This window comes from Dechloromonas denitrificans (assembly GCF_020510685.1).
GTDB lineage: Bacteria > Pseudomonadota > Gammaproteobacteria > Burkholderiales > Rhodocyclaceae > Azonexus > Azonexus denitrificans_A.
This window is the reverse complement of the sequence record NZ_CP075185.1, coordinates 2,954,634-3,065,649: the sequence shown is the minus strand read 5'-3', so window position 1 is coordinate 3,065,649 and position 111,016 is coordinate 2,954,634. Positions and strand designations below refer to the sequence as shown.

Genomic DNA, 111,016 nt, shown 5'->3' with positions numbered 1-111,016 from the left:
TTGTGCCCTCCTGTTGTGCCTTTACAGTAAAGGCAGTGCCTTCACTGTAGAGTCATAGGTTTATGAAGTCAACACCACGATGGAGGCAATGTATAGAATGCGCTAATGGCCCAGCTATCAAACCAAGACGACTTCATTAAGACGGCGCTTCGCTTGCCGCGCGATCTACACGCCGCGGTGCAGAATTCTGCCGCGAAGCTAAATCGTTCGATGAACGCCGAAATCATCGCTCGACTGGAGAGTAGCTTCCAGGCCGAAAAGCTTGGACTGCGCGGCGATCTGCTTGAAGCGATGGCGATGCAGTCGATGCTGATCTGCGTTCTTTACGCGACCATCGATAAGTCACGCCTGAGTGATCCTGAGCGCCAGATGTTCGAGACGATCGTCCGACACGCACAGAAGGTGACGGACAACACCCTATTCAGCGACGATCCGAACGGCCCGCCAGTGATCGTCGGACAACTTCCCCCTGGCGTGTTGGTGGGGACCAAAGACGATCTACAGAAACCATAGGAGGTGGCATGTATCTAATTCACGAATTTTCGTCCAACAACGGGTGGCTGATGATCACGGATTTCCTTCGAAATGAAGGGACCGATAATTGTCCTGAAGAACGTAGCTTGGCCGGTTTCTCCGATTTCCCAACAGTACGAGTTGGCAATGATGATGGTGTCGATTTCGGTGTGCGGATCTACACCCGTGAAAGATTCCCGGAAGGGCGCTCTGGTTTGGAATACAAATACTTAGCCTGCATTGATATTGGTGACTCAGTCGAGACGGTAGCAATCCGAGACTTGCCAGACCTTCTTGAGTTCATGCGACAGACGGTTCCGCTTGCAACGACCATCGATACTTGGAGCATGAAGCGCCAGGCTCGATCAGAGACTTGAGCCCAAAAAACAATCAGCCCGGCATCGTCTTGATCGCCGGGCTTTTTTTCGTCTTATCCACAGAGTTACTCAGGGTTTCTGGGCATAAAAAAGGCCCGCCGAGTGGCGGGCCTGGGTTTTCTCTCATCACCTCTATTAGCTTGCTAGTGCATGCATTGCTGCCCTTGCCAGGAAACCACTTCGGGTTTCATGGTGAGCTTTTGTGTACTCATCAATCCGACGAAGAACAAACCGCGGAAGGCTGATGTTGACGCGCTCAGGCTTAGGGTCGAGTTCTGAAAAATCCACTTCGACCAAAGCCCAGATTGCCCCAACGAAATCTTCCTTACCGGTCAGGTCATCAATCGTTGATGCCGAGAAGTCCGCTTGTTCACCTAATTCAAGCAGGGTCTCGATGTGGCTATAGATTGCATCTTTCGCATTGCGAATTGCTTCGTTGATGGAATCGCCCCATGAATGGCAGCCCGGAATGTCCGGAACAGTTACACCGTAGACGCTCCCATCATCCTTATGGATTGCGATGGGAAATTCCATGTTCATCTCCTAGTTGTTTCCGTTAGAAAAGTTACGACCATAAAAAGTACTTCCAAAAGCTATATCAGCTGCTGAAAAAGCCGGGCTCATTTGAGCCCGGCCTGTTTCAGGATGCTGTTCACAGTTCCAACAGGCAAGTCCTTCTTCGGGTGTGGAACCGTCACAAGGCCCGGCTTTGTCGGGTGTTTGAAGTGATGGTGACTACCTGCTACACGCGCTTGTCTCCAGCCATCGTCTTCCAGCATCCGGATCAGCTTTTGTGAGTTCATATTTAGCCTTTCTAGATGCCACGGCCAATTATACACACAGCTACACACTTGTAAACACTTTTGTGTATTGGTGTGTAGTTAATCAGCTATCTCCGTCGCCTTGATCTCGAAGTCCAGCCGCTGGGTGTAGCCGCCGTCGGCGCCGATGGTGTTGGTGACCTTGATGATCAGCCAGTCGGTGCTGTCGATCTGCGGCTTCCAGCCGCTGACGGTGGCTGGGGTTTCCGGGTACAGGGTCGGGTCGCCCTTGGCCAGCGCGATATTGAAGGTAGCCATGCCGCGTTGCAGGCGGCGCCACTCGGCCCGGGCGGCGCGGATGGCATTGGTCCGGTTGGCATAGACATGGCGCAGGGTCTTGACGTTTTCAGCGCTGCGCTCGAATGCGTTATTGCTGCCGATCTTGGCCGCGTCGCGATCCGCCTGGTGCTGGGCGGCGGCGATTTTCTTGTTTTCGTCCGCCTGACCGTAGGTGACTTCGCCCGAGGCGCCGAGGTTGCGGTCGCTGTATTTGGCCTTGACGCCGACGTAGGCGGCGCGGGCGGCCTTGTTGGCCTTCAGGCGCTTCCATTCCAGCCGGGCGGCGCGCAGCGCCTTGGGGCGGGTGGTGAATGTAGTGGTCAGCGGTTTGTATTGGCCGCTGATCGGGGTTGCCGCCGGCGCCGGCCGGGTGCCGCGTTCGGCGCTGTCCTCGGTGTCGCCCCACAGCACTTCGCCTTTGACTGCCTGATTGACATCGTTGTAGGTGGCGCGCACCGCCTGGTAGGTGGTGCGATCGCTGATCAGGAACTGGTGGCGGTCGCCGGACTGGCGGACGATGGTGACGGCCGGGATGGGCTTGCCGCTGGCGCTGACGCCGCCGCCGGCCGGGATGAAGAGCAGCCGCCCGTCCTTGACGGTGGCGATGGCGTCGAAGCGCTGCGCCATGCGGGTGAGAAGGTTGGCGGCCGATTCGTTGGTCTGGTCAAGATGGTCGATGGCCTGGCCGGCGAGATTGCCGCCGAGTAGCGGGATCAGGCCGTTTTCGTCGGCGATGGTGCGGACGATGGCGCCGACCGTCGTGGCGTGCCATGAGCGCTCGCGCTGAGTGGTCAGCCCGGCGCCCAGGTCGGCGGCGTTGGCGCGCAAGCTGAGCACGTCCGGCGTGCCGTTGTGCGCGACCTCAGCGACGGTGAAGCGGCCCTTGCTGACCAGCCCGCTAGCGGCCCAGCCGAAGGCGAGCTCGAGTACGGCACCCCGCGGCGGCAGGTCGAGCGCGCCGTCCGAGTCGTCGAGATCCAGCTCGATGGTGTCGGCCTCGAAGCCGCGGTTATCGGTGTGAGTGAGATTGATCAGGCGTTCGCGGACGATGCTGGACAGGCTGACGCCGTCGACGACGATCTGCACGACGACGCGCGGATGCGGTTCGGACCGGGCGGTATCGCTCATTTGAGATCGAGCAGCGTCAGCAGATCGTTGCCGACCGTGCCGAGCAGGCTCGGTTCGTCGTCGGTGCGAGCCAGCTTGATGGAAAACTCGATCTTGCGGGCGGCGCCATCGGGGAACAGCGCGGTCGACGTGGTGGCCAGTTCTTCGACGACGAACAGGCCGTAGTGCCAGCCGGTTCCCTCGATCAGCGGCCAGGCCATGCCTTCGTCTGCCATCGCTTCCAGCGCGGCCAGGCTGATGCGGCCGCCGGTGATTTCCGGGTAGAGAACGCCGGACAGCGTGATGATTTCGTCGCCCTTGCCGACAAACTGGCGCGCCGGCCGGGCATTGACCCGGCTGCTCGATGGGTGACGCCATGATATCTGGCGCTGCAGCTGCTGGTAGGGCAGGGTCTGCATGCCGAAGACGTAGAGGCCGAGGGCCATCAGCATGTGGATCTGGGGGATGCCGTACATCGTCAGCCCAGAAAAACAAATGTGGTTTTATACCCTTTAGCGAACAGGGCAATTAGTTCATCTCGATCGGCGACTTGGAAGACATAGGAAGCATCGTCGACATAGACTGTCAGAAACGCCTGCATTGCCAAGCGGTGGAACGTCCTTGCTGTTGCTATCTTGGCGCGGCAATCGGCGAATTTAGCGGACAGACCGTCTTCGTTCAATGTGATGATTGCGTCCCGATCCGTAGAATTTCGACGGATGAACTCCGTTTTGCCGGTCATCCTGCCGGCATCGCACGAAACAGTACAAAAGGCTCGAGCGAAGTCGGTCGGCGAGTAAATGTTCCGATACTGGAACTGTTCTCTCTGTTTCTTTCGATTAGTGGCGATTAGGCGGTCAAGAGAATGATGAAAGTCTGATTGGGTGCTTGTCATGGCTTACTCCGGATCGCGCAGGCGGCTGCGCTGGCCAGCGGCCTTCTTGGCATCGATCCGCTCTATTTCGGCGGATATCTGGCGGGCCAGTTCACGATTGTCGGTACCCGGGGCCTGGGTGATGTTGAAGCTATAGTTATTGGCGGCCGCGACTTGCCGGATCATCGGCGAGGCTGTGATCACTTGGGTTGTTGAGGCCCTCGTCGGGGTGTCTTTGAGGTCCCCGAAAATACCTGGCATCAAGTAACGCAGGTTTTCCTTGAGGCGGTTGAGCTTGGTAATCACGCCATCGAGGAAGGATGTGAAGAGCGCCTTCACCTTATCCCAGTTTTCGTAGATGAGCACGGCGCCGGTGATCAGCAGCGAGATGAGAAGGCCGATGCCGGTTGCCTTCAGGGCGAGGCCGACGCCCCGGATGGCAAAACTCAACAAGCTCATGTTGGCGGCGCCGGTGACGCCCAGCGTGGACAGGGAGAACTTGAGCATTGCCAAGGGGACGATGACCGCGCCGGCGCCGATTGCCAGAAGACCAAGCGCCGACAGTCCGATGGTCAGCCATTTTGCCGTCGTTATCAGCGCCGACGAAAGCTTCGGGTGTTCTTTCGACCAGTCGCGCATTGCCTTGACTATCCGCATAGTCGTATCGAGGGTTTCGACTGCTGCGCCCTTCAGATACTTCCCCAGATCGGTCGACAGATTGTTGAACGTGTTCCGGGTGTTTTCCGTACTTGCCGCGAGCGTGTCCTGCCATGCGCTGAGTTCACGATCCATTGATCCTTTGGCCTTTTCGTCGTTCACCAGCCGGAGCGCTTCGCGGTATTTGTCCAGATTCTCGGCCAGCCGTGCCGCGTCGTCGCCGTATTCCTTGCCGAATAGGCGCGTCGTGGCTTCCAGTTGCTTATCGCCGGACAGCGCCTTGATCTTCTCCAGCACCATGATGAGCGTACCGGTGGCGTTGGTGCTCATGCCCTTCTGCACGGCATTTCCATCAAGCCCTAGCATGGAGAGTCCGCCCCGGAAGCGTTTACTCTGCATATTGGCGATGCCGAGTTCGCGGATCATAGCCTGGGTGGCCGATGCCGCAACCTCGGCCGACGATCCGATCGACAAGAAAGTCGAGCCGAGGGCCGCCGCCTCGCGATAGGACATGTTGGCCTGTTGTGTTACGCCATTGATCCGCTTCATGACTTCGATAATGTCTGCCCCCTGCGCCAAGGTCTGATCATCGAGCCAGTTGATGGTGTCGCCAAGATCCTTGATGTTGGCGATGGGGACTTTGTAGAGCTGCGCGACCGTTCCCATATCCTTGCCGATCTGCTCGGTCGGTATATCGAAAGCCTGCGCCATGATCGCCGTGGCTTCGGCGTATTTAAGGAGGTTTTCCCGGCCCTGGATGCCCATGCGGGCACCGCCTTCGACGATCTTGGCAATATCGTTGGCACTACCCGGTAGACGTTCTGATATTTCCTTGATCGCGTCGGCCATCTCCCAATAGGTCTTTGTCAATCTTCCGTTAGCGTCGCGGGTACCGTCCATTTGCTTGGCGACACCGAGCATGGCCGTTTCGAAATCGCCGAAATCTTTGAGCGATTTGGTGAGCGGGACGCCAACCGCGACCCCGGCCGCACTGATGCCGGCGCCGGCCATGGCCAGCTTGCCGGCGGTTTCGCGAGACTTGGCAAGGTCGGCCTGGGCGGCGCGCAGGCGGCGCATCTTCTGGTTTTCGGCTTCCAGCGCGGACTGTAGCCGGCGGCTGGCGTTGGCGGCCTCGGCGGTCGAGCTGGCCAGCTGGCGGCGGTGCTCAGCGAGCCGGCTGGTATCGATGCCGGCGGCTTTCAGTTTCTCGAACAACGCCTGCTCGGTATTGAGTAGCGACTGGTGTTTGTTCTTGAGTTCGTCGGAGCGCTTGCCGAGCCGGGCCATTTCGTCGGACATGGCCTTGGTCGGCACGCCGACGCGTTCCATCGCCGACTTCAGCGCATCGATTTCACGGCGGTTCTTGGCGAAGGTGTTAGCCGCGATGGCGGCGTCCTTTTCGACCTTCTTGAACGCGTCGATCTGCTCAATCGTGCGGTTGTATTCCTTCATCCGCGCGGTGTTGTCGCGTAGCGCCTTGGCGGCCTCGCCGGCAGCGCCGGTGATGGCCTTGACCGGGCGGATGAACTTGTCGATCGCGGCGAAGACAACCTTCAGTTCGAGCGCGTTACTCATTCATCGGCTCCGGATCTGAGGCGGGCACGCTCGCGCCATTGGGCGAGTTCGAGCAGATCCATCGCCGCCATGCTTTCGAGGCTCCAGTGAAAGATGACAGCGATGTCGGCCATGGCTTCTTCTACGTCGTCAGGGAGGGCTGCAGGCTCGCGGCTGCTTCGGCCAGCGCCGCCTTCGGCATAAAAAAATTGGCCAGCGCAATCCCGCTCTGCATCAGGTCGACGGGGTCGAGCTGCGCGGCTTCCTGTTCGGTGAGTTTCGGGTCGCTGATGCGCGGGACGACCTTGGTGATGGTGTCGGCTTCCATGTCGAGGATGGCTCGGATAGAGACGCCGCGCAGGGCGCCGGCATTGGGTTTGTGCAGCGTAATGCTGGCGACCTTGTTGTCGCCGCGCTGGATGGGTACTTCGAGGGTGATGGTGGCGGTGTTGCTCATTGCGATCTCCTTTTCGGTTCAAACGGGTGCCCTCATCGAACGGCGGGCACCCTCTGTTCCTTCCTCCCCGGTTTTGCCGTCTCCCGGGGCAGTTCTCGGCGGTGGGTTATTCGTTACGCCAGGCCGATGGCCTTGCGCTGTTTGTCGAGCATGTCGACCCCATCGACGATGAAGACCATCGCCAGGGCGTCGATCTCGAATAGGACCGAACCGTTGACCGTCAGCTTGTAGTAGCTGCAGGTAGTCTTGATCTTGGTCTGGGTCTTGTCGCCGACCTTGGCATTGCCGAAGTCGAGTTCCTTGTGGCGGCCGCGGACGACGATTTCAACGGCGTCGACGTCGCCGGTGTCTTCGCGCTGGTACGCCCCGGCGAAACGCAGCAGGTTGGCGTTGGCCTTGGCGGCGCCGTATTGCTTGACGACGTCGAAGACGAAGCCGGAGCAGGTCCAGTCGAGCTCGATCTTCTCGTTGGAGATGTCGACGTCGATGGGCATCGGCATGCCGGCGCCCTGGAATTCTTCCATCTTGCGGGAGAGCTTGGGCAGGGCGACTTCTTCGGCGACGCCCATCAGGCTGTTGCCGTCGTTGAAGAGGTTGAAGTTTTTGAGGTTGGAGGGTAGTGCCATGTTCGGGTGCTCCTATCAAGCGGCCAGTTGAGCGGCGAAGTCCGCGAGGTAGCGGTCGGTGATGCGCTGGCGGAACATCAGGTTTTCGAGCGGCGGGACCGGCGTGTAGTCGTAGTCGATGTAGAGCTTGCCGGCCTTGAGGGTGACTTCGTCATTTACGGCGGGGTCGTACCAGGCCTTGCCGTCGATGATGTAGCCCAGCGCTTTCAGCTCGCGGAACTTGGCGTTGACGCCTTCGATGATGTCCTTGATCAGCGTCTGGTTGAGCGGCTTGTCGACGGCCCAGAAGTGCGCCTCGGCAATGGTGTCGGCAAGGATCTGGGCAGTGCGGACGTAGGACTCGAAGGCAAACAGCGGGTCGGCCGTGCAGGTGCGGGAACCCCAGAAGCGGTAGCCGTCGCGGCGGATCAACGTGGTGACGTCGGCGGCGTTGAGGAAGCCGGCGTCGGTGCTCGGGTCCTGCAGATCCCAGAAGACATCCTTGGTGATACCGGTGACGCCCTGGACCGGAATATTCGACAGCGTCTTGTGCCAGCCTATTTCGTCGTCGATCTGGGCGCGCAGGCCGAGGGCGCGGGCGATTGCTGGTGCGGTAGCGGTGGCATTGGCGACGGTGTCCCAGGACTGAAAATCGGGCCAGATGACCATGGCTTCGCGGTCGCCGAAGTTGTCGCGGTAGGTGACGGCTTCTTCCTTGGTCTCGCAGCCGTTGGCCGAGAGATAGGCGAAGCCGCGCAGCTGCTTGGCGATGGCGATCAGCTCGGTAGCGACCGGCAGCGAGTCTAGGCCGGGGATGCCGAGGATGCGCGGCTTGATGCCGAACTTGGCTTGTGATGAGAGCAGGGCCTTCATGCCCTTCATTTGCCCGGCTGGCGTGACACTGCCGATCAGGTTGCTGGTCAGCTCAGCGGGTGCCGCACCATCGGGAACGCGGACGACGATGCAGGCCGGCGAGCCATGGTCGGCAATCGCATCAAGCGTTTTTGCCAGAGTGCCGAGGGTGCCGGCCTTGCCGCTGGCAGTGCGGACGTCGGTGATCAGCGTGGCGGTGTCGAGCGGGAAGGCGACGGCGTCGGCATCGCTGCCGGTGGCGACAAGGCCGATGATGGCGGATTCGATGGTCCGGATCGGCCGGCGGCCGTCGGTCAGCTCGAAGACGCGTACGCCGTGGTGGTAATCGGTGGGCATGGGCAGCTCCTTGGAAGGTGTGCTGCCATGTTGCCGGCCGCGCGCGCGGGTGTCGCGCGGCGGCGGTTGTGGCGTGCCGGCTTAGGACCGGATCAGGCGGCCGGCAGCATCCACAGGTGCTGCGGCGTGATGCGGTGCATCGCGTCGGCGCGAAAAAGCGGCGACTTACCTTGCGAGAAGGCCCAGGCGACCAGTTCCGAACAGAACCAGCTATCGGATTCCTGCCAGTCGCGGTGCAGCACCAGGCCAAACAGCGCCGTCAGGTCATAGGGCTTGCCGACTTGCGAGCGGGCGGCAGCGATGACCTCGGCCGAATCCTTGCAAGGCAGGTCGACAATGGCGTAGGCGGAGTGTTTGGCAATCAGTTCATCCAGCGGCGCGACGCGAACGGCCGGCCAGGTCGCCTCGATCGCCTCGTCGCCGTCGATCAGCGCGACATGCGACCAGGCCGACCAGGTGACGGCACGGATCAGCGCAGCGCCGGGCAGCTTCGAGGTGCAGAAGAGGACGCGCATGGCTTACCCCGCGAAGGTTTCCGGCCAGCCAGCGCTGAAGTCGTAGGAGGAAGGATCTGGACTGGCGAGCATTTGCGCCCGGTGCATCTCGGCAGCTGCGAAAACCGAGAACTCTGCCGACTTTCCTGCTGCGACGATATCTATCGCAAGACCGCAGGTCAGGGGGACGAATTGACCGGACATTGTTTTCCAGGCGATGGTCTGATTAGTGACCGGATCACGCAATGGGTCTATGGCCTGGCCACCAACCGCAATCTGATCGCGCGCCGTGTCCTTATTTCCGAGGTGCTGCGTTTTAGACTCGACGTCGGAGTGATACCAGTGGCCTGAGCACTGGAAGCCGAGATTCTTTCGGCGATCGCGCTCTGCTTTGACGCGGCTCCACGTACTCAAAATTGTTGCATCCAGGGCCGGAACTAAAGGATCAAGCAGAAGCGCACCGTCGGAGAGACGGAGATCGAACCGACTCTCCCACTGAATATCGGTCAATTGGACTGCACCATCTGGTAATTTGATGACTGTATCGTCGTTATGGGCTGTATCGATGCGCCCATCGGCGTCAAAAGTTGCGAATCGCATTTAAAACTCCTTGACCTTGATTATTTCGACTTCGGAATAAACCTCAGTCAAAGTCGATATATTCACTGCGTCCCCAAGCCCATTTCCCCCGGTCGCAGTCTGTATCCAGTGGCGAAGTTCAAATACTTTTGATGCCGAAATTGTAAATTGTCCAATAATTACGCTGTCGCTGTTCTGTCCAGAGATCCCATTATTAGAACTGCCGATTAGGGTATTTGTGGCGTCCGTTGTGTTGTACAAGATGGCTTTGTTCCCCTCTACGTTATTGACGGGAGCGCGGGCAAAAACCCTATAAGTCCCAGCCGGCAAGGTTATTTGGTTTGATGCCAGCGAAGCGCCGCCAATGGTATTTGCAGCAACCGTATTTAAGACCCGGACCTGCATTCCTACGACCGAAGATCCGCCCAGCGTTCCTACAGATTTTTCGTCTCGAACGTGCAGATAACCAATCCCACAGTAGCGCGCATCAGCCTGGGCCTGAGACATCCCTGAATTGACGCCGTTGGCGGGGTTGATCAGTACCCACTTGTCCAGCGTCAAGTCATAGCGAACGGTGGCCCAGAAGCCAGCGCCGGCAATGTCAGCTACGGTGAGTGGCAGGTTATTTCCCTTGACGATCGTCTTAGGCGCGATTCCGGGCGAGGCCGGCGTGAAAGTCGGTGTTGTAGTGGCGTTGGCAGCCGTCGCTCTGAAATGGAGCGTCATACCATTGGCGAGAGCGGCGATGACCGGGGTGTAGGCTGCCGTGATTGCATCGGCGGTACCTGCAGCGGAAGCCGTGATCCCAGCGGCTTTCTGGAAGTCGGCGACGGTCAAACGCAATCCGAGCGCTGCGGTCACTGTCGCTGCAAAGTTTGGATCATCACCCAGGGCTGCGGCGAGTTCATTCAGGGTATTGAGCGTGGCGGGCGAGGAGTCAACTAACGCGGCGAGCTGTTCGGCGACCGAGGCGTCGGTTGCATATTGCGGATGCGGATCGAGGGCGGCGGCATGGTCTGCGAGGCCTTGCACCGCTGCTATCAGTTGAGCCTTGAGCCATTTGGTACGGTTGGCCAGGGCTTTGCCCTGATTATTTGCCAGGCCGTCGACACCGCCGAGCCAGACGGAGTCGGTTTCAATCTGGAATACATTGGCGTCGAATTGTTCGAGTTCGGGTAAAGCGGCCATCGGCGGCTCCTAGTTGATGGTGGTGTCAACGGCGCCACACGAGTAGTCGCCGTTACAGGTGATCGATCCGTCGCAGCGGAATGCGGCGGCGCTGAAATCGAGGGAAAGCATCTGGGTAGAAAGCCGGCCGACCGCTTCAAGCGTGCGCTTGATGAGTTGCGCATCGCCGACGGTGAGCGGCTGGAACAGGCGGATGCGGTAGGTTGCCCAGCGGCCGCCACAGGTATGCGATCCATCGCAGATGACCGAACCGTCGCAACGGATGTAGTCGGTGCGCTCGGTGATTTCAGCATCCGGCTGGCCGAGGGCCGCCAGGGCGCGACGGATCGCGCTGGGCGTGCCCTTGGTGCGATGGATCTCCGGTGCCTCGGCGATGATGGCGCGCTTTTTTTCTTCGCTCCACAGGTTGTCCCATTCATCGACAGACACTGCCCAGGCGAGATAGGGGAGCAGGTCAACCGGGCAGGTAGCGGCATTCCACAGCCCGCCGATGATGGCAGGCTGTGCGGCAAGGCGGGCGGCACCGGTTCGATCGATGGCGCGCTCGAGCGGCGTGCTGCTGGGCGGGAGCAGGGTGGCGGGCTGGTTCATTCGACGGCGGTGACGTTGACGCTGATGGCGGTGCAGTACGGCGCCTGGCCGGGGGTGCAGACGACGTCGGCGGGCGGGCTGTTGATGATTACCTTCTTGACGCCGGGAATATGAGCGGCGGCCTTGATAGCGCTATCGACGATGTCGTTGCCGAGAAGATGGTTTTCGGCAGCAAAGGCGGCGAGCGCGGCTTCTGCTGCCGGGATGACGACTTCGCCGGAAGGGCCGGAGAAAAGGATCAGGTCGACGTCGAGAACGTATTCGACGATGGCGGCCGAGCTGACGACGACCTCGTCGCACATCGGGCGAATGTCTTCTGGCGTTACGGCGTTGCCGACCGTGGCGAGCAGTCCGGCATCTGCAACGCCATTGCCGAGGCGGGAGAGCACGAAGATCTGCACGGTGCTGGATTCGGGGCGGATGGCCTGGGCGTCCTTGACCTGACCCGAGGCGGAAATAGCGTGAAAGCGGTAGGCATCGCGCGGACCGGCGACGGATTCGCTCTCCGGCTGCAGTTGCAGGCGCGTGCGGTAATCGGTGTGGGTTTCCATGACGGCCGGGGTCGGCGGGATGGTGGTGTCGTCGGCCGGCGTAACGACCAGGCGCTCGGTGCCGTTGTAGTAGGTGATGCCGATATGGTCGAGGTCTGCGCCGGTAGCGAAGGCGAGCAGCAGGGCGCGGGCTTCGTCGTTGTAGCGGGCACGGAGCAGCAGTTCGCGGTAGGCGAAGGTTTCCAGCAGCTTGACGACGGGGTCCGATTCGAGGTCGATGGTCGCGGCGGCATCCGGATAGCGTTCGACGAAATCGGCCTTGGCTTCGGCCAGGATGGTCTCGAAGGCGAGGCTTTCGACAACTTCGGGGGCCGGCAGGGATGCGAGATCGATGGTCATTGCAGCGGGTGGGCGATGGTGATGCGTTGGCCGGAGCGGGCGCCGGTGCGCTTCGTGGCGGTGATATCGAGCTGGGCCTTACCGTCCATCTGCTGCGAGAGCGCGACGCTGGTAATACTGACGCGCGGCTCCCAGCGAATGATGGCCATGACCGTGGCGGCTTGCAGGCGGAGTCGATTGGCCTGATTGCCGGGATGATCGACCAGGTCGGGCAGCATCGAGCCGTAGGTGCGGCGCTTGATACGGCTGCCGAGCGGCGTGCTGAGAATGTCGGTAATCGACTGGCTGATGTGGGCGTCTTCGTCGAGCGGCTTTCCGGTGTGGCGGTTCATGTTGGGTCCCCGGCGGCTGGGTCGACGTGGTGGTGGGAATCCAGCACGATTCCGTTCGAGACGATGCTTCCGCCGGTACCGACCTGGTCGACGTTGGTCTGCTCATGAGTGCCGTTGCGGTGGCGGAAGTTGCCGGTGATTACGCTGTCGTTTCCATCGCCGCCGCCGGATCCCGCCATGCCGTTTTTGTAGGTGAGCAGGTCGTCGATGACGCACTTGCCGGTGATGTGAGTGAGCGGGGTATCGAGGGTGATGCTGGTCGTCGCCTGGACGAGGCCGGTGATGATGCCGGTCGCTTCAAGGTGGCTACTGTGATGGTTGTAGCGGATCGCCGCACCGTCCGGATAGAGCGCTTCGTGGATGCCGGCGGCGTGGTCGTAGCGGATGACCGTGCCGTCGGGGAATTTCGTGACGTGGTCGTTTGGGCTATGGCTCGGGGTGTCGATGACGTCGGATGGCGCACCGTAGATCACGATGCCGTTTTCGACGACGCCGGAGGGCGAGAGGATGACGCACTGCTCGCCGACCGTTGGCGGATTCCATGTCGTGGTCTCGCCGGCGCGGTATTCCATCCAGCGCAGCCATTCGGTTTCCAGCCGGCCGCTCTTGACGCGGCAGCGGCGGGCGGCGTGGTCGACGGCCAGGATGGTGCCGAGGCGGATCAGGTTTTCCAGCAGGCGGGATAGTTCGATAACGTCCATGGCGCCGATGATGCCGGCCGCGCGCGCGGGGGTGGTGGACTGCCGGTTGTGGCAGGGCGGCGTAGGACTAGCGGGCGAGGTATTCGACGGCCAGATCGCGAATCAGCGCTTCGTCGTCGGCAGTGATGCCGAGCAGCTGGCGTTCCGGGTAATCGACTTCCAGCCCGGTACGCCGATTGACCTTGTCGCGCAGGCCGAACTGATGGACGCGGGCGATGCGCGATACCTGTTCGGTGAAGGCGACGATGGCGCCCTCGGGCGTGCCCTTGATCTTCAGGAAACGGGTGGTGCGGAGCTTGGCGAACATCTGCCGGCGGACGCTGCCTTTCTTGTCGCGTAGCCGGGTCCGGCGCGGCGTGTAGGGTGTGCCGTCTGGGTTGAGCTGGGCGGTAATGCGCTTTTGCTGGCTTGGGCGCAGGTCGCGGGCGATGCGCCGGGCCAGTTCGGTACGGGCGGCGGGTTCGAGGCGGGCGAGCAGATCGGCGGCGAACGCCTCAAGCGCCGGGAGCTTATCCATTACGGGGTGAGCGGATCGGCGCCGTGGTACAGCGTCCAGCCGGTGGGGCCGCCGAGGCCGGGCAGCGGTGGTTCGCCGATGTGGCGACATTCGTAGCCGCCGGGGGCCTCGGTGACCAGCACGCGCTCGGAGAGTTCGAGTATCAGCTGCAGGTCGACGGTTTCGGCATTGCATAGCTCAGCGTCGAAGGCGATCAGGTTTTCGCGCAGCTTTTCGTCGAGCAGCAGGTTGGGCTGGTTCGCCTGGATCCAGCCGAGCAGCGGCACGATGACCGCATCGATCGATTCGGCGTAGTCGGTGATGCCGAGCGTCAGCTGGTAGTGGTACTCAAAGGCCAGGCTTTCGCCGTAGCGGCTGAAGATGCGGCCTTTTTCCACGAAGACGTGCAGCTTGTCCGGGTTGCGGGCGAGATCGGGCACCCAGGTGGTGAGGTGGGCGCGCAGTTCGGCGGGCTTTTTCATGGTTTGGCCTCGATCGCACGTTGGCGGCGTTGCCAGCCTTCTAGCTTGGCGATGCTTTCGCGGCAGGCGGCGTAGTTGTCGCCGACGGTTTCGAGCGCGGCAGCGTCTGCAACGGGGTCGGCGCTTCCATCAACCACGGGTCCGGCTTCGGTTGGGGCGGGCTGGCCGGTAGCTGCGGCGTCGTGGCGCAGGCGCCAAGTGCCAGGCAGAGTGCAGCGCTGAGCGGGCGGCGTGACTTGGACATAGCGGGTGATCTCCTGGGCGATGATGCGGTCCTTCGGCGCCTGGGCGGTGCGCAGCTGGGTATTTTCTTCGGCCAGCTTGTCGGCCGTGTCTTGCGCCTTGACGATCTCGCCGGCGTAGGCGAGGGCCTCGGCCAGTTTGTCGGCGGCGACTTCGCCGGCCAGCACGTGCCGGCCGTAGTAGTAGCTGCCGATGACAAGGGCGAGCAGCAGCGCGGCGCCGACGATCAGGCGCAGCGCGAGGGCGTTAAGTTGCGGCACGGCGAATCTCCTCGATGTCGAGCCGCCACATGCCGGCGAAGTCGCCGGACGGGATGCGGCGGGCGAAGGGCAGCTTGCGGTGCGGGGCGCGCTCGGCATAGACCACGGCGACGCCCCGGGCGGCGAGAACGCCGACGATCTGGCGCATGATCTTGCGGCTGATGGTGCCCTTCAGGCCGCGCAGGCAGGCGACGCGCGGCCGCCAGATCTGGACGTTGCAGAACGCGTCGTAGTCGTCGTAATCGCCCGGGTCGTCGGCCTCGAAACAGCGCAGCTCGCCGTGCACTTCGCTGTAGCGGACGGTCATGCCGGTGCGAACTCTTCGGCCGGCGGCGCGTAGCGATCGTAGGCGCGGGCGAGCTTGCTGTCGTAGAGGTTGGCTTTGTAGTCCGGGCCGTTGTAGATCCGGGCGAAGTCGGCCCACTTGCGGGCTTTCAGCGCCTTGTGCAGGGCCGGGTCGTCTTCGATGAAGCGGGCGAAGGCTTCGAGCTGCTCGGCTTCCGAAGTAGACATCGCGGCGACGAAGGCGTCGATGCTCGAATAGCCGATGGTCAGCCAGTGATAACCCATGATCTGCCATTGGCCCCAGCTGCAGCATTCGGCGGCAAGGCCTGGGTAATCGGCGGTTATCTGACGGGCGCTGGACAGTCGGGACCATTCGCCGGTGCCGCCGACATAGCCGCCGCGCGCCCGGTTGATCAGGTTGGGGTAGCGGGCGGCAAGGAAATCGGCATCGGCGTTGACGGCGGCCAGGCGCTTATAAGCAATGTGGCGCTCGTAGAGGATGACCGGGCGGCCGTCGGCATGGAAGCCGGCGCCGTTGCTCTCGACGGTGTTGACGGCTTTCAGTGCGGCGAGCTGGACGCCAAGGCGGTCGGCGATCTTCGCCAGGGCCTGCTCGGAGAGGTGGCGAGGGTTCTTGTCGCGGGTGCTCAATGCTTCGATGGTCTTGCCGGCCGCGATCCCGTCGACGACCAGCCCGGCGCGCTGCTGGAAGGCCTTGACGGCGGCGGTTGTGTCGTCTCCATACCAGCCATCGGCGGGGATCTTGAATCCGGCGGCGATTAGCAGGCGCTGCAGGGAGGTTACTTGGGTGCCGATATCGCCGTTACGCATGACGTCTTTCTCCGGGTTTGTGGTGGGGCAGCAACAGGCGCAGGCGGCGGTCGCATAGCAACATCAAGGCGATACCGGCGGCGAGCAGCGTGACGATGGGATCGGGCGGGTCGCCGGCGAGGGTGGTCAGGATGATGGCCAGCGCGCCGGCGGCCATCAGCAGTAGCGCGTAGCGAATCATCCAGTGGGTGGCCTTGCTCATGCGATTGATGGCCGGCTCGGTGCGCCAGAGGATCAGCATGGCGCAGCCGATGGCGAACAGGCTGTTGAGCGTGGCAAGCAATTGCGGGGTGGTCACGTGGCTTCCTCCACTTTCTTTGCAGCGATTTTGAGCAGCGCCGGGCCGAGAACCTTATGGGTTAGAAATCCCAGGGCGAGGGCGCAGGGAAAGCCGGCAACGGTGGGCTCTACCGTGGCCGGCCAGAGGCTTAGGCTGGTCAGCCAGGCGATCAGCGGCGGCGTGGTCCATGCTGCGACCAGCGCAGCGATCAGCCCGGATGACAGGCGGCGAACGAGGGGCAGCGGCGGTTCTCCGTAGGAGTTGAACCACCAGCCGCCGGCGAATCCGGCGACGAGCAGCATGGGGTGGAGGCCGGTCGCGACGCCGAACAGTGAGAGGCCGGCGGCGGTAAGCCCGACGACGGTGGCGGAGGTTGGTTCCGGCATTGTTTTAGTCCCAGAGCTGGAGGAGGTTGGTTTTTGCGGTTTGCGCGACGGCGTCGGGCAGCGTGACCAGTCGGCCGTTAGGCATCTCGGCGCCAAGGGCGGCGAGGCCCGGGTTGAGTTCGATGGCGGATTCGACGGGGTCGGTGCTGCCGAGGTGGCGCCAGCAAAGACTATCGAGGGTGTCGCCCTGCTGGGCGCGGACCTGCATCAGATCAGCTCCACCGTGGTGCGCGGCTGGCCGGCGATATCGGCGATGGCGGCGAGGTGGTCGCGGCGGCAGTCGTCGATGGGGTCGGTGAGCTGCTCGGCTTTTTTATCACCCTTGCCGGTGGTATCGAAATCGCGGTAGCGCTCTAGTAGCAGGGCTTTGGCAAGACAGCCGACGGCGCGGCGGTAGCGGTGGACGTGGATGCTGGTTTCGTCGATGGTTTCGCACGCGACGGCGGCCAGCGTTTCGATGCCGGCGGCCTGTTGCGCGATGCGCCAGGCGGCGAGTGCGCTGTTGGTGCTGGCGATGGCTTCGATCAGCGCGGCCTTGAGCCGGGCCGGCGTGATGCTGTTGTCGATGCGCTGGTCATCGCGGATATCGACCGGGTCGACGGCGGGCCAGAACGGGCTGGAGACGATGGGGGTCTCGGTAGCCGGGCGGCTCGGGGCGGTGGTGAGAAATGAACTCATGGCGGTCTGCGTTGGTCAGTTGGCCCATGGTTGCCCGTTTTGCGCGCGCGGGGAAACGGCGGCGGTCCTACCTGAGGCGCTTACAACCGTCAGGCGACGAAGCGGCTGGGCTGGACAACGAGGCTACCGTCGGCGACGACCGGGAACGGGGTTTCGCCCTGCCAGTGGTAATACCAGGTGCCGGACTTGTCGACGCGCAGATCGTGGTGGTAGGTGCCTATGGCGGTGCGGACCGGATTGCTGACGGTGACGACGGCGCCGCCGGGCGACATGATCTTGAGCACCAGGTCAGTGCAGTCGATAGCGGTGCCGGCAGCGTCGGTCAGGTAGGCGTCGAGGCGGGGCGTCTGGCCGACGATCCACTCGGTTTCAGTGTCGAACACGGCTTACTCCATGGCGGAGGAGACAGGGGCGGTGGGCGGCGATCTGCAGGCTGGCGAGACGGCGGACGCTGGCCACCAGGTTGAGCGGGGCGACTGGGACGTAGTCCGGGATGACAGCCAGCCCGGCCGCGCCGCCCGTTTGTGCGATGCCGAAGGCGGCGAGCGGGATCTCGATGGCCAGGGCGCCGGCGCCCATGGCCTGGACGAACCCGGCCGCGGTGACCAGGACGGTGACGGAGAGCGCGGCGTGGCCGGCGCTTTCGGCGTGGCCGAAGCCGGTGATGCTGTTGCCGGGGATGGCCTGTCCGGAAGCGGTGCCGGCGGTGGTCGCTTGCCCCGCGGCGGCGGTGTTGATTCGGACGGTGGGAAATGCCGTGCCGCCGGTTGCGCCGATGCCCTGGGCGGCGAGCTGGCCGGCCGTGCTGGCGGTGGCTAGTGCGGCGCCGGATGATGTTTCCGTACCTGCAGCTTGCAGGTTGATGCTGACCTGCAGGACGGCTTGGCCGCCAGACTGTTCCTGACCAGCGGCCGCGATCGAGCCAAGGGCGCCACCTGTGGCGGTGGCCGACCCACCGGATTGTTCGACGCCGGCGGCTTGGGCGGCGAGCAGCACGGCGAGCTGACCATTTCCGGCGGACTGTGCCGCAGCTGCGCCGGCGAGCAGCACGGCGGATGACAGCCCGGCGGCGCCGGCCGATTCGGCCAGGGCGGCAGCTGATAGCGTGATGGTTGCAGTGGCCGCTGCCGCGCCGCTCGATACTTCAACGCCGGTGGCCGATAGCGGTACGCTGATAGCACCGGCAGCGCCGCCGGTGGCGCTGGAAACGCCGACTGCGGACAGAGCGACTTGGGCGGCCAGGGCGGCAGCGCCGGCGGCGACTGCTGCGCCGGTGGCCGAGCCATTGAGTGTTGATCCGGCGCCGGCGCCGAGGTCAAAATAGCTGATGCGGCGGCGGGCTTTGAACAGGCCCCAAGGGTTTGCGATTAACGCAGCGGCATCATCCTGAGAAAACTCAGATAGAAACATGCCGGCACCGACCGTATTTGTCGCGAAGCCAGAATAGTTTGCACCAATGCTGAGGCATCGATAGGCGTCGCCATATTCGTAATAGAAATTACCGCCTGGCGTTGCAGCGCTCGCCGCGTGCAAGATGCCGGACCCGATTGGACCACACCATAAATTTGTGGCGCTTGGGCCAATTGAAAGTACGGTAACCGCTAGCTGGACGCTGGTATCGAAATTAGATGTTTGCGGCGCTAGCTGGATACCGCCGCTGGTCGTGCGGACATATCCGGTACCGCCCTTGAACGATCCATACCATGCTCCAGCCGCGAAGGCTGGCTGTCCGCTACCATTGCCGCGCATCAGCGCGTAGCCAGAATTAAAGTTTGCCGTCGATATAGAGATAAGCGTAAGCGGCGGCGCGGACACATCGTAGAGCTTTGATGATCGTGAGCCTGAAACGTTTTCCGGGGCTCTAAAGCCGACGTAGGAGCTACTTCCCGCCGTTGAAACGATCGATGCGCATCCCTGGAATCCCTTTATTGATGGTCCATTGTTCGGGATAAAGCCGGTACCATTCAGAATATCAACAGGCCCGAGGCTGGGCAAAAAAAACGCCCGCGGCGATTTCTGCACCCACCGATCGGCAAGGCCTTGGATATTACGTGGCTGCCGTGTCCATACGCGCCGCGAAGGAACAATGATGTGCGACATTTAAGCAGACGGGGATGACGTGTAGGGGATAACGTCCATCTTCCACCCCGCCGATAACGTCTGTCCGGTGCCATTGTTATGCAGGTAATAGTTGGCTTTCCACGGTACATTTTCGGCCAGCAGCTCAAAATACTGTGTCGAGGTCACGTTGTTGACCTGCACGGTTCCAACAAAAACGGTCGGCCGAGTGGTTTCCGGCGCGTCGGCGTCGTTCGTGCCGTCGATATCGAGCGGCTGGGCATAGACCGCCAACGTGGTGTTTTCGGTCGGCGCTGTCGTAAACGTACCCGATATTATGAACTTCGCATCGGTGCAGCCGCCACCGTCGGAAACAATGTCATAAGATGCATCGTTGGCCTGGGCCAGCGCGCCGCTGGCAATGCTGGCACCGTTTGCTTCAAGCGCCTTGCGCGTTCCGATATCGATAATCGTTGCACCAACCATCATAGCGTCAGCCTCCCCTCGGCGACATTTAGCGCATCACTCAATGTCGTGTAATGGATAGCTGGCTGCCGTACATTCGCCTTCGCCAGCAGCGCGGCATTGCCGGGAAGTGAGAGCAGCTCGGCTGCAACCAGTTGATCGAGCAGCGAGACGGTTACCGGCGCCGTTAAATTGACGGTGCCAGGGCCAATCGTTTTGGCGTCGGCCAGCACGGCAAATGCCATGATTGCCAGCGCATTTCCGGCAAGCTGTGCCGCCTTCAACGTCATGTAATCACCGGAGGCGTAGAGCACGTCAAAAACGTCCTCAACCCTGATGCTTTGCACCACTGCCGGTCGCCCGGTATTGATGATGTCGGCGATCTTAACGTCGTTGCGGATCGATAGCAGGGCATCGATATCGACGTATTCCTGTGCCGTCAGCTCGCGGCCGGCGACCGCTTCGAGGGCGGCTTTCTGTTCCGGTGTCATGTCAGGCCTGGTAGCGGGCGATGGCGGCAGCGAGTTCGGCGCGGGCTGCGTTGTCCATCTCGGCGAAGTGATCGAGGTCCGCTTCGGTCAGGTTGCGGCCTTCCATTTCCGCCTGGTCGGCGGCGGCGAGGAGTCCTTCGGCGAAGGCGCGGGCTTGTTCCGGGGTCATGTCAGTGCTCCAGCAGTTGTTCGGCGGCGGCGATTTGTTGCAGCGCTTCGGCCAGCTCGGCGCGCTGTCGGGCGGTTGGCGTCTTGGCATTGCCGCGGCGCGACTGGTCGAGCAGGGTGCGGGCGCGGTCGGCGTGGTCCTGGACGGCGATGGCGGTGATGCCGTCGATCTGGTGGGCGGCGAGCTGACGCGCAGCTATCCGGCGGACGACGACGGCACGGGTATAGGCCGGGGCGAGTTCCATTTCCCACGTTCCCCACAGGGCGGCGGTAGCGACGCCGCCGGTTGTGGCGCTTGATCTGGCTTCGAGCTGGGTGATTGCCGGACCGGCACAGGCGGCTAGGGCCAGGCAGGCGGCGAGGGCGAGCAGAATCTTTTTCATGGTCGGTCAGTCGAGGGTGAAGCTGAGCGCGCCGGCCGGAAAACTGACCGTGAAGCCTGAGCCGGAGACGTTGAGCGGGGTGGTCAGGTTGATGCAGATCCAACTGTTTCCGCCGGTCGCCGCGTCATACCAGCGGACCGCCTGCAGGGTTCCCCAGGGGCCGGAACTGGCGGTATAGGTGATAGGCGCCAGGCTGTAGGTGGCACCGCTGGTGCCGGTGCTGAGTGCAGTCGAACTGTTGCTGATGGTGCCGGACCAGGCGGTCAGCGAGGCGCTTACCGCGACGCGGGCATAGGCGTTGCCGCTCGGTTCGGTTCCGATGCCGGAATCGCTGCAGGTTGCGGTATCGAGGCCGATGTAGGGCGTGGCGGGTGCGCCGAGGGCCTGGCCACGGATGACCGAATCGATAACATGGTTTTCGCCGTAGTCGGTCAGCGCGCCGGCTACGGCATAGCCGCCTGAAAAGCAGAGGATGGCGGCGACGAGGCTGATTAGGGTGAGACGGATGTTTTTCATGATGGGTCGTCCTGGGTAGGTGGGCGGTGGTCGGGGGGCTGGCACCGGGAAAAAGGAGGTAACCCGGTGTGCCCCCCGAGCCGCCCGGCTGCGGGGTCCGCTCTTTGTCAGCCTGGGCTGCCGGTTTCGGCCGCCGGTTGGGCGGTCTCTTCCGGTGCTTCGGCGGAGTTCTTGATCAGCGTGTCGAGACGCTCGATATCTTTCTTGACGCCAACCTTGTCGTGCAGTTCAAGGGCGCGAGTCAGCGCGTCGCGGGCGGCGACCAGGTTGCCGGCGGCGCGCTGGGCGTAGCCGAGCGCCTTCTGCAGCTTGGCGCGGACCTGGTCGGGCATGTCGCGGCCGTCGGTGAGCTGCATGGTCTGTTCGATGGCGGACAGGTCGGCCGGTTGTTCGACGGCCAGGGCCTTGAGGCTTTGGTCGGCGATTTCTTCGGCGAGCACACAGGGCACGTCGCGCTTGTACTGATCGGGCATGACCAGGTTGTGCTCGATGGCGTAGGCGCCGATCTTGAGGGCCGTCGCGAAGTTGCCGATGTCGATCGCCCAGACGAAGACGGTCATCAGGACGTCGTCCTGCTGGCCGCTTTCGCCTTCGAGGACGCCGTCAATCCAGGGCTGATAGTCGGGCAGCAGCTGAGTCTTGACTTCGGCCCGGCGCTCGATCGACTGGAGATCGTGCAGGCGGCGCTTGTCCTGGGCGAGCTTTGCGAGCATGAGCTCGTAGGCGTTCGCCCGGACCGGGTCGGGAGAGGCCTCGGCGAGGCCGATGGCGGCCGCCGAGGTGCGCATGAAGTGAGCCTTGGCGTGGCTGTTGATCATGATGATCAGGCCCAGCCGCCGGCGCCATTCGGCAGCTTGATGTTGACCGCGGCGCACGCGGCGCTGAGGTCCTCGATGACGTAGGCTTCGTTGACCGACTCGTAGTTTTCGATGCGGTCGCGCTTGGCGTTATCGAAGATGGTGCGTCGGCGGGAGCCGTTCTGCCAGTAGATCGACAAGTTGGATCCACCGTTCTTGCCGAGGCGGCTGATGAAGACCGTGCGGGCCGGAAAGAAAGGCACTTCGGCGACGGCCAGGCCGCCGAGCTTCTTTGCACTGAGCATCTTGTCCAGTTCGTTCGATTCGGTCGGCGTCGTGCCATGCGTGGCGATCAACGGGAAATACTTTTCATCGAGCAGGTCCGAGGTGCACATGGCGATGAAGCTGTTGTCGCGGGCGAACCACGGGGCGAGCAGGTTGCTGCGCATGTCGTAGATCAGCAAATCCATGTTTTCGTAGTCGCCACCCGGGCCGACTTTCACCGAGCCGGCCGCCGCGCCCTGGTCCATGTAGCGGGCAGCGGATTCGAGCTGCAGCTTTTTCAGCCAGCCGATGTTGACGTCTTGCAGCAGGGGATTCAGAGCGCGGTTTGTATTGGCAGCGGCCGACGTGCCGTTCAATCCGATCATCAGTCGATCACGGCCTTGCTGTTCGACGATAGCGTCGCGCAACTTGGTCTGAAAATCCTTGAATTTTGCCCATGTGTCGATGGTTTGATAGCGTATTGCGGTGTCGAAGTCGGTCTTCTTGCACTCATAAAGATTGCTGTCGAGCGCTTGCGGATCGTTCGGGATACGGTCGGATTGCGTGGTGTCGGTGCGGCTGGCGATGGTGGTGCCGACCGAAATGCCGATCTTCTCGCCGCTCAGTTCATCGACCGGGTAGCTGTTCACATTCATCAGGAAGCCGGAGCTTTCCTGCACGCGCTTTTCGAGCTTTTGCTCGATGGTCGGCGAGACGGTGAATTTCTTCGAGGCGTCCGGCACGCCGTTGAGCTTGGCAATCTCATCGACGTAGGCGTTGAATAGTTCGCGGGTTTCGTTGTTCATTGTGGTGCTCCAGGGATTCTGTTTTTGGGGTGGTTAGCAGTCGGTGGTGGCTTGGCCGTCGCCACCGGTGGCGACCGGGCGCGTTTTGCTGCCATCCGGCGTCTTGCCGAGCTTTTCGACGAGCGCCGTGTATTGCTCTTCGGCGGCTTTGATGGCGGCGGACATCTTCTCGATAGTGATCAGCGAGTCGGCTTGCTGCTTTTTAAGGCTGCCGAGTTCGTCGAGCAGGCCCTTCTGACTGAGGGCGATGATTTCGACGGCATTGCCCTGGTCGGCAAAGCGGCCGTCGGTGTCTTTTTTGCCCATGCCGAGCAGGTCCTTGACCTTGGCGAACAGGGTGTCGCCGGCGGCGGGCTTGGCCTCGTCCTCCCATTCGATGCTGACTTCCTGGGCGGCGGTGAAGAGGTTTTCCGGGGATAGCTTTCGGCCAGCCAGCGGATTACTCGGCGCGCTGGCCGAGAACTGCAGCATTTCGGTACCGAGGCTGGCCGGAGTATCGGTCACACCGAGGCCCATCAAGTAGGCGCAGCTGGTCTTGGCAAAATTCGGGTCAATTTCGAGCGAGGTATAGATCTTTTGCCGCGCCTTGTTCATGGCGATCAGGTCGGGCGTTGCATCAATCTGGGCAAAAAGGCCAAGCTTCTTGACGCCATTAATTTCAACTTCTTCGGTCTTGACGGCAGTGACGTCGCCGTAGGCTTTGAACGGTGAGTCTGGAAGTACGCCGCGGATGTGTTCGAGCCAAATCCGCGCGCCATAGGTTTGCGGATTGAAGCTCTTGGCGATCTGCTCCAGCCAACTGCGTTGAATGACGCGGCCGTCGGTGGTATCGCCTTCGACTGCGACGCGGAAGAATTTGCTTTTGCTGGCCATGGGTTTGGGCTCCGGGCGGTTAATTTCGATGACCGGCCCATATTCCGGCAGCGGTCGCGCGGGGGCAAAGCCTTGTGGTTGTGGCGTTTCCGCTTACAACCGGGGGCCGACCGTCCCCTTCGCGCGCGCGGGTAGTCTCGGCTCCCATGACTGCTGCACTGCCTGAATCCGCTTTCAATCCGGACCTTGATCCGCGCCGCCGTGCGCGCTCGCTGTACTGGCAGGCCTGGCGGATCGCGAGGATCGCTGAGGAGGTGGGCGAGAAGGCGGCCACGGTGCATTCGTGGAAGCGACGGGACCGGTGGGATGAATTCGACCCGGTGCAGCGGGTGGAGGCGACGATCGAGGCGCGGCTGATCCAGCTGGTCGCCAAGCCGGACAAAGAGCCGCGGGATTACAAGGAAATCGACTTGCTCGGCCGGCAGATCGAACGCCTGGCGCGGGTTAAGAAGTATTCGAAGGACGGCAACGAGGCCGATCTGAATCCAGCGGTCGAGAACCGCAATGCGAAGACCAGGGCCGGGACGCGCAAACAGCCGGCGCGCAACGCGATCAGCGAGGAGCAGCAGGAAAAGCTGGTCGATGCGTTCATGGAGTCGCTATTCCCGCATCAAAAGGGTTGGTACCGGTCCGGCCTGGTCGAGCGGATCCGCAATCTGTTGAAGAGCCGGCAGATCGGCGCGACGTGGTATTTCGCCCGGGAAGGCTTTGTCGATGCGCTGGAGACGGGACGCAATCAGATCTTCCTCTCGGCATCCAAGGCCCAGGCGCATGTCTTCAAGGGCTACATCAAACAGTTTGCGCTGGATGTGGCCGACGTTGAGCTGCAGGGCGATCCGATCGTGCTGCCGAACGGGGCAACGCTGTATTTCCTCGGGACGAACAGCCGGACGGCGCAGTCGTATCACGGCAACGTCTATATGGATGAGTACTTCTGGATCCCGAAATTTCAGGAATTCCGGAAGGTGGCGTCGGGTATGGCGATGCACAAGCATTGGCGGCTGACTTACTTCTCGACGCCATCGGCGATGTCGCATGAGGCTTACCCGTTCTGGACGGGCGAGTTGCTTAATAAGGGCAGAGCAGCAGCGGATAAGGTCAAGGTCGATGTCTCCCATGCTTCGCTGAAGGACGGCCGGCATTGCGAAGACGGCCAGTGGCGGCAGATGGTGACGGTGCTCGACGCGCTGGCCGGCGGCTGCGACCTGTTCGACATCGAGCAGCTGCGGCGGGAGTACTCCCCGGAAGAGTTCCTCAACTTGCTGATGTGCGAGTTCATCGATGACGGGCAGAGCGTGTTTCCGCTGGCTGCGATGCAACGCTGCATGGTGGATAGCTGGACGGTCTGGGAGGATTTCAAGCCGTTCGCCATGCGGCCACTGGCCTACCGCCCGGTGTGGATCGGTTACGACCCTTCAAATACGGGCGACAGCGCTGCGCTCGTCGTGGTGGCGCCGCCGCTGGTCGAGGGCGGCAAGTTCCGGGTGCTCGATCGCGTGCAGTTCAAGGGCATGGATTACGAGGAGCAGGCGGCGCGGATCAAGGCGGTGACCGAGTGCTACAACGTCACGTACATCGGCATCGACATGACGGGGCTGGGGTCGGCCGTCTATCAGCTGGTCAAGCAGTTCTTCCCCGGTGTGACCGGCTTCAATTATTCACCGGAGGTGAAGACGCGGCTGGTGCTCAAGGCAATGGATGTGATCAACAAGGGCCGGCTGGAGTTCGATGCCGGCTGGACTGATCTGGCCGCCAGTTTTATGGCGATCAAGAAAACGACGACCCAAAGCGGTCGACAACTGACTTTCGATGCGGGCCGTAGCGAACTGACCAGCCATTCCGATCTGGCTTGGGCTTGCATGCATGCGCTGTCAAATGAGCCGCTGGAAGGCCGGACGGGCATGAATACCTCTTCAATGGAGATTTTTGGATGAAAAAGCGGAAAAATTACGGCCGCTCGCCGGCGCCTGCCCAGGTTGAAACCATGGCGGCCGCGCCGGGCGGATCGATGGAGGCCTTTGCTTTCGGTGACCCCGAGGCGGTGCTGGATCGGCGGGAGATCATCGATTATCTAGAGTGCCCGGATGCCGGCAAGTGGTACGAGCCGCCGATATCGCTGGACGGCCTCGCCCGGTCGAGCCGGTCGGCAGTGCATCACGCGAGCGCCATGATCGTGAAGCGGAACATCCTGGTGAGCTGTTTTGAGGATACGCCACTGCTGACGAAGACGGATTTCGCAGCCTGGGCGCATGAATTCCTAATCTTCGGCAATGCCTACATGGAGCGGCGGGATTCCCGGATGGGCAGTCCGCTGGCGCTCAAACCGACGAAGGCGAAATACACCCGGCGCGGCAAGGATGATGGCCAGTACTGGTTCATTCCCCGCTTCAACGAGGAGCATGAATTCCGCAAAGGGTCGATCTTTCATTTGATGGAAACGGACATCAATCAGGACATCTACGGCCTGCCGGAGTACATACCGGCGCTGCACTCAGCCTGGCTTAACGAGAGCGCGACACTGTTCCGGCGCAAGTACTACAAGAACGGATCGCACGCCGGCTTCATCCTCTACATGACCGATACCGCCCAGAAGCAGGAAGACGTCGACAAGCTGCGCCAGGCACTGAAGGACTCCAAGGGGCCGGGCAATTTCCGCAACCTCTTCATGTACGCCCCGGGCGGCAAGGAAAAGGGGATTCAGCTGATTCCGGTGAGCGAAGTTGCGGCCAAGGATGAATTCCTGAACATCAAGAATGTGACGCGCGACGACCAGCTCGCAGCGCATCGCGTGCCGCCCCAGCTGATGGGAATCATCCCGCACAACACTGGCGGGTTCGGCGATGCAGAGACGGCCGCCAAGGTGTTCTCAGCCAACGAAATCACGCCGCTTCAGGAGCGGATGAAGGAACTGAATACCTGGCTGGGCATGGAGGTCATCAAGTTCCGGCCTTATGTGCTGGCGGCATCGGAACCACCACCGAAAAACCCTGCCGCCTGAAACGACAAGGGCCGCAATCGCGGCCGTTTTTATGAGGTAGGTGGCATACGTCAAGTATATTTGTCGAGTGTTACACTATCCATTGTGCGTAAGTAATTAAAGGTGATTAGGGTGGTATTTGATTTTAAAAACTGCTCAGCAGATGAGCGAAAGCGTGAATACGACCGCATAGCTAAGGTCATTGGCGATGACCAATTCTTTACTAAAAAGGAACTCAATCATCTACCGGAAATACTCGCCCCTGGAGAGGATGTCATTGCTTTCAGTTCAGGGTTGATGGACGGAAATACATGGCTTATTACGCTGACAGATCGCCGGATCATCTTTCTCGATAAAGGCATGCTGTACGGTCTCAAGCAGGTCTCTATCGATATGGATAAGATCAATGCTGTGAGTGGCGAGACAGGAATCTTCTTCGGGAAAATTACAATCCAAGATGGCGCATCTGCGCGGGTGATCGATAACGTTTGGAAGAAAACGGTAGTCCCATTCACAAATTTGCTGCGCGACTCCATGGAAAAGAGAAAAGGCAGGAATGCTGCACCAGTTTCCAGAACTGGCGAGGATATCGTCGATAAGCTTGAGCGCCTCGCTGCATTGATGGAGAAGGGGATACTGACCCAGGATGAATTCTTGCAGCAGAAAGCAAAGCTACTCGCTGACTGATAGTCGGCACTGAAAATATCAGCCGCCCATTAGGGCGGTTTTTTTCGTCCATAGGATTGAGCCGAGATTCTCCCCCGACGTCATCGCCGACGGCTCCACCCTCTGAAATTTGCCTAAAAAATAGGCAACCCCTTTTATTTTTCCTAAAAAATAGGCAAATCGCGCCCATATCCACCTCTGGCGCGCGGTCGGGACCCCGCCCCGCCCGCCCGCTTTATGGGTGGGTAATCATGCAGGTGCACGATCTGACCGCCGGCCCTCGCCGCACCGCTCAGGCCGGGGGGCAATGATGGTGAGGCGGTCATGCGGAATCATGCACCGTGAACATGCACTTTCTCAAAAAGTGCCATCCGGTCTGGCATTCGGACTTTTTCGGGTTCCGACTTCGGAAAAAGGTAATGTCGGAAATGTCGCCTTAGATGCAACTGCAAGTTGTTGAAAATATTGATAAATGTCGATTACTAGTTAAAGGTAATTTTAGGTAATTTGAAAGGTAATTTTTAGTCAAATAGTTGATTTATATGATGTTTTTGTGTGTATAAAAATCACGTTTTGAAAGGTAATATGGTTACTAAATAATTACTATTAAATTACTTTATCCATTTATCGTAAATGCTCTTACTCCAATGCTTTCAAGCTTCAATTTTAAAAAATTACCTTCATTACCTTTTCCCGAAGGCCCCGCCTGTTGTAGAAATCGCCTTCGCGCACGTGATGTGCGTGCATGCGCGTTGTATCATTGCTTCCTTGCTGGAAATCGTCCTAAGATCGGTGACAGAGAGCACATGGCGACGCCATCTGCAGGCATCGCATCTTAGGAAACAAATCGTTTAAGTCATTGATGGGGCGGAAATACGCACTTGATTGTGATTCCGGTTGTCGTGGGTTCGAGCCCCATCAGTCGCCCCAGAATTTGACCCCCGCAAGCCGCAAGGTTTGCGGGGGTTTTCTCTTTGGAGTCGCCATGTCTCTGTCCCATTCCGTGTTTTCCGGTCTGCAACCCGCCAACGTCTGGGCGCATTTCGCCATATTGTGTGCAACGCCGCGTACTTCCAAGCAGGAAGGCGCCTTGCGCGCGCACATCAAGGATTGGGCTGAGGCGCGTGGCCTGCCGACGACGGTGGACGCTGCCGGCAACCTGATTATCCGCAAGCCGGCCAGCGCCGGCCGGGAGCATGCGCCGGGCGTCGTGCTGCAAGCGCATCTCGACATGGTGTGCCAGAAAAATGCCGAGAGTACTCACGACTTTTCCCGCGATGCGATTCAGCCCGTATTGCGCGATGGCTGGCTGATCGCCGAGGGAACGACGCTGGGCGCCGATAACGGGATCGGCGTCGCCTTGATTCTCGCGGTGCTTGAGGACGGTAGTTTGGTGCACGGCCCGCTCGAAGCCTTGCTGACCGTCGATGAGGAGGCTGGCATGGGTGGCGCGCGCGGCTTGGCGGCCGGCGTGCTGGAAGGCAGCATGATGCTCAACCTCGATACCGAGGAGTGGGGCGAGTTCTACCTCGGTTGCGCTGGCGGTCTGGATGTCAATGTGGCGCGACCAGGTGCCGCCGAGGCCGTGCCCAACGACTACCAGACATGCCGCATCAGCTTGCGCGGCCTGCGTGGCGGGCATTCCGGCGTCAATATTCACGAGGAGCGCGGCAATGCCATCAAGTTGCTGGTGCGCGTGCTGCGCCAACTGGAAGCGGACATGCCGCTACGGCTGGCCGAGTTGCAGGGCGGCAGCGCGCGCAATGCATTGCCGCGCGAAGCATTGGCGACGATTGCCGTGCCGGCCGAGGCGCTGGCTCGCTTGCCGGGGCTGCTCGGCGAGCAGCAAGCGCTGTTGCGCGAGGAGTTGCGGGGCGTCGATGATGGCGTGACGCTCGAGTTGGCGGCCGCTCCGGCGGCTCTGCTGATGAGCCAGACCGAACAGGCCATCTGGCTCGCCTCGCTGCATGCGGCGCCGCATGGTGTGCGCCGGATGAGCCGGCAGGTGCCGGGTGTCGTCGAGACTTCGAACAATCTGGGTATGGTCGATGTGCACCCGAATGGGGGATTGTGCAACTTCATGGTGCGTTCGCTGCTCGGCAGTGCCAGCCTGGCGCTGGCCGACGAGATCGTCAGCCTGTTTGCGCTGAGCGGCACGCTGGCCGAGAAGGCCGGCTACTACCCGGGCTGGGCGCCGAATCCCGATTCGGCTTTGCTGGTGCTGTGCCAGTCGGTCTATCGCCGTGATTTCGCCGCCGAATCGAAAGTCCAGGTCATCCACGCCGGGCTGGAATGCGGCATCATTGGGGCCAAGTATCCGGGGCTGGACATCGTTTCTTTCGGGCCGACCATCCGGGGCGCCCATGCGCCGGGTGAGTCGGTCGAGGTTTCAACGGTCGATCGCTGCTGGGCCTTGCTCGGGGCGATTCTGGCCGAACTGGCCGAGCAACAGGAGGGCGCACAATGAAAGTGCTGTTTATCGTGTTGGCGACGCTTTCGCTGGCCGCCTGCGGAGTTGAAACGGCCGGCTCGGCTGCCACGGCGGCCGCGCTGAAGAAGCAGGAAGTGGAGCAGGGGCAGAAGAACCTGCAGCAATTCCAGCAGAAGCTCGATCAGGCGACCGAGCAGGCGCAGCTGCGGGCCGAGCAGGCCGCCGGCGACAAGTAGGCGTCAGCGCCGGCGCAGGGCTTCGCGGCGGGCTAGGCCAAGCTTGGTCGAGCGTTCCATCTTTTGCGCAAAGGCCGGAAAATCGAGGCCGAACTTGGCGCGCAATTCCTTGGCGTAGTTGTGCAGCCAGCGCCAGCGCGGCTCGAAGTAGCGTTCCTTGAAGGCGTAGAGGATGTGGTTGCCGTCGTCGGGCACCGAGATGACGATGACCTGGTCGTCGAAGACATGCATCGCTTCGCCGATCAGCCCGGCGTAGGTTTCCTTTTCGCCGGCCAGATTGATCACCAGAATGCCGTTGCCGGCCAGTTTGGCGAAGGCATGCTCGAAAAACTGGCGGTTGGCCAGGCTGGGCGCGAAGCCGGTCTTGTCGAAGGCATCGACCAACAGCACGTCGATGCCTTTTTCGGTGTTTTCCAGATAGTCGGCGCCGTCGGCGTGCACTACCCGCAGGCGCGGATCGTCGGCGGGCAACAGGAAAGTGTCGCGCAGGGCAATCACGTTGGGGTCGAGTTCGACGGCGGTCAGCTGCGTGCCGGGCATGCGGTGATAGCAGAATTTGATCAGCGAGCCGCCGCCGAGGCCGATCAGCTCGATGCGTTTCGGGCGCGGATGAAAGAGCAGAAAGGCCATCATCTTCTGCGTATAGCGCAGCGCCAGCTCGTTCGGCGTCTTCAGCGACATTTCGCTCTGCATCAGGCGGACGTTGAAATACAGGAAGCGCGATTTGCCGTCGTCGATGACGAAGGGCTTCGGATAGCTTTCGTCGAGCAACTGGGCGCGCAGCTCGCCGGCCTTGGCCCAGGCCGGTTCGAGCATCAGCACGGTGCCTGTTTCGTTGTCGAACGGGCTGGGTAGTTCGTAGAGCTTGGTCAATCCGGCAGATCGGCGGCGTGCAGCAGGAAAACGAACTCGTCGCCGGCGGCGGTATCCAGCCAGGTGAAGGGCAGCGTCGGGTAGGCGTCTTCCAGCACCGCACGGTTGTGGCCGATTTCGACGATCAACAGGCCTTCCGGATTCAGGTGCTTTTTCGCTTCGCGCAGGATGATGTGCGTGAAGTCGAGGCCGTCCTCGCCGGAGCCAAGCGCCAGTTCCGGCTCGTGCAGATATTCCGGAGGCAGTGCGGCAACCGACTCCTCATCGACGTAGGGCGGGTTGGAAATGATCAGGTCGTAGCGCTTGCCGGCCAGTTTGCTGAAGGCGTCGGACTGGATCAGATGGACGCGGTCGGTCAGGTGGTAGTCGGCGACGTTGCGCTCGGCGACGGCAATGGCGTCGGGCGACAGGTCCACCGCATCGACCTCGGCTTCCGGGAAGGCGAGAGCGGTCAGGATGGCCAGGCAGCCGGAGCCGGTGCACAGGTCGAGGGCGGAAACCACTTCGTAGGGGTTTTCAACCCACGGCGTCAGTTGTTCCTGCAGGAGTTCGGCAATGAACGAACGCGGCACGATGACGCGTTCGTCAACATAGAAGCTGTGCTCGCCGAGCCAGGCTTCCTGGGTCAGGTAGGCGGCCGGCAGCCGTTCTTCGCAGCGGCGGCGGAAGATGTCGAGCAGCGCTTCGCGTTCGTGCGGCAGCAGCCGGGCATCGAGAAAAGGTTCGAGGCGGTCGAGCGGCAGGTTCAGCGTGTGCAGCGTCAGGTAGACCGCTTCGTCCCAGGCGTTGTCGCTGCCGTGGCCGAAAAACAGATGGGCGGCGTTGAAGCGGCTGACCGCGTAACGGAGATAGTCGCGAACGGTGAGCAGTTCGTTTTTGGCAATGTGGTCGGTCATGCGCTCAGGACTTGTTCGAGGATGCGGGCATAGATGGCGGAAAGCTTCGGCAGGGCGGCGATATCGACACATTCGTCGATTTTGTGACTGGTCGCGTTGACCGGGCCGATTTCGAGCAACTGGGCGCAGATTTCAGCGATGAAGCGGCCGTCGGAGGTGCCGCCGGTCGTCGAGAGCTCGGACTCGATGCCGCAGATTTCGCGGATCGCGGTCGTCGCGGCATCGGCCAGCGGGCCACGGCCGGTCAGGAAGGGGCGGGCGCCGAGCGTCCATTTGATGGCGTAGTCCAGGTTATGCCTGTCGAGAATGCCGAGCAGCCTTTGCTGCAGGCTTTCCGGCGTGCTGGCCGTGGCGAAGCGGAAATTGAACTTGATCTCGACACTGCCCGGCACGACGTTGGTGGCGCCGGTGCCGCCATGGATGTTGGAAATCTGCCAGGTGGTCGGCGGGAAATATTCGTTGCCCTGGTCCCACTCGGTGCCTGCCAGTTCGGCCAGGGCCGGGGCGGCTTCGTGGATCGGGTTGCGGCCTTTTTCCGGGTAGGCGATGTGGCACTGGATGCCTTTCACCGTCAGCACGCCGGACAGCGAACCGCGCCGGCCATTCTTGATCATGTCGCCGAGTTCGTTGACCGAGGTCGGTTCGCCGATGATGCAGAAATCGAGCGTTTCACCACGCGCTTTCAGGGCTTCGACGACGGCGACGGTGCCGTCGTTGGCATCGCCTTCCTCGTCGGAGGTAAGCAGAAAAGCCAGCGAGCCGGGATGCTCGGGGTGGGCAGCGACGAAGGTTTCGACGGCCGTCACCATCGCCGCCAGCGACGATTTCATGTCGGCCGTGCCGCGGCCGTAGAGCACGCCTTCGCGGATTTCCGGGGCGAAGGGCGGCGAAGTCCATTGCTCGAGCGGGCCGGTCGGCACGACGTCGGTATGGCCGGCAAAAACGAACAGCGGTTTGGCCGTGCCGCGGCGGGCCCAGAGATTGGTCACGCCGTTGCGATTGATGTATTCGATGGAAAAGCCGAGCGGTTTCAGGCGCTCGGCGATGATCTCCATGCAGCCGGCGTCATCCGGCGTCAGGGACGGTCTGGCGATGATCTGCGTCGCCAGGACCAGGGTAGGGTCGGACATCAAGTGGTTTCTTCGTCGGTGTCGGAAAGGCTGAGCGTGAATTCCTTGAAGGAGGCGCCGCCCGAGTTGATGCTGTCGAACTCGAGGGCGGTGTCGATCTTCTTGTCTTCCTTGCCGTTGCCGGTAGTCAGTTCGGAATTGTTGATCAGCCAGGACAGATTGGTCGGCGAATCGGCATTGGCCAGTGCTTCGTCGAGGGAGATGACCGCTTCACGATAGAGCCGGAAGAGATCCTGTTCGAAAGTCTGCGATCCCGGTGCCAGCGTCTGCTCCATGGCGTCCTTGATGGCCTGCACTTCGCCGCGCTCGATCAGTTCGCTGATATGACGGGTGTTGAGCATGACTTCGCAGGTCGGCAGGCGCTTGCCGTCCGGCTTCTTGACCAGGCGCTGCGAGACGATGGCGCGCAGCGCGACCGAGAGGTCGAGGAACAACGCCGGCCGGTTTTCCAGCGGGAAGAAGCTGATGATGCGGTTCAGCGCATGGTAGCTGTTGTTGGCGTGCAGCGTGGCGAGACAGAGGTGGCCGGTCTGCGCATAGGCAATGGCGGCCTGCATGGTTTCCTTGTCGCGGATTTCGCCGATCAGGATGCAGTCGGGCGCCTGGCGCATCGCATTCTTCAAGGCCGATTGCCAGTCGGCCGTATCCATGCCGATTTCGCGCTGATTGACGATCGATTTCTTGTGCTTGAAGAGGAATTCGATCGGGTCTTCGACGGTCAGGATGTGGCCGGAACGGTGTGCATTGCGGTGGTCCAGCATCGAAGCGATGGTCGTCGATTTGCCCGAGCCGGTGGCGCCGACGATCAGGATCAGGCCGCGCTTTTCCATGATCATGTCGGCGAGGACCGGCGGCAGGCCGAGGTCGTCGAGCGGCGGAATGTTGCCGAGAATGAAGCGGACGACAATGCTGATCGAACCGCGCTGGCGGAAAATATTGACCCGGAAGTTGCCGACCTGCGGCACGCCGAAGGAGAGGTTCATCTCCCAGGTCGCCTCGAAGGTCTTGATCTGCTCCGGCGACATCAGTTCGTAAGCGATCTTTTCGATCATGTCGGGCAACATGACCTGCTGATTGACCGGCAGGGTGTTGCCCTGAATCTTGATGTGGATGGGCGCGCCGGCGGATATGAAAATATCCGACGCCTGCTTTTCCGACATCAGCTGGAACAGTTTGTCGAGGATCATAAAAAAGACCTCCGGGTCTTTGGGGGTGACTTAGGCGCGCAGCAGTTCGTTGATGCTGGTGGTCGAACGGGTCTTGGCATCAACCTTCTTGACGATGACGGCGCAGTACAGGCTGTACTTGCCGCCATCCTTGGGCAGGTTGCCGCTGACTACAACCGAGCCGGCCGGGATCTTGCCGTAGCTGATTTCGCCGGTGGCGCGATCGTAGATCGGGGTGCTCTGGCCGAGATAAACGCCCATCGAGATCACCGAGTTTTCGCCGACGACGACGCCTTCGACGACTTCCGAACGGGCGCCGATGAAGCAGTTGTCTTCGATAATGACCGGGCCGGCCTGGATCGGCTCAAGCACGCCGCCGATGCCGACGCCGCCGGAGAGGTGGACGTTCTTGCCGATCTGCGCGCAGCTGCCGACGGTGACCCAGGTGTCAACCATGGTGCCTTCATCGACGTAGGCGCCGATGTTGACGAAGGACGGCATGAGCACGGCGTTCTTGGCGATGAACGCACCTTTGCGGGCGAAGGCGCCCGGCACGACGCGGAAGCCGCCGGCTTTGAACTGCTCTTCGGTCCACCCCTGGAACTTGGTGTCGACCTTGTCATAGAAACGAATTTCGCCGGCTTCCTGGACGCGGTTGTCGCGGGTGCGGAAGGAGAGCAGCACGGCCTTCTTGGCCCACTGGTTGACGATCCATTCACCGTTTATTTTTTCGGCAACGCGCAGTTTGCCGCTGTCGAGGTCGCCGATCACCGATTCGATGATCTTGATGGCGTCGGCGGATTGGGTAGACAGCTCGGTGCGGCGTTCCCAGAGGTCGTCGATGGTGGCTTGCAACGGATGGCTCATGGAGGTTCTCTCTGTTTTAAAGTTGTTGGGTAAATTGACGAATACGGCTGGCCGCTTCGAGGCATTCCTCGAGCGATGCGACCAGCGCGATACGAATAAAATTGGCACCTGGATTCAGGCCATCTACCTCGCGGGCGAGGAAGCTGCCGGGCAGGACCACAACATTATAGTGTTCGAGCAGACCCCGGGCGAACTCGGTATCGGCGATCGGGGTCTTGGCCCACAGGTAGAAGCTGGCATCCGGCATGCCGGTGCCGAGCACCTCGGCGATCAACGGGGTGACGGCGGCGAATTTCTCGCGGTACTGGTTGCGGTTGTCGAGGACGTGCGCCTCATCGTTCCAGGCGGCGATGGAAGCCGTTTGCACCGGGGGGGCCATGGCGCAGCCGTGGTAGGTGCGGTAGAGCAGGAATTTCTTGAGGATTTTCGCATCGCCGGCGACGAAACCGGAACGCATGCCCGGGACGTTGGAGCGCTTCGACAGGCTGGAGAACATGACCAGCCGTTCGTTGCTGCGGCCGAGCAGCTTGGCCGCCTGCAGGCCGCCGATCGGCGGATTGGCTTCGTCGAAGTAGATCTCGGAATAGCACTCGTCGGAAGCGATGATGAAACCGTACTTGTCGGAGAGGGCGAACAGCGTCTCCCAATCGGCCAGCGACAGCACCTTGCCGGTCGGGTTGCCCGGCGAACAGACGTAGAACAACTGGACGCGCGCCCATTCCTCGGCGGACAGCGCGCCATAGTCGAAGGCGAAGTCGTTGCCCGGCAGGTTGTTGAGAAAGCGCGGTTCGGCGCCCGAGAGATAAGCCGCGCCTTCGTAGATCTGGTAGAACGGATTCGGACTGACGACCAGCGGCACATGTCCGCGGCTCGGATCGATCACCGTCTGGGCGAAAGAGAAAAGCGCCTCACGCGAGCCGTTGACCGGCAGGATCTCGCTTTCGGCATCGAGTTGCAGACCGTAGCGACGGCCGCACCAGGCGGCAATGGCCTGGCGCAGGGCCGGAACGCCCGGCGTCGTCGGGTAATTGGCCAGCCCCTTCAGGCCATCGGCCAGCGCCTGCATGATGAACGGCGGCGTCGGATGCTGCGGTTCGCCAATGGAGAGCTTGATCTCCTTGTATTGCGGGTTCGGGGTGATGCCGGCGAACAGGGCGCGCAGCTTTTCGAAGGGGTAGGGCTGGAGTTGGGCGAGGTGCGGATTCACGTGGGGGCTATTGGGGCGGCGGCTAAAGCGTTAATTATCGCCGAAAATCGATCCGGATCAGCGGCGCCCGCTTGGCGAACGAAAGAAGGTTTTTCGCCATCCGCTCCTCCCGGCGGTTCTTCCTAGTACGGCTGGCGGGTCGGCAAGTTCTGCCAGCGGAGCAGGGGCTCGGCGGCGCCGGGAATGGGCAGGTGGATGGTGGGCAGTCGCCGTTCGCCGTGCGGCAGGCGTAATTCGTCGTAGAGTTCGTCGTCGCAAAAGCCGGCGGCAGCGGCGTCGGCCCGTGGATTGGCGAAAACGATGCGGCTGATGCGCGCCCAGTAGGCCGCCGAAAGGCACATCGGGCAGGGCTCGCTCGAGGCATACAGCGTGCAGTCGGTCAGATGGAAGCGACCGAGGGCGCTGCAGGCCGCCCGAATGGCCACCAGTTCGGCGTGGGCCGTCGGGTCGCAGGCCGGGACGACCTGATTCCGGCCTTCGCCGATGATTGTTCCGGCGTGTACCACCACCGCGCCAAATGGGCCGCCCTGGCCGGATGTGACGCTTTCGGCGGCCAGTTCGATGGCTCGCTGGAGGAAAAATGCATCGTCGTTCATGGCTGGTCCCTGCTGGGTCGATGGCGGCGCGCCTCGTCGCCTGGCCGGCCTGGCTTTGATTCTCGGGCGACTTCGGCGGGCTGGGCGTCTGCGCAATTGCGTCGATGCTATCATACGGCCCCCGTCATGACAGGGCTCTTCCCGTCTGCCGTACCGCGCATGCGCCTGACCAAACTCAAACTCTCCGGCTTCAAGTCCTTCGTCGATCCGACGGCCGTTGCCCTGCCCGGGCAACTGGTCGGCGTCGTCGGGCCGAACGGCTGCGGCAAATCCAACATCATGGATGCCGTGCGCTGGGTGCTCGGCGAGTCGAAAGCCTCTGAGTTGCGCGGCGAGTCGATGATGGACGTCATCTTCAACGGCTCGTCGAACCGCAAGCCGGTGTCGCGCGCCTCCGTTGAGTTGATCTTCGAAAACCTGCTCGGCCGGGCCCTCGGCCAGTGGTCGCAATACGCCGAACTGTCGGTCAAGCGGACGCTGACCCGGCAGGGGCAGTCGGACTACTTCATCAACAACCTGAAGGTCCGGCGCAAGGACATTACCGATCTCTTTCTCGGCACCGGACTCGGGCCGCGCGCCTACGCCATCATCGGCCAGGGCATGATCTCGCGGATCATCGAAGCCAAGCCGGACGACCTGCGGGTCTTTCTCGAAGAGGCGGCCGGCGTTTCACGCTACAAGGAACGGCGCAAGGAAACCAACGGCCGGCTGGAAGACACCCGGGAGAACCTGACCCGGGTCGAGGACATTCGCCTCGAACTCGGCAGCCAGATGGAAAAGCTCGAAGCGCAGGCCGAAGTGGCCCGCCGCTACCATGCGCTGAACGAACAACTGGTACAGCGCCAGCAGATATTGTGGCTGCTCAGGAAGCGCGAAGCGGAGAGCGAACGCCAGCGCGTAGCGCTCGAAGTCGAACGGGCGGTTACCGACCTCGAGGCGCAAAGCGCCGCGCTGCGCGAAACCGAAGCGCGCGCCGAGGAAACCCGCGAGGCCCATTTCGCCGCCGGCGATGCGCTGCATCTGGCGCAAAGCGAGATGTACACCGCCAATGCCGAAGTGGCCAGGCTGGAAGCCGAAATTCGCCATCGCCGCGAGTCGCGCAGCCAATTGGAGGCGCGCCTGGTGCAACTGGAAGGCGAACTGGCCCAATGGACCGAGACGGCCGAGCGGCTGGCCGGCGATCGGCTGAAGTGGGAAGAACTGCAGGAAATCACCCGCTTGCGCGTCGACGAGGCGGAGGAACGCCTGCACCAGCAGATGGACATCGCGCCGCAGGTCGAGGAAAGCCACGCCCAGGCGCAGGAAGAACTGCAACGGCTGCGGGCCCGGACGACCAACGGCGAGCAGCGCCTGGAGGTCGAGCTGACCAATAAGGCACACGCCCAGCGCGCCTTGCAGGCCATCACCCAGCGTCGCGAGCGGCTGCGCGAGGAGGGGGGCGGGCAGGATGCGCCGGATGCCCTCGACCTGGCCGAAAAGGAAGAAGAACTCTCGCTGTTGCGCGAGGAACTGGCCGGCGATCAGGATCATCTGCAACAGCTGCAGCAGGAATTGCCGCAACTGGAGGCCGCCCGCAAGCAGATGCAGGGCGAGCTACAGCGCATCGAGCGCGAACTGGCCGCTGGTCAGGCCCGCCGCGCCGCGCTCGAGCAGATGCAGGCCAGTGCCCGGCAGAGCGGCAAGTTGCCGGAATGGCTGCGCCGTCACGGGCTGGAAGAAGCGCCGCCGCTGTGGCAGCAGATCCATGTCGCAGCCGGCTGGGAATCAGCGGTCGAGGCGGTGTTGCGCGAGCGGCTCAATGCCATCGCCTGCGACGATCCGGCCAAGCTCGACGAATGGTTGCATGACCGGCCCGATGCCCGGCTTTCCGTTGTCCTCCCATCTGATACGGTGGCCGGCGAACCGGCCGGGCGGCTGAGCGAGCATGTGCGTAGCGATAACCCGGCGATAGCCGCCGTGCTGGCCGACTGGCTGGGTTCTGTATTTACCGCTGCGACGCTCGATGCCGCGCTGGCACGGCGGGCCGAACTGCCGCCGGGGGCGGTACTGGTAACGGCCGGCGGCGACCTGCTGAGCCGGGCTAGCGTCACCTTTTTCGCGCCGGACAAGAGCGAGCACGGCTTGCTCGAACGTCAGCGCGAAATCGAGGCGCTGGGCGAAGGGGTTGCCGCCTACGAAGAACAGGCCGAAGCGCTGCGCGAACAACTGTTGGTGCTCGACGAACAGTTCGGGGACAAGCAGGAAGAGATCGGCGAAACCCGGCAATACGTCACCGACCGCCAGCAGCGCGTGCATGCCGTGCAGCTTGAGGTGCTGAAACTCGGCCAGGCCATCGAGCGCTACCGCGAACAGAAGGAGCGCCTGCAGGAGCAAATGGCCGAACTGGCCGAAGAGGAAGAAACCGAGCGCGAGCGCGACATGGCGGCGGACGAGAAGATCGCCGAGGTGCGCGACGGCCTGTCCCGCATCCGCGTGCTGGTGGCCGGTGCCCAGGCCCGGCTTGACGACGCCGAGCGGGCGGTGCGGGCCGAACGCGAGCGCAACTCCGATTTCGACCGCGCCTTGCGCGAAGCCCAGTTCTCGCTGCGCGAAAGCGAAGGCAAGTTGCAGGATATTTTTGCCCAGCAGGCGACGGCCCAGCGGGAACTGAACCGTATCAAGAAGGATCGCGCCCAGTGCGCCGAGCAGGTCGAGGCCGCGCCAGCCGATGTCATGGAAGACAACCTGCAGGGCGCTCTGGAGGCCCGCCAGGAAAAGGAGCAGGCCCTGGCCCGCTGTCGCGATGCGCTGGAATCGGCGACCAATGCGCTGCGGGCGTTGGAAGAGCAGCGGATGAAGATCGAGCAGGGCCTGGAGCCGCTGCGCGAACGGATCGGCGATCTCAAGCTGAAGGAACAGGCGGCGACGCTCAATACCGAGCAGTATGCCCAGCAACTGCTCGAGGCCGGGGCCGACGAAGCCGCGCTGCAACAGGAATTGACGACCAACGGCAGCAATCTCCGGCCGGCTTCCCTGCAGGGTGAAATCACCCGGCTCGGCAATGCCATCGGTGAACTCGGCGCGGTCAACCTGGCGGCGCTTGAAGAACTGGACACGGCGACCGAGCGCAAGGGCTATCTCGACATGCAGGCGGCCGACCTGACCGAGGCGATGGAAACGCTGGAAAACGCCATCCGCCGCATCGACCGCGAAACGCGTGACCTGCTGCAATCGACTTTCGATACGGTCAACGGCCATTTCGGACAGCTTTTCCCCGAACTGTTCGGCGGCGGCCGGGCCGAACTGGTGATGACCGGCGAGGAAATCCTCGATGCCGGCGTCCAGGTCATCGCCCAGCCGCCGGGCAAGAAGAATTCGACCATCCATCTGCTGTCCGGCGGCGAAAAGGCGCTGACGGCGATCGCGCTGGTCTTCTCGATGTTCCAGTTGAATCCGGCGCCGTTCTGCCTGCTCGACGAGGTCGATGCGCCGCTCGACGACACCAATACGGAGCGTTTTTGCGGCATGGTGAAGAAAATGTCGGCAAACACGCAGTTTCTATTCATCTCCCATAATAAAATCGCCATGGAAATGGCCGAACAACTGGTCGGCGTAACGATGCAGGAGTCCGGCGTTTCGCGCGTTGTGGAAGTGGATATTGAGGAAGCTTTGAAAATGAGGGATGCGGCGTGACCGAACTTCAGATCGGATTGATTGGCCTTGGCGCAACGGCGGTGGTCGGCGTTTTCGCTTACAACAAGTGGCAGGAATATCGCCATCGCAAACTGGCCGAAGCGGTCTTCAAGCCGCAACACGAAGACGTGCTGCTCGGTGACGGGCCGAAGGTGACAGTCAAGCCGGTGCCGACCGAACGCAACGAACCCGGTCTTGGCGAGGAAGAATCGGCCGCATCGAGCGAGCGGGTCGAACCGATGTTTGCCGATGTCGAGCCGGAGGTCGACGCGGAGGACGCGTATGTTCCCGCTCCGGAATACACGCCACCGCCGGTCAGCGCACCGCTCGCCGCCGAGCCGTCGCCAGCCCCCGCTGCCGTCGCCCAAGCCGCACCGGCCGTTCCGGCCCCTGCTCCTGCACCCGAACGCTTGCTCGGCAAGCGCCTGGAGGATGAATCGAGCGACCTGCCGGCCAGCGCGCTGCCGGCCGAATTGCTTGATCCGCGTCTGGAATTCATCGTCGCCATGGAATTGGTCGAACCGGTTTCGGCGATCGAGATTCTGCAGTCGCAACGCGATGTCCTGTATCGCCTGAACAAGCCGGTGCACTGGCTCGGCTTCAACGAGCGCAGCCGCGAGTGGGAGCGGCTGGCTTCCGACAGCAATCTGCACCTGCGCCGCCTGCGCGTCGGGCTGCAACTGGTCAACCGCATGGGGCCGGTTTCCGAAGGCGATGTCGCGATATTTGCCAACGCCATGCAGGCGCTGGCCGACGAATTGATGGCGGTGGCCGACATGCCCTCGTCGCGCGTCTTCGACCAGGCCGCCGAGATTGATCGTTTCTGTGCCGCGGTTGACCTTGAAATCGGGGTCAATCTGATCAGTCGCGGCAATGCCTTTTCCGGCACCAAGATTCGCGCGCTGGCCGAAGCGGCCGGTCTGGTGCTCGGCATCGACGGCCTGTTCACCCGCTACGATGAGGCCGGTCGCGCCCAGTTCAGCCTGCAGAATTACGAAAGCACGCCTTTCACCGCCGAGTCGGTGCGCACGCTGACGACGCACGGCCTGACCTTCGTCCTCGACGTGCCGCGCGTCGACCACGGCGAGCGCGTCTTCATGCAGATGACCGAACTGGCCAAACGGTTCGCCGATACCCTGCAAGGTGCGCTGGTCGATGACAATCGTCAGCCGCTGTCCGATGCCCAGCTCGACCATATCCGTCGCGAATTCGTCGGCAAGCCGCAGGCTACGATGGCCAGTTTCGGCTTGCCGGCTGGCTCGGCCCAGGCCCTGCGGCTGTTTTCCTGATGGCGGTGCCGGTTGCGGAGGCCGAGCGCGCGGCTTGGCTGCGCAGCGAACTGGAACGTCACAATGTCGCTTATTACGTGCGCGATGCGCCGACCATTCCGGATGCCGAATACGACAAGCTGTTCCGCGAACTGCAGGGACTGGAAGCGCAGTATCCCGATCTGCTGACGGCCGATTCGCCGACCTTGCGGGTGGGCGGCCAGCCGCTGACTCAGTTTGCCCCGGTACGCCACGACGTGCCGATGTTGTCGATCCAGACCGAGACCGATACCGAGTCTTCCGGCGCCCTGAATTTCGACGCGCGCCTCCGGCGTGAGCTGGAATTGCCGGCCACCGCACCTTTCATCGAGTATGCGGCCGAATTGAAATTCGATGGTCTGGCGATCAGCCTGCGCTACGAGCACGGTGTGCTGGTGCGTGGTGCGACGCGTGGCGACGGCGTCACCGGCGAAGACGTGACGCAGAACCTGCGCACGCTGCGCCAGATTCCCCTGCGCCTCCTTGGCGCTGCGCCGCCGTTGCTGGAAGTGCGCGGCGAGGTGTACATGCGGCGTGACGACCTCGAGAAATACAACGCGGCCGCTGCGGCGCGGGGCGATAAGACCCTGGTTAATCCACGCAATGCCGCCGCCGGCAGTATTCGCCAGCTCGATCCGGCGATTGCCGCGAGCCGGCCGCTGTGTTTCTTCGCCTACGGCCTCGGTGCGGTCGACGGTTGGAACATGCCGGAAACCCACGCTGGCGTGCTCGACGCACTGGCGGCCTTTGGCCTGCCGGTCTGCGAACACCGCGCGGTGCTGGCCGGTGGCGAGGCGCTGGCCGGTTTCCATCGGCAGGTCGCCGAATTGCGCGACAGCCTGCCTTTCGATATCGACGGCGTCGTGTACAAGGTTAATAGCTTGGCGCTGCAGGCCCGCCTCGGTTTCCGCTCGCGCGAGCCGCGCTGGGCGGTGGCGCACAAATACCCGCCGCAGGAAGCGTTGACCGTAGTCGAGGCGATCGACATTCAGGTCGGCCGTACCGGTGCCCTGACGCCGGTGGCGCGCTTGGCGCCGGTCTTTGTCGGCGGCGTTACGGTGACCAATGCGACCTTGCACAATGCCGACGAAGTCGAGCGCAAGGGCGGCATCTGTGTTGGCGACACGGTGATCGTGCGTCGCGCCGGTGACGTCATCCCCGAGGTGGTCGGCGTCGTCGCCGAACGCCGGCCCGCTGCCGCACAGCCCTTCGCCATGCCCGACGCCTGCCCGGTATGCGGTGCCCACGTCGTGCGCGAGCCGGGCGAGGCGGTAACGCGCTGTTCCGGCGGTTTTTCCTGCAGTGCGCAGCGCATCCAGGCCATCCTGCATTTCGCCGGGCGCCGCATGATGGATATCGAGGGGCTGGGCGAGCGTTATGTCGAGCGCCTGGTCGAGTTCGGCTACGTGCATGGCGTTGCCGACCTTTATCGCCTCAAGCTCAATGACCTGCTCGAAATGAAGCGGCGTGCCGACGAGCGCGACGGCAACGTGGCGGAAACGGCCAAGGCCGGCCAGACACCGACGCGCTGGGCCGAGAATCTGCTCGACGGTATCGCCGCCAGCCGACGGCCCAGTCTCGCCCGCCTGCTGTTTGCGCTGGGTATCCGCCATGTCGGCGAGTCGACCGCCAAGACGCTGGCCGACTGGCTGGGTAGCATCGAGCGCGTACGCCGGGCGCCGGCACCGCTGCTCGCCGTGCTGCCCGATATCGGCGCTACGGTGGCGACGGCGATTGCCGACTTCTTTGCCGAAGAGCGCAATGTCCAGGCGGTCGACGAGCTTCTTTGCCCGGAAATCGGCGTTGCGCCGGCCGACGAGCATGCGCCGCGGCACGGCCTGGCCGAGCGGCTGACTTGGAGCGAGTTGTACGCGGTGCTCGGCGTACCCCGGCTGACGCCGGTGCGGGCGAGGCAACTGGCGGTCGTGATCGACGGGGCGACGCTGGCCACGCAGGGTATCAACGGTGCTGCGCTGTCGGGCGCCGGCATTCCCGGCGAGGTCATCACGGCACTTGGCGACTGGATGCAAGCACGCGGCAATCGTGGTTTGCTGGCGGCCGTGGCGACCCGCCGCGACGAACTGCTGGCCGCTCTGCCGGCCGCAACTGGGCAGGATGGCGCAGAGGCGCCGCTGGCCGGCAAGACCTGCGTTCTCACCGGCACGCTGCCGACGCTGAAACGCGATGAGGCAAAGGCGATGATTGAAGCCGCCGGCGGCAAGGTGGCCGGTTCGGTATCGAAGAAAACCGATTTCGTAGTGGCCGGCGAGGAAGCCGGCTCCAAGCTGGAAAAAGCGTTGGAGTTGGGCGTGTCGGTGATCGATGAAACAGAGTTGTTGAAATTGCTCGAAAAGGGAGTCGAAGAATGAAAAAAGTTCGCAAAGCTGTCTTTCCGGTGGCCGGTATGGGCACCCGTTTTCTGCCGGCCACCAAGGCCAGTCCGAAGGAAATGCTGCCGATCGTCGATAAGCCGCTGATCCAGTTTGCTGTCGAGGAAGCGGTCGCTGCAGGCATTACCGACATGGTCTTCGTTACCGGTCGTTCCAAGCGCTCGATCGAGGACCACTTCGACAAGGCCTACGAACTGGAAAGCGAACTCGAAGCGCGCGGCAAGAGCGAACTGCTCGAATTCGTCCGCAACATGATTCCGAAAAACATCAACTGCATCTATATCCGCCAGGCCGAAGCGCTCGGCCTCGGCCACGCCGTGCTGTGCGCCAAGCCGGTCATCGGCGACGAGCCGTTCGCCGTGCTGTTGGCCGACGACCTGCTCGACAGCGAGGTGCCGGTGATGAAGCAGATGACCGATACCTTCGACTACTACCGCTGTTCGGTCCTCGGCGTGCAGGATGTGCCGCGCGCCGACACCCGCAGCTACGGCATCGTCGATGCCCGTCGCGTCGCCGACCGTCTGGAACAGGTCAATGCCATCGTCGAAAAGCCGAAGCCCGAGGAGGCGCCGTCTACGCTGGCCGTGGTCGGCCGTTACATTCTGACGCCGCGCATCTTCCATCACCTGGAAACCGTCAAGCCGGGTTCCGGCGGCGAGATTCAATTGACCGACGGCATTGCTTCGCTGCTCAGTGAAGAACAGGTGCTGGCCTATCGCTATGCCGGGACCCGTTACGATTGCGGCTCGAAGCTCGGCTACCTGCAGGCGACGGTCGTCTTCGGCCAGCGCCACCCGGAAGTCGGGGCCGATTTCGATGCTTATCTGAAAAGTCTGGAGAAATAAATGGAGTTGCAAAAAGCCCGTGCGTTGTTGGCCAACGCTGACCTGATCCATTCCGAAGAAACCGTTCAGGCGGCGCTGGAGCAGGTTGCCGGCCTGATTCGCGAGCGCCTGGCCGAGACGAATCCGCTGGTTCTGTGCGTGATGACTGGCGGCGTGATCTTCTGCGGGCAGTTGTTGCCCAAGCTCGCTTTCCCGCTCGACTTCGATTACCTGCACGCCACCCGCTACGGCCCGGAAACCCAGGGCGGTAAGATTTCCTGGCGGATGGCGCCGTGGACCTCGGTCAAGGGGCGGACGGTGCTGGTTGTTGACGACATTCTCGACGAGGGCGTGACCCTGGCCGCGGTCAAGGAAAGCCTGATCCGCCTGGGGGCGGCCGAGGTGCTGCTGGCAGTCTTTACCGACAAGCTGAATGGCAAGGCCAAGCCGATTGCTGCCGATTTCGTCGGCTTGCCGGTGCCGGACCGTTTCGTCTTCGGTTTCGGCATGGATGTCGATGGCGCCTGGCGCAATCTGCCGGCCATTTATGCCATGAAGGAAGACTGATGAGCGGCGCGACAGTGGCCGATTTCATCGGCTACTGGGAAGTCGAAGGGCTGGCCTGCGCCAAGCGCGGCGACTACGAATGGATGGCCGGGCTGGTGCCCGGCCGGCGCGTGCTGGAAATTGGCAGCGGCGTCGGTTTTGCGACGCAGGCACTGGCGGCCCGCGGCCTCAGCGTGCTGGCGGTTGATGCGCTGGCCGAGTGCCTGGCGGCAACGCAAGCCCGTGTCGCGGGCCAGGACGTCACCCTGCTGCAGGCCGAGCTGACCGCCCTGAGTGATGAACAGCGGGCGCAGCTTGCCGCTTTCGCACCGGATAGCGTGGTCTGCTGGCTGATGGGCGCCCCGGCCGAAACCACCGGTGCGACGGCAAGCGATGGCGGTCAGGCGGTCGTCGCCTACCGGGAAAAGATTCATCGACTGGTGGCCGAACTGGCGGCCAGCCTGCCCAGCGTCCAGGCCCTGCACTATGTCGACCGGACGGCGATTTCCTGGCAGGCCAAGGATATCGGCCGCGACACGCTGGTTCGCTATCATGGCGGAAAAACTTTGCTCGATCTGCCGTTTGTCGCCGAACGCCGCAATGCGCTCTACCGCAAGCTCGACGACGGCGCCGTCGGCATGGCGCAACTCCGTAAATCGCACCCCTCGATGAAGAGCGTGGTGCCAGTGCTGGCCTCGTTGCTGGCTGAAAGGAAAAAATAAGATGTTGGCAATTATTGGCGGCAGTGGTCTGACGACCCTCTCCAACCTCGATGTGTCGCACCGCGAAGTGGTTCGCACGCCTTACGGCGAGCCTTCCGGTGCGGTGGTCTTTGGCCAGATCTGCGGTCAGCCGGCGATGTTTCTGCCGCGGCATGGCTACGGTCACACCATCCCGCCGCACATGGTCAATTACCGCGCCAATCTCTGGGCGCTGCATCATTACAAGGCCACCGGGGTCATTTCCGTGGCCTCGGTCGGCGGCATCCGCGGCGACCTGCAGCCGGGCGACATCGTGCTGCCCAATCAGATCATCGATTACACCTGGGGGCGCAAAGCCACCTACTTCGATGGCAATGGCACCCCGGTGACCCATGTCGATTTCACCGAGCCCTACGATCACGAACTGTGTCGCCGCATCCAGCAAGCCGGCGAGCAACTGCAGGTCGAGATCAAGGTCGGTGGCGTCTATGCCGCAACCCAGGGGCCGCGCCTCGAAACGGCCGCTGAAATCAACCGTCTGGAGCGCGACGGCGTCGATCTGGTCGGCATGACCGGTATGCCGGAGGCCGTGCTGGCCCGCGAACTCGGCATGCCCTACGCCGCCATCAACGTCGTCGCCAACCATGCGGCCGGCCGCGGCAGCAGCGCCAACGGCATCCACTTCGAAAGCCTCGACGTTGTGCTGCAGGAGGCCATGGGCCGGGTCAAGGCGATTATCGAAAAGCTGGTCGGCTGCCAGGACGCAGGCCAATCGGCCTGATGTCGTCGGCACGATGAGGTAATGCGCCGTGGTTAATCTGAAGGTTCAGCGAACCTTCAGATTGCCGGCCTGGCCTTATCATCTGCTTGGTCCCGCCGTCAGACCTTCAAGCGTTCCATCAACTCCGTTTCCAGGCGAATCCGGCTGGCGCTCTGGCGCAGGTCGCCGCCGCTGATCAGGAAGACGTCTTCGGCCCGCTCGCCGAGCGTGGTGATTTTCGCGGTGTGCAGGTTGGCGCCGTGCTCGGCCAGGGTGTTGGCGACGGTGTAGAGCAGGCCAGGGCGGTCGGCGGCGATCAGCGACAGGATGAAATGGGCGCCTTTTTCGTCACCGAGAATGCTGGCTTCCGGCTTGATCGGGAAATGCTTGACCTGGCGCGACAGCCGGCCGGCTGACGGGGCTTCCGGCGGTAGTTGCTGGATCAGGCGCTGTTCCAGTTCGTGTTCGATGTAAGGCACCATTTCACGGTTGTTGTCGCGGTTCATCACGTCGAGCACGACGAAGCTGTCGAGCGCGTAGCCATGCGCCGTGGTGTGGATCTTGGCGTCCACGATGCTGTAGCCGTTGCGGGCGAAAAAACCGACGATGCGGGCAAAGAGGTCGGGCTGGTCCTGGGTGTAGACCATCACCTGCAAGCCTTCGCCGTCCTGGTAGAGGCGGGCGCGGACGACCGGCTGATTGTTGTAGATGCGGTAATGCAGCGAGCGCGTGTGCCAAGCGATTTCTTCAGCCGAGTGGCGGAGGAAATAGACGGTATCGAGTTGCTTCCACAGGCGTTCGTGGACGGTCGCCGAGAGCGCGAAGAAGCGCAGCAGACGCATTGCCTCGGCCTGCCGCTCGGCGATGATGCCGTGCGGGGCGGGCGCTTCGCCCTGCCCGAGGTAGTGCAGCGTCAGGTAGTAAAGATCGGCCAGCAGCTTGCCTTTCCACTGGTTCCAGACCTTCGGGCTGGTGCCGCGAATGTCGGCGTGGGTCAGCAGGTAGAGGGCGGTAAGGTGGCGGGCATCGCCGACCCGGCTGGCGAAGCTGGCGACGACGTCGGGGTCGCTGAGATCTTCCTTCTGGGCGACCTGCGACATGTTCAGGTGGTTGCGGACCAGCCAGACGACGAGTTCGGTGTCTTCGGGCGATAGGCCGTGCGCTTCGCAGAATGCCTGCGTATCGCCGGTGCCGAGTTCCGAATGGTCGCCGCCACGGCCCTTGGCGATGTCGTGGAAGAGGGCGGCGACGTAGAGCAGCCAGGGCGTGTCGAATTCGCTCATGACGCGCGAACAGAGCGGGTATTCGTGGGCGAACTCGCTCATCGTGAAGCGGCGGATGTTGCGCATGACCTGCAGGATGTGCTGGTCGACGGTATAGACGTGGAACAGGTCGTGCTGCATCTGGCCGACGATGCGCCCGAAATTCGGCAGATAGGCGCCGAGTATGTCGAGCTGGTTCATCCGCCGGAACTCATGGACGACGCCGCGCTCGCTGTGCAGCAGGCGCATGAAGGCTGCGCGGTTGGCCGGATCGGCGCGGAACGCGTCGTCGATTACCGATTCGCCGGCACGCCACAGGGCGCGCAGCGTGCGGGCGGTCATCCCGTGCAGTTCGTGGCTTTCCTGCATGATCAGGAAACTGTCGAAAATGGCCGTCGGCTTCCTGGTGAAAAGGCTTTCGTCGCGGACGTCGAGCAGGTTGCCAACCGACTGGAAATCCTCGTCCAGCACTTGCGGCGTCTGCTCGCTTTCCGGCGCCAGCGCGGCGCCCATGTTCTGCAACAGGATGATGTTGAGGACGGTGACCGCCTTGGCGTTGCGGTAATAGCCCTGCATCAGCTGTTCGGACGCGCGCTTGGCATCGTTCGAAACAAAGCCGTACTGGGCTGCCAGCGTGCCCTGGTAGTCGAACAGCAGGCGATCTTCGCGGCGGCCGACGGTGAAGTGCATGCGGATGCGCAGGTGGCGGAGGTAATCTTCGCAGGCCTCGGCCTGGCGGGCACCTTCCTCGGTAAGGATGGCGCTTTTCGCGAGCTCGGCCCAGCTCGCCCCGTAACCGGCCGCCTTGGCGATCCAGAAAATGACCTGCAGGTCGCGCAAACCGCCCGGCGAGTCCTTGCAGTTCGGCTCCAGGCTATAGGGGGTTTCATTGAAGCGCAGGTAGCGCTCCTGCTGCTCCAGTCGCTTGGCCTCGAAAAAGACCAGCGGGTCGAGGTTGCCGTGCAGGCGTTTCTCGAAGGTTGCAAACAGCCTTTTGTTGCCGGTCAGCAGGCGTGCTTCGAGCAGGGCCGTTTGCACCGTAATATCCTTGGCCGCCTCGTTCAGGCATTCCTGGACGGTGCGCACGCTATGCCCGATTTCGAGGCCGATGTCCCAGAAGTGACCGACCAGCTGTTCGAGCTTTTCCTGCAGGGCCGGGCTGGCTTCCTGCGGCAGCAGGATCAGCAGATCGATGTCGGAGGCCGGGTAGAGTTCGCCCCGGCCGTAACCGCCGACCGCGGCCAGCGACAGCGACGCCGGGAAATTCAGCGATGCCCAGAGCTTTTGCAGAACGGCATCGACTTGCTGGCAACGTTGCCTGAGCAGCGCGTTGGCATCGCCGGTTTGTTCATATTGCTGCTGAAGCTGGCTTTGATTGGCTTTGACTTCGGCGCGTAGCGCGGCGACATGGTCCGACATCAGGCGATCCAGTCCGGTTTCGGGGGGCAACCGGCCGACAGGGTCATGATCTCGTAACCGCTATCGGTAACCAGCAAGGTGTGCTCCCATTGGGCGGAAAGGCTGCGGTCCTTGGTGACGATGGTCCAGCCGTCGGCCATTTCGCGGATCGCGGCCTTGCCGGCGTTGATCATCGGCTCGATGGTGAACATCATGCCGGGTTCCAGGCGGGGGCCGGTGCCGGCCTTGCCGTAGTGCAGTACCTGCGGGTCTTCATGAAAGTGCTTGCCGATGCCGTGGCCGCAGAATTCGCGGACGACGGAAAAACCGTTCTTTTCGGCATGTTTTTGAATGATGGCGCCGATGTCGCCCAGGTAGGCGCCGGGACGGACCACGGAAATCCCCAGCCACAGGCATTCGAAGGTGATTTCGCACAGCCGCCGGGCCATGATCGAGCCTTCCCCGACGATGTACATCCGGCTGGTGTCGCCGTGATAGCCATCCTTTATGGTGGTGATGTCGAGGTTGATGATGTCGCCGGTCTTCAGCACGCGGTCGCCGGGTACCCCATGGCAGACCTGCTGGTTGACCGAGGTGCAGATCGATTTCGGGTAGGGCTTGTAACCCGACGGTGCGTAGTTGAGCGGGGCGGGGATGCAGCCCTGGACATTGACCATCAGGTCATGGCACAGACGGTCGATTTCTTCGGTCGTGATGCCGGCCTTGACGAAGGGCTCGATGTAGTCGAGAACTTCGGAGGCGAGACGCCCGGCAACGCGCATTTTTTCGATTTCTTCCGGGGTCTTGATCGTGATGCTCATGGCTGTTCTATGTGGTTTGGGGAGAGGTCAAGGATAAAGGATGGATACTGTTTCGCAAAGCCGGGGGGCGGGTAAATGGCATACTTGCCAGCTTTCGTGGCGACAGGGTTGGCGATGAGTATTCTTCTGCTGGGTAAGGACGGTCAGGTTGGCTGGCAATTGCAGCGCTCACTGGCGCCGCATGGCCAGGTGGTCGCTTGCGGGCGGGCTGAGTGCGATTTGGCCGATCCGGCGCGGATTCGTTCCGTGATCCGGCAAGTCAGACCCTCGGTGATCGTCAATGCCACGGCCTATACCGCGGTCGACAAAGCGGAAAGCGAGCCGGAGCTGGCCCACCGGATCAACGCCGAGGCGCCGGGCATCCTGGCTGAGGAGGCCGCGGCGCTCGGCGCCCTGCTGGTCCATTACTCGACCGACTATGTCTATGACGGCTGCAAATCCACGCCTTACGTCGAGACGGATGCGACCGGGCCGCACGGTGTCTATGGCCGGACCAAGCTGGCCGGTGAGGAGGCGATTCGGGCGGTCGGCGGAAAATCGCTGATTTTTCGGACCAGCTGGGTGTTCGGGGCGCGCGGCGACAATTTCGTTAAGACCATCCTGCGTCTGGCGCGCGACAAGGAGAGTCTGGCGGTGGTCGACGACCAGACCGGTTCGCCGACCCCGGCGGCGCTGATCGCCACCGTCACCGGCGTGGTGTTGGCGATGCTGCGCCGCGGGCAGTCGCTCGAAGCCGGCGAAAGCCGTCTCTATCATCTGGCGGCGGCCCATCCGGTCAGTTGGTGCGAGTTTGCCCGGACCATCGTCGGGCTGGCCGGCCCGGCGCCGGGTTTTGATCTGCGTCTGAAGCCGGAAGCGATTCGGCCGATCTCCACCGCCGAATATCCGACGCCGGCCCGTCGTCCGGCCAATTCGCGCCTCGATTGCACCCGCCTCGAAAACGATTTCGGCTTGCAGATGCCCGACTGGCAACCCTATCTGGTGCGCATGCTGCAGCTGCTCGCACTCAAGCAGAACGGCTATTAGGCTTTTAGACCCTTCAATCTGCTGCTATAATCTGCGGGTTTTTCTCAGCCATCATGGCTGGAAAGAACGGTTGTGCACGTTATGTATGCAACCAAAATCCACACATTCGCCGATTAAGGGTGCGCGCCAGAACACAAGAATGGCGGGCGTTTCCGGCGGGTGGCGGTTCAACCCTTAAGGAGTTTTATTATGTCCGTAACCATGCGTCAAATGCTGGAGGCCGGTGTGCACTTCGGCCACCAAACCCGTTTCTGGTCCCCCAAGATGGCACCGTACATCTTCGGTGCACGCAACAAGATTCACATCGTCAACCTCGAAAAGACCCTGGCCAAGTACAACGAAGCCATCGCTTTCGTGAAGAAGCTGGCCGGCAATCGCGGCAACATCCTGTTCGTCGGTACCAAGCGTCAGGCTCGCGAAATCATCGGCGAAGAAGCACTCCGCGCCGGCGCGCCTTTCGTTGACCAGCGCTGGCTGGGCGGCATGCTGACCAACTTCAAGACGGTCCGCACCTCGATCAAGCGTCTGAAAGACATGGAAATCGCCGTCGAAGCCGGCGAACTCGAGCGCATGCCGAAGAAGGAAGCGCTGACTTTCCGTCGCGAACTGGAAAAACTGCAGAAGTCCATCGGCGGCATCAAGGATATGGCCGGTCTGCCGGACGCCATCTTCGTCATCGACGTCGGCTATCACAAGATCGCCATCACCGAAGCCAGCAAGCTGGGCATTCCGGTCATCGGCGTGGTCGATACCAACCACTCCCCGGACGGCGTTGCTTACGTCATCCCGGGTAACGATGACTCTTCGCGCGCCATTCAGCTCTACGCCCGTGGCGTGGCCGATGCCATCCTCGAAGGCCGCAGCCAGGTCATCCAGGAAATCGTTGCCGCCGGTGGCGATGACGAATTCGTCGAAGTCCAGGACGAAGCAGCGCAATAAGGTTGTAACGGCGGAGCGTCAAGCTCCGCCCGTTTTATAAGCTCAGGAGATAAGTATGGCGGCAATTACCGCAGGCATGGTGGCAGAACTGCGTGGCAAGACCGACGCACCCATGATGGAATGCAAGAAGGCGCTGACCGAAGCCGATGGCGACATGGTCAAGGCCGAAGAGATCCTCCGCGTCAAGCTCGGCAACAAGGCGACCAAGGCAGCCAGCCGCATCGCCGCAGAAGGTATCGTGGCGATCAGCATCAGTGCTGACGGCAAGACCGGCGCCATGATCGAAGTCAATAGCGAAACCGACTTCGTGGCCAAGAACGATGAATTCATTGCTTTGGCCAACGGCAGTGCCGCTCTGGTCGCTGCCAACAACCCGGCCGACGTCGCTGCGCTGTCCGCGCTGCCGATGGGCGAAGGCACCGTCGAATCGACCCGTTCCGCATTGGTCGGCAAGATCGGCGAGAACATGACGATCCGTCGTTTCGTTCGCTTCGAAGCCAAGGGCAAGCTGCAGTCCTACATCCACGGCGGTTCCAAGGTTGGCGTCGTGGTTGATCTGGTCGGCGGTGACGATCAACTGGGCAAGGATCTGGCGATGCACATCGCCGCTTCCAAGCCGAAGTCGGTCGACTCTTCGGGCGTTTCCGCCGAGCTGCTCGATACCGAGCGCCGTGTCGCCATCGAAAAGGCCCGCGAAGCCGGTAAGCCGGAAGCGATGCTGGAAAAGATCGCCGAAGGTACCGTTCAGAAGTATCTGAAGGACGTTACGCTGCTCGGTCAGGTCTTCGTCAAGGCTGAAGACGGCAAGCAAACCATCGAGCAGTTGTTGAAGGCCAAGGGCGCCTCCGTCGCCGGCTTCAGCCTGTTCCTGGTTGGCGAAGGCATCGAGAAGAAGGTTGACGATTTCGCTGCTGAAGTCGCCGCCCAGGCTGCCGCTGCTGCTGCCAAGAAGTAACAAGTAAGGACATGCCAATGACCACACCCAAGTTCAAGCGAATTCTCCTGAAACTCTCCGGCGAGGCCCTGATGGGCAATGACGCCTACGGCATCAACCCGCAGACCATCGCGGGCATTTGCGGAGAAATCAAGGCGGTCGCCGACCTGGGTGTGGAAATTGGTGTCGTGATCGGCGGTGGCAATATCTTCCGCGGCATGGCCGGTACGGCCACCGGGATGGATCGCGCCACCGCAGATTACATGGGCATGCTGGCCACGGTGATGAACGCCATGGCGCTGTCCGATGCGATGCGTCAGTGCGGGCTGAATGCCCGCGTCCAGTCGGCCTTGAATATCGAGCAGGTGATCGAGCCCTACATTCGAGGCAAGGCCATCCGTTATCTGGAAGAAGGCAAGATCGTGATTTTTGGTGCCGGTACCGGCAATCCATTTTTCACGACCGATACCGCCGCAGCCCTGCGCGGCTCGGAAATCGGTGCGGAAATCGTCCTCAAGGCGACCAAGGTTGACGGTATCTACACCGCCGATCCCAAGAAAGATCCGACGGCGACCCGTTACGACAAGATTAGCTTCAACGAGGCGATCTCGAAGAATCTGGCGGTCATGGATGCGACCGCCTTCGCGCTTTGCCGCGATCAAAAATTGCCGATCAACGTATTTTCCATTTTCAAGGCCGGCGCGCTGAAGCGCGTGGTTTGTGGTGAAAATGAAGGTACGCTGGTCTATTGCTGAGGAAGAAGAATAGAGATGATTGCCGAACTCAAGAAAACCGCTGAAAGCAAGATGCAGAAATCTCTGGATGCGTTGAAGAACGACCTCCTGAAGATTCGTACCGGCCGCGCCCATACCGGCCTGCTGGATCACATCCAGATCGATTACTACGGCTCAATGATGCCGGTCAATCAAGTTGCCAACATCACCTTGGTTGATGCCCGGACCATCGGCGTTCAGCCGTGGGAAAAGAATCTGGTCCAGAAGGTTGAAAAGGCCATTCGCGATTCCGACCTCGGCCTCAATCCGGCCACCCAGGGCGATCTGATTCGCGTACCGATGCCGGCGCTGACCGAAGAGCGTCGCCGTGACCTGATCAAGGTCGTCAAGACCGAAGGTGAGGCCGCCAAGGTGGCGATCCGCAACCTGCGTCGCGACGCCATTGCCCATCTCAAGGAAGCCTTGAAAAAGGGCGAGATTCCCGAGGACGACGAGCGCAAAGCGCAGGACGACGTCCAGAAACTGACTGACAAGTTCATCGCTGACGTAGACAAGATGCTCGCCGCCAAAGAGGCTGAGCTGATGCAGGTTTGATCGCCGTTTCTAGCTGCTTCGGCTGAATGGCACTTTTCTCGAGTTCGACGCAACAGCTTCCCGAAACGGCGGCCGTGCCGCACCACGTTGCAGTCATTATGGACGGCAACGGGCGCTGGGCCAAAAAGCGCTTTTTGCCGCGCGTTGCCGGGCATGTCAAGGGCGTCGAGCTGGTCCGCAAAATGGTCCGTGCCTGTCTTGAGCGCGGTATCCAGTACCTGACCCTGTTTGCCTTTTCGTCCGAAAACTGGCGGCGGCCACAGGAAGAGGTATCTCTCCTGATGCAGCTGTTCGTCAAGGCGCTCGAGCAGGAAGTCGAGAAGCTCGACCGCAACGGCGTCCGTCTGCGCATCATCGGCGATCTTTCCGCTTTCGAGCCACGCCTGCAGGGCCTGATTCGCCAGGCCGAGGAAAAGACGGCGCTCAATACCCGCCTCGATCTGACCATCGCCGCCAATTACGGCGGTCGCTGGGACATCATGCAGGCAATGAACCGGATGCTCGCCACCCAGCCCGAGAAGCGCGACGGCTGGAGCGAAACGGATCTCGAACCGCACCTGGCGATGAGTTTCGCGCCGGAGCCCGATCTCTTCATTCGCACTGGCGGTGAGCAGCGCATCAGTAATTTCCTGCTCTGGCAGTTGGCCTATACCGAACTGTTTTTCACGCCGACCTTATGGCCCGATTTCGACAAGAGCGAGTTCGACAAGGCAATTGCTTCCTATCAGCAACGCGAGCGGCGTTTCGGGCGAACCAGCGAACAGCTCGCAGGGCAGCCGAATGCTTAAGACCCGCGTCATCACCGCCCTGGTCTTGCTGGCCCTGCTGTTGCCCAGCCTGTATTTCCTTCCCCAGGCTTACTGGGCCTTGCTGGTCGCCGCTTTCATCGGCGTCGCCGCCTGGGAGTGGGGCGCGTTGCTCGCTTGGCCGAGCGCGTTGCGCGTGGTGCTGGGGGGCATCACCGCGCTGATTTGCGCCGCAGTTTCCATGCTCGCACCGCAGGCGATCGGTGCAGCGGCTGGGTTCGAACCGGCGCCAGGCTGGGTGTTGCTGACCTACGCTAGTGCCGCAGTGTTCTGGTGCCTGGTCGTGCCACTGTGGCTGCAAAAAAAATGGTCTTTGGCCGGCGTCACCGGTTTGCTGATCGGGGCGGTCGTGCTGTTCCCGACCTGGCTGGCCATGGTTCAACTGCGTACGCTTGGTCCCGGCGTCCTGCTCGGTATTTTTGCCGTTGTCTGGATGGCCGATATCGCGGCCTATTTTTCTGGCAAGGCTTTCGGCAAGCACAAGTTGGCGCCCTCGATCAGTCCGGGAAAAACCTGGGAAGGGGCGATCGGTGCCGCTGTCGGGGTGGTGATCTACGGTCTGGTGGTACGGCAGATGTTCGTTCTCGATGTGCTGTCACTGCCTTTCTGGATTCTGGCCCTGTTCGGCGTTACCGCCGTCAGCATCATTGGCGATCTCTACGAGTCCTTGCTCAAGCGCAAGTCGGGGATCAAGGACAGCAGCAATATTCTCCCGGGACACGGTGGTGTCCTTGACCGGATCGACAGCCTGACGTCGACGCTCCCCGTTGTCGCGCTGTTCTGGCTGCTCGTGGTTTACTCACCGAAATGACTATCCAGAACGTCACGATCTTGGGCTCGACCGGTTCGATCGGCGTCAGTACGCTCGACGTGATTCGGCGCCATCCCGATCGCTACAAGGTTTTCGCGTTGTGCGCCCACACCCAGGTCGACAAGCTGTTCGAACAGTGCCTCGAGTTCCTGCCTCGCTTTGCCGTGCTGCGCGATGCCCGGCTTGCCGGACAACTGGCCGAGCGCTGCCGTCAGGCCCGGCTTGATGTCGAAGTCCGCCATGGCGTCGAAGCCTTGATCGAGTTGTCGGCCTTGCCCGAGGTCGACTCGGTGATGGCGGCGATTGTCGGGGCGGCCGGACTGGAACCGACGCTGGCCGCAGCCAAGGCTGGCAAGAAGGTGATGCTGGCCAACAAGGAAGTTCTGGTCATGGCCGGTGAGCTGTTCATGCAGGCGGTACGTGAGCATGGCGCGGTATTGCTGCCGGTCGATAGCGAACACAATGCAATCTTTCAGTCGCTGCCGGTCGGCTTCGGGCGCGGCTTGGCCGCCTGCGGCGTGCGGCAAATCCTGCTCACGGCTTCCGGTGGCCCATTCCGCAATACACCGCTGAGCGAACTGGCCAATGTCACGCCGGATCAGGCTTGCGCTCATCCCAACTGGGTCATGGGCCGGAAAATATCGGTCGATTCGGCGACCATGATGAACAAGGGGCTGGAGGTCATCGAGGCGCACTGGCTGTTTGCCGCTCCGGCCGAGTTGATCCAGGTCGTGGTCCATCCGCAAAGCGTGATCCATTCGGCGGTGCAGTATGCCGATGGTTCGGTGTTGGCGCAGATGGGTAACCCCGATATGCGGACGCCGATTGCCTACGCCTTGGCCTACCCGGAACGGATCGACTCCGGCGTCGAATCGCTGGATCTGTTCAAGATTGCCCATCTCGATTTCTGCGAGCCGGACTTCGAGCGTTTTCGCTGTCTGCAATTGGCCTATGACGTATTGCGCGAAGGTGGAACGGCATCGGCCATCCTGAATGCCGCCAACGAGGTTGCCGTTGCCGCTTTTCTCGATGTTCAGTTGTCCTTCCTTGGCATTGCCCGGCTGAATGAGGCTGTGCTGGCTGCGCTGCCGGCCGGGCCGGAGGGTAGTCTGGCCGATGTGCTGGGCGCCGATGCCGAGGCTCGCCGTCTGGCACGGCAAATGATTCTGGAAAAACGTTTCGGGTGAGCGACCTGCTATTTTATCCCGCTGCCTTCCTGTTGGTGCTCTGCACCCTGATCGTCGTTCATGAATTCGGGCACTACGCTGTAGCCCGCCTTTGTGGCGTAAAAGTCTTGCGTTTCTCGATCGGCTTTGGTCGCGTGCTGTGGCAGAAGCGTCTGGGGCTCGATCAGACGGAATGGGCGGTCAGTGTTTTTCCGCTCGGTGGCTACGTCAAGATGCTCGACGAGCGTGAAGCAGAGGTGGCGCCGGACGAACGGCATCGGGCCTTCAACCGCCAGACGGTTGGCAAACGCAGCCTGATTGTCGCGGCGGGACCATTCGCCAATTTCATCCTGGCGATTCTCCTTTATTGGGTCGTGTTCATGCTCGGTAGCGAGGAATTGCTACCGGTTCTCGGGACGCCGCCGGCCGGGACTCCTGCGGCGATGGCCGCGGTCGGCAATGGCGAGCGGGTCCGGGCGGTCGACGGGCAGCCGGTTGCGACCTGGAATGATTTTCGCTGGTTGTTGTTGCAGAAGGCGGTCGATCAGGAAAGCACCGAGCTTGAAGTGATCAATGAACAAAATGAAGTCGCTGTGCGCCGCCTTTATCTGAGTGCGGCTGGCGAGCAAGGCTGGGAGGGTGATGCGCTGGACCGTCTGGGCATCACCTTTTACCGTCCCCTGCTGCCGCCCGTGCTCGGTAAAGTAGTCGCGGGCTCACCAGGAGCGCAGGCCGGCCTGCAGTCGGGCGATAAAATACTGGCCGTCGATGGCCGAGCGATCTCGGTCTGGCATGAACTGGTCTTGTATGTCCGCGATGCCGCCGGGCGTTCCATTCGTGTCGAATTCGAGCGGCAAGGCCAGGTTGCGGCAGTCGACATGGTTCCCGAGTCGGTTTCCGAGCGTGGACGGGTGGTCGGAAAAATTGGCGTGGCGGTTGCCGATGGTGGCCAGGCACGACGTGAGATGCGCACCTTCGTGCGCTATGGTTTCTTCGCTGCGGGCGGCAAGGCGTTGATCGAAACCTGGGATAAGTCGGTGTTCAGTCTCGTCATGATGGGCAAGATGCTGACCGGCGAGGTGTCGTTGAAAAACCTCTCCGGCCCGGTGACGATTGCCGATTACGCCGGGCAATCTGCCAAGCTCGGATTCGACTACTACATCAAGTTCATGGCGTTGGTTAGCATCAGCCTGGGGGTGCTCAATCTGCTCCCCATCCCGGTGCTGGATGGCGGGCATTTGATGTATCATATGATTGAAGTCGTCAGGCGTCGGCCGCTTTCCGAGCGTGCCATGGAGATCGCGCAGCAGATCGGCGTGTCTATCCTTGTTGTCCTGATGGCTTTCGCCTTTTTTAACGACTTGAACCGCCTGTTCTTCGGCTGAATAATGAATAAATCCCTGTTGTCGGTCCTGATTGCCAGCTTTTTCGCTGTACCTGCACTGGCTTTCGAGCCTTTTGCGGTCAAGGATATCCGTGTCGAAGGCATTCAGCGTACCGAAGCCGGTACGGTGTTCAGTTATCTGCCGGTCAAGGTTGGCGATACGCTGACCGATGAAAAGGCTGCCCAGTCGATCAAGGCGCTGTTCGCCACCGGTTTCTTCAAGGATGTCCGGATCGAGGTCGACAAGGGCGTGATGGTTATCGTGCTCCAGGAGCGTCCGGCCATCGCCAAACTCGACTTCGTCGGCATGAAGGAATTCGAGAAGGACGTGATCGTCAAGGCGCTCAAGGAAACCGGGATTGCCGAAGGGCGCATCTTCGATCGCGCCCTGCTCGAGAAAGCGGAGCAGGAATTGAAGCGTCAGTATCTGACGCGCGGCAAGTATGGCGTCAACATCACCACGACGGTGACGCCGCTGGAGCGCAATCGGGTCGGCGTGAATTTCAACGTCGAAGAAGGCGTTGCCGCCAAAATCAAACAGATCAACCTTGTTGGGGCAAAGTCCTTCAAGGAAAAAGACCTGCTCGCCCAGTTCGAGCTGACGACGCCTGGCTGGCTGACCTGGTACACCAAGAATGACCAGTATTCCCGCCAGAAGCTATCGGGTGACCTTGAGAAACTGAAGTCCTTCTACATGAATCAGGGTTACCTGGAATTCAACGTCGAATCGACGCAGGTTTCGATCTCCCCCGACAAGCAGGATGTTTACATCACGGTTAACCTGACCGAAGGTGAGCGTTATCAGGTGTCCTCGGTGAAATTGGCAGGCGATTTCTCGCTTCCCGAAGACGAGTTGAAGAAACTGGTTACGGTTAAGCCCGGCGACGTCTTTTCGCGCGAGCGCCTGAACGAATCGACCAAGGCGATCGGTGACCGACTGGGCAAGCAGGGTTATGCCTTTGCCAATGTCAATGCTTCGCCGGAAATCGACAAGGAAAAGCGCAAGGTGGCATTCACCATCTTCATCGATCCGGGCAAGCGTGTTTACGTCCGTCGTATCAATTTGACGGGAAATACCAAAACGCGCGATGAAGTGATTCGTCGCGAAATCCGCCAGATGGAAGGCGGCTGGTACGATGCCGATCGTGTTTCCGCATCCAAACAGCGGATCGATAGGCTTGGTTATTTTACCGATGTCGCTGTCGAAACTCCGGCTGTGCCTGGGACTGCTGATCAGGTCGACGTCAATCTGAGCGTCACCGAAAAGCCGACCGGCAATCTGATGCTTGGGGTGGGCACGTCGAGCACGGATAAAGTTATTTTGTCGGGCTCGATTGCCCAGAACAACTTCCTGGGCAGCGGTAATAACGTCGCGATTCAGGTGAATTCGGCGAAGTCCTACCGGACCTATGTGTTTTCGTACACCAATCCGTATTTCACGCCGGATGGGGTCAGCCAGGGCTTTGATGTCTATCATCGTACGGTCAATACCTCGTCGACGGCGATTGCCAATTACACCTCGGCATCCACCGGCGGCGGCATTCGCTTCGGCTTTCCGATCGGTGAGAAGGAATCGCTGGGCTTCGGTGTCGGTCTCGATACGACGAGCATTACGACTTATGACGATAGCCCAAAGTACTACAAGGATTTCGTTCGCGAGTTTGGCGACACCAATCTTTCCATTCCCGTTACCCTGAACTGGATTAGTGATGGGAAAGACAGTTATTTCCTACCGACCAAAGGAACCTATCAGAAGGCCGGTGTCGAAGTTGCCGTGCCGGGCGGGGATCTGACCTATTACCGGGCCAGCTACCAGCTTCAACATTTTGTCCCGCTGAACAGCAAATTTACGCTGATGGTGAATGGCGAGGTCGGTTATGCTGAGGGTTATGGTGGCAAGGGCTTGCCCTTCTACAAGAATTTCTATGCTGGCGGTGTCAATTCGGTACGGGGCTACAAGGCTTCTTCGCTGGGCCCCGTCATAAATGATGGAAATGAATACCGTATCGGTGGCAACCGTCGATTCATCGGCAATGCAGAGTTGCTGTGGAGCTTGCCGGGGATGGAAAAGAGTTTACGCATGGGCTGGTTCTTTGATGCGGGGCAGGTCTATGGCAAGGGGCAGAACATTGCGCTGGACGACCTGCGCTATTCAACAGGGCTGTCGGCAGCGTGGATTTCGCCGATCGGGCCGCTAAAATTCAGCTTTGGTTTGCCGCTCAACAAGAAGGACTCGGACCAAACCGAGTCGTTCCAGTTCCAGTTGGGCACCACTTTTTAATTCAGGAGTGTCATCTTGAAAGTTAAGTCGCTAGTTCTCGCTACCGTGATGTCCGCCTTGTTTGTTACCGGCGCCAATGCGGTGGAGTTGAAGGTCGGGTATGTCAATACCCAGCGGATTTTCCGCGATGCACCGGCTGCTCAAAAGGCTGCCAAGAAGCTGGAAGGCGAATTCGCCAAGCGCGATCAGGATCTGCAGCGCATGGCCAAGCAGTTGCAGGGCTTGCAGGAAAATCTTGAGAAGAATTCCGTGACGATGGCTGAAAGTGACCGTCGGTCCAAGGAAAAGGAGTTTGGCGAGTTGTCGCGCGAATTCCAGCGCAAGCAGCGTGAGTTCCGCGAAGACCTGAACCTTCGCCAGAACGAAGAAAATGCAGCGGTAATCGAAAAAGCCAACAAGGCGATCAAGCAGATTGCCGAAAGCGACAAGTACGACCTAATTCTGCAGGATGTTGTCTGGGTGAGCCCGAAGCTGGATATCACCGAACGCGTGATCAAGGCACTTGCCGAAGGCAAGTAATGCCTGGTGCGGCGGGTGTTGCCCTCTCGCTGGCTGATATCGCCGCCCGTCTGGGCGGCGATGTGCTTGGTGACAGCCAAACGCTGATCTTCCAAGTGGCGACGCTGGCCTCGGCTGGCGACGGCGAGATCGGCTTTCTGGCTAATTTGAAATACAAAAGCCAGTTGCAAACGACCAAGGCGGCGGCCGTTATCGTGTCGCCGGATTTTGCCGATGCGGTGGCCTTGCCGCGTATCGTGACCGCGAATCCGTATGCCTACTACGCTCGTCTGGCCAGTTTGCTCAATCCGCGTCAGGCTGCGGCACCCGGGGTTCATCCTTCGGCCCATTGCGCCTCTCCGGTGCCGGCGAGTGCCAGCATCGGGCCGCATGCCAGTATTGGTTCGGATGTGCTGCTGGGTGAAGGCGTTGTCATTCATGCCGGTTGTGTTCTTGGCGATGGCGTCAAGGTTGGCGATGGCAGCGTGTTGTTTCCGAATGTCAGCATCTATGCCGGTTGCGAAATCGGGCGCCATGCGATCATTCATTCAGGGGCGGTGATTGGCGCTGACGGCTTCGGCTTTGCGCCGGACAAGGGGCAATGGGTCAAGATCCCGCAGATCGGCCGGGTGGTGATCTGCGACGATGTCGAAATCGGCGCCAGCACGACGGTTGACCGCGGTGCGCTGGATAACACCGTGATCGGCGATGGCTGCAAGCTTGATAACCAAATTCAGATCGGGCACAACTGCGTGATCGGCAAACACTGCGTGATCGCCGCCTGTGCGGCGATTGCCGGTAGCGTCGAATTGAAGGACAACGTGATCGTCGGCGGCGCGGCGATGATCGCCGGCCATGTGACGATTGCCTCCGGGGCAGTGATTTCCGGCGGTTCGCTGGTCATGAAGAACATTACCAAGCCGGGGCAATACACCAGCGTTTTTCCGCTTGAAGAGCACAGCCACTGGTTGCACAACGCGGCGCAAATCCGCCATCTGGGCAAGCTGGCCGAGCGTGTCGCGGAACTAGAGAAAAAACTGAAAAATATTAATGGAGAGGGTTGATTTAATGGATATCCACGAGATTCTTGAGCACTTGCCGCATCGTTATCCGTTCCTGCTGGTTGATCGGGTGCTCGAGGTTGTGCCCGGCAAGTCGATCCACGCCTACAAGAACATCACGATGAACGAGCCGTATTTTGTCGGCCACTTTCCGCACCATCCGGTGATGCCGGGCGTGCTGATCATGGAAGCCCTGGCCCAGGCGGCCGGCATCCTGTCGTTCAAGACCATGGACACCAAGCCGGATGCCAATTCCGTCTTCTATTTTGTCGGCATCGACGAGTGCCGTTTCAAGAAGCCGGTAATGCCCGGCGACCAGTTGCACCTGCACGTCCAGATTGCCCGTCAGATGCGCGGTATCTGGAAATACGTCGCCGAGGCCCGGGTTGATGGCCAGGTCGTGGCGGAAGGCAAGCTGATGTGCGCCCAGCGGGATATCTGAGATGATCCACGCGACCGCTCTTGTCGATCCGGGCGCCAGGATCGGCGCAAACGTCGAAATCGGCCCGTATTCGATCATTGGCGCCGATGTCGAAATTGGCGACAACACCGTCATCGGCTCCCACGTAGTGATCAAGGGCCATACCCGTATCGGCCGCGAGAATCGGATTTTCCAGTTTTGCTCGCTTGGTGAAGTGCCGCAGGACAAGAAATACGCCGGCGAGCCGACCCGTCTGGAAATCGGCGACCGCAACACGATTCGCGAGTTTTGCACCTTCAATCTCGGTACCGTCCAGGATGCCGGTGCGACAAGGATCGGCGACGACAACTGGATCATGGCCTACGTCCATATCGCCCACGATTGTCAGGTCGGCAACAAGACGACATTCGCCAACAATGCCCAACTGGCCGGCCACGTGGTGATCGACGACTGGGCCATTCTTGGCGGCTATACCGGGGTGCATCAGTTCTGCCGGGTTGGCGCGCACGTGATGACGGCGGTTGGTACGGTCGTCCTGCAGGACGTCCCGCCTTACCTGATGGCGGCCGGCAATACGGCAACGCCGTATGGCATCAATGTCGAAGGATTGAAACGCCGCGGCTTTACTGCGGAGTCGTTGAGCGCGTTGAAGCGAGCTTATCGCACTCTGTACAAGTCCGGGCTGCTGCTCGAAGAAGCGAAGTTGAAGCTGGCCGAGGAAGCCAAGACGCAGCCGGACGTGCAACGCTTCGTCGATTTCCTGGCAGTCTCCAAGCGAGGCATTATTCGCTGATGGGAAGTTCGGTACGGATTGCGATGGTGGCGGGGGAGGCCTCCGGGGATCTCCTGGCCAGCCATTTGATCGCCTCGCTCAAAGCCAAATTGCCGGATGCCATTTTCTATGGCATCGGCGGCCCGAAGATGCAGGCCCAGGATTTCGACGCCTGGTGGCCGATGGAAAAGCTTGCGGTGATGGGCTATGTCGATGCCCTGAAGCACTATCGGGAAATTTCCGGCATTCGTCGCCAGTTGAAGAAGCGTTTGCTCGATATCCGGCCCGATATCTTTATCGGTGTCGATGCGCCGGATTTCAATCTGGGCCTGGAAACCAATCTCAAGTCGGCGGGCGTCAAGACCATCCATTACGTCAGCCCGTCGATCTGGGCCTGGCGGGGTGGGCGGATCAAGAAGATTGCCAAGGCGGTCAATCGCGTGCTGGCGCTTTTCCCGATGGAGCCGCCGCTCTACGAAAAAGCGCATATTCCGGTGACCTATGTCGGGCATCCGCTGGCCGACATCATTCCGCTCGAAACCAGCCAGCGCGCAGTGCGCGAAATGCTCGGCATCGCCAGGGATGTGCCGGTTTTCGCCTTGCTGCCGGGCAGTCGCAAGGGCGAGCTGGAAATGATGGCCGATACCTTCGTCCAGACGGCGAAAATCATCCGCCAGCGTTTCCTGCCCAACGCGCTGTTCGTCGTCCCGCTGGCGACGCGTGAAACCCGCCTGCAGTTCGAGATGGCCATCTACCAGCAGCAGGCGGCGGATATCCCGTTCCGCCTGTTGTTCGGCCATGCCCAGGAGGCGCTGGGGGCGGCCGACGTTTCGCTGGTGGCGAGCGGTACGGCGACCCTCGAAGCGGCGCTGATCAAGCGGCCGATGGTGATCACCTACAAGATTGCCAAGCTTTCGTACTGGATCATGAAGCGCATGGCCTACCAGGCCTTTGTCGGCCTGCCGAATGTCCTGGCCGGGCGGGCGATCGTTCCGGAAATCCTGCAGGATCAGGCCACCCCGGAAAACCTGGCCGAGGCGCTGGTCGGCTTGTATGAAGACAAGGAAAACGCCGCGGCAATCGCCGAGGCCTTTACCGAGATCCATCTGCAGCTGCGCCAGAACACGGCCGAGAAGGCCGCCAACGCGGTCATCCAATGCCTCAACTGATCATCCCGGTCGGTCTCGTCTGCGGCATCGACGAGGCCGGGCGGGGACCGCTGGCCGGGCCGGTGGTGGCCGCGGCGGTGATACTCGATCCGGCCAGGCCGATCCCCGGTTTGAACGATTCGAAAAAGCTCAGCGAAAAGAAGCGCGATGCGCTGGCGGTGCTGATTCGCGAGCGGGCCGTCGCCTGGGCGGTGGGCGAAGCGAGCGTCGAGGAAATCGATCGCCTGAACATCCTGCAGGCAACTTTCCTTGCCATGCAGCGTGCCGTTGCGGCACTGGCGGTGCTGCCGACCAGTGCCTTGGTCGACGGCAATCGCTGTCCGCAACTGCCGATGCCGGTTGAAGCGGTGGTCAAGGGCGATGGCAAGATTGCCTCGATTGCCGCCGCCTCGATCCTTGCCAAGACGGTGCGCGATGCCGGCATGCTGGTCTTGCACCAGCAGTATCCGGCGTACGGTTTCGACCGTCACATGGGTTATCCGACGGAAGCGCATTGCCAAGCCCTGGCAGCGCATGGCGCCTCGCCGGTGCATCGGCGCAGCTTCGGGCCGGTGGCCAAACAGCTTTCGTTGCTATGAAGCATATCCAGTCGCGCGACAACCCGCTTTTCAAGTCTTTGAAGCGGCTGGCCGAATCCGGTCGCGAGCGGCGCAAAACCGGGCAGACGCTGCTCGACGGTGTGCATCTGGTCGAGGCTTACGAATTGGCCTGCGGGCCGGTCGCCACGCTGGTCGTTGCCGAGTCGAAGGTGGCGGAGGGCGAAATCGCCAGCTATGTCGCCGGCCGGGAAAGCGTGGTGCTGGCCGACAGCCTGATGCGCGATCTTGGGCTGGTCGATACGCCGAGCGGCTTGCTGGCGGTGGTCGATATGCCGCCCCGGGTGGCCGCGCTTGACCACCGGCAAGACGCCGTTTTGCTCGATGGCATTCAGGATCCGGGCAATGTTGGCACCTTGCTGCGCACGGCGGCAGCAGCCGGCGTCAAGCAGGTATTGCTGGCGCCCGGCTGTGCCGCGGTGTGGTCGCCCAAGGTATTGCGGGCCGGACAGGGCGCCCATTTTGTTCTGGCGCTACACGAGGAGGCCGACCTTGGCGCCTTCCTTGCGGATTACCAGGGAACGACCGCGGTGACTTGCCTCGATGGCGCCACCTCGCTTTACGAAGCGACGTGGACCACGCCGCTCGCCTGGGTGTTCGGCGCCGAAGGGCTGGGCGTCCGGCCCGAGTTGATCGCCGCCGCCCGGCTCAAGATTCGCATTCCGATGCCCGGTAACGTCGAGTCCCTGAACGTCGGGGCCGCGGCTGCCATCTGCCTGTTCGAGGCGCTGCGCCGGAAACTAGCGCAGCTTTAATTCCTGCAGCACGGTGGTCGAGATTTCCTCGATCGACTTGGTCGACGAATCCAGCCAGCGGATGCCTTCGCGGCGCATCATCTTTTCGGCTTCGGCAATTTCATAGCGGCAGTTGGCCAGCGAGGCATATTTGCTGTCGGCCCGGCGTTCTTCGCGGATCTGGTGCAGGCGTTCCGGCTGGATGGTCAGGCCGAACAGCTTGGCGCGGTGCTTTTCCAGCGTGCCCGGCAGGCGGCCGCGGTCGAAGTCTTCCGGAATCAGCGGGAAATTGGCGGCTTTCAGGCCGAACTGCATGGCCAGGTAGAGCGAGGTCGGCGTCTTGCCGCAGCGCGAGACGGCGACCAGAATGACGTCGGCTTCGGCCAGGTCGCGGTCGGTGATTCCGTCGTCGTGGGCCAGCGTGTAGTTGATCGCCTCGATGCGGTCCTTGTAGTCCGAGCTGTCGGCCGAGCCGTGCGAGCGGCCGACCGTGTGGCTGGATTTGATGCCGAGTTCGGCTTCAAGCGGCGCCAGGAATGTTTCGAAATAGGACAGGCTGAAGGCATCGGCCTGATGCACGATGCCGGCCAGATCCTGATTGACCAGCGTTGTGAAGACGATCGGTCGCATGCCGTCGGACTCGCCCTGGGCGTTGATCCGGGCGACGGTTTCCTGTGCCTTGGCGATGCTGTCGAGGAAAGGGATGCGGATCTGCTTGAGTTCGACATCCTCGAACTGGGTCATCAGGCTGTGGCCGAGTGCTTCAACAGTCAGGCCGGTGCCGTCCGAGACGAAAAAGACGGTGCGTTTGATTGGATTGGGCATCCGTCAATTTTACCCGCTGTTGCGTAATCCCGAAGCGATGCCATTGATCGCCAGATGGATGCCACGCGCCACGCGCTCGTCCGGTTCGCCGCTGCGATGGCGTTTCAGCAGCTCGACCTGGAGATGATTCAACGGGTCCATGTAGGGCGAGCGCAGTTGCAGCGAACGCTTGAGCAGCGGATTGTCGGCCAGGAAATCGTCCTGTTCGAGAATGGCCAGCAGGTGCTTGCGGGTCAGTTCCCATTCGCCCCGGATGCGGCTGAAGATGCGCTGGCGCAGGCCGGCATCGCTGACCAGCTCGGCATAGCGCGAGGCGATGGCGAGGTCGGATTTGGCCAGCACCATGTCCATGTTCGAGAGCAGACTGGTGAAGAAAGGCCAGGATTTGACCATCCGCCGCAAGGTCGTCAGGCCGTCCGGGTTGGCCGCCAGATAGCCGTCCACCGCCGCCCCGAAACCGTACCAGCCGGGCAGCATCAGCCGGCATTGCGCCCAGCTGAAAACCCAGGGAATGGCGCGCAGGTCTTCGATGCGCTCGGACGGTTTGCGCGAAGCCGGGCGGCTACCGATGTTGAGCGAGGCGATTTCGGAAACCACCGTCGATTGGCGGAAATAGGTGGTGAAGCCGGGTGTTTCGTAAACCAGATCGCGATAGGCGTTGAAGGCGCGCGCCGACAGTTCGTCCATCACGGTGTGGAACTGCTCGGCCGGCTCGACGCGGTTTTCGTGGTCGGTCAGGCTGGCCTCAAGGGTCGCGGCGAGCAGTACTTCCAGGTTGCGGCGCCCGGTGTCCGGGTTGCCGTACTTGGTCGAAATGACTTCGCCCTGTTCGGTCAGGCGGATCTGGCCGGACACCGCGCCGGCCGGCTGGGCCAGGATGGCATGGTAGGACGGGCCGCCGCCGCGGCCGACCGAGCCGCCCCGGCCGTGAAACAGCCGGAGCCGGACGCCGTGCGCGGCGAAGACCCGGGCCAGCTCGATTTCGGCCTTGTAGAGTTCCCAGCCCGAGGTCAGGAAGCCGCCGTCCTTGTTGCTGTCGGAGTAGCCGAGCATGACTTCCTGCTCGTTGCCGCGTCCGGCGATCAGTTCGCGGCAGACCGGCAGCCGGAAGATGCCGTCCATCGTCGCGGCGCTTTTCTGTAAGTCCTCGATGGTTTCGAACAGCGGGATGATATTGACGTCGAGCCGGGGCTGGGCGCCGGGCAGCAGCAGGCCGGATTCCTTGAGCAGCAGCGCCAGTTCGAGCAGGTCGGAGACGCCGTCGGTCTTCGAGATGATGCAGTTGGGCAGCGCGGCGGCGCCGTAGCGCTGGCGCAGTTCGCGGGCCGAGAAGAAAATGGCCAGTTCGCCCCGGGTTTCTTCCGAATAGCTCAAATACGGCGAATAAAGCGGACGCGGCGTGCTGATTTCCTCGACCAGCAGCTTGATCCGTTCGCTTTCCGGCAGCGCCTCGTAATCCGGGCAGCGCCCGGCACCGGCCAGCAATTCGGCGACGCTGCGGGCATGGACTTCGGAGTTCTGGCGCAGGTCGATCGGCGCCAGGTGGAAGCCGAACACCTGGATGCCGCGCAGCAGGCGGCGCAACCGACCGCCGGCCAGCTTGCCGCTGCCGTTCAGTTTCAGCGAATTGGCCAGCACCTTGAGGTCGGCGCGCAGGGCATCCGGGCTGTCGTAGGCGGTGGCTTGGCCGATTTCGTGGCGGATCGGCTCGAAATGGTCGAGCGCCCGGGCCGTCGCGGCAAGCCGGGCGTAGATGCCGGACAGGGCGCGGCGGTAAGGCTCGTCGGCGCGTTGCGGCGAATGGTCGGTGGAATGCGCGGCAAGGGCCAGCAACTCCGGGGTGACCTTGACCAGCAGGTTGGAGAGCGGCAGTTCGCCGCCCAGCTCGTGGATTTCTTCAAGATAGTGATTGAGGGCGGCAGACGACTGCAGGCGCAGCGCTTCGCGCAGGATCTCGGCGGTGACGTAGGGATTGCCGTCGCGGTCGCCGCCGATCCAGCTGCCGACGCAGAAAAAGGGCGGCAGCGCCCAGAATTTGTCGGGGTAACGTTTCTGCAGCTGTTGGGTGACCTGGATGTAGAGGCGCGGCAGCTCGGTGAAGAAGGTTTCCTTGAAATAGGTGATGCCGTTCTTCACTTCATCGAGCACCTTCAGGCGGACCGGGCGCAGCATCCGCGACTGCCACAGGGTCAGGATGGCATTGGCCACGCCGAGGTCGTTTTCGGCCTCTTCTTCCGGCGTCATCTGCAGGCGTTCGCGCTGGTCGAGCAGGCGGGCCAGATCGCGGTGATTGCGGATCAGGCTCTGGCGCTGCACTTCCGTCGGGTGGGCGGTGAGAACCGGGGCGACCAGGGCGTGGGCGAAGAAGTCGGCGACCGCTTCCGGATCGACCTTGCTGGCGGCGACCTGGTCGAGGGCATGGATCAGGCTGCCTTCGCGCGGCGGAGAGCCGGCCAGGTCGTGCGCCCGGCGGCGGCGGATGTGATGCTCGTCTTCGGCGATATTGGCCAGTTGCAGGAAATAGCTGAAGGCGCGGACGACGGCCAGCGTCGTATCGCGCGGCAGCGGGTCGAGCAGCGCGGCGAGTTCGTCGCGGGCCGCCGGATTGCCGTTGCGGGCGAAACTGACGGCGGTCTGGCGGACGCGCTCGACAATGCCGAACACCGCATCGCCTTCCTGCTCGCGCACGGTGTCGCCGAGCAGGCGGCCGAGGAAGCGGATGTCGTTGCGGAGCGGTTCGTCCTTGTTGTTGTCGAGCGCGGATTCAGGCATGGGTGATTTCCGGGGGGAACAGGGTTAGTGCTTGCGGACCAGCAGGACCGAAGCGGCGGACATTTTGGCCAGTTGTTCGGCGACCGAGCCGAGGATCAGCGTCGCCAGGCCGCGTTTGCCATGGCGGCCGACGACGATCAGGTCGATGTTCAGTTCGCGGGCCTTTTCGTCCAGCACTTCCGAGACGCGGCGGCTGCGCGCTTCTAGCAGCAGGGCTTCGGCGTCGACGCCGTCGGCCGACTTGATGACCTCGTCGAGCAACTGCTGCCCGGCCCCGGTCAGCACCGTGATGGCGTGCTCGATATTCAGCGAGCTGGTGAAGGTTCGTCCCTGCATGTTCATCAGGGTTTCGTCGACGACGTGGGCAATGTACAGCTTGGCCTTGCTGGTCCGGGCAATGTGCAGGGCTTCGGCCAGCGCGGAGCGGGAGGTGGCGCTGTCGTCGATGGCGACGAGGATGTTCTTGTACATGGGTTTCTCCTGGATTTTGTTGAATGGGGCATACCTTAGCAATTCGCTGGGCTTTTTGCTGTTAGGGAAATCCTCAACATGTCGGCCGTGGCCGGCTGCATTTTTCGAGCAGATAGGCGATCGACTGATAGGTCCGCCCGGTTTCGGCGGTCAGGCCGATTTCGCAGGTGCGGTTGGTCGACACGCCGCAGGCACAGTTGGCCGGCAGCTCGTCGTGAATCTTGCGCAGAGCGTGGCGGTTCAGTTCCGGCACGACGAAGCCGCGGTCGCCGGCAAAGCCGCAACAGGTTACGCCGGCCGGTTCGATGAAGGAGTCGACGCAGGCGGCGAGCAGGGTTTTCAGCTTGGCGTCCGAGCCGTTCTTGCGCACGCTGCAATTGACGTGCAACGCGATCGGGCCGGCTTCCCGGGTGATCATCAGGCGCGGCAGCAGCGCATCGACGGCGAATTCGTGGAAGTCGTAAAGCTTGATCCGGCCGGCCAACTGCTTCTGCATCCGGCTCGAACAGGCGCTGGCATCCATGATCACCGGATAGCGGCCGTTGTCGGAGGCCTTCAGCAAGGCGGCGGTCAGCCTGTCGGACATCCGGTCGGCTTCTTCGGCCATGCCTTTGCTGGCCAGCATCTGGCCGCAGCACAGCTGGTCGAAGCCCGCGGGCAGGCGCGGCGCATAGCCGGCCCGGACGAGCAGGGTGCTGATCACGTCGCCCAGTTGCATCTCACCGGCATCGCTCGGCCCGAAGATACGGCCGCCGCAGGTCGGGAAATAGACCACCGGGTCGCCGCTGCCGGTTCTCGCCGCCGGCGCCTTGCCGGGGCGCGGCATATCCTTCTTCCAGGCGCCGCCGGAAAGCCGGCCGAGCAAAGCGTCGCCGACCAGGCCGGAAACCGCATGGCCGACGCTCAGGCCGAGGCGCGAGGCCGTGGCCAGCGTACCAAAATGTTCGCCGGTCCAGGCGTTGACCGCCCGCGCCGTGTCGCCGAGCTGGCGGCCGCGCAGCCGGCGGGTCAGGTCGCCGGTGTCGATGCCGACCGGGCAGGCGGTCGAGCACAGACCGCAGCCGGCGCAGGTATCGAGGCCCATGTAGGCGTAGTCTGCGCCGACCCGGCCGGCCGGCTCGCCGGTGGCGGCGCGGCGGGCCAGTTCGCGGACACTGACGATGCGCTGGCGCGGGCTGATAGTCAGCCGGTGCGAGGGGCAGAGCGGCTCGCAGAAGCCGCATTCGATGCAGCGGTCGACGATGTCCTCGGCGGCCGGCATCGGCTTGAGGTTTTCCAGGTGGGCGTGCGGGTTGTCGTTGAGGATGACGCCGGGGTTGAGCAGATTGTCCGGATCGAACAGCCGCTTGATTCGGCGCATCAGATCGGTTGCTTCCTTGCCCCATTCCAGCTCGACAAAGGGCGCCATGTTGCGGCCGGTGCCGTGTTCGGCCTTCAGCGAACCGTCGTACTTGTCGACCACCAGATGGCAGATGTCGTCCATCAGGCGGGCGTAGCGCTCGACCTCGGCCGGGTCGCCGAAATCCTGGGTGAACACGAAGTGCAGGTTGCCTTCCAGCGCGTGGCCGAAAATGATTGCTTCGTGATAGCCGTGGTGGCGGAGCAGGGCCTGCAGGTCGAGTGTGGCATCGGCCAGCGATTCGATCGGGAAGGCGACGTCCTCGATCAGCACCGTGGTGCCGGTGCGGCGCATGGCGCCGACCGAAGGGAAAGTGCCCTTGCGCACCTTCCAGTACATCTCGCAGGTTGCCGGGTCGGTCGAGAAGGCCAGTGGTTCGACCGTAGCGACGCCATCGAGCGCGCCATGCACGGCGGCGATCTTGTCCTGCAGAGCCTCGGCACTGGCGGCGCGGACTTCGATCAGCAAGGCTGCTGCCTCTTCGTCGAGGTCGCGCATGATGGCCGGCAGGCCGGGCTTGTTTTCGACCGAGTGCAGGGCAGGGCGGTCGAGCAGTTCGACCGCCGACACCGGTTGCGGCTTGAGCCGGATCACCGCTTCGCAGGCGCTGCGGATATTCGGCAGGAAGACCAGCGCACTGGCCTTGAACGGATCCTCGACGACGGTCTGGTAGGTGATGCGCGAAATGAAGCCGAGCGTGCCTTCCGAGCCGATCATCAGGTGGGCCAGGATATCGATCGGATACTCGTAATCGACCAGTGCGTTGAGGCTGTAGCCGGTGGTGTTCTTGATCTTGAACTTGTGGCGGATGCGTTCGGCCAGCCGGGCGTTGTCGCGCGTGTCGCGGCCCAGGCGTTCCAGTTCGCCGAGCAGCACCGCGTGGCTTCGGGTGAAGGCATCGACACTGAGCGGGTCTTCGGTATCGAGCAGCGAACCGTCGGCGAGCATGACGCGCAGGCCGGCCAGCGTCCGGTAGCTGTTCTGCGCCGTGCCACAGCACATGCCGGAAGCGTTGTTGGCGGCAATGCCGCCGATCTTGCAGGCGTTGATCGAGGCCGGATCGGGGCCGATCTTCTTGCCATGTGGCGCCAGCCGGCGATTGACCTCGCCGCCGATGATGCCGGGGCCGACCTTGACCTTGCTGGCATCGGCATTTAATTCATAGGTGGCGAAGCCCTCGCCGATCAGCGCCAGGATGCCGTCGGTGATTGCCTGGCCGGACAGGCTGGTGCCCGCGGCGCGGAAGGTGACGGGGGTTTTGTTCTGCCTGGCGACGGTGAGTACCGCCTTGAGGTCGTCTTCGGTTTCGACGACGGCGATGACCTTGGGGATCAGACGGTAGAAGCTGGCGTCGGTGCCGTAGGCGAGGAGGCGTAGCTCATCGGTGATGACTTGGTTTGCGGGGAGGTGCTGGCGGAGGGCTTGGATGAGCTGGGTCATTTTTTTGTCTCGGCTAATTGGCGGGTTTTGTGTTTGTGTTTGTGTTTGGGCGGGGGCTAATTGGCTTGGGGTTCCGCCTTGCGGGCGGGCGTACTTTCTTTTGCTTCGCCAAAAGAAAGTAGCCAAAGAAAAGGCGACCCCAAGCTACGCGGCCGGCGTTGCCGGCTTCCCTGCGCTACTCGCTGTCGGCGGGGGCTGCGGAACTCGGCCCTGCGGGCCTCAGACAGTCCTCGCCCTTTATCCGCCGCCAGCTCCGTTGCTCGGCGCTCCACATGGGGACCCGAAAGACGTCGCGGACCAAGCACCAACCGGCTTTCGTGGTCGCTGCGGTCGACCACGGGAAAAGGCCAAAAATCACTGATGAACGTCGAGCCAGGACGCATTTTCGGGCCCCTTGCGAGGCGCTGAGCAACGCAGGCGGGCCGGGGGTAGTCGGCTCGCGTTGTCTGAGCCGCAGGCGAGTTTAGCGAGCCGCCCGGCCTGCCGAGTAGCGCAAGGGACCGGGCGCAGCCCGGCGCCGACCGAGGGGTGGCTTTTTCTTTGGCTACTTTCTTTTGGCCACACAAAAGAAAGTACGCCCGCCAGCAAGGCGGAACCCCATGCTGGGCAAAGGAAAGAAACATTAGCCCCGTTCCTTCAACATATCCCGCAACCGCTTCGCCGCCGGCCGCAACGGCACCCGCACCGTCGTCCACGCCCCTTGCCGGGCAGGCATCAGCCAGCCCAACCGGCTCCCCAGCCAGGTCACCCCTCGGTAAAGAACCGGCGAACGGTAAACCGCCGCCCAGCCCCGCCAGACCGCCGACATCAACGGACTATAGCCAGCCCCCTGTCCGCGCATCGCCGGATTGGCGTGCGGCGCCGTAAACGACTCTTCCCTCAGCCGCATCAGCAATTCCGGAATCGGGATCTTCACCGGGCAAACTTCGCCGCAGGCGCCGCACAGCGTCGAGGCTGTCGCCATCGTTGCCGTCGCTTCCAGCCCGAGCATGTGCGGCGAGATGATCTTGCCAATCGGCCCCGGATAGGTGGTGCCGTAAGCATGACCGCCGATCCGCGTGTAAACCGGGCAGTGGTTCATGCAGGCGCCGCAGCGGATGCACTGCAGCGTCTTGCGCAATTGTTCGTCGGCATAGGCCTGGCTGCGGCCGTTGTCGAGCAGCACCAGATGCACTTCGGCCGGGCCGTCCTTCTCGCCCGGCTGGCGCGGCCCGGAGATCATGTTGAAGTAGGTCGAGATGTTCTGGCCGGTGGCCGAGCGGGTGAGCAGCGAGAGCAGCGGCGGCACGTGTTCGAGCTTTTCGACGACCTTCTCGATACCGGTGATGGCGATATGGACCGGCGGCGCGGTAGTGCACATCCGGCCGTTGCCTTCGTTTTCGACCAGGCACAGCGTACCGGTTTCGGCGACGGCGAAATTGACGCCGGACAGGCCGATGTCAGCCTCTAAAAACTTCTCGCGCAGCACGTTGCGGCCGATCTGGATCAGCGCATCGACGTTGTCGGTGTATTCGGTGACGCCGGGTACTTTTTCGTGGAACAGCCGGGCGATCTCTTCCTTGGTCTTGTGGATCGCCGGCATGATGATGTGCGAGGGCTTCTCGCCGGCCAGCTGGACGATGTACTCGCCCATGTCCGATTCCAGCGCGCCGATGCCGGCCGCTTCGGCGGCGTGGTTGAGTTCGATTTCCTCGCTGACCATCGACTTGCCCTTGACCATCAGCTTGGCGCCGATGCGCTGGCAGATGCCGAGGATGATGGCGTTGGCTTCGTCCGGCGTTTCTGCCCAATGCACCTGGATGCCGTTTTTCGTCAGCCGGTCTTCGAGTTGGAGCAGCAGTTCCGGCAGCTTGCCGAGGTTGTACTGGCGAATGTGTTCGCCTAGCGTGCGCAGGCTTTCCAGTTCTTCCGGGTCGGGGAACTGGGCGGCGCGCTTGCTCATCAGGAAATCCATCGCGCCGCGGAAGCTCTGGCGCAGGAAGGGATTGTCGACGACCGCCTTGGACCGGGCGCGGAAGCCTTCGCTCGGCTTGAAGTGAATGGGCTGGGCGTTCATTGCTCGTCTCCGATCAGCAGCACGATCAATTCCTTCGGGCCGTGCGCGCCGTAGGCCAGCGTCTGCTGGATGTCGGCGGTTTTCGACGGGCCGGAAATGAGCAGGGCGTTGGTCGGCAGGCCGTCTTTCCAGCCTTCCGCCTGCATGGCCTCGAAAAAGGTGTTGTAGATGGCGGCAGCATCGAGCAGCACGATATGCACCGGCGGTACCAGCGACATCAGGCGTGGCTCGTGCTCATCGGGCCAGAGGATCAGCGTGCCGGTTTCGGCGATGGCGGCGCGGGCGGCGGTAAGGCTGGCCGGCGTGGCATTGAACAGCTCGCTCTTCCAGGCTTCGATGGCGATGTCGTAGGTCGAGCATTCGATGCCTTGGGGCGGCAGACGGTCGAGTGCCGCATCGCCATGCGCGGTGCCTTCGGCGACGAGGATCTTGTCCACGCCGCGGGCGTGCAGCACCGCATGGAGTTTGCCCAGCCAGTTGTTGGGGGTGACGGCATGAACTTCGGCATGGGCCAGTTCGATGCAGCTACGAAAGCGCGCCACTTTTTGCACGGCCGTTTCGACCGGCCGATGGCTGGCGAACCAGCCGGCAACATCGGGCTCGCTACGGTTTTCGCTCGGCGCGCCGGCCCGCAGTTTGGCCAGGATGCGATCGCGGGCGCTCATCGGGCGGTCCTCCGCAGCAGGAAAGTGGCGATGTGTTCGCCGGGCAGACTGGGCTTCGTCAGGCCAGCCTGTTCATCCTGCCAGGCGGCGTGGCCGAGGATGTTCATCAGGCAGCCGCAGTCGGCGCTGAGTACGCGTTCGGCGCCGCTCGCCTTGAGTGCCTTGACCTTGTCTTCGACCATGGCGCCGGAGATTTCCGGCTGCTTCAGCGAAAAGGTGCCGCCGAAACCGCAGCATTCGGATTCGTGATCCTGTTGCGCCACCTTGACGTTGGCCAGCCCGGCCAGTAGTTGGCGGCCGGTCAGATGCACGCCCATTTCGCGGCGGGCCGAACAGGAAGTGTGCAGCACGACGGTGCACGCGTCGCCCTGGTCTGCCGGCTGGTAGCCGAGGACATTGACGAGAAAATCGGTGAATTCGTAGATGCGGGCTGACAAGGCGGTGGCCTGGGCTCGGCGCGCCGGATCCTCGGCGAACAACGTCGGGTAATGGTGTTTCATCATGCCGGCGCAGGAACCAGAGGGAACGACCACCGGCCAGTCTTCGGGGAACAGCGTCAATTGCAGCGCCGCCACCTGGCGAGCCTGATCGGGAAAGCCGCTGGTGTAGGCCGGCTGGCCGCAGCAGGTCTGTTCTTCCGGGAAGTGCACGCGGATGCCCTGGCGTTCCAGCAGGGTAATGGCGTCGAGGCCGGCGCCGGGGTAAAACTGATCGACGACGCAGGTGGCGAAGAAATAAACGTCGGTCGGGCGCTGGCCGGTTTTTGTTTGTTGGCGCATCTTGTCTCCAGTGGTAAATTGGTCAAACCAATGTATCGCGGTTGAAGAAATGTACGATACAACCGTGGCTTAGTCAATTAAATAGGGGTTTATCCCAGGCTTGCGGTTTACCGGTTCAATGATTAAAATATGCTGGTCTTACCAATCGAGCCCAGTCGTTGATGCCGCAGATCAAGTTTCATGTGCCACGTATTTCGGATGCCGTTGCTGCTTCGCTGGAGCGCCGCATTCTCGAAGGCTCGCTGAAACCGGGTGACCGCCTGCCGCCGGAGCGCGAACTATCCACCGAACTGGGCGTGTCGCGCCCCTCGTTGCGCGAAGCAATCCAGAAGCTGGCCTCGAAGGGCATGGTACAGAGCCGGCAGGGCGGCGGGACCTATGTCACCGACCGTCTCGAATCGAGCTTTTTCGACCCCTGGCAGGACATGATGGGGGCGCATCCGAATCTGCGCGAAGACCTCCTCGAATTCCGCCGCATGCTTGAAGGCCAGGCCGCCGAATGGGCTGCCGAGCGGGCCACCGAAGCCGACATGACCCGGCTCGACCAAACCTTTGCCGCGCTCAACGAGGCCTTCGCCGGCGACGACCTCAACCTTCGTTCCAAGGCCGACATCGCGTTTCACCAGGCGGTCGGCGAGTCGTCGCACAACGCCTTGCTCGGCCACTTGTCGGCCACGCTGCTGCGCCTGATGCACGACAACATCCGCCTGAATCTCGGCGAACTGAAAAATATTCCGGCGGCCGGTACGCTGTTGAAGAGCCAGCATGCCGCGATTCACGCGGCGATCCGCGAGCGCAAGCCGCAAGCCGCCCGTGCCGCGGCCGAAACGCACATCGATTTCGTCCGCGAAACCCTGGCCCAGTCGCTGCGTTCGGCGGCCCGGCGGGAAAGCGCCGCGCGCCGCCTGAATACCGAATTTTCATCTTCCGATTCACAATCTTCTTGATTTGACCCTAGAAAGGAATCCGCATGGAGCCCCTCGTCATCCCCTTTGAAAAGCTGCGCATGAACGACGTCGAGCAAGTCGGCGGCAAAAATTCGTCGCTTGGCGAAATGATCAGCCAGCTGGCCGATTCCGGCGTTCGCGTGCCGGGCGGTTTCGCCACGACGGCGCAGGCCTACCGCGACTTCCTGGCGCAGAGCGGTCTCGACAACAAGATCAACGCCGCCCTCGATGCCCTCGATGTCGAAGATGTGAACGCGCTGGCCGTCTGCGGCGCGCAGATTCGCCAGTGGGTGATCGACACGCCGTTCCCGATGGATCTGACCATCGCCATCACCGAGCAGTATCAGCGTCTGGTCGCCGATTCCACCGCCGACATGTCCTTCGCCGTGCGTTCTTCCGCCACCGCCGAAGACTTGCCGGATGCCTCCTTCGCCGGCCAGCAGGAAACCTTCCTGAACATCGTTGGCCTGGAAAACATCATGCATGCGATCAAGGAAGTGTTCGCTTCGCTGTACAACGACCGCGCCATTTCCTACCGCGTGCACAAGGGCTTCCTGCATGCCGACGTCGCACTGTCGGCCGGTATCCAGCGCATGGTCCGCTCCGACAAGGGCGCCGCCGGCGTGATGTTCACGCTCGACACCGAATCCGGTTTCCGCGATGCCGTCTTCGTCACCTCCAGCTACGGCCTCGGCGAAACGGTGGTGCAGGGCGCCGTCAATCCGGACGAGTTCTATGTGCACAAGCCGATGCTGGCCGCCGGCAAGAAGGCTGTCGTGCGTCGCAACATCGGTTCCAAGATGATCAAGATGACGTTCTCCGCCGACAAGACGGCCGGCAAGTCGGTGATCACCGAAGAAGTCGAAGAAGCCCAGCGCCACCAGTTCTCGATCAACGACGAAGAGGTCATGGAACTGGCCCGCTACGCGATGATCATCGAAAAGCACTACGGTCGTCCGATGGACATCGAGTGGGGCAAGGACGGTATCGACGGCAAGCTGTACATCCTGCAAGCCCGTCCGGAAACCGTGCAGTCGCAGGCAGCGGCCGGCAAGGTCGAGAAATTCAAGCTCAAGCAGTTCTCCAAGGTGCTCGCCTCCGGTCGCGCCATCGGCCAGAAGATCGGCGTCGGCCCGGTCCGTATCGTCAAGGACCCGAAGGAGATGGACCAGGTCAAGCCGGGCGACGTGCTCGTTGCCGACATGACCGATCCGAACTGGGAGCCGGTGATGAAGCGCGCTTCCGCCATCGTCACCAACCGTGGCGGCCGTACCTGCCACGCCGCGATCATCGCCCGCGAACTGGGCATCCCGGCCATCGTCGGCTGCGGCGACGCGACCGAAACGCTGACCGAAGGCGAAATCGTCACGGCTTCGTGTACCGAAGGCGATACCGGCCACGTCTATCGCGGCAAGCTCGATTTCGAAGTCACCTCGCGCGACATCACCGCCATGCCGGACGTCCCGGTCAAGGTCATGATGAACGTCGGCAACCCGGAACTGGCCTTTGATTTCGCCCAGTTGCCGAACGCCGGCGTCGGTCTGGCCCGCGTCGAATTCATCATCAACAACGTCATCGGCATCCACCCGAAAGCCATTCTCGACGTCGAGCGTCTGCCGGCTTCGAAGCGCGACGAAATCAAGCGCCGCGCCCGTGGCTACGCCTCGCCGAAGGAATTCTTCGTCGAAAAGCTGGTTGAAGGTGTCTCCACCATCGCCGCCGCCTTCTGGCCGAACCCGGTGATCGTCCGTCTCTCCGACTTCAAGTCCAACGAATACCGCAAACTGTTGGGCGGCGAGTTGTACGAGCCGGAAGAAGAAAACCCGATGCTCGGTTTCCGTGGCGCCTCGCGTTACGTCGCCCAGAGCTTCCGCGACTGCTTCGAGATGGAATGCCGTGCGATGAAGAAGGTCCGCGAAGAAATGGGCCTGACCAACGTCCAGCTGATGGTGCCGTTCGTCCGCACCGTCGGCGAAGGCCAGGCAGTGGTCGATCTGCTGGCCGAACACGGCCTGAAGCAGGGCGAGCACGACCTCAAGCTCATCATGATGTGCGAAATCCCATCCAACGCGCTGCTCGCCGAAGACTTCCTGAAAATCTTCGACGGTTTCTCGATCGGCTCCAACGACCTGACCCAGCTGACCCTCGGTCTCGACCGTGACTCCGGCCTGGTCGCCAACCTCTTCGACGAACGCGATCCGGCCGTCAAGATCCTGCTGGCCATGGCCATCTCCGCCGCCAACAAGATGGGCAAATACATCGGCATCTGCGGCCAGGGCCCGTCCGATCACCCGGATCTGGCCGAATGGCTGATGGATCAGGGCATCAGCAGCATCTCGCTGAACCCGGATACCGTGGTCGATACCTGGACCCGTCTGGCGACGCACAAGAAGGGCTGATTTCAGGAGCGAGTCGTGTCGTGAAAGTAAAAAAGGCCGGAAGTGATTCCGGCCTTTTTAAATTGTTTGGAGGGGCTGGTGTGTGCCCTTTGCTGTCGTAGCCAGATTTGGAAGCGGACGTTCAGGAACGTGAAGTTGAGGTGCCTGCTCGGCTTCTCGCGCAAGTCGCCTCGAACGTAGTGTTAGATGCTTTTACTTCCATAGCGCTACTATCCCAGCCGCCACTGCTGCAACAGCTCCACTCCCAAGTACGGGAACAATGACGTATCTAAACCACCACTTGGCGCCTGAGTTCTCATCGCCCTGCGGCTGCGCTTTGTATGTCGGTTGGTGTTGTCGTTTGCAAATGTCTGCGAGACATTTTCGATAGACAGAAAGTATTTGGCCGTTCGCCTTTTGATAAGCAGACCAAAAGTTAATAGATGGCGGAACACTGATTGCACAGGAGATAAATAGGCCGACATCCGAGTGTTCGATATCACTTTGAATGGCCCCCTCAACTTGTTGATTGAGTGCTTCGCAGTAACTCTCGGCAAAGTTGGGAAGACTTACAGGTAGGTGCCAGTCCGGATAGTCAAAGCAGAGAACGATGACGAGTTCCGACCGGTCGTCGACCTTCCTGATCTTGGCAAAGTTAACGTGCCGAAATTCAGACCTTGGATTGACTATAGTTATTGAAATGCCATTTGGTAAATCAGTTGGGCGCGTGTCTTTAAAGTCATGAATGAAAAGATGCTCGCAGATGTTGTCGCGCTCATCTGAAGTCCCGTCTGCTAAATACCTGTATTTCCCATCAAAAGGTGGGTCGCAGTAACAACACGACAGCACTCGACCTCCTACCCGAAATGTGGATTGGTCAATTAGCTGAAAGGTCGATGAAGGGTCGGTAAGCATCTAACGTGGAAGTGAACGGCCTGCGCGGCTTTTCGCGCAGGTCGCCTCGAGCGCAGGGTTATGCATATTCATTGATAGGCGCGGCGTACCGATTCAAAGTCAAAGTCCTGAGCCTCACCTGAGTAGTACCCTGTGTAACCAAGTTGAAGAACGCCGAGTAGCCCGGCATATGCATCCGGTGCTGATTCGCCGGACTCTTGGGCAAACTCTCTTGCCTGATTTCTTGCCCACGTTTGCCATGCAGCAGTGCCGACGTTTTTTCCAGGTGGAAGGATGCCATATGCTTTACAAAAGCCTAGCCACGACATGTGAATCGCTCCATGTAATGATTTTTTGCGCTCGGCTTGGTAAAAGTTTCTTTCAAACCCAGCACCATACGCTGCATTAACATTTCTTCTGATGAGATGAAGACGGACGAAATAGCTGTCTCCCTTTGAAAATCGGAATCGTGGTTCAAGGTGGTCGACATGGACATTCTCACCCAATATTGAATTGAACTCTGGGTAGCAAACGCACAAATAGGAAGCGAATGCTTTTCGATAGCCTCGGTAGTCCCAACGTGCCCAGCACTCTGGATCAAAGTTGCCGCCCTTTCTTACGACGCAGGCGCTTGATGGCAAACACCCCGGCAACTGCTCTACAGTCCAACCCCAAAAACGCTGCATGTCTTTCAGCTTTTCTGGCGAGGCTGCAACCAAGGACAGGCCAGACTTGGAGAAGTCGCGCAGCAATGCACGGTTTTGTCTCGCAAGGAAACCTTCAACCGAAAATCCGAGGTCAGTTTGAATAGGCATAACAGCTATTCAGGCGCAGAAACGTCAGCGTTATTGCTGATAATAGGGACACGATTGAATCGCCTGTAAGCTTGTGAATGACAAAGAGATTATCTGATGCCGGTCTCCTTATCAATCAACAATCATACGGACCAGCCAATGTCCGTTATGTGGCGCTTTCTTGAGGGACCGGTTGTGGCCGAATCGAGCCTGTCGTAAGTGCACGCCAGCCGACGTTCCGTCCTACGACTGCTTTCCATAAATCCGATGGGCAGCACCCGACCTAAAGTAGACTGTCGGCATATTCAAATACCGCCCTCAACCTTTTCCTCGAGAGTTGAGAAATTTATTCAAACCAATAACTAGAATAACAAAAGCGATGGGGGCAGTGAAAACCGTAAAGAAAACATAATAATTTCGGTTTGAATCACCATCAATGATGTACATGTTTATTAGCATAAACAGGTATGGGCTTACGCCAAAAATAATGGTCAGGAAAAAGAACAAAAGCCACTTCATATAATTTGGCACCGTGATTTGGCAAAAGGCCAACCACCTCGATGGCTAGCGGAAATTTTTTGTGATGACGTTTGAATTTTAACCCTAGGTCGGCTTCTGGCCGGACTCTGCCTGATGACATGCGTAATCAGCATGTCCAGGCTGAATTATTCGCCCTTGCCGCGCATCAGGTCGGAGACGCGGGACTGGCAGATGCCGAGTTGTTCGGCTGCTTCGGTCTGGCTTCAGTGCTTGGCAGCAATGGTTTCCCGGATGTGCGCCGTCAACTCGGCACGCATCGCGAAAATCGTTACTTCGGCGGGCGAAAAGCCGAGATCGGCAAAGGCGTTGCCGCTGCTCTCAATGACAGTTTCCTTGTCCATGGTTCAATCTCCAATCCGCCGATTCCGTCTCAAGCAGCCAGCAACTCCGGTGCCCGCGTGACCTTCGGCGCCGGCTTCTGCTCCGCCACCCACAAATCGTAATCCATCTGCATCCCCAGCCAGATTTCGGCGCGGCCGCCCCGTTCGGGGCCGAGCCAGGCTTCGATGCGACGGGCCATTTCCGGCGAGATGGCGGCGCGGCCGTTGAGGACGCGCGACAGGGCGGTGCGGGTGACGCCGAGTTGTTGTGCGGCTTCGGTGATGCTCAGGCCCAGTGCGGGCAGAACGTCCTCTTTGAGGCTTTCGCCGGGGTGCGGCGGGTTGAACATGCGTCCCATGGCGCTCTCCTAGTGATAATCCTGATAATCGACCAAAACGGCATCTTCGCCATCGAAGGTAAAGGTCAGTCGCCAATTGCCATTGACCCATACCGACCAATGACCATTCAAATCGTGCGCCAGTGCATGGAGCTTCCAGCCCGGCAGGTTCATGTCGCCGGGTTGTTTCGAGCGGTCAAGATGCTTGAGCAGGCGGGCAAGTTTTGCAGCGTGGTGCGGTTGGATGCCTGCTTTCGATCCGGTCTCGAAAAATGTCTGAATTCCTCGATGACGAAATGTTTTGATCATCTGTGTAGCGTAGCTTAACGGTTGGTTTCCGGCAAGCAAATGCGATTGATAGAAGAGTCCGCTTCGGCGAGCTGTCAGGTTTCACGCAAAGGCTGATTGCTGCGAATTGCGACGAGTACTCGCCAGCAATGAAGAAGGCCGGGAATCCCAGCCTTCTTTGCATTCCAGCCGCTATTGCGCGACCCGGTTGAGTATCGCGGCCAGCTGGGGGTAGTAACCAACCAGGCTGACTTCTATTCGGTTGCCGAATTTGATCGATTCGGCGACCTCGCGGGCGGCGGCCGATTGCTCGACCAGCATCGGGAAGGCGTGGTGCGCATCGGTCACGGAAAAGATGGTCATCAACAAGTTGCCACAGGCCTGGTAATAGGCCGGGTCCAGCCGAACGGATTTGGCTCCCGCATCACAGGCATCGAGATAAGCTGCCGCGCTGGTCGCGGTGATTTCGAGTGTGCTGAGGGCGGTCTGGCTAAGGGGGAACATGGTGACACTCCTTCGTGATTCATTACTGAAAACTGCGTCTGCAGATGTATTAACGTCTGCGCGGGCAGTTAAGTTGAGGGAGTTAACGGACTGTTACACCTTGCTACATCCGCTGCACAAAACCAGGCCGGATGGCGGTTTCAGGCGTTGCTCGGCTGGTTGAGCAGGTAGGCGCGGGTGGTCAGGTAAAGGACGAGGCCGTTGAGCAGGTGCCAGATGAAGTGGGTGCCGAGCGGCGCCCAGTCGCATGACCACTGGTCGAGCGAGCGGAAGGCGAGGGAAACCACGAAAACACCGGCCGCCAGATAGACGATCGCCGGTTCGCGTTTGCCGGTGGCGTGGTGGTAGGCGGCGATGCTCAGGATGAACAGCAGCGCCCCGCCATAGAGCAGCGACCCGTTGAGCCATTCCGGCGGAAACTGCAAAAATCCCAGGTTGACCAGCAGAAAGAGCGCCAGCAGGCCGGCCACGGTCGGCGCTTTCTGTCCGGCAACGAAGCGCGCGTAGAAAAGCAGGAATGCCAACTGGTAGATGAAGATCGGCAGCAGGTCGGCGGCCATCATCGTGCGGTTGGCAAACGTATGGAAAAGGAAGCTGCCGATCCCGATGGCGAACAGGTTGATGGTCAGGAAAACCGATGCGGCGCCGGCCCGCCCCGGCTCGCGGCGCATCAGCCAGACAATGGCCAGCGCGGCAACGATGAAAGACAGGTTGCTCAGCGCATTGACCGGCTCTGCCCAGAAAAGGCTGGTGGTGCGTTCGCAGTAGATATCGACGGCGCTATCGGGCGAGGCGTTCACGGTCGTCAGGCCAGGTGCGCCGTCGTCGGACTCAGGCCAGGTAACGGCCGAGGGTGGCGAAGCCCAGCGTCAGCAGGCCGAGCAGCAGGTTGCTGCCGACCATCTGGCGGATGCGGTTGAGGGCGGCGCCGCCGGCCTTCCAGTCGCCGGCGTCGACGGCCCGGCACAGGGTCGGGTAGGGAACGCTGGTGACGTAGACATAGATGACGATCATCAGCATGCCGCTGGTCAGCATCAGGTGGCTGCCCGGCGGTGTCGCGCCGGCGCCGTACTGGCCGAACATGGTCATGCCGCTGGCGGCGATCAGCGCGACGGCCCACCACACCCAGACGAAAAAGCGGCCGAAGACGCCACGCCACAACTGCAGCCGTTGCGGCGGCTCGAACAGTTCGACGATGGTCGGCCGCAGGCAGACGTAGGCGAAGAACATGCCGCCGATCCAGACGACAACGCCGACGAGGTGGAGAAAGAGCAGCAGGGAGTGCAGGTTCATGTGGTTTTTTCCTGGAGGGTGGCGGCGGCGATGGCCTGGGTCAGCCGCTCGCGCATGTGCTGCCAGTGACTGCCTTCCCAGAATACACGCTGGCAGACGGCGCAGGTGCTGAAGCGCTGGCGCTGCTCGCGGACACTGAGCGGCAGGGTGTCGATGATCTGGGCTTTGGCCACCGCGCGGAGCGGCGCGTTGCATTCGAGACACAGCGAGAACGGCCGGACACGGCGGGTGAGATCGAGTCGGGCGAGGATTTCGACCAGTTGCGCCGTCGGTTTCAGCGCATGCACGTAACAGCCGTGGCTGATGCCGCGCCGCTTGAGCAGCGCCCGGTCGCGGGTCAGCACGATGCGGCTGTCGCTGGCCGCCAGGCGCTCGATCTCGTCATCGGCAAAGTGGTTGTCATACAACGTGTCGAAGCCGGCCAGGCGGAGCAGGCGGGCCAGACCGCCGAGATGCGCGTCGGCGACGAAGCGCGTGACGCGCAGGGGTTCCGGGCGCAGGTGGAGCAGCGGGCCGATGTCGAGGCTTTCGAATTTCGGGTAGATGGAGACGCGGTCGCCCGGCTGCAAGCGCGCGGCAAAGCCGACCGAGACCCCGTTGACCAGGATCAGCTCGACCTCGGTATGCGGCACGCCGGCGGCCTCGATCAGATGCTTGAGGTTGGCCTCGGCGGCGCAGGGCAGCTCGAAATCGCGATAGCGGCGGGCCGGGGCGATGAAGTCGTTCAGTTCCTCGTAGAAACGGAAACTGACCGTCGTCGGCCCGGCGAGAGCGTCGGCGGATGGCAGGTCGCCGGGCAACGCTAGATTTTCCGGCATGCGGCGCAGCTAGAGGTCGCCGGCATTTTCGCCAGCCTCACGGCGGAACAAGGGCCAGCTGCTTTACAGCAAGGCGGCGATCGCATCGCTCAGGTCTTCCGGCTTGGTGGCCGGGGCGTAGCGCTCGACTACCTGGCCTGCGCGGTTGACCAGGAATTTGGTGAAATTCCATTTGATCGCCTCGGTGCCCAGCACGCCGGCCGCTTCGTGCTTCAGGTAGTTGTAGAGCGGGTGGGCCTGGTCGCCATTGACCTCGATCTTGGCGAAGATCGGGAAAGTGACGCCGTAGTTGATCTGGCAGAACTCCCCGATGGCCTTGGCATCGCCCGGCTCCTGGCCGCCGAACTGGTTGCAGGGAAAGCCGAGGATAACGAAGCCCCGGTCCTGCATGTTCCGGTAGAGCGTTTCGAGTCCGGCGTACTGCGGCGTGAAGCCGCAGGCGCTGGCCGTATTGACGATCAGCAGCACTTTGCCGCGGTAGGTATCGAGGCTGACGGTCTCACCGTTGAGGAGCGTGGCGTTGAAGTCGTAGATCGAAGTGCTCATGGGATTGTCCTTGGTACCAGTGGCTAAACGCTTTTGGATTGTTGCAGAGCCAATTTGGTTCGAATATTCATCGGGCGTCAAGGTGCTGGCGGCCGGCCCTGAGTTCGTCCGCCGTCCTGGGGTAAAGTGCGCTTCCTTGCATTAACGACTGGCCGGCAATCGGTCCTGACCCATGAACGAACAAACCCTGGCGCGGCTGGCGCATTTTCTCCGTGACCTCGGGCAGGCGCTGCATGTCAGCGGCGCGCCGGCGCACGATCTGGAAACGGCGATGAAGGAGATCGGCCGACGGCTTGGGGCGCGGGTGGAAGGCTTTGCCGTGCTGACTTTCCTGGCGCTGACCGTGGTTTCCGGCGACAAGTCGCGGCGCGTCGAGTTGCTGCGCCTACCGCCCTACGACTACAACATGGCCCGGCTGATCGACCTCGATGCGCTGTGTCGCGAGATCTCCTCGGTCGATCAGCTGGCAGCCTACGCCGAGCGGCTCGCCGTGATCATGCGTCAGCCGCCGCCGTGGTCGGGTTGGCGTTTCGTCCTGATGGGCTTCCCGCTGTCGGCCTCGGTGGCCCTGCTGCTGCGCGGCGGCTGGGTCGAGATGCTGTGCGGCGGACTGATCGGCATGTTGTTCGTCGCCGGTTATCTGCAGTTTGCCCGCATTCCCCGCCTCGGCCCGGCCGTGCCGGTCATTTTGTGCGCTTTGGCTGCCTTCATGGCGCAGGGGCTGGCGCATATATGGCCGCAGCAGGTGCCGTTTATTTCGGCGGTGGCCGGCATCGTGCTGCTGCTGCCGGGGTTCATGCTGACCGTCGCGATGTCGGAGCTGGCCACCCAGAATTATCTGGCCGGCACCGGCCGGCTGACCGGCGCTTTCGTGCTGTTGTTCCTGATGGGCGCTGGCCTGGCCATCGGCACCCAGGTCAGTCTCGCCTGGTTGCACGCCGTGCCGCTGCCGGGCGCCCTGGCTCCCGTGCCGGGCTGGGCGATGTGGGCGGCGATCGCCGGGCTGGGCATCTCGCTGCTCGCCGTGCTGCAGGCGCCGTGGTCGTCGGTGCATGTCTCGGTCGGCGCTTGTCTGCTCGCCTGGGCCGTCTATTCGCTGGTCGATGCCCGGATGGGCAATGTCGTCGGCGCCTTTGCCGGGGCGCTGGCGGTTGCCAGTGCCGGCCATCTTTACCAATATCTCAGCAAGCGCCCGGCGGCGCTGGTCCAGATTCCCGGCCTGATCACGCTGGTTCCCGGCAGCATGGGCTTTCGCGGCGTGCATGCGCTGATCGAGCAGGACAGCGCGGCCGGCATCAGGCTGATCACCGACATGGTGATGACCGGCGCCGTGCTCGCCGTCGGGCTGCTCCTGGCCAACAATATCCTGCCCCTGCTGTTCGAGCCGCGGGACAACAACCGGGCGGTGTAACGGCGCGCCATTTTTGGCGTGCAGCGGCGAATTCAAAAGCAAGCAACGAGGTGTTTTATCCCTTGAACGGGGCTAGATTTGGGTTGTCGACTGGTCAATGCCGGAAAGGATGCCAATGAATGCCTCGAATGTGATTGAATGCCGCGCTGCGGCGGCTTTGCGCGATCCGCGCTGGCCCGCGGTGGTAGCCCGCGACCCGGCGGCGGATGGCGATTTTTTCTACGCGGTGCGGACAACCGGCGTCTATTGCCGGCCGTCCTGCGGGGCGCGCACCCCACGGCCGGAAAATGTCGAATTCCACCGCTCTGCCGCTGCGGCCGAACAGGCCGGGTTTCGCGCCTGTCGGCGCTGCCGTCCCGATTTGCCGCCGCTGGTCGAACGCCAGGCCGCTGTCGTCGCCGAGCTGTGCCGGCTGATCGAGCGGGCCGAGGCGCCGCCGACGCTGCACCAGCTGGCCGGCCAGGCCGGGCTGAGCGCCCATCACCTGCATCGGCTGTTCAAGGCACACACCGGGCTGACCCCGAAAGCCTACGCCGCGGCGCGGCGGGCCGAACGGCTGCGGGCCGGCCTGACGGCGGAGCGGTCGGTGACCGAAGCGGTGTTCGCCGCCGGCTACAACGCCAGCGGGCGCTTTTACGCCGAGGCGGCGGGTATCCTCGGCATGACGGCCAGCCGTTACCGGGCCGGCGGCGCGGCGGCCGAAATCCGTTTCGCCATCGGCCAGTGCTCGCTCGGCGCCATCCTGGTCGCCGCCAGCGAGCGCGGGCTGTGCGCCATCCTGCTCGGCGATGATCCCGAGCTGTTGCTGCGCGATCTGCAGGATCGCTTTGCCAAGGCCCGACTGATCGGCGGCGACGCCGACTTCGAACGCTGGGTGGCCGAGGTCGTCGGTTTCGTCGAGGCGCCCGGCATCGGCCTGACGCTGCCCCTCGACATTCGCGGCACCGCTTTCCAGCAGCGTGTCTGGCAGGCCTTGCGCGAGATTCCGGCCGGGCAGACGGCGAGCTACAGCGAGATTGCCCGGCGCATCGGCCAGCCACAGGCCGTCCGCGCGGTGGCCGGCGCCTGTGCAGCCAATGCGCTGGCCGTGGCAATCCCCTGTCATCGCGTCGTGCGCACCGACGGCAGCCTGTCCGGCTATCGTTGGGGCGTGGCGCGCAAGCGGGCCTTGCTGGAAAGGGAAGGAGGGGCTTGATGGGCGATTTGTTGGCCGGGATCGACAGCCGGCAATGGACGGAACGGCTCGGGCCGGGCGCCGTCGTTCTGCGCGGTTTCGCCCTGGCTGCGGCCGGGGCGATCTATGCGGAGATCGAGCGGATCGTCGCCCAGGCGCCGTTTCGTCAGATGCAGACGCCGGGCGGTTTTCGCATGTCGGTGGCGATGAGCAATTGCGGCGACTACGGCTGGGTGACCGATGCCTCGGGCTATCGCTATGCCGCCGAGGATCCCGAGAGCGGCCGGCCATGGCCGGCCCTGCCGGCAGCTTTCCGCGAACTGGCGAGTCGCGCAGCGGGCGCCGCCGGCTTCCCGGACTTTGCGCCGGATGCCTGCCTAATCAATCGCTATGCCCCGGGCGCCCGGATGTCGCTGCACCAGGACCGGGATGAGCGCGATCTGAGCCAGCCGATTGTTTCCCTGTCGCTCGGCCTGCCGGCGGTGTTCCTGTTCGGCGGCGGAAAGCGCAGCGATCCGGTCAGCCGGGTTCCGCTCACCCATGGCGATGTCGTCGTCTGGGGTGGGGCGGATCGCCTGCGCTACCACGGCGTGCTGGCGGTGAAGGACGGAGCGCATCCGCTGGTCGGCGCGTGCCGGCTCAACCTGACTTTTCGCAAGGCCAGGTGATGGCCGTTGCGCGGCAGACTTTCACCCTGGAATTGCCGGCTGGCTTTCGCGCCGCCGATATCCTGAAGTTTCACCAGCGCGATGCGCAGGGCTTGGCCGAGCGGGTCGAGGCCGATGCCTTGCACAAGGGGCTACTCTGGGATGGCCGGGCGGCTTGTCTGAGCGTGCGTTTTCGGCCCGGTCAGGCCGAGGTGGAGATCGCCATCGATGGCCCGTCCGCGGCTGTGCCTGGCGCCGCCCTGATGAACCAGGTGCGTCGCCTGCTTGGGCTGACCCAGTCGGTCGAGGTGTTCGAGGAAACCTATCGTCAGCATCCGCAACTCGGGCCGCTGCTCGCCCGCCAGTCCGGCCTGCGCGTGCCGCTCGCGGCGACGCCTTTCGAGGCGCTGACCTGGGCCATCACCGGTCAGCAGATCAGCGTCGGCGCGGCAGTCTCGATGCGCCGCAAGCTGATCAAGGCGGCCGGCGCGGTGCACTCCGGCGGTCTCGCCTGTTACCCGGATGCCGAGCGGCTGGCCGCGCTCGATGAGAGCGATCTGCGCGCCGCCGGTTATTCGCAGAGCAAGGCGCAGACGCTGCGGCTGGTCAGCCAGCTGGTGCTGAGCGGCGAACTGCCGCTTGCCGAATGGCAGGAAACGCTGCCGGTCGAGGCGATGCGGCAGCGGCTGCTGGCCGTCCGCGGGATCGGCCCGTGGACGGTCAACTACACGCTGCTGCGCGGTTTCGGCTGGCTGGATGGTTCGCTGCAAGGCGATGTCGCGGTGCGGCGCGCCCTGCAAAGGCTGCTCGCGGCGCCGGAAAAAATCGGCGAGGCGGCGGCCCGCGATTGGCTGGCGCCGTTTTCGCCATGGCGCGCGCTGGTCGGTGCCCACCTGTGGGCCAGTCTGGCGCTGAGCGCCTGAGCCGCCCGGCCGATTAGTGGCGTATGCTGTGCCACCGCTAGTGGTATCCCTCGCCGCAACCATGGCGACAAAGTCTGGATGAAAGGATCGTCCCGTGAGCCCTGCCAAGATCAATGACCTCTTCGACACGCTGCGTGCAGCCTGTTCCCGCCAGTTCGGCTTCAACCCGCGGCAAATCACGACGAGCATGCGCTATGTCGGCACCGAGGGCCACGGCAAGGACCTCGTGCATGTCTTTCGCGATGCCGGCAGCCATTCCCAGATCGTGTTGAAGAGCACCTACGCGACGCTGCGCGAAACGCAGGGCGACAAGCCGCACTGGACCGACGCCGAAAAAGCCCACTACAAGCTGAGCGATGCCGAGATCGACGCCGACGCCGCGGCGCGCCAGGCGGTGCTCGAATACACCCGGAGCAGCCCGCTCTATGTCGACCACCGCGAACAACTGCTGTCGCACTACAAGGCCTGGCCGGGCTACCAGGCGGGCCAGAGCAACCCGCGCGAAGCTGCCGCGGCGCTGATCAAGGCCCTGGCCGAGGCGCACGATGCGCGGCTGACGGCCTTTGCCGAACACGTCGGGTCGACCGATCCGGAACATCTGGCGCATCTGCTGCTGGCGCCTTGCCACTTGGAAATCGAAACGCTGCCCAAGGCGTAGCCGGCCGGCGGCCGGTAAGGAAAATGCCGGCCTGGCTGAACATCCGCGCGCCGGCGTTGTCTGTCGATGAGTTCTCTTGGAATTCATCCATGCAAACGAAAAATACCCCGTCGGTGCTCTACCGGTATTTCTTCTTTGGCTGGCTGTTTCATGACGTGGCCCGCGGCAACCTGTTCGAGCGGAATGCGGCGTGGCGGCACAACCAGGCGCAATCGCATTGGCTGCCGACCTATCTGCGCCGCTGGGTCGTGCTCAGCGGCTCGTTGTTCGCCGCCGGTGGCCTGAGCGCGCTGCTCTTCGAAGGGCACTGGATCTGCATTCCGTTCTACGTGCTGTTTTCGGTCGCGATCCCGGTCTGTTCGGTCATTGTCGTGGCGTGGCTGGGTTTTCGTTTCATGCCCCATCCTTGAGCAGGTTTCTCTCGCGCACGATCGGCACCACGAACTTGACGGAAAACGTCCAGCCCTCCGGCGTGGCTTTGACGATCAGGGTTTTCGAATGCGCCCCGGCTTCGAAAACCGCATCGCTGCCGGCCAGTTCGATCGCCCCGACTCCCTTGATGACGCAGGCGCCGGGCAAGGTGACGAAAGCCGCTTCGGCGGCGACCAGGACGAACTGCCCCTCCTTGGATTCCGAACAGGACAGGCCCTTGGGCACGGCGGAAGGATCGCCTTTCCAGGTCGCGCGCAGCGTCTCGAGACCCTGCAGCAACTCGGCGGTGGTCTTGACGGCGAGACCGACTTCACAAGATTTCGTATGGGCCATGCGTTTGCTCCGGCGGTAAGTGTTGCGCCCCATTCTAGCCGCCGTTGGCTCGCGCTCGGCCAGATCAGGGCAACTTGGTCGGAATTCCCCGCACGTCGGCGAGATAATCGCCGACTTCCGCTGTCAGCCAGTCGGCAAAGGCGCGCAGCTTGGCGGTGCCATGGCTGCGCATCGGCCAGACCAGCCAGTACGGGTTCTGGTAGGGGGCGGTGATGGCCGAGAGCTGGACCAGTTCGCCCTGGCGCAGCGCATCGTGCACCAGCGAGCGGCGGGTCAGGGTGACGCCCTGGCCTTGGCGCAGGGCTTCGATGACCAGATTCGAATCGCTGTACACCGGCCCGCTGAGCTGGGTTTCGGGCAGTCCGGCGGCGGCGATCCAGTTGCTCCAGCTTTCCACCGAACGGATCAGCGGAGCGGCCAGGATTTCGGCCGGCGACCGCGGCAGCTGGCCGCCGTTGAAGTGCGGCGCGGCGACGGCGATCAGGTCGTCGGCAAACAACTGGATCTGCGAGGTGCCTTCCCAGCCGCCCGGCCCCATGCGGATCGCCGCATCGACCCGGTCGACCTGGAAATTGACCAGTTCGAGGCTGGCCCGCAGGTGGAGCTTGAGATCGGGGTGCGCCGCCAGGAAGCGCGGCAGGCGACGGACCAGCCAGTTGGCGCCGAAGGAGGGCAGGATGGCGATGATCAGTTCATCGGCTCGCGGCAGCGACAGCACGTCCGTCGTCGCGCTGGAAATGTCCTGCAGCGCCATGCGCAGGCGCAGCGCGTAGATGCGGCCGTCCTCGGTAATGCTCAGCCGCTTGCCATGACGGGTGAACAGCGCGACGGCGAGATATTCTTCCAGGGTGCGCAGTTGCTGGCTGACCGCGCCGTGGGTCACGTGCAGTTCGTCGGCCGCCTGGACGACGCTGCCGAGGCGGGCGACCGCTTCGAAGGCGCGCAGGGCGGGCAGGGGCGGGATATTTTTCATGTTAGAAATTCTAACGTTTAACGGGAAAAGAAATCGGTTCTTTCTCTCTGCTGGCTGGCGTAGATTGTGAGCATGTTATGTGGATGGTAGCCATGGTTACATATGCCCGCTTTCTGCTTTATCCCGGCGAAGTTCTCCGCGTCGATGGCGGGCGTCCGGTGACGATTGCCTGCGAGCGGGGCGAGCTGTGGCTGACCGCCGGCCGCGAACGCATCGACCATGTCCTGAGGCCAGGCGAGCGGGCGCAGTGTCCGAAAGGGCTGATCCTGATCGAAGGCAGCGGCGTGCTGTCGATCAGCCCGCCGGCCGCGGCATCGTCATTCGGCAGATGGCGTGGCTGGCTGCCATTTCGCAACCTGGCGCTGATCGGCCGGTCCAAGAGCAATGTTTTATCTTAGCGGAGCAAAATCTGATGTTCGATCTCTATATCGGTAACAAGAACTACTCGTCCTGGTCGCTGCGCCCCTGGCTGCTGATGAAGCATTTTGCCGTGCCCTTCACTGAGCATATGGTTTCGGTGGCCGGGCGCGATTACAACCCGGCGCTCAAGCCGCTGGCCGGCAACGCCCGGGTGCCCTGCCTGCACGAGGACGGCTTTCAGGTCTGGGAGAGCATCGCCATTGCCGAATTCATCGCCGAGCGCTACCCGGCGATGTGGCCGGCCGATGCCCGGGCCCGCGCCCGGGCGCGCAGCATTTCGGCCGAAATGCATGCCGGTTTCGCCCACCTGCGGACGGCGATGCCGATGAACCTCAAGCTCAAACTGCAAGGCCGGCCGGCGACGCCGGAAGTCCAACGCGATATCGACCGGGTCAGCGAAATCTGGAGCGAAGCCCGCCGCGACTTTGCCACGGCCGATGGCCCCTGGCTGTTCGGCAGTTTTTCCGTGGCCGACGCGATGTTCGCGCCGATCGTCTGCCGGTTCGACATCTATAACGTCAGTCTGCTGCCCGTTGCGGCGGCTTATCGCGATGCCCTGCTGGCCCATCCGGCGCTCCGCGAATGGTCGGCGGCGGCTTTGCTGGAGAGCGAAGCGCACGCTCATTACGACCGGTTAGTCGAGGAATATGGCGGCTTGCGTTGAAGGCCGGGGGCGGATGCGGGCGATACAAATAGTTCGGGGGGCAAAAGCCCCCCGAATGCCAGATTTTCCTGAATCCCCTTAGTGGTCGCGGCCGTGACCGTGGCCATGTCCCCGGTCGTGATCGTCGCCGCGGCGTTCCTGGCGATTGTCCCAGCGCTCGTGGTCGCGTCGGTCTTCGCGGTAATTGCCGCGGTAGCCGTCGCGGTCACCATGCCGATCACGATAACGCGGTGCATATTCGCGGTTGTACCAGTCGTCCCTGACGAAGTAGACGCGCTCGCCGCAGGCCCGGTACTCGTAACAATGGTCGCGCCAGTGCCTGGCATGGCCGGGCGGAACGCGCAGATAGACCGGCGGGCGGCCGACCGGCACGCGCTCGATGAAGACCGGCTGGGGGTAAAGCAGGCGGGGTCGGGGAAAGCCGCCGATATCGATCTGCCCGTAGAAACCCGGTTGGCCGATATTGACCGAAACCGCCACATCGGAGGCCATGGCCGGCGTGCCCAGCGTGCAGCACAGTGCCGATAGCGTGATCAGAAAGCGTTTCATGTGATTGATGTTCCTTTGAGTAACGTATTCATATAACGGGCGGACGCCGTTGTCGCCGACCGCCGGTGTGTAACAAGCTGTAAGTTCGAGCAGCCGACTAGTGCGGCCGCTGGCGCCGCCAGAAAAGATGCAGCAAGGGCTTGACGCTGGCGCCGTGTACCACGATCGACAGCGTCACTACCACCAGGGTCAGTTGGATGAGCTGCAACGACAGGGCTTCCGGCAAGCCGTGCTGGATCACGTACATCAGGTAGTACAGCGAACCGATGCCGCGCACGCCGAACCAGCCGATCAGGCCGCGCATCCGCCACGAGGCGCCGCTGCCCAGCATGCCGAGCAGCACACTGACCGGGCGGACCACGGCGAACAGGAAGACCGCGAAGCCGACGGCGCGCCAGCTCCATGAATCGACGAAGAGCATGCCGCCGACCAGCAGGATCAGCAGCACTTCCGACAGGCGTTCGAGGTGTTCCTTGAATACCAGCGAGCCTTCGCTGACCAGGGCCGGCGGTTCGGCCACGGTTTCGCCTTCTGCCGCCGGTGTGTCGGGCGCTGCCGGGCTGCCTTTGACCCGGCCGGCCAGTTTCAGCTCCGTCTGATGGAGCGCGACGGCGGCGAAGAACACTGCCAGGAATCCCCAGGCGTCAATCAGCACACTGATGCCATAGACGACGCCGATCAGACCGAGTCCGAGAAAATCGTCCATCAGTTCCCGACCCTGCTGCTCGCCGCGGATCTTCCAGGTCAACCGGGCCAACAGTGTGCCGCACAGCACGCCGACGGCAATGCCGGCCAGCGTCGCCCACAAGACGTCGAACATCACCCAGCGCAGGCCGGTTTCGCCGACTTCATGCAGGCCGAGCAGCCCCATGCCGAGCATCACGAAGGGGAAGGCGCTGCCGTCGTTCATGCCGGCTTCGCAGGTCAGTGTAAAGCGCAGTTGATCGTGATCGCCCGGATGGCGGATCTGCACGTCGGTGGCCAGTACCGGATCGGTCGGGGCGACGATGGCGCCGAGCAGGATGCAGGCGCCGAGCGGCAGATCGAACAGGTAGTAAGCGAAGGCGGCGACCATCGCGACGCTGGCCGTCATCGATACCGTGGCCAGCAAGACCGGGGTGCGCCAGCGCTTGAAGCTGAGCGGTGCGGGCATTTTGACGCCGGCTGAAAACAGCGATATCAACACCGCAACCTCGGTCAGTACCTCGAGCAGCGCCGATTGCTTCAGCGGGTTGAAGTGAAAGACATTCAGTACGGTAGGCCCGACCAGCAGGCCCACGGCGAGATAAATGATGGCGGAAGAAACCTTGAGTCGGGACGTCGTCAGCGCCATGAACAGCAGCAGACCGCCGACCAGCAAAAACCATAAGGGAGTGGAAATCATCGGACAAGTTTAAACGACAAGGGAGCGTGTTACTGTGTGTGAAGGGTGACTCGCTCTTGAGCACCCCACGGATTTGCGTGTTAAAACGGTAGTTTACGGACTGAATATTCCACAACGATGAACATCGCAGCCATTGCTGAACAGTTGGCGCACGTCGGATACATCGTCCTCGACAAACCGCTGCTCGAGAATTTGTCGGCGCTGCTCTTTGCCCGTTGTCACGATGACGAACATCAGAAATTTCACGCCGCCCAGATCGGCCGAGGCCCGGCCAAACAACAAATCGAGACGATCCGCGGTGACGTGATCAGTTGGCTGGACGCGGGCGACAGCACCGATAACGCCTATCTGAGCTGGATGGAAAGCCTGCGGGCCGGGCTGAATGCAGCCCTCTATCTCGGCTTGTTCGATTACGAGTGCCATTACGCGATTTATGGCGCCGGGACCGGCTATGCCAGGCATTCCGATGTGTTGAGCGGCAAGCGAAACCGGATACTCTCGACGGTTTTCTACCTGAACGAAGACTGGCAGGCGAGCGACGGTGGCGAACTGGTGCTGTTCAAGCCGGACGGCGATACGGTCATCGCCACGGTAAACCCGACCTTCGGCAAGATGATCATCTTCCTGAGCGAGTCGTTTCCGCACCAGGTACTCGCCGCCCACAACAACCGGCGAAGCATTGCCGGCTGGTTCCGCGTCCGCGATCTCAACTAAACCAGCCGGCGATGCCGCGTCTCGTTCAGAGCGCGCCGGTGAGTATCTTCCGGCTGACTTCCGGGGTGATGTTGCGATGCTCGCCGAGTGTCGTCATGCCGTGCGCGGCGAGCTGGCTGACCAGCGTGTCGATGGCCTCGACGCCGATGCCGTAGGCCGACAGGCGGGTCGGGATACCGAGAAGTTCGAAGAACTGGGCGGTGCGGCGAATGGCTTCGTCGATCCGCTTGTCTTCGTCGCCGACGCTGATTTCCCAGACCCGTTCGGCGTATTGCAGCAACTTGGCGCGCTTGTCGGCGCGCTGGACGTTGAGCAGGGACGGCAGGACGATGGCCAGCGTGCGCGCGTGGTCGATGCCATGGCGCGCGGTGATTTCGTGGCCGATCATGTGCGTCGCCCAGTCCTGCGGCACGCCGGCACCGATCAGCCCGTTGAGGGCGAGGGTCGCCACCCACATCAGGTTGGCCCGGTTCTCGTAATTTTTCGGGTCGGCCAGCACTTTCGGCCCGAGTTCGATCAGGGTTTGCAGCAGGCCTTCAGCAAAGCGATCCTGGACCATGCCGTGCACCGGGTAGGTCAGGTATTGCTCGACGATATGCACATAGGCATCGACCACCCCGTTGGCGATCTGTTCGGGTGGCAGCGTGTAGGTTTTCGTCGGATCGAGAATCGAAAACAGCGGAAACACATGCCTGCTCATGAAGGCCAGCTTGGCTTTCGTTTCCTTGCGCGTGATTACCCCGCCATTGTTCATTTCCGAACCGGTGGCCGGCAAGGTCAGCACGCTGGCCAGGGGCAGGGCGCCTTGCACATTGGCGCCGTGGGCGAGCATGATTTCCCACGGATCGCCGGCAAACGGAACCGCCGCAGCGACGAACTTGCTGCCGTCGATCACCGAACCGCCGCCCACCGCCAGCAGAAAATCGAGTTTCTCGTTTCTGACCTGGTCGACGGCGCACATCAGCGTCTCGAAGGTCGGATTGGCCTCGATGCCGCCGAATTCCTGAACGGTACGCTGGCCAAGCGCCGCCTTGACTTCATCGAGCGTGCCGTTTTTTCTGGCGCTGGCGCCGCCGTAAAGGATCAGCACGCGGGCCTGGGCGGGAACCAGTTCGTTCAGCTTTTGAATCGTTTCGGTGCCGAAAACAATTTTCGTCGGATTGTGGAAAGTGAAATTCAACATTTTGTTTCTCTGGTTGGACCGGCCGTCTCGTTGCGGGGCAAAAAAGCGATCGGTGTTCGGAATATCGAAGGATGAAAGAAATGCCCGTGGTGCTTGAGCGTCAGGCTGTCAGCCGGGGCGAAAGGTTCAATGCACGATGCCGATGCCGGACAGCCGCCCGATTCAGCATTTTGCCACGGCGAATTCACGCCACGCGAAAGCCCGAGACCGCTTTCGACAGGGTCTGCGAAAGCGAGCGCAGGTCGTTCGTCGAGGCGCTGATCGATTGTGCCGCCGCATTGTTTTCTTCGACCATGTTGGCGATGCGTTCCATGCTTTGGGCGATTTCGGTCGAGGCTGTCTGCTGCTCGGAAACCGAGTTGCTGATTTCGGTGACGCCGTGTTTTGAATGCGTCACCGAGTCGCGCGAATGTTCGAGTGCGCTTTCGACTTCGCTGGCCAGCCTGGTGCTCGCTTCAATCGCTTGCTCGCCGGCTGCGATGGCCCGCTGAACGGCATTCGACTGCTCGATGATCGAGCGCGTCACGCTATCGATTTCGATTGCCGATTTGCCGGATTTCTCGGCCAGCTTGCGAACTTCATCGGCCACTACGGCAAATCCCCGCCCGGCCTCGCCGGCCCGCGCCGCTTCGATGGCGGCATTCAGGGCGAGCAGGTTGGTCTGGTCGGCGATGTCGCGGACGTCCTGCGTCATGCCGGTAATGGCCTGGGTGCTGGTGATGAATGCCGCGACCGTGCGGGCGATTTCATTCATGTTGTCGTGGATGTGGCCCACTTCGAGGACCAGCGTTGCCACCTTGTGCGAGCCGTCGGTCGTCCTTTCGACGCTGTCCTCGGCCTGGGCATGGACATCGCGCGCCGTTTCGGAAACCGAGGTGATCGCCACCGTCAGCTCTTCGATGGCTGCCGCGCTGCTCGCCACCGCGTTCGATTGCTGCTCGGAAACGTCGGCCAGCGCCCGTGACGATCCGGCCAACTGCTCGGAGGCCGTGCTGACCTGCTTGCTGGCGCCGTGCACTTCGCCAATGATCCGTTGCAGCTGGGCCATCATCTTGTTGAAAGCGCCGGCCATCCGGCCGATTTCATCCTGATGCCGAAGGTCGGCGCGTTTGGTCAGGTCGCCGTTCTCGGCGATCAGGGTCATCGTCGATTCGAGGCTTTGCAGCGGGCCGGTGATCGAGCGGACGAAAATCACGGCGAGCAGCGTCAGCACGACCAGCGAGCCGATCAGGAAAAGGGCCAGGCCGGTTTTGACCGCGGCAAAGGTCTCGGCCGCGTTAAGGGTTTCTGCGCTGTTCAGCTCCTTCGAAATATTTCCCATCTCGCCGACCATCTCGTCGATCGCTTTGGTCGGCGCCCGGTCTACGCCGCGGACGAGTTTATCGACCACGCTGCCCGGGTCGCTGGCGCTGCGGTCGTATTGCTTGAGCGCTTCGCGATAGGTATGCCCGAGTTTCTCGAAACTGGACAGTGCGGCGTCGATTTTCAGGCGTTCGACCACCCCGAGTTTTCCGGCCGCCGCCTTGACCTCCTCCAGGCGTGTCCTGACGGCGCTTTCTTCGTCCTCGAAACCCTTGAGGTGCTTGTTGAACGCCTCGCCATCCTTGCCGCGCAGCAGGATGTTCTTCCATTCCTGGACCTGTATCTTGAAATGCACCTGGGCGCCACGCGCCTTGTTGACCGCCTCGACGACGCTGGCGTGTTGCTCGATCGCCTCGTTCAGGGCGTTGCTCAGCTTGTTGGCCTGGCTGAAGGAGAAGGCGCCGACGCTGAGCAGGGCGAGCAGGGCGACGGCAACAAGAATGACCAGCTTCTGTTTGATCTGGAGGTGCATGAGTTAAGTCGTCCTCTGTCTGGATGTAAGGAGTCTGTTTCTGGCGAAGAAACACCGTCTTTTGCTCTTGCAGCTTTCGGAGAACTATACACAAGGCGCACTAATTTAGTGAAAGCTTATGACGCCGCCGACACCTGTTTGCCGGCAGGCGCTGGCGAGAAGCTCGTCCCTGAAAAATCATTGTTGTGGACTGGCTAATAACTGTATAAAATCACAGTTATCGTGACGCTGGAAAATCCCCAATGTGCAGGCGCTATGAACTCAAGGCAACGGCCAAGGACCTGAGCAGGCATTTCCAGCCGCTGCGTCTGGCCCAGCGCCAGATGCCCGGCGCCGAGGAAATGCAGCCGACCGATTCGCTGCTGATATTTACCGGCAACAGCGCCGGCTACCTGGCGGGCAATGCCCGGTGGGGGCTGGTCGGTAGCTTTCTCGACCGGGAGCCGCGCAGCCCCCTGATCAACCTGGGCAGCGAAGGACTGGCGACGACGCCGTTCTACAGCAAGATCCTGAAACGCAACCGCTGCCTGATTCCGGCTACTGCATTCTTCGAGTGGCAAGCGCTGGCCGGCGGCGAAAAACGGAAAATGCGGGTCAGTCAGGCCAGGGGCAAGCCGCTGCTGCTGGCCGGGATTTTCGATCAGCATCCGTTGGCTGGAACGACCTGTGCGATCTTGACGGTGCCGGCCAATGCCGCCATGGCATCGCTCAACGACCGTATGCCGCTGATCCTCGGGCGTGCCGAGAGCGCGTTCTGGCTGAATGAGCACCTCGAGTTTCCGGCCGAGGAATTCGCAGCGATTGCCGAGGGCGCCGGACAGTGTTCGCTGCAGGTCGAACAGGTCGAAGAACCGGAAGATTCGCCGCAGTTATCCTTCGCTTTTGCCTGAGCGGGCCAAAAAAAAAATTTTTCGCTGACGATGAAAGGTGCGACATCCGTGGTGACGCCCTATAATCGGCGCCCCTTTGAATTTCATCGGATTAAACATGAACAAGACTGAACTAATTGATGCCCTGGCCGCCAAGTGCGATCTTTCCAAGGCTGATGCTGGACGTGCTGTCGATGGCCTGACTGAAATCATCACCGAAGTTCTGGCCAAGGGCGACGCCCTGAGCCTGATCGGTTTCGGCAACTTCTCGGTCGGCGAACGTGCCGCCCGTACCGGCCGCAACCCGAAGACCGGCGAGCCGCTCGCCATCGCTGCCTCGAAGCAGGCCAAGTTCTCCGCTGGTGCCAAGCTGAAGGCCGCCATCAACGCCTAAGTTGCTGGTGTTGCTGCGCTGCAGTACCAATTAAGCCCGGTTTCGACCGGGCTTAATTGCTTTCGGGGCCGGCTATTTGGCGCCGCCCCTACGCTCCGCGCATCTTGCTCATCGCCAGATTGGCCGCCGCCGTGCGGGTTTCGACGCCGAGCTTTTCGAACACGTGCTCGAGGTGCTTGTTCACCGTCCGCGGGCTGTTGCCGAGGATGTCGCCGATGTCGTTGCTGGTCTTGCCCTGGACCACCCAGTAGAGCACTTCGGCTTCGCGCTGGGTGAGGCGGAAGGCGGCGATCAGCGATTCGATGGCCGAGGCGTCGTTTTCCTCGCGCAGCACGACCAGCCATTCGTCGTCGCCGGTCTGGTCGTGGAAGGAGGCGAGCAGGCGCCGGCTGCCGTCGGCGACCAGCAGCGCCGCCGGTTCGCGGTTGTCGCGGCGCGCCCGGTGGGCATCGGCGATCCAGCCGAGTAGTTCGTCGGGGGCGATTTCTTCCGGATTGGCGAAGTAGTCGTTGAGCAGCTTGCGGGCCAGCGGCGTCTGCCAGACCAGCCGCCCGTCGGCGGCACGCACGGCGACCGTCGCCTGGCCGAAGGCATCGAGCGCCGTACGCGCCTGGCGCATCTGCCGGGCGTTCTGGATATGGGCGGCGATGCGCGCCAGCACTTCCGGCGGGCGGATCGGCTTGGTCACGTAATCGGCGCCGCCGGCGGCAAAGGCGGCGACGACATGTTCGGTTTCGGTCAGGCCGGTCATGAAAATGACCGGGATGTGTTGGGTCGAGAAATCGGCTTTCAGCCGGCGCGCCACCTCGAAACCGTCCATGCCCGGCATCAGCGCGTCAAGCAGGATGACGTCGGGCAGGCTCTGGCGGGCGCGCTGCAGCGCCGATTCGCCATTGGTGGCGACGAGCACGGTATGGCCGGCTTCGTCCAGCGCATCGTGGAGCAGCGCCAGGTTTTCCGGCACGTCGTCGACGATCAGGACGATGTCGGAGATATTTCGATCAACGGCTGGCATCACGCATTTTCCTGAGAATTTCCTTCATCGCATCGAACTGGAATTGTCGCGCCAGATCGCGCAGCACCCGGACAAATTCGCCATGCCGCGGGTCGATCTTTTCGATTTCGGCCAGCTTGTTCAGCATGCCGCGCAGGTAGCCGAGGCCGATGACCTCGTCGAGCGCCGCCAGATGGTCGTCGTCCGGCGCAATCAGCGGCGGCGGTTCGCTGGGTGGCGGCGGAACGACCGGGGCATCGGCGGTCACCCATTCCAGTTCCAGCTTGCGGCCGATCCAGGCCAGCAAGTCGTTCACCCGCAGCGGCTTGACGATGAAATCCTCCGGCCCGATGCCGACATCGTTGTCCAGTCCCTTGTCGAAGGCATTGGCCGAGAGAATGGCGATGGGGGCGGCGCTCAGTCCTTGCTGGCGAATGCGGCGGATGGTTTCCCAGCCGTCGATGCCGGGCATGCCGAGATCCATGAAAATCAGGTGCGGCGCGCCGCGCGGAACGGCCAGCAGGGCCTCGTAGCCGCTGGCCGCCTGCTCGACGACGAAGCCGAGTGGTTCGAGCACGTTCTGCAGCAGCTCGCGGTCGACCTTTTCGTTGTCGACGACCAGGATGCGCCGGCGCACGCCGACATAACCGATGCGGTTGAGGCGCGGCAGTTCGCGCGCCGCCTGGGCGGAATGGACCTGCGGCAGGAACAGCCGGATGCGGAACAGCGTGCCGTCGCCGACGGTGCTCGACACCTGCATCTCGCCGCCCATCAGGTCGGTCAGCATGCGGGCGATGGTCAGGCCGACGCCGCTGCCGCCGGCCTGGGCCGTGCTGCCGCGGACGAACGGCTCGAAAATGCGCTCCAGCTCGGCGGTCGGAATGCCCGGGCCGCTGTCGCGGATGTCGAAGATGGCCATGTCGCGCCGGCATTCGACCTTGAAGCTGACGCCGCCGCGGCCGGTGAATTTGATGGCATTGCCGAGCACGTTGATCAGGATCTGGCGCAGCCGCCTTTCGTCGGCCCGGACCACGGCGGGCAGTTCGCCGGCCGGCTGATAGTCGAAGGAGAGGCCCTTGTTGCGGGCCTGCAGCTCGAACATGCCGACGATCTGCTGCATGAAGTCGGGGAAGTCCATCGCCCGGACGTCGAGCGACAGCTTGCCGCCCTCGATGCGGGCGATGTCGAGGGTGCCCTCGATCACCGACAGCAGGTGGTCGCCCGATTTGCGGATGACGCTGACCGCCTGTTTGCGGTTGGGCGGCACGCTTTCGTCGGCATCGAGAATCTGCGCATAGCCGAGAATGCTGTTCAGCGGCGTCCGCAGTTCGTGGCTGATCGCCGTGATGTAGCGGCTCTTCGCCTGGTTGGCTTGCTCGGCGATCTGCCGGGCCTTCTGCAGCGCGCTGTCGGTGCGCTGGTGCGACTCGATTTCCTGCATCAGCAACTGCGTCTGGCGGTTCGATTCCTCCTGCGCCACTTGCCGGCTTTGCTGGGTCAGCACCATCCACCAGGCGCCGACGCCGGAGAGCAGCAACAGTGCCGCGAAGGCCTTGATGAAACTGTCCTGCAGCGCGCCGATCAGCACTTTCTGCTCCGGCCCGAGGGCGAGCAGTTCGTGGGTGTACAGCACGCCGAGGACCAGCGCCAGCACCGGCACGATGCCGCTCATCAGCAGCAGGTAATGGCCGAGTCCGGTTTCCAGGTAGGGCCGGGCGGCGGCCGGCAGCAGGCGGCGCAGCACGGCGTTCCACTGCGCGGCGAGGCTGGCCTGCGGCTTGCACAGGTCGTGGCAGCGCGCATCGAGCGAGCAGCACAGCGAGCAGATCGGCCCCTGGTAGGCCGGGCAGTGCGCCATGTCCTCGCCTTCGTAATCGCGTTCGCAAATGGCGCATTTCTGGCTGTGTGCGGCGGGCTTAACGGCCGGCCGGGCGAGGTAATAGCGGCCGCCGGTCGCCCAGGCGATCAGCGGCGAGACGAGCAGCGCACTGCCCAGCGCGACGAACGAGGCGAAGGGCTGGATGTCCGGCCCGAGCAGGCCGACGAAGGCGGCAATGGAAAGCAGCGAGGCGATGCCCATGGCGCCGACGCCGACCGGATTGACGTCGTAGAGATTGCTGCGCTTGAATTCGAGGCCCGGCGGCGACAGGCCGAGCGGCTTGTTGATGACGAGGTCGGCAACGACCGCCGCCATCCACGAAATGGCGATGTTGGAATACAGCCCGAGGACCTGGCCGAGTGCCTTGAAGACGTCGAGTTCCATCAGCAACAGCGCGATCAGCGTGTTGAAGACGACCCAGACGACCCGCCCCGGATGGCTGTGGGTCAGCCGGGAGAAGAAATTCGACCAGGCCAGCGAGCCGGCGTAGGCATTGGTGACGTTGATCTTCAATTGCGAAACGACGACGAACAGCGCGGTGGCGGCGATCGCCAGCGTGGTGTTGTCGAAGACGTGCGAGAAGCCGATCAGATACATCTGGTTGGGGTCCACCGCCTTGTCGGCCGGTACCGCGTTGCGCAGCGCCAGCCAGGCGAGCAGGGCGCCGCCGAGCATTTTCAGGATGCCGGGGACGACCCAGCCCGGCCCGCCGACGATGACGCCAAACCACCAGCGCCGCCGATTGGCCGCAGTTTTTTCCGGCATGAAGCGCAGGTAATCGACCTGTTCGCCCATCTGGGTGACCATGGCGATGCCGACGGTCAGCGCCGCGCCGAACAGGTGCGGGTTGAAGCCGAGGCCGTCGCCATGCTGGCCGGCGTATTGCCACAGGCCGGCCAGGGCTTCGGGTTCGTCGATGAAGACGAAGGCGTAGGGCAGGACCAGCAGGAACAGCCAGAGCGGTTGCGTCCACGCCTGCAGCTTGCTGATCGCGGTGACGCCGTGGGTGACCAGCGGAATGACGACCAGCGCGCAGATCAGATAGCCCCAGGCCGGCGGAATGCGGAAGGCGAGTTCCAGCGCATAGGCCATGATGGCGGCTTCCAGCGCGAAGAAGATGAAGGTGAACGAGGCGTAGATCAGCGAGGTGATGGTCGAGCCGATATAGCCGAAGCCGGCGCCGCGCGTCAGCAGATCCATGTCGAGGCCGTACTTGGCCGCCGAGTGGCTGATCGGCAGGCCGATCAGGAAGATGATCAGGCCGGTCGCCAGGATGGCCCAGAAGGCATTGATGAAGCCGGCATTGACCAGCATGGTCGCGCCGACCGCTTCGAGGACCAGGAAGGAGGCCGCGCCGAAGGCGGTATTGGCGACGCGCAGTTCCGACCATTTGCGGAAACTGCGCGGCGTGAAGCGCAGGGCGTAGTCTTCGAGCGTCTCGTTGGCGACCCAGGTGTTGTAGTCGCGGCGGATTTTGATGACGCGCTGGGTGGGCGAGGGGGCAGAGTGATTCATGACAGGGGTGAAGCATGTTCCATGCCCTGCTTTGGGGCGCGGATTTTCGGGTTTTGCGCCCTTGTTTGGTGCGTGCTGCCCGATTCGAAGCCTTGGCACGGTGCATTGTCGAATCCGGCTTGAAATAAAACAGTGGCTTAGAAGCTGGTTCGTGTCTTGCTTAAAGCCTTGCAACCAATTCGTACGGAGCACGCCCGTGTCCATTCACGTCGCACTAAATCACGTCACTCATTACTCCTACGACCGCCTGGTCAATCTCGGGCCGCAAGTCATCCGCCTGCGGCCCTGTCCGCATTCCCGGACGCGCATCCTGTCCTACTCGCTGAAGATCGGGCCGGAGAAACACTTCATCAACTGGCAGCAGGACCCGCAGGGCAACTACCTGGCCCGCCTGGTGTTCCCGGAAAAGACCCGCGAATTCCGCGTCGAGGTCGATCTGGTGGCCGAAATGTCGGTCATCAATCCTTTCGATTTCTTCCTCGAACCGCACGCCGAGAAAATTCCCTTCGCCTATGAAGACTGGGAGCGCCACGAGCTGACGCCTTATCTGCACAAGCTGCCGGCGACGCCGCTGTTCCAGAAATACCTCGACGGCATTTCGCGCGAAGCGCTGCGCAGCGTCGATTTCCTGGTCGCCCTCAATGCCCGGGTGCAGAAGGATATCGGCTACACCATCCGGATGGAGCCGGGCGTCCAGACGCCGGAAGAGTCGTTGAGCAAGCGCTCCGGTTCCTGCCGCGACTCGGCTTGGCTGCTCGTCCAGATCCTCCGCCACCTCGGCCTGGCGGCGCGCTTCGTCTCCGGCTATCTGATCCAGCTGACGGCCGACGTCAAATCGCTCGACGGCCCGTCCGGCCCGGAAAAGGATTTCACCGACCTGCACGCCTGGACCGAAGTCTATCTGCCGGGCGCCGGCTGGATCGGCCTCGATCCGACCTCCGGCCTGTTCGCCGGCGAAGGCCATATCCCGCTCGCCTGCACGCCCGAGCCATCGTCCGCCGCGCCGGTCAGCGGCGGCATAGACGAATGCGAGACGGAATTCTTCCATCAGATGGAAGTGACCCGCATCTGGGAGGCACCGCGCGTCACCAAGCCTTATACCGACGAACAGTGGGTCGAGATCGAAAGCCTCGGTCACCAGATCGACGGCACCCTGGGCGAGCTCGATGTTCGCCTGACCCAGGGCGGCGAGCCGACCTTCGTCGCGGTCGACGACCCGGACGGCGCCGAATGGAATACCGCCGCCCTCGGCCCGACCAAGCGTCTGCTGGCCGCCGAACTGTTCCACCGGCTGCGCGAAAAATATGCGCCGAACGGCCTGATGCACTTCGGTCAGGGCAAGTGGTATCCCGGCGAACAGCTGCCGCGCTGGTCGCTGAACTGCTTCTGGCGCAAGGATGGCGAGCCGATCTGGCATGACCCGGCGCTGTACGCCGACGAAAAGCGCGATTACGGTGCCACCGGCGAACATTCCGCCCGCTTCATGCAGCGCATTGCCGAGAAGCTGGCGCTCGACGCCCAATACGTCTTCCCGGCTTTCGAGGATGCCTTCTACTACCTGTGGCGCGAGCGCCGCCTGCCGGGCAATGTCGATCCCTTCGATGCGCGGCTTGACGACGAGTTGGAACGCGAGCGCCTGATGAAGGTGTTCACCCAGGGCCTGGCCCATGCCGTCGGCCACGTGCTGCCGGTGATGAAGAACGAGTGGGGCCAGTGGCAGAGCGGGCCGTGGTTCCTGCGCGCCGAGCGCTGCTACCTGTTCCCCGGCGATTCGGCGATGGGCTACCGCCTGCCGATCGATTCGCAGCCGTGGGCGGCGAAGAGCGACTACCCCTACGTCAATCCGCCCGACCAGTCGCAGCCGATGCCACCGCTGCGCAGCCATGCCGAAATCCGCCGGCAGTTTGCCCAGCCGCGACGCCCGGCGGCGACCGGCCTGGCCGAGGCGAGCGGCGCGGGCGCCGATTACCTGGCGATCACTGGCCGCGGCACGGCCAAGGCGCCCGAGACGGTGCCCGGCTTCAAGGAGTCGGCCGGCTGGATCACCCGCCTGGCGATGTGCGCCGAGGCGCGCGACGGCAGGCTCTACATCTTCATGCCGCCGACCGAGAAGCTCGACGACTATCTGGAACTGGTCGCCGCCGTCGAAGCGACGGCCGAAGAAATGCAGATGCCGGTCGTCATGGAAGGCTACGAGCCGCCCGGCGACCCGCGCCTGACCCATTTCCGCGTCACCCCCGATCCCGGCGTGATCGAAGTGAACATTCACCCGGCAAAGAGCTGGGACCAACTGGTCGAACAGACCACCCACCTCTACGAGGCGGCTCATCTGACCCGCCTGACCACCGAGAAATTCATGGTCGACGGCCGCCACACCGGCACTGGCGGCGGCAATCACTTCGTGCTCGGCGGCGCGACGCCGAACGATTCCCCCTTCCTCCGCCGGCCGGATCTGTTGAAGAGCCTGATCGCCTACTGGCACAACCATCCCAGCCTGTCCTACCTGTTCTCTGGCCTGTTCATCGGGCCGACCAGCCAGGCGCCGCGCGTCGATGAGGCGCGCAACGACAGCCTCTACGAACTGGAAATCGCCTTCAGCCAGATGCCCAAACCGGGCGAAGATGTGCCGCCCTGGCTGGTCGACCGCATCCTCCGCAATCTGCTCACCGATGTGTCCGGCAACACCCACCGCTCCGAGTTCTGCATCGACAAGCTGTACTCGCCGGACGGCCCGACCGGCCGCCTCGGCCTGCTCGAACTGCGCGCCTTCGAAATGCCGCCGCATGCCCGCATGTCGCTGACCCAGCAACTGCTGCTGCGCGCCATGATCGCCCGCTTCTGGGAACAACCTTACGAGCCGGCCCGGCTGACCCGCTGGGGCACCGAGCTGCACGACCGCTTCATGCTGCCGTTCTACGCCGAGCAGGATTTCCGCGACGTCATGGAAGAAATGCAGATGGCCGGCTTCCCGTTCAAGGCCGAATGGTTTGCCGCCCATTTCGAGTTCCGCTTCCCGAAATACGGCGATTTCGCCGTCAAGGGCATGGAATTCGAACTGCGCCACGCCCTCGAACCCTGGCATGTCATGGGCGAAGAAGGTTCGGCCGGCGGCGCGGTGCGCTACGTCGATTCCTCGGTCGAGCGAGTCCAGGTCAAGATCAAGGGCATGGCGCCGGACCGCTACGTGCTGACCTGCAATGGCATTCCCATTCCGTTGCAGAACACCGGCACCAACGGCGAATTCGTCGCCGGCGTCCGCTACCGGGCCTGGCAGCCGCCGTCCTGCCTGCATCCGACCATCGGGGTCGATGCGCCATTGGTCTTCGATCTGGTCGATACCTGGATGCAGCGTTCGCTGGGCGGTTGCCAGTACCACGTCGCCCATCCCGGCGGGCGCAGCTTCGACACCTTCCCGGTCAATGCCTTCGAGGCCGAAAGCCGGCGTCTGGCGCGCTTCTTCCGCTTCGGGCATACGCCGGGCAAGATGCAGGTCGGGGGCGCGGAGATCACAGCCGAGCACCCGTTTACGCTAGACTTGCGCCGATTCTAATCCCCGAAAATGCGAGCCGCGGCTGACCTGGCCGCAACAGAGGGCCGGTGACGGCCCCCGCGCATTTCATGACTGGCTGAATGGCCCGCACACTCCTCGCAATCTATCCGCAAAACGCCCGCCGTTACGACGAAATGTTGACGGCGGATGGTGCCGTGCGGCCGCACTGGCGGCAATTTTTCATTCACCTCGATTCGATTGCGCCGGAGGAGATGCATCGGCGCCTGGCATTCGTCGACCGGCGGATCCAGGAAAACGGCGTCACCTACAACGTGTACGCCGATCCCAGCGGTTCGGACCGGCCGTGGGCGCTCGACCCGCTGCCCCTGATCATTCCGCCCGACGAATGGGCCCGCGTATCGGCGGCGGTCGCCCAGCGGGCGAAACTGTTCAACGCCATCCTCGCCGATCTCTACGGCGACCAGACCTTGCTCGCCGAAGGCTTGCTGCCGCCGGCCCTGGTCTATGGCCAGCACGGCTATCTCTGGCCCTGTCGCGGCATCAAGCCGCCGGGCGGCGTCTGGCTGCACAATTACGCGGTCGATCTGGCGCGCGCCCCGAACGGTCGCTGGTGGGTCATCGCCGATCGCACGCAGGCGCCATCCGGGGCCGGCTATGCGCTGGAAAACCGGCTGGTCGTCTCGCGCGTTTTTCCGGAAATGTTCCGCGACCTGCATGTTGAGCATCTCGCCGACTTCTTCCGCGACCACCTCGACGGGCTGGCCGCGCTGGCACCGGTCGACGGCGATGAGCAGCCGCATATCGTGCTGCTGACGCCCGGTCCGTACAACGAAACCTATTTCGAACACGCCTATCTGGCCCGTTACCTCGGCTTCCCGCTGGTCGAGGGGCAGGACCTGACGGTGCGCGGCGACACCGTCTATCTGAAAACCCTGCGCGGCCTGAAACGGGTGCATGTCATCCTGCGCCGGCAGGACGACGATTATTGCGATCCGCTCGAATTGCGCGGCGATTCGGCGCTCGGCATCCCGGGCCTGATCAACGTGGCGCGGGCCGGCCGGGTGGTCATCGCCAATGCGCTGGGCAGCGGCCTGCTCGCCTCCGGCGCGCTGATGGGCTTCCTGCCCGCCATTTGCCGGCATCTGCTCGGCGAAAAGCTGGCCATGCCGTCGGTCGCCACCTGGTGGTGCGGCGAAAAGCCGGCCCTCGAGTACGTGCGCGAGAATTTCGACGATCTGGTGATCAAGCCGGCCTACCCGACGCAGCGCATGGACCCGGTGTTCGGTTTCGAATTGAAGGGCGAGGCGCGCGCCGAAATGCTGCGCCGGATCGAAGCCCGGCCGCATGCCTACGTCGCCCAGGAAATGGTCGAACTGTCGCAGGCCCCGACCTGGAGCCGCTCCCACGAACGACGCCTGCTCGCCAGGCCGGTCGGTCTGCGCGTCTATGCGGTGTCCACGCCGGATGGCTACTCGGTGATGCCAGGCGGCCTGGCGCGTGTGCCGACCGGTGCCACGGCCCGGATCATCTCGATGCAGCGCGGCGGTTCGTCGAAGGATGCCTGGGTGCTGACCAACGGCCCGGTCAGCGAGTTCAGCATGCTCAAGCCGTCGGTCGGCGTGCGCGATCTGGTCCGTTCCGGCGCCAACCTGACCTCGCGCGTCGTCGAAAACCTGTTCTGGCTCGGCCGTTACTCGGAGCGTTTCGACGACAGCGCCCGCGTCCTGCGCGTCACCCTCAGTCGCCTCGTCGAAGCCGGCGGCGAAAAGACCCCGGCCGTCGCCTCGTCGATGGAGCTGGCCGAACTGCTGCATATCGTGCCGCGCCCGGAAGAGGATGACGAAAG

Annotated in this window: 115 protein-coding genes (1 of these 115 running past the window's edge); 46 read left to right on the top strand and 69 right to left on the bottom strand. The window is 62.3% G+C overall.

Annotation, left to right across the window (positions count from 1 at the left end; genetic code table 11):
* Positions 1-105: 105 nt before the first annotated feature.
* Both KI611_RS14665 and KI611_RS14660 read left to right on the top strand, forming a co-directional pair.
* Positions 106-513 carry an Arc family DNA-binding protein gene (locus tag KI611_RS14665; protein ID WP_226416396.1) on the top strand — a complete coding sequence of 136 codons (408 nt, stop codon included), beginning with the start codon at positions 106-108 and terminating at the stop codon, positions 511-513.
* 8 nt (positions 514-521) lie between these two features.
* The gene (locus KI611_RS14660; protein WP_226416395.1) at positions 522-890 is read left to right on the top strand and encodes a hypothetical protein; all 369 of its coding nucleotides are present in this window, start codon (positions 522-524) and stop codon (positions 888-890) included.
* 135 nt (positions 891-1,025) lie between these two features.
* Here the strand turns inward: KI611_RS14660 and KI611_RS14655 are convergent, their stop codons facing one another.
* The 36 genes from KI611_RS14655 to KI611_RS14480 form a co-directional block, all read right to left on the bottom strand.
* Positions 1,026-1,424, bottom strand: coding sequence for a type II toxin-antitoxin system HicB family antitoxin (locus KI611_RS14655; protein WP_226416394.1), 399 nt, complete (start codon positions 1,422-1,424; stop codon positions 1,026-1,028).
* A gap of 86 nt (positions 1,425-1,510) precedes the next feature.
* Positions 1,511-1,693, bottom strand: a complete 183-nt coding sequence (locus tag KI611_RS14650; protein ID WP_226416393.1) for a type II toxin-antitoxin system HicA family toxin — start codon at positions 1,691-1,693, stop codon at positions 1,511-1,513.
* Positions 1,694-1,771: 78 nt separating this feature from the next.
* On the bottom strand, positions 1,772-3,118 hold the full coding sequence (locus tag KI611_RS14645; protein WP_226416392.1) for a contractile injection system protein, VgrG/Pvc8 family: 1,347 nt from the start codon (positions 3,116-3,118) through the stop codon (positions 1,772-1,774).
* The gene (locus KI611_RS14640) at positions 3,115-3,573 is read right to left on the bottom strand and encodes a phage tail protein (RefSeq protein WP_226416391.1); all 459 of its coding nucleotides are present in this window, start codon (positions 3,571-3,573) and stop codon (positions 3,115-3,117) included. Before KI611_RS14640 ends, KI611_RS14645 begins: the two co-directional genes overlap by 4 nt.
* 2 nt (positions 3,574-3,575) lie before the next feature.
* Positions 3,576-3,992, bottom strand: coding sequence for a hypothetical protein (locus tag KI611_RS14635; RefSeq protein WP_226416390.1), 417 nt, complete (start codon positions 3,990-3,992; stop codon positions 3,576-3,578).
* A 3-nt stretch (positions 3,993-3,995) separates the two neighbouring features.
* A complete protein-coding gene (locus KI611_RS14630; protein WP_226416389.1) occupies positions 3,996-6,203 on the bottom strand; it encodes a phage tail tape measure protein in 2,208 nt (735 codons plus the stop codon).
* Complete coding sequence (locus KI611_RS14625) at positions 6,200-6,316, bottom strand: GpE family phage tail protein (RefSeq protein WP_226416388.1); 117 nt, start codon at positions 6,314-6,316, stop codon at positions 6,200-6,202. The genes KI611_RS14630 and KI611_RS14625 overlap by 4 nt, the downstream gene beginning before the upstream one ends.
* 8 nt (positions 6,317-6,324) lie before the next feature.
* Complete coding sequence (locus KI611_RS14620) at positions 6,325-6,639, bottom strand: phage tail assembly protein (RefSeq protein WP_226416387.1); 315 nt, start codon at positions 6,637-6,639, stop codon at positions 6,325-6,327.
* 113 nt (positions 6,640-6,752) lie between these two features.
* Positions 6,753-7,265, bottom strand: a complete 513-nt coding sequence (locus tag KI611_RS14615; protein ID WP_226416386.1) for a phage major tail tube protein — start codon at positions 7,263-7,265, stop codon at positions 6,753-6,755.
* A 15-nt stretch (positions 7,266-7,280) separates the two neighbouring features.
* Positions 7,281-8,453 (bottom strand): phage tail sheath protein, encoded by a 1,173-nt coding sequence (locus tag KI611_RS14610; protein WP_226416385.1) that lies wholly within the window; start codon positions 8,451-8,453, stop codon positions 7,281-7,283.
* Between the two features lie 92 nt (positions 8,454-8,545).
* On the bottom strand, positions 8,546-8,968 hold the full coding sequence (locus tag KI611_RS14605) for a YiiX/YebB-like N1pC/P60 family cysteine hydrolase (RefSeq protein WP_226416384.1): 423 nt from the start codon (positions 8,966-8,968) through the stop codon (positions 8,546-8,548).
* Positions 8,969-8,971: 3 nt separating this feature from the next.
* Complete coding sequence (locus KI611_RS14600) at positions 8,972-9,547, bottom strand: DUF4376 domain-containing protein (RefSeq protein ID WP_226416383.1); 576 nt, start codon at positions 9,545-9,547, stop codon at positions 8,972-8,974.
* Positions 9,548-10,714 carry a hypothetical protein gene (locus KI611_RS14595; RefSeq protein ID WP_226416382.1) on the bottom strand — a complete coding sequence of 389 codons (1,167 nt, stop codon included), beginning with the start codon at positions 10,712-10,714 and terminating at the stop codon, positions 9,548-9,550.
* 9 nt (positions 10,715-10,723) lie between these two features.
* Positions 10,724-11,305: a phage tail protein I gene (locus KI611_RS14590; RefSeq protein WP_226416381.1), complete on the bottom strand. Its 582-nt coding sequence runs from the start codon at positions 11,303-11,305 to the stop codon at positions 10,724-10,726.
* On the bottom strand, positions 11,302-12,195 hold the full coding sequence (locus KI611_RS14585; RefSeq protein WP_226416380.1) for a baseplate J/gp47 family protein: 894 nt from the start codon (positions 12,193-12,195) through the stop codon (positions 11,302-11,304). The genes KI611_RS14590 and KI611_RS14585 overlap by 4 nt, the downstream gene beginning before the upstream one ends.
* The gene (locus tag KI611_RS14580; protein WP_226416379.1) at positions 12,192-12,527 is read right to left on the bottom strand and encodes a GPW/gp25 family protein; all 336 of its coding nucleotides are present in this window, start codon (positions 12,525-12,527) and stop codon (positions 12,192-12,194) included. Before KI611_RS14580 ends, KI611_RS14585 begins: the two co-directional genes overlap by 4 nt.
* Complete coding sequence (locus KI611_RS14575) at positions 12,524-13,228, bottom strand: phage baseplate assembly protein V (protein WP_226416378.1); 705 nt, start codon at positions 13,226-13,228, stop codon at positions 12,524-12,526. The genes KI611_RS14580 and KI611_RS14575 overlap by 4 nt, the downstream gene beginning before the upstream one ends.
* A gap of 67 nt (positions 13,229-13,295) precedes the next feature.
* Positions 13,296-13,745, bottom strand: a complete 450-nt coding sequence (locus KI611_RS14570) for a phage virion morphogenesis protein (protein WP_226416377.1) — start codon at positions 13,743-13,745, stop codon at positions 13,296-13,298.
* Positions 13,745-14,206, bottom strand: coding sequence for a phage tail protein (locus tag KI611_RS14565; RefSeq protein ID WP_226416376.1), 462 nt, complete (start codon positions 14,204-14,206; stop codon positions 13,745-13,747). The genes KI611_RS14570 and KI611_RS14565 overlap by 1 nt, the downstream gene beginning before the upstream one ends.
* The gene (locus KI611_RS14560) at positions 14,203-14,709 is read right to left on the bottom strand and encodes a hypothetical protein (protein WP_226416375.1); all 507 of its coding nucleotides are present in this window, start codon (positions 14,707-14,709) and stop codon (positions 14,203-14,205) included. Before KI611_RS14560 ends, KI611_RS14565 begins: the two co-directional genes overlap by 4 nt.
* Complete coding sequence (locus KI611_RS14555) at positions 14,696-15,016, bottom strand: hypothetical protein (protein WP_226416374.1); 321 nt, start codon at positions 15,014-15,016, stop codon at positions 14,696-14,698. The genes KI611_RS14560 and KI611_RS14555 overlap by 14 nt, the downstream gene beginning before the upstream one ends.
* Positions 15,013-15,825, bottom strand: coding sequence for an N-acetylmuramidase domain-containing protein (locus KI611_RS14550; RefSeq protein WP_226416373.1), 813 nt, complete (start codon positions 15,823-15,825; stop codon positions 15,013-15,015). The genes KI611_RS14555 and KI611_RS14550 overlap by 4 nt, the downstream gene beginning before the upstream one ends.
* Positions 15,818-16,123, bottom strand: coding sequence for a hypothetical protein (locus tag KI611_RS14545; RefSeq protein WP_226416372.1), 306 nt, complete (start codon positions 16,121-16,123; stop codon positions 15,818-15,820). The genes KI611_RS14550 and KI611_RS14545 overlap by 8 nt, the downstream gene beginning before the upstream one ends.
* The gene (locus KI611_RS14540) at positions 16,120-16,491 is read right to left on the bottom strand and encodes a hypothetical protein (protein ID WP_226416371.1); all 372 of its coding nucleotides are present in this window, start codon (positions 16,489-16,491) and stop codon (positions 16,120-16,122) included. The genes KI611_RS14545 and KI611_RS14540 overlap by 4 nt, the downstream gene beginning before the upstream one ends.
* 4 nt (positions 16,492-16,495) lie before the next feature.
* Positions 16,496-16,699, bottom strand: coding sequence for a tail protein X (locus KI611_RS14535; protein WP_226416370.1), 204 nt, complete (start codon positions 16,697-16,699; stop codon positions 16,496-16,498).
* Entirely contained in the window at positions 16,699-17,169 is a 471-nt protein-coding gene (locus tag KI611_RS14530; RefSeq protein ID WP_226416369.1) for a head completion/stabilization protein, read from the bottom strand. Before KI611_RS14530 ends, KI611_RS14535 begins: the two co-directional genes overlap by 1 nt.
* Before the next feature lie 89 nt (positions 17,170-17,258).
* Positions 17,259-17,552, bottom strand: a complete 294-nt coding sequence (locus tag KI611_RS14525; protein WP_226416368.1) for a hypothetical protein — start codon at positions 17,550-17,552, stop codon at positions 17,259-17,261.
* Entirely contained in the window at positions 17,539-18,579 is a 1,041-nt protein-coding gene (locus KI611_RS14520; protein ID WP_226416367.1) for a hypothetical protein, read from the bottom strand. Before KI611_RS14520 ends, KI611_RS14525 begins: the two co-directional genes overlap by 14 nt.
* Before the next feature lie 690 nt (positions 18,580-19,269).
* Positions 19,270-19,716 carry a hypothetical protein gene (locus KI611_RS14515; protein ID WP_226416366.1) on the bottom strand — a complete coding sequence of 149 codons (447 nt, stop codon included), beginning with the start codon at positions 19,714-19,716 and terminating at the stop codon, positions 19,270-19,272.
* Positions 19,713-20,183, bottom strand: coding sequence for a hypothetical protein (locus tag KI611_RS14510; RefSeq protein ID WP_226416365.1), 471 nt, complete (start codon positions 20,181-20,183; stop codon positions 19,713-19,715). The genes KI611_RS14515 and KI611_RS14510 overlap by 4 nt, the downstream gene beginning before the upstream one ends.
* 1 nt (position 20,184) lies before the next feature.
* Entirely contained in the window at positions 20,185-20,352 is a 168-nt protein-coding gene (locus tag KI611_RS14505; protein WP_226416364.1) for a hypothetical protein, read from the bottom strand.
* Between the two features lies 1 nt (position 20,353).
* Entirely contained in the window at positions 20,354-20,734 is a 381-nt protein-coding gene (locus KI611_RS14500; protein ID WP_226416363.1) for a hypothetical protein, read from the bottom strand.
* 6 nt (positions 20,735-20,740) lie between these two features.
* Positions 20,741-21,250, bottom strand: a complete 510-nt coding sequence (locus KI611_RS14495; protein WP_226416362.1) for a hypothetical protein — start codon at positions 21,248-21,250, stop codon at positions 20,741-20,743.
* 107 nt (positions 21,251-21,357) lie between these two features.
* Entirely contained in the window at positions 21,358-22,125 is a 768-nt protein-coding gene (gene gpM, locus KI611_RS14490; RefSeq protein ID WP_226416361.1) for a phage terminase small subunit, read from the bottom strand.
* The gene (locus tag KI611_RS14485; protein WP_226416360.1) at positions 22,074-23,117 is read right to left on the bottom strand and encodes a phage major capsid protein, P2 family; all 1,044 of its coding nucleotides are present in this window, start codon (positions 23,115-23,117) and stop codon (positions 22,074-22,076) included. The genes gpM and KI611_RS14485 overlap by 52 nt, the downstream gene beginning before the upstream one ends.
* Before the next feature lie 33 nt (positions 23,118-23,150).
* Positions 23,151-23,990, bottom strand: a complete 840-nt coding sequence (locus tag KI611_RS14480) for a GPO family capsid scaffolding protein (RefSeq protein ID WP_226416359.1) — start codon at positions 23,988-23,990, stop codon at positions 23,151-23,153.
* Between the two features lie 146 nt (positions 23,991-24,136).
* Between KI611_RS14480 and KI611_RS14475 the strand changes: the two genes are divergently transcribed.
* The 5 genes from KI611_RS14475 to KI611_RS14455 all read left to right on the top strand — a co-directional run bounded on the left by KI611_RS14475 (position 24,137) and on the right by KI611_RS14455 (position 30,300).
* A complete protein-coding gene (locus KI611_RS14475) occupies positions 24,137-25,924 on the top strand; it encodes a terminase ATPase subunit family protein (protein WP_226416358.1) in 1,788 nt (595 codons plus the stop codon).
* Positions 25,921-26,988 (top strand): phage portal protein, encoded by a 1,068-nt coding sequence (locus tag KI611_RS14470; RefSeq protein WP_226416357.1) that lies wholly within the window; start codon positions 25,921-25,923, stop codon positions 26,986-26,988. Before KI611_RS14475 ends, KI611_RS14470 begins: the two co-directional genes overlap by 4 nt.
* 111 nt (positions 26,989-27,099) lie before the next feature.
* Positions 27,100-27,654 carry a PH domain-containing protein gene (locus tag KI611_RS14465; RefSeq protein ID WP_226416356.1) on the top strand — a complete coding sequence of 185 codons (555 nt, stop codon included), beginning with the start codon at positions 27,100-27,102 and terminating at the stop codon, positions 27,652-27,654.
* Between the two features lie 964 nt (positions 27,655-28,618).
* Positions 28,619-30,100: an aminoacyl-histidine dipeptidase gene (locus KI611_RS14460; RefSeq protein ID WP_226416355.1), complete on the top strand. Its 1,482-nt coding sequence runs from the start codon at positions 28,619-28,621 to the stop codon at positions 30,098-30,100.
* Entirely contained in the window at positions 30,097-30,300 is a 204-nt protein-coding gene (locus tag KI611_RS14455) for a hypothetical protein (RefSeq protein WP_226416354.1), read from the top strand. The genes KI611_RS14460 and KI611_RS14455 overlap by 4 nt, the downstream gene beginning before the upstream one ends.
* A gap of 3 nt (positions 30,301-30,303) precedes the next feature.
* Here the strand turns inward: KI611_RS14455 and KI611_RS14450 are convergent, their stop codons facing one another.
* From KI611_RS14450 to KI611_RS14420, 7 genes are all read right to left on the bottom strand, one after another.
* Positions 30,304-31,173: a fused MFS/spermidine synthase gene (locus KI611_RS14450; RefSeq protein WP_226416353.1), complete on the bottom strand. Its 870-nt coding sequence runs from the start codon at positions 31,171-31,173 to the stop codon at positions 30,304-30,306.
* A complete protein-coding gene (gene prmB, locus KI611_RS14445; protein ID WP_226416352.1) occupies positions 31,170-32,069 on the bottom strand; it encodes a 50S ribosomal protein L3 N(5)-glutamine methyltransferase in 900 nt (299 codons plus the stop codon). Before prmB ends, KI611_RS14450 begins: the two co-directional genes overlap by 4 nt.
* Positions 32,066-33,199 carry a succinyl-diaminopimelate desuccinylase gene (gene dapE / locus KI611_RS14440; protein WP_226416351.1) on the bottom strand — a complete coding sequence of 378 codons (1,134 nt, stop codon included), beginning with the start codon at positions 33,197-33,199 and terminating at the stop codon, positions 32,066-32,068. Before dapE ends, prmB begins: the two co-directional genes overlap by 4 nt.
* A complete protein-coding gene (locus KI611_RS14435) occupies positions 33,199-34,386 on the bottom strand; it encodes a PilT/PilU family type 4a pilus ATPase (protein WP_226416350.1) in 1,188 nt (395 codons plus the stop codon). Before KI611_RS14435 ends, dapE begins: the two co-directional genes overlap by 1 nt.
* 30 nt (positions 34,387-34,416) lie before the next feature.
* Positions 34,417-35,232 carry a 2,3,4,5-tetrahydropyridine-2,6-dicarboxylate N-succinyltransferase gene (dapD, locus tag KI611_RS14430; protein ID WP_226416349.1) on the bottom strand — a complete coding sequence of 272 codons (816 nt, stop codon included), beginning with the start codon at positions 35,230-35,232 and terminating at the stop codon, positions 34,417-34,419.
* Positions 35,233-35,248: 16 nt separating this feature from the next.
* Entirely contained in the window at positions 35,249-36,439 is a 1,191-nt protein-coding gene (gene dapC / locus KI611_RS14425; protein WP_226416348.1) for a succinyldiaminopimelate transaminase, read from the bottom strand.
* Between the two features lie 122 nt (positions 36,440-36,561).
* Positions 36,562-37,035: a nucleoside deaminase gene (locus KI611_RS14420; RefSeq protein WP_226416347.1), complete on the bottom strand. Its 474-nt coding sequence runs from the start codon at positions 37,033-37,035 to the stop codon at positions 36,562-36,564.
* 159 nt (positions 37,036-37,194) lie between these two features.
* On the opposite strand from KI611_RS14420, the gene smc reads away from it, so the two are divergent.
* From smc to KI611_RS14385, 7 genes are read left to right on the top strand one after another with little or no spacing between them, the layout of a single operon-like run.
* Positions 37,195-40,707 (top strand): chromosome segregation protein SMC, encoded by a 3,513-nt coding sequence (gene smc, locus KI611_RS14415; protein ID WP_226419920.1) that lies wholly within the window; start codon positions 37,195-37,197, stop codon positions 40,705-40,707.
* Positions 40,704-41,996, top strand: a complete 1,293-nt coding sequence (locus KI611_RS14410) for a cell division protein ZipA C-terminal FtsZ-binding domain-containing protein (RefSeq protein ID WP_226416346.1) — start codon at positions 40,704-40,706, stop codon at positions 41,994-41,996. Before smc ends, KI611_RS14410 begins: the two co-directional genes overlap by 4 nt.
* A complete protein-coding gene (gene ligA, locus KI611_RS14405; RefSeq protein ID WP_226416345.1) occupies positions 41,996-44,383 on the top strand; it encodes an NAD-dependent DNA ligase LigA in 2,388 nt (795 codons plus the stop codon). The genes KI611_RS14410 and ligA overlap by 1 nt, the downstream gene beginning before the upstream one ends.
* Complete coding sequence (gene galU, locus KI611_RS14400) at positions 44,380-45,249, top strand: UTP--glucose-1-phosphate uridylyltransferase GalU (protein ID WP_226416344.1); 870 nt, start codon at positions 44,380-44,382, stop codon at positions 45,247-45,249. Before ligA ends, galU begins: the two co-directional genes overlap by 4 nt.
* Positions 45,250-45,795 (top strand): hypoxanthine-guanine phosphoribosyltransferase, encoded by a 546-nt coding sequence (locus KI611_RS14395; protein WP_226416343.1) that lies wholly within the window; start codon positions 45,250-45,252, stop codon positions 45,793-45,795.
* Entirely contained in the window at positions 45,795-46,496 is a 702-nt protein-coding gene (locus KI611_RS14390; protein ID WP_226416342.1) for a class I SAM-dependent methyltransferase, read from the top strand. Before KI611_RS14395 ends, KI611_RS14390 begins: the two co-directional genes overlap by 1 nt.
* 1 nt (position 46,497) lies before the next feature.
* Complete coding sequence (locus tag KI611_RS14385; RefSeq protein ID WP_226416341.1) at positions 46,498-47,256, top strand: S-methyl-5'-thioinosine phosphorylase; 759 nt, start codon at positions 46,498-46,500, stop codon at positions 47,254-47,256.
* A 98-nt stretch (positions 47,257-47,354) separates the two neighbouring features.
* Here KI611_RS14385 and KI611_RS14380 read toward each other — a convergent pair whose 3' ends face one another.
* Positions 47,355-49,916 (bottom strand): [protein-PII] uridylyltransferase, encoded by a 2,562-nt coding sequence (locus KI611_RS14380; RefSeq protein ID WP_226416340.1) that lies wholly within the window; start codon positions 49,914-49,916, stop codon positions 47,355-47,357.
* Entirely contained in the window at positions 49,916-50,716 is an 801-nt protein-coding gene (gene map, locus KI611_RS14375; RefSeq protein ID WP_226416339.1) for a type I methionyl aminopeptidase, read from the bottom strand. Before map ends, KI611_RS14380 begins: the two co-directional genes overlap by 1 nt.
* 114 nt (positions 50,717-50,830) lie before the next feature.
* On the opposite strand from map, the gene rfbD reads away from it, so the two are divergent.
* The 17 genes from rfbD to KI611_RS14290 all read left to right on the top strand — a co-directional run bounded on the left by rfbD (position 50,831) and on the right by KI611_RS14290 (position 66,663).
* Entirely contained in the window at positions 50,831-51,742 is a 912-nt protein-coding gene (gene rfbD, locus KI611_RS14370; protein WP_226416338.1) for a dTDP-4-dehydrorhamnose reductase, read from the top strand.
* Positions 51,743-51,931: 189 nt separating this feature from the next.
* Positions 51,932-52,681, top strand: coding sequence for a 30S ribosomal protein S2 (gene rpsB / locus KI611_RS14365; RefSeq protein ID WP_319002294.1), 750 nt, complete (start codon positions 51,932-51,934; stop codon positions 52,679-52,681).
* 55 nt (positions 52,682-52,736) lie between these two features.
* Complete coding sequence (gene tsf, locus KI611_RS14360) at positions 52,737-53,636, top strand: translation elongation factor Ts (protein WP_226416337.1); 900 nt, start codon at positions 52,737-52,739, stop codon at positions 53,634-53,636.
* Positions 53,637-53,653: 17 nt separating this feature from the next.
* Positions 53,654-54,370 (top strand): UMP kinase, encoded by a 717-nt coding sequence (pyrH, locus tag KI611_RS14355; protein ID WP_226416336.1) that lies wholly within the window; start codon positions 53,654-53,656, stop codon positions 54,368-54,370.
* A gap of 15 nt (positions 54,371-54,385) precedes the next feature.
* The gene (gene frr / locus KI611_RS14350; RefSeq protein ID WP_226416335.1) at positions 54,386-54,943 is read left to right on the top strand and encodes a ribosome recycling factor; all 558 of its coding nucleotides are present in this window, start codon (positions 54,386-54,388) and stop codon (positions 54,941-54,943) included.
* Positions 54,944-54,969: 26 nt separating this feature from the next.
* Positions 54,970-55,731 (top strand): polyprenyl diphosphate synthase, encoded by a 762-nt coding sequence (gene uppS / locus KI611_RS14345; RefSeq protein ID WP_226416334.1) that lies wholly within the window; start codon positions 54,970-54,972, stop codon positions 55,729-55,731.
* The gene (locus KI611_RS14340) at positions 55,724-56,560 is read left to right on the top strand and encodes a phosphatidate cytidylyltransferase (protein ID WP_226416333.1); all 837 of its coding nucleotides are present in this window, start codon (positions 55,724-55,726) and stop codon (positions 56,558-56,560) included. The genes uppS and KI611_RS14340 overlap by 8 nt, the downstream gene beginning before the upstream one ends.
* A complete protein-coding gene (gene ispC / locus KI611_RS14335) occupies positions 56,557-57,747 on the top strand; it encodes a 1-deoxy-D-xylulose-5-phosphate reductoisomerase (RefSeq protein ID WP_226416332.1) in 1,191 nt (396 codons plus the stop codon). The genes KI611_RS14340 and ispC overlap by 4 nt, the downstream gene beginning before the upstream one ends.
* On the top strand, positions 57,744-59,111 hold the full coding sequence (gene rseP / locus KI611_RS14330; RefSeq protein ID WP_226416331.1) for an RIP metalloprotease RseP: 1,368 nt from the start codon (positions 57,744-57,746) through the stop codon (positions 59,109-59,111). Before ispC ends, rseP begins: the two co-directional genes overlap by 4 nt.
* A 3-nt stretch (positions 59,112-59,114) precedes the next feature.
* Entirely contained in the window at positions 59,115-61,391 is a 2,277-nt protein-coding gene (gene bamA / locus KI611_RS14325) for an outer membrane protein assembly factor BamA (RefSeq protein WP_226416330.1), read from the top strand.
* 48 nt (positions 61,392-61,439) lie between these two features.
* The gene (locus KI611_RS14320) at positions 61,440-61,910 is read left to right on the top strand and encodes an OmpH family outer membrane protein (RefSeq protein ID WP_226419918.1); all 471 of its coding nucleotides are present in this window, start codon (positions 61,440-61,442) and stop codon (positions 61,908-61,910) included.
* Complete coding sequence (gene lpxD / locus KI611_RS14315; RefSeq protein ID WP_226416329.1) at positions 61,910-62,953, top strand: UDP-3-O-(3-hydroxymyristoyl)glucosamine N-acyltransferase; 1,044 nt, start codon at positions 61,910-61,912, stop codon at positions 62,951-62,953. The genes KI611_RS14320 and lpxD overlap by 1 nt, the downstream gene beginning before the upstream one ends.
* Entirely contained in the window at positions 62,940-63,392 is a 453-nt protein-coding gene (gene fabZ / locus KI611_RS14310) for a 3-hydroxyacyl-ACP dehydratase FabZ (RefSeq protein ID WP_319002293.1), read from the top strand. The genes lpxD and fabZ overlap by 14 nt, the downstream gene beginning before the upstream one ends.
* 1 nt (position 63,393) lies before the next feature.
* Positions 63,394-64,164 (top strand): acyl-ACP--UDP-N-acetylglucosamine O-acyltransferase, encoded by a 771-nt coding sequence (gene lpxA / locus KI611_RS14305; RefSeq protein ID WP_226416327.1) that lies wholly within the window; start codon positions 63,394-63,396, stop codon positions 64,162-64,164.
* Positions 64,164-65,312 (top strand): lipid-A-disaccharide synthase, encoded by a 1,149-nt coding sequence (gene lpxB / locus KI611_RS14300; protein ID WP_226416326.1) that lies wholly within the window; start codon positions 64,164-64,166, stop codon positions 65,310-65,312. Before lpxA ends, lpxB begins: the two co-directional genes overlap by 1 nt.
* Positions 65,300-65,890, top strand: coding sequence for a ribonuclease HII (rnhB, locus tag KI611_RS14295; RefSeq protein ID WP_226416325.1), 591 nt, complete (start codon positions 65,300-65,302; stop codon positions 65,888-65,890). The genes lpxB and rnhB overlap by 13 nt, the downstream gene beginning before the upstream one ends.
* Complete coding sequence (locus tag KI611_RS14290) at positions 65,887-66,663, top strand: TrmH family RNA methyltransferase (protein WP_226416324.1); 777 nt, start codon at positions 65,887-65,889, stop codon at positions 66,661-66,663. The genes rnhB and KI611_RS14290 overlap by 4 nt, the downstream gene beginning before the upstream one ends.
* On the opposite strand, the gene KI611_RS14285 is transcribed toward KI611_RS14290, so the two are convergent.
* From KI611_RS14285 to KI611_RS14255, 7 genes are all read right to left on the bottom strand, one after another.
* Positions 66,649-67,467, bottom strand: coding sequence for a pyruvate, water dikinase regulatory protein (locus tag KI611_RS14285; protein WP_226416323.1), 819 nt, complete (start codon positions 67,465-67,467; stop codon positions 66,649-66,651). The genes KI611_RS14290 and KI611_RS14285 overlap by 15 nt on opposite strands.
* 9 nt (positions 67,468-67,476) lie before the next feature.
* Positions 67,477-70,239 (bottom strand): phosphoenolpyruvate carboxylase, encoded by a 2,763-nt coding sequence (ppc, locus tag KI611_RS14280; RefSeq protein WP_226416322.1) that lies wholly within the window; start codon positions 70,237-70,239, stop codon positions 67,477-67,479.
* A gap of 24 nt (positions 70,240-70,263) precedes the next feature.
* A complete protein-coding gene (locus KI611_RS14275; protein WP_226416321.1) occupies positions 70,264-70,710 on the bottom strand; it encodes a universal stress protein in 447 nt (148 codons plus the stop codon).
* Between the two features lie 73 nt (positions 70,711-70,783).
* The gene (locus tag KI611_RS14270) at positions 70,784-73,549 is read right to left on the bottom strand and encodes an FAD-binding and (Fe-S)-binding domain-containing protein (protein WP_226416320.1); all 2,766 of its coding nucleotides are present in this window, start codon (positions 73,547-73,549) and stop codon (positions 70,784-70,786) included.
* A 622-nt stretch (positions 73,550-74,171) separates the two neighbouring features.
* Positions 74,172-75,605 carry a LutB/LldF family L-lactate oxidation iron-sulfur protein gene (locus KI611_RS14265; RefSeq protein WP_226416319.1) on the bottom strand — a complete coding sequence of 478 codons (1,434 nt, stop codon included), beginning with the start codon at positions 75,603-75,605 and terminating at the stop codon, positions 74,172-74,174.
* The gene (locus KI611_RS14260; protein WP_226416318.1) at positions 75,602-76,270 is read right to left on the bottom strand and encodes a LutC/YkgG family protein; all 669 of its coding nucleotides are present in this window, start codon (positions 76,268-76,270) and stop codon (positions 75,602-75,604) included. Before KI611_RS14260 ends, KI611_RS14265 begins: the two co-directional genes overlap by 4 nt.
* Positions 76,267-77,049, bottom strand: coding sequence for a (Fe-S)-binding protein (locus KI611_RS14255; RefSeq protein ID WP_226416317.1), 783 nt, complete (start codon positions 77,047-77,049; stop codon positions 76,267-76,269). Before KI611_RS14255 ends, KI611_RS14260 begins: the two co-directional genes overlap by 4 nt.
* A 161-nt stretch (positions 77,050-77,210) precedes the next feature.
* Between KI611_RS14255 and KI611_RS14250 the strand changes: the two genes are divergently transcribed.
* Positions 77,211-77,996: a GntR family transcriptional regulator gene (locus KI611_RS14250; RefSeq protein ID WP_226416316.1), complete on the top strand. Its 786-nt coding sequence runs from the start codon at positions 77,211-77,213 to the stop codon at positions 77,994-77,996.
* A 23-nt stretch (positions 77,997-78,019) separates the two neighbouring features.
* Positions 78,020-80,395: a phosphoenolpyruvate synthase gene (gene ppsA, locus KI611_RS14245; protein ID WP_226416315.1), complete on the top strand. Its 2,376-nt coding sequence runs from the start codon at positions 78,020-78,022 to the stop codon at positions 80,393-80,395.
* A gap of 962 nt (positions 80,396-81,357) precedes the next feature.
* Here ppsA and KI611_RS14240 read toward each other — a convergent pair.
* The 9 genes from KI611_RS14240 to KI611_RS14200 form a co-directional block, all read right to left on the bottom strand.
* Positions 81,358-82,083: a hypothetical protein gene (locus KI611_RS14240; RefSeq protein WP_226416314.1), complete on the bottom strand. Its 726-nt coding sequence runs from the start codon at positions 82,081-82,083 to the stop codon at positions 81,358-81,360.
* Between the two features lie 722 nt (positions 82,084-82,805).
* On the bottom strand, positions 82,806-82,943 hold the full coding sequence (locus KI611_RS14235; RefSeq protein ID WP_226416313.1) for a hypothetical protein: 138 nt from the start codon (positions 82,941-82,943) through the stop codon (positions 82,806-82,808).
* Between the two features lie 29 nt (positions 82,944-82,972).
* The gene (locus tag KI611_RS14230; RefSeq protein ID WP_226416312.1) at positions 82,973-83,281 is read right to left on the bottom strand and encodes a HigA family addiction module antitoxin; all 309 of its coding nucleotides are present in this window, start codon (positions 83,279-83,281) and stop codon (positions 82,973-82,975) included.
* 9 nt (positions 83,282-83,290) lie between these two features.
* Positions 83,291-83,569, bottom strand: coding sequence for a type II toxin-antitoxin system RelE/ParE family toxin (locus tag KI611_RS14225; RefSeq protein ID WP_226416311.1), 279 nt, complete (start codon positions 83,567-83,569; stop codon positions 83,291-83,293).
* A 171-nt stretch (positions 83,570-83,740) separates the two neighbouring features.
* Positions 83,741-84,052, bottom strand: a complete 312-nt coding sequence (locus tag KI611_RS14220; RefSeq protein WP_226416310.1) for a hypothetical protein — start codon at positions 84,050-84,052, stop codon at positions 83,741-83,743.
* Positions 84,053-84,192: 140 nt separating this feature from the next.
* Positions 84,193-84,852 carry a ceramidase domain-containing protein gene (locus KI611_RS14215; protein WP_226416309.1) on the bottom strand — a complete coding sequence of 220 codons (660 nt, stop codon included), beginning with the start codon at positions 84,850-84,852 and terminating at the stop codon, positions 84,193-84,195.
* A gap of 31 nt (positions 84,853-84,883) precedes the next feature.
* Positions 84,884-85,345 carry a CopD family protein gene (locus tag KI611_RS14210; RefSeq protein ID WP_226416308.1) on the bottom strand — a complete coding sequence of 154 codons (462 nt, stop codon included), beginning with the start codon at positions 85,343-85,345 and terminating at the stop codon, positions 84,884-84,886.
* Positions 85,342-86,163, bottom strand: a complete 822-nt coding sequence (locus KI611_RS14205) for a Mut7-C ubiquitin/RNAse domain-containing protein (RefSeq protein WP_226416307.1) — start codon at positions 86,161-86,163, stop codon at positions 85,342-85,344. Before KI611_RS14205 ends, KI611_RS14210 begins: the two co-directional genes overlap by 4 nt.
* 63 nt (positions 86,164-86,226) lie before the next feature.
* Positions 86,227-86,709: a glutathione peroxidase gene (locus KI611_RS14200; protein WP_226416306.1), complete on the bottom strand. Its 483-nt coding sequence runs from the start codon at positions 86,707-86,709 to the stop codon at positions 86,227-86,229.
* A 172-nt stretch (positions 86,710-86,881) separates the two neighbouring features.
* Between KI611_RS14200 and KI611_RS14195 the strand changes: the two genes are divergently transcribed.
* From KI611_RS14195 to KI611_RS14170, 6 genes are all read left to right on the top strand, one after another.
* Positions 86,882-88,120: a threonine/serine exporter family protein gene (locus KI611_RS14195; RefSeq protein WP_226416305.1), complete on the top strand. Its 1,239-nt coding sequence runs from the start codon at positions 86,882-86,884 to the stop codon at positions 88,118-88,120.
* A gap of 115 nt (positions 88,121-88,235) precedes the next feature.
* The gene (gene ada / locus KI611_RS14190; RefSeq protein WP_226416304.1) at positions 88,236-89,315 is read left to right on the top strand and encodes a bifunctional DNA-binding transcriptional regulator/O6-methylguanine-DNA methyltransferase Ada; all 1,080 of its coding nucleotides are present in this window, start codon (positions 88,236-88,238) and stop codon (positions 89,313-89,315) included.
* Entirely contained in the window at positions 89,315-89,962 is a 648-nt protein-coding gene (alkB, locus tag KI611_RS14185; protein WP_226416303.1) for a DNA oxidative demethylase AlkB, read from the top strand. The genes ada and alkB overlap by 1 nt, the downstream gene beginning before the upstream one ends.
* Positions 89,926-90,864 carry a DNA-3-methyladenine glycosylase family protein gene (locus KI611_RS14180; RefSeq protein WP_319002292.1) on the top strand — a complete coding sequence of 313 codons (939 nt, stop codon included), beginning with the start codon at positions 89,926-89,928 and terminating at the stop codon, positions 90,862-90,864. The genes alkB and KI611_RS14180 overlap by 37 nt, the downstream gene beginning before the upstream one ends.
* Before the next feature lie 94 nt (positions 90,865-90,958).
* Positions 90,959-91,522 carry a hypothetical protein gene (locus tag KI611_RS14175; RefSeq protein WP_226416302.1) on the top strand — a complete coding sequence of 188 codons (564 nt, stop codon included), beginning with the start codon at positions 90,959-90,961 and terminating at the stop codon, positions 91,520-91,522.
* Between the two features lie 23 nt (positions 91,523-91,545).
* On the top strand, positions 91,546-91,932 hold the full coding sequence (locus KI611_RS14170; RefSeq protein WP_226416301.1) for a hypothetical protein: 387 nt from the start codon (positions 91,546-91,548) through the stop codon (positions 91,930-91,932).
* Here KI611_RS14170 and KI611_RS14165 read toward each other — a convergent pair.
* A complete protein-coding gene (locus KI611_RS14165) occupies positions 91,916-92,287 on the bottom strand; it encodes a hypothetical protein (protein WP_226416300.1) in 372 nt (123 codons plus the stop codon). The two genes, KI611_RS14170 and KI611_RS14165, sit on opposite strands and share 17 nt — an antisense overlap.
* A gap of 64 nt (positions 92,288-92,351) precedes the next feature.
* Positions 92,352-93,260: a LysR substrate-binding domain-containing protein gene (locus KI611_RS14160; RefSeq protein ID WP_226416299.1), complete on the bottom strand. Its 909-nt coding sequence runs from the start codon at positions 93,258-93,260 to the stop codon at positions 92,352-92,354.
* Between the two features lie 92 nt (positions 93,261-93,352).
* Here KI611_RS14160 and KI611_RS14155 point away from each other — a divergent pair, with 92 nt between their 5' ends.
* Both KI611_RS14155 and KI611_RS14150 read left to right on the top strand, forming a co-directional pair.
* A complete protein-coding gene (locus KI611_RS14155; protein ID WP_226416298.1) occupies positions 93,353-93,658 on the top strand; it encodes a DUF2917 domain-containing protein in 306 nt (101 codons plus the stop codon).
* Between the two features lie 14 nt (positions 93,659-93,672).
* Positions 93,673-94,344 (top strand): glutathione S-transferase, encoded by a 672-nt coding sequence (locus tag KI611_RS14150; protein ID WP_226416297.1) that lies wholly within the window; start codon positions 93,673-93,675, stop codon positions 94,342-94,344.
* A 78-nt stretch (positions 94,345-94,422) separates the two neighbouring features.
* Here the strand turns inward: KI611_RS14150 and KI611_RS14145 are convergent, their stop codons facing one another.
* A complete protein-coding gene (locus KI611_RS14145; protein WP_226416296.1) occupies positions 94,423-94,893 on the bottom strand; it encodes a hypothetical protein in 471 nt (156 codons plus the stop codon).
* Between the two features lie 97 nt (positions 94,894-94,990).
* Positions 94,991-96,277, bottom strand: coding sequence for a cation:proton antiporter (locus tag KI611_RS14140; protein WP_226416295.1), 1,287 nt, complete (start codon positions 96,275-96,277; stop codon positions 94,991-94,993).
* 117 nt (positions 96,278-96,394) lie between these two features.
* Between KI611_RS14140 and KI611_RS14135 the strand changes: the two genes are divergently transcribed.
* Positions 96,395-96,991, top strand: a complete 597-nt coding sequence (locus KI611_RS14135; RefSeq protein WP_226416294.1) for a 2OG-Fe(II) oxygenase — start codon at positions 96,395-96,397, stop codon at positions 96,989-96,991.
* A gap of 25 nt (positions 96,992-97,016) precedes the next feature.
* On the opposite strand, the gene KI611_RS14130 is transcribed toward KI611_RS14135, so the two are convergent.
* Both KI611_RS14130 and KI611_RS14125 read right to left on the bottom strand, forming a co-directional pair.
* Positions 97,017-98,174, bottom strand: a complete 1,158-nt coding sequence (locus KI611_RS14130) for an iron-containing alcohol dehydrogenase (RefSeq protein WP_226416293.1) — start codon at positions 98,172-98,174, stop codon at positions 97,017-97,019.
* 184 nt (positions 98,175-98,358) lie between these two features.
* Positions 98,359-100,008, bottom strand: coding sequence for a methyl-accepting chemotaxis protein (locus KI611_RS14125; protein WP_226416292.1), 1,650 nt, complete (start codon positions 100,006-100,008; stop codon positions 98,359-98,361).
* A 242-nt stretch (positions 100,009-100,250) separates the two neighbouring features.
* On the opposite strand from KI611_RS14125, the gene KI611_RS14120 reads away from it, so the two are divergent.
* The gene (locus KI611_RS14120) at positions 100,251-100,898 is read left to right on the top strand and encodes an SOS response-associated peptidase (RefSeq protein WP_226416291.1); all 648 of its coding nucleotides are present in this window, start codon (positions 100,251-100,253) and stop codon (positions 100,896-100,898) included.
* A gap of 97 nt (positions 100,899-100,995) precedes the next feature.
* The gene (locus KI611_RS14115) at positions 100,996-101,271 is read left to right on the top strand and encodes an HU family DNA-binding protein (protein ID WP_226416290.1); all 276 of its coding nucleotides are present in this window, start codon (positions 100,996-100,998) and stop codon (positions 101,269-101,271) included.
* Between the two features lie 88 nt (positions 101,272-101,359).
* On the opposite strand, the gene KI611_RS14110 is transcribed toward KI611_RS14115, so the two are convergent.
* Together KI611_RS14110 and KI611_RS14105 are read right to left on the bottom strand one after the other, a co-directional pair.
* Positions 101,360-102,286, bottom strand: a complete 927-nt coding sequence (locus KI611_RS14110) for a response regulator transcription factor (RefSeq protein WP_226416289.1) — start codon at positions 102,284-102,286, stop codon at positions 101,360-101,362.
* The gene (locus tag KI611_RS14105; protein WP_226416288.1) at positions 102,273-105,659 is read right to left on the bottom strand and encodes an ATP-binding protein; all 3,387 of its coding nucleotides are present in this window, start codon (positions 105,657-105,659) and stop codon (positions 102,273-102,275) included. The genes KI611_RS14110 and KI611_RS14105 overlap by 14 nt, the downstream gene beginning before the upstream one ends.
* A gap of 196 nt (positions 105,660-105,855) precedes the next feature.
* Between KI611_RS14105 and KI611_RS14100 the strand changes: the two genes are divergently transcribed.
* Positions 105,856-109,209 carry a DUF2126 domain-containing protein gene (locus tag KI611_RS14100; RefSeq protein WP_226416287.1) on the top strand — a complete coding sequence of 1,118 codons (3,354 nt, stop codon included), beginning with the start codon at positions 105,856-105,858 and terminating at the stop codon, positions 109,207-109,209.
* 80 nt (positions 109,210-109,289) lie between these two features.
* Positions 109,290-111,016, top strand: partial view of a circularly permuted type 2 ATP-grasp protein gene (locus tag KI611_RS14095; RefSeq protein ID WP_226416286.1) — the 5' portion only. It continues 793 nt past the right edge of the window; 1,727 of the gene's 2,520 nt are visible here — the first part of the coding sequence; its start codon is at positions 109,290-109,292; its stop codon lies off the right edge, out of view.

Excerpts from the sequence above, each read along its gene's own strand:
- KI611_RS14500 (WP_226416363.1), bottom strand. The coding sequence starts at position 20,734 with ATGAAAAAGATTCTGCTCGCCCTCGCCGCCTGCCTGGCCCTAGCCGCC.
- KI611_RS14150 (WP_226416297.1), top strand. The coding sequence starts at position 93,673 with ATGTTCGATCTCTATATCGGTAACAAGAACTACTCGTCCTGGTCGCTG.
- KI611_RS14210 (WP_226416308.1), bottom strand. The coding sequence starts at position 85,345 with ATGAACCTGCACTCCCTGCTGCTCTTTCTCCACCTCGTCGGCGTTGTC.
- pyrH (WP_226416336.1), top strand. The coding sequence starts at position 53,654 with ATGACCACACCCAAGTTCAAGCGAATTCTCCTGAAACTCTCCGGCGAG.
- KI611_RS14645 (WP_226416392.1), bottom strand. The coding sequence starts at position 3,118 with ATGAGCGATACCGCCCGGTCCGAACCGCATCCGCGCGTCGTCGTGCAG.
- ada (WP_226416304.1), top strand. The coding sequence starts at position 88,236 with ATGAATGCCTCGAATGTGATTGAATGCCGCGCTGCGGCGGCTTTGCGC.
- KI611_RS14585 (WP_226416380.1), bottom strand. The coding sequence starts at position 12,195 with ATGACCATCGATCTCGCATCCCTGCCGGCCCCCGAAGTTGTCGAAAGC.
- KI611_RS14625 (WP_226416388.1), bottom strand. The coding sequence starts at position 6,316 with ATGGCCGACATCGCTGTCATCTTTCACTGGAGCCTCGAAAGCATGGCG.
- ppsA (WP_226416315.1), top strand. The coding sequence starts at position 78,020 with ATGGAGCCCCTCGTCATCCCCTTTGAAAAGCTGCGCATGAACGACGTC.
- tsf (WP_226416337.1), top strand. The coding sequence starts at position 52,737 with ATGGCGGCAATTACCGCAGGCATGGTGGCAGAACTGCGTGGCAAGACC.
- KI611_RS14120 (WP_226416291.1), top strand. The coding sequence starts at position 100,251 with ATGTGCAGGCGCTATGAACTCAAGGCAACGGCCAAGGACCTGAGCAGG.
- KI611_RS14125 (WP_226416292.1), bottom strand. The coding sequence starts at position 100,008 with ATGCACCTCCAGATCAAACAGAAGCTGGTCATTCTTGTTGCCGTCGCC.
- KI611_RS14435 (WP_226416350.1), bottom strand. The coding sequence starts at position 34,386 with ATGATCCTCGACAAACTGTTCCAGCTGATGTCGGAAAAGCAGGCGTCG.
- KI611_RS14195 (WP_226416305.1), top strand. The coding sequence starts at position 86,882 with ATGAACGAACAAACCCTGGCGCGGCTGGCGCATTTTCTCCGTGACCTC.
- KI611_RS14260 (WP_226416318.1), bottom strand. The coding sequence starts at position 76,270 with ATGAGCGCCCGCGATCGCATCCTGGCCAAACTGCGGGCCGGCGCGCCG.
- KI611_RS14340 (WP_226416333.1), top strand. The coding sequence starts at position 55,724 with ATGCTTAAGACCCGCGTCATCACCGCCCTGGTCTTGCTGGCCCTGCTG.
- KI611_RS14110 (WP_226416289.1), bottom strand. The coding sequence starts at position 102,286 with ATGCCAGCCGTTGATCGAAATATCTCCGACATCGTCCTGATCGTCGAC.
- KI611_RS14505 (WP_226416364.1), bottom strand. The coding sequence starts at position 20,352 with ATGACCCCGGAACAAGCCCGCGCCTTCGCCGAAGGACTCCTCGCCGCC.
- rpsB (WP_319002294.1), top strand. The coding sequence starts at position 51,932 with ATGTCCGTAACCATGCGTCAAATGCTGGAGGCCGGTGTGCACTTCGGC.
- KI611_RS14205 (WP_226416307.1), bottom strand. The coding sequence starts at position 86,163 with ATGCCGGAAAATCTAGCGTTGCCCGGCGACCTGCCATCCGCCGACGCT.
- KI611_RS14515 (WP_226416366.1), bottom strand. The coding sequence starts at position 19,716 with ATGATGGTTGGTGCAACGATTATCGATATCGGAACGCGCAAGGCGCTT.
- KI611_RS14495 (WP_226416362.1), bottom strand. The coding sequence starts at position 21,250 with ATGAAAAACATCCGTCTCACCCTAATCAGCCTCGTCGCCGCCATCCTC.
- KI611_RS14455 (WP_226416354.1), top strand. The coding sequence starts at position 30,097 with ATGAAAGTGCTGTTTATCGTGTTGGCGACGCTTTCGCTGGCCGCCTGC.
- KI611_RS14155 (WP_226416298.1), top strand. The coding sequence starts at position 93,353 with ATGGTTACATATGCCCGCTTTCTGCTTTATCCCGGCGAAGTTCTCCGC.
- uppS (WP_226416334.1), top strand. The coding sequence starts at position 54,970 with ATGGCACTTTTCTCGAGTTCGACGCAACAGCTTCCCGAAACGGCGGCC.
- KI611_RS14665 (WP_226416396.1), top strand. The coding sequence starts at position 106 with ATGGCCCAGCTATCAAACCAAGACGACTTCATTAAGACGGCGCTTCGC.
- KI611_RS14320 (WP_226419918.1), top strand. The coding sequence starts at position 61,440 with ATGTCCGCCTTGTTTGTTACCGGCGCCAATGCGGTGGAGTTGAAGGTC.
- KI611_RS14605 (WP_226416384.1), bottom strand. The coding sequence starts at position 8,968 with ATGCGCGTCCTCTTCTGCACCTCGAAGCTGCCCGGCGCTGCGCTGATC.
- KI611_RS14580 (WP_226416379.1), bottom strand. The coding sequence starts at position 12,527 with ATGAACCGCCACACCGGAAAGCCGCTCGACGAAGACGCCCACATCAGC.
- KI611_RS14235 (WP_226416313.1), bottom strand. The coding sequence starts at position 82,943 with ATGGACAAGGAAACTGTCATTGAGAGCAGCGGCAACGCCTTTGCCGAT.
- KI611_RS14290 (WP_226416324.1), top strand. The coding sequence starts at position 65,887 with ATGAAGCATATCCAGTCGCGCGACAACCCGCTTTTCAAGTCTTTGAAG.
- KI611_RS14535 (WP_226416370.1), bottom strand. The coding sequence starts at position 16,699 with ATGCAGGTCCGCGCCCAGCAGGGCGACACCCTCGATAGTCTTTGCTGG.
- KI611_RS14460 (WP_226416355.1), top strand. The coding sequence starts at position 28,619 with ATGTCTCTGTCCCATTCCGTGTTTTCCGGTCTGCAACCCGCCAACGTC.
- KI611_RS14135 (WP_226416294.1), top strand. The coding sequence starts at position 96,395 with ATGAACATCGCAGCCATTGCTGAACAGTTGGCGCACGTCGGATACATC.
- KI611_RS14270 (WP_226416320.1), bottom strand. The coding sequence starts at position 73,549 with ATGACCCAGCTCATCCAAGCCCTCCGCCAGCACCTCCCCGCAAACCAA.
- KI611_RS14170 (WP_226416301.1), top strand. The coding sequence starts at position 91,546 with ATGCCGGCCTGGCTGAACATCCGCGCGCCGGCGTTGTCTGTCGATGAG.
- KI611_RS14420 (WP_226416347.1), bottom strand. The coding sequence starts at position 37,035 with ATGAACGACGATGCATTTTTCCTCCAGCGAGCCATCGAACTGGCCGCC.
- frr (WP_226416335.1), top strand. The coding sequence starts at position 54,386 with ATGATTGCCGAACTCAAGAAAACCGCTGAAAGCAAGATGCAGAAATCT.
- KI611_RS14250 (WP_226416316.1), top strand. The coding sequence starts at position 77,211 with ATGCCGCAGATCAAGTTTCATGTGCCACGTATTTCGGATGCCGTTGCT.
- KI611_RS14590 (WP_226416381.1), bottom strand. The coding sequence starts at position 11,305 with ATGAACCAGCCCGCCACCCTGCTCCCGCCCAGCAGCACGCCGCTCGAG.
- KI611_RS14610 (WP_226416385.1), bottom strand. The coding sequence starts at position 8,453 with ATGCCCACCGATTACCACCACGGCGTACGCGTCTTCGAGCTGACCGAC.
- KI611_RS14475 (WP_226416358.1), top strand. The coding sequence starts at position 24,137 with ATGACTGCTGCACTGCCTGAATCCGCTTTCAATCCGGACCTTGATCCG.
- ppc (WP_226416322.1), bottom strand. The coding sequence starts at position 70,239 with ATGCCTGAATCCGCGCTCGACAACAACAAGGACGAACCGCTCCGCAAC.
- rfbD (WP_226416338.1), top strand. The coding sequence starts at position 50,831 with ATGAGTATTCTTCTGCTGGGTAAGGACGGTCAGGTTGGCTGGCAATTG.
- dapD (WP_226416349.1), bottom strand. The coding sequence starts at position 35,232 with ATGAGCCATCCGTTGCAAGCCACCATCGACGACCTCTGGGAACGCCGC.
- KI611_RS14655 (WP_226416394.1), bottom strand. The coding sequence starts at position 1,424 with ATGGAATTTCCCATCGCAATCCATAAGGATGATGGGAGCGTCTACGGT.
- KI611_RS14385 (WP_226416341.1), top strand. The coding sequence starts at position 46,498 with ATGTTGGCAATTATTGGCGGCAGTGGTCTGACGACCCTCTCCAACCTC.
- KI611_RS14225 (WP_226416311.1), bottom strand. The coding sequence starts at position 83,569 with ATGATCAAAACATTTCGTCATCGAGGAATTCAGACATTTTTCGAGACC.
- prmB (WP_226416352.1), bottom strand. The coding sequence starts at position 32,069 with ATGACCGACCACATTGCCAAAAACGAACTGCTCACCGTTCGCGACTAT.
- alkB (WP_226416303.1), top strand. The coding sequence starts at position 89,315 with ATGGGCGATTTGTTGGCCGGGATCGACAGCCGGCAATGGACGGAACGG.
- KI611_RS14620 (WP_226416387.1), bottom strand. The coding sequence starts at position 6,639 with ATGAGCAACACCGCCACCATCACCCTCGAAGTACCCATCCAGCGCGGC.
- KI611_RS14520 (WP_226416367.1), bottom strand. The coding sequence starts at position 18,579 with ATGTTTCTATCTGAGTTTTCTCAGGATGATGCCGCTGCGTTAATCGCA.
- KI611_RS14660 (WP_226416395.1), top strand. The coding sequence starts at position 522 with ATGTATCTAATTCACGAATTTTCGTCCAACAACGGGTGGCTGATGATC.
- KI611_RS14595 (WP_226416382.1), bottom strand. The coding sequence starts at position 10,714 with ATGGCCGCTTTACCCGAACTCGAACAATTCGACGCCAATGTATTCCAG.
- KI611_RS14240 (WP_226416314.1), bottom strand. The coding sequence starts at position 82,083 with ATGCCTATTCAAACTGACCTCGGATTTTCGGTTGAAGGTTTCCTTGCG.
- KI611_RS14485 (WP_226416360.1), bottom strand. The coding sequence starts at position 23,117 with ATGAACAACGAAACCCGCGAACTATTCAACGCCTACGTCGATGAGATT.
- smc (WP_226419920.1), top strand. The coding sequence starts at position 37,195 with ATGCGCCTGACCAAACTCAAACTCTCCGGCTTCAAGTCCTTCGTCGAT.
- KI611_RS14285 (WP_226416323.1), bottom strand. The coding sequence starts at position 67,467 with ATGCCCAATCCAATCAAACGCACCGTCTTTTTCGTCTCGGACGGCACC.
- KI611_RS14380 (WP_226416340.1), bottom strand. The coding sequence starts at position 49,916 with ATGTCGGACCATGTCGCCGCGCTACGCGCCGAAGTCAAAGCCAATCAA.
- KI611_RS14550 (WP_226416373.1), bottom strand. The coding sequence starts at position 15,825 with ATGCGTAACGGCGATATCGGCACCCAAGTAACCTCCCTGCAGCGCCTG.
- KI611_RS14390 (WP_226416342.1), top strand. The coding sequence starts at position 45,795 with ATGAGCGGCGCGACAGTGGCCGATTTCATCGGCTACTGGGAAGTCGAA.
- lpxB (WP_226416326.1), top strand. The coding sequence starts at position 64,164 with ATGGGAAGTTCGGTACGGATTGCGATGGTGGCGGGGGAGGCCTCCGGG.
- KI611_RS14255 (WP_226416317.1), bottom strand. The coding sequence starts at position 77,049 with ATGCGCCAACAAACAAAAACCGGCCAGCGCCCGACCGACGTTTATTTC.
- galU (WP_226416344.1), top strand. The coding sequence starts at position 44,380 with ATGAAAAAAGTTCGCAAAGCTGTCTTTCCGGTGGCCGGTATGGGCACC.
- KI611_RS14530 (WP_226416369.1), bottom strand. The coding sequence starts at position 17,169 with ATGAGTTCATTTCTCACCACCGCCCCGAGCCGCCCGGCTACCGAGACC.
- KI611_RS14575 (WP_226416378.1), bottom strand. The coding sequence starts at position 13,228 with ATGGACGTTATCGAACTATCCCGCCTGCTGGAAAACCTGATCCGCCTC.
- lpxD (WP_226416329.1), top strand. The coding sequence starts at position 61,910 with ATGCCTGGTGCGGCGGGTGTTGCCCTCTCGCTGGCTGATATCGCCGCC.
- lpxA (WP_226416327.1), top strand. The coding sequence starts at position 63,394 with ATGATCCACGCGACCGCTCTTGTCGATCCGGGCGCCAGGATCGGCGCA.
- dapE (WP_226416351.1), bottom strand. The coding sequence starts at position 33,199 with ATGTCCGACCCTACCCTGGTCCTGGCGACGCAGATCATCGCCAGACCG.
- KI611_RS14275 (WP_226416321.1), bottom strand. The coding sequence starts at position 70,710 with ATGTACAAGAACATCCTCGTCGCCATCGACGACAGCGCCACCTCCCGC.
- KI611_RS14570 (WP_226416377.1), bottom strand. The coding sequence starts at position 13,745 with ATGGATAAGCTCCCGGCGCTTGAGGCGTTCGCCGCCGATCTGCTCGCC.
- KI611_RS14555 (WP_226416374.1), bottom strand. The coding sequence starts at position 15,016 with ATGACCGTCCGCTACAGCGAAGTGCACGGCGAGCTGCGCTGTTTCGAG.
- KI611_RS14145 (WP_226416296.1), bottom strand. The coding sequence starts at position 94,893 with ATGAAACGCTTTCTGATCACGCTATCGGCACTGTGCTGCACGCTGGGC.
- KI611_RS14265 (WP_226416319.1), bottom strand. The coding sequence starts at position 75,605 with ATGAACGCCCAGCCCATTCACTTCAAGCCGAGCGAAGGCTTCCGCGCC.
- ligA (WP_226416345.1), top strand. The coding sequence starts at position 41,996 with ATGGCGGTGCCGGTTGCGGAGGCCGAGCGCGCGGCTTGGCTGCGCAGC.
- KI611_RS14650 (WP_226416393.1), bottom strand. The coding sequence starts at position 1,693 with ATGAACTCACAAAAGCTGATCCGGATGCTGGAAGACGATGGCTGGAGA.
- KI611_RS14160 (WP_226416299.1), bottom strand. The coding sequence starts at position 93,260 with ATGAAAAATATCCCGCCCCTGCCCGCCCTGCGCGCCTTCGAAGCGGTC.
- KI611_RS14640 (WP_226416391.1), bottom strand. The coding sequence starts at position 3,573 with ATGTACGGCATCCCCCAGATCCACATGCTGATGGCCCTCGGCCTCTAC.
- KI611_RS14635 (WP_226416390.1), bottom strand. The coding sequence starts at position 3,992 with ATGACAAGCACCCAATCAGACTTTCATCATTCTCTTGACCGCCTAATC.
- KI611_RS14630 (WP_226416389.1), bottom strand. The coding sequence starts at position 6,203 with ATGAGTAACGCGCTCGAACTGAAGGTTGTCTTCGCCGCGATCGACAAG.
- KI611_RS14220 (WP_226416310.1), bottom strand. The coding sequence starts at position 84,052 with ATGTTCCCCCTTAGCCAGACCGCCCTCAGCACACTCGAAATCACCGCG.
- fabZ (WP_319002293.1), top strand. The coding sequence starts at position 62,940 with ATGGAGAGGGTTGATTTAATGGATATCCACGAGATTCTTGAGCACTTG.
- KI611_RS14130 (WP_226416293.1), bottom strand. The coding sequence starts at position 98,174 with ATGTTGAATTTCACTTTCCACAATCCGACGAAAATTGTTTTCGGCACC.
- KI611_RS14140 (WP_226416295.1), bottom strand. The coding sequence starts at position 96,277 with ATGATTTCCACTCCCTTATGGTTTTTGCTGGTCGGCGGTCTGCTGCTG.
- KI611_RS14395 (WP_226416343.1), top strand. The coding sequence starts at position 45,250 with ATGGAGTTGCAAAAAGCCCGTGCGTTGTTGGCCAACGCTGACCTGATC.
- KI611_RS14615 (WP_226416386.1), bottom strand. The coding sequence starts at position 7,265 with ATGGCACTACCCTCCAACCTCAAAAACTTCAACCTCTTCAACGACGGC.
- KI611_RS14115 (WP_226416290.1), top strand. The coding sequence starts at position 100,996 with ATGAACAAGACTGAACTAATTGATGCCCTGGCCGCCAAGTGCGATCTT.
- rnhB (WP_226416325.1), top strand. The coding sequence starts at position 65,300 with ATGCCTCAACTGATCATCCCGGTCGGTCTCGTCTGCGGCATCGACGAG.
- KI611_RS14510 (WP_226416365.1), bottom strand. The coding sequence starts at position 20,183 with ATGACACCGGAACAGAAAGCCGCCCTCGAAGCGGTCGCCGGCCGCGAG.
- bamA (WP_226416330.1), top strand. The coding sequence starts at position 59,115 with ATGAATAAATCCCTGTTGTCGGTCCTGATTGCCAGCTTTTTCGCTGTA.
- KI611_RS14480 (WP_226416359.1), bottom strand. The coding sequence starts at position 23,990 with ATGGCCAGCAAAAGCAAATTCTTCCGCGTCGCAGTCGAAGGCGATACC.
- KI611_RS14565 (WP_226416376.1), bottom strand. The coding sequence starts at position 14,206 with ATGAAAAAGCCCGCCGAACTGCGCGCCCACCTCACCACCTGGGTGCCC.
- KI611_RS14540 (WP_226416371.1), bottom strand. The coding sequence starts at position 16,491 with ATGCCGGAACCAACCTCCGCCACCGTCGTCGGGCTTACCGCCGCCGGC.
- map (WP_226416339.1), bottom strand. The coding sequence starts at position 50,716 with ATGAGCATCACGATCAAGACCCCGGAAGAAATCGAAAAAATGCGCGTT.
- KI611_RS14230 (WP_226416312.1), bottom strand. The coding sequence starts at position 83,281 with ATGGGACGCATGTTCAACCCGCCGCACCCCGGCGAAAGCCTCAAAGAG.
- KI611_RS14470 (WP_226416357.1), top strand. The coding sequence starts at position 25,921 with ATGAAAAAGCGGAAAAATTACGGCCGCTCGCCGGCGCCTGCCCAGGTT.
- KI611_RS14200 (WP_226416306.1), bottom strand. The coding sequence starts at position 86,709 with ATGAGCACTTCGATCTACGACTTCAACGCCACGCTCCTCAACGGTGAG.
- KI611_RS14165 (WP_226416300.1), bottom strand. The coding sequence starts at position 92,287 with ATGGCCCATACGAAATCTTGTGAAGTCGGTCTCGCCGTCAAGACCACC.
- ispC (WP_226416332.1), top strand. The coding sequence starts at position 56,557 with ATGACTATCCAGAACGTCACGATCTTGGGCTCGACCGGTTCGATCGGC.
- KI611_RS14105 (WP_226416288.1), bottom strand. The coding sequence starts at position 105,659 with ATGAATCACTCTGCCCCCTCGCCCACCCAGCGCGTCATCAAAATCCGC.
- KI611_RS14600 (WP_226416383.1), bottom strand. The coding sequence starts at position 9,547 with ATGCGATTCGCAACTTTTGACGCCGATGGGCGCATCGATACAGCCCAT.